General features: G+C 61.0%; 100 protein-coding genes, 4 tRNA genes, 3 rRNA genes and 1 riboswitch (2 of these 108 only partly in view). Of the genes, 60 read left to right on the forward strand and 47 right to left on the reverse strand.

Annotated elements, in window-relative coordinates; translation table 11 throughout:
* The 5 genes from ACVI9W_RS18400 to rrf form a co-directional block, all read left to right on the forward strand.
* Positions 1–36: ribosomal RNA gene (locus ACVI9W_RS18400) — 16S ribosomal RNA — on the forward strand; it begins 1,501 nt to the left of the window's first position.
* An 84-nt stretch (positions 37–120) separates the two neighbouring features.
* Positions 121–197, forward strand: a tRNA-Ile gene (locus ACVI9W_RS18405).
* A gap of 10 nt (positions 198–207) precedes the next feature.
* Positions 208–283: transfer RNA gene (locus ACVI9W_RS18410), tRNA-Ala, on the forward strand.
* 230 nt (positions 284–513) lie between these two features.
* Positions 514–3,404, forward strand: a 23S ribosomal RNA gene (locus ACVI9W_RS18415).
* Between the two features lie 139 nt (positions 3,405–3,543).
* Positions 3,544–3,659, forward strand: a 5S ribosomal RNA gene (gene rrf / locus ACVI9W_RS18420).
* The 16S, 23S and 5S rRNA genes sit together here with 2 tRNA genes alongside, the layout of an rRNA operon.
* A gap of 214 nt (positions 3,660–3,873) precedes the next feature.
* On the opposite strand, the gene ACVI9W_RS18425 is transcribed toward rrf, so the two are convergent.
* The 12 genes from ACVI9W_RS18425 to ACVI9W_RS18480 all read right to left on the reverse strand — a co-directional run bounded on the left by ACVI9W_RS18425 (position 3,874) and on the right by ACVI9W_RS18480 (position 19,161).
* The gene (locus ACVI9W_RS18425; RefSeq protein WP_461530752.1) at positions 3,874–4,173 is read right to left on the reverse strand and encodes a hypothetical protein; all 300 of its coding nucleotides are present in this window, start codon (positions 4,171–4,173) and stop codon (positions 3,874–3,876) included.
* Between the two features lie 98 nt (positions 4,174–4,271).
* Entirely contained in the window at positions 4,272–6,026 is a 1,755-nt protein-coding gene (locus tag ACVI9W_RS18430) for a SulP family inorganic anion transporter (RefSeq protein WP_461530753.1), read from the reverse strand.
* 125 nt (positions 6,027–6,151) lie between these two features.
* Positions 6,152–6,649: an RES family NAD+ phosphorylase gene (locus ACVI9W_RS18435; protein WP_461530754.1), complete on the reverse strand. Its 498-nt coding sequence runs from the start codon at positions 6,647–6,649 to the stop codon at positions 6,152–6,154.
* A complete protein-coding gene (gene parS / locus ACVI9W_RS18440; protein WP_342624484.1) occupies positions 6,649–7,125 on the reverse strand; it encodes a type II RES/Xre toxin-antitoxin system antitoxin in 477 nt (158 codons plus the stop codon). Before parS ends, ACVI9W_RS18435 begins: the two co-directional genes overlap by 1 nt.
* Before the next feature lie 105 nt (positions 7,126–7,230).
* Positions 7,231–9,441: an EAL domain-containing protein gene (locus ACVI9W_RS18445; protein WP_461531845.1), complete on the reverse strand. Its 2,211-nt coding sequence runs from the start codon at positions 9,439–9,441 to the stop codon at positions 7,231–7,233.
* Between the two features lie 164 nt (positions 9,442–9,605).
* Positions 9,606–9,917, reverse strand: coding sequence for a hypothetical protein (locus tag ACVI9W_RS18450; protein ID WP_157191466.1), 312 nt, complete (start codon positions 9,915–9,917; stop codon positions 9,606–9,608).
* A 176-nt stretch (positions 9,918–10,093) separates the two neighbouring features.
* The gene (locus ACVI9W_RS18455) at positions 10,094–10,618 is read right to left on the reverse strand and encodes a BRO-N domain-containing protein (RefSeq protein ID WP_461530755.1); all 525 of its coding nucleotides are present in this window, start codon (positions 10,616–10,618) and stop codon (positions 10,094–10,096) included.
* 286 nt (positions 10,619–10,904) lie between these two features.
* Positions 10,905–12,122: an MFS transporter gene (locus ACVI9W_RS18460; RefSeq protein ID WP_461530756.1), complete on the reverse strand. Its 1,218-nt coding sequence runs from the start codon at positions 12,120–12,122 to the stop codon at positions 10,905–10,907.
* 116 nt (positions 12,123–12,238) lie between these two features.
* Positions 12,239–13,105 carry a glutamate racemase gene (gene murI, locus ACVI9W_RS18465; RefSeq protein WP_461530757.1) on the reverse strand — a complete coding sequence of 289 codons (867 nt, stop codon included), beginning with the start codon at positions 13,103–13,105 and terminating at the stop codon, positions 12,239–12,241.
* Between the two features lie 11 nt (positions 13,106–13,116).
* On the reverse strand, positions 13,117–14,091 hold the full coding sequence (locus ACVI9W_RS18470; RefSeq protein ID WP_461530758.1) for a TauD/TfdA family dioxygenase: 975 nt from the start codon (positions 14,089–14,091) through the stop codon (positions 13,117–13,119).
* 699 nt (positions 14,092–14,790) lie between these two features.
* Complete coding sequence (locus tag ACVI9W_RS18475; RefSeq protein ID WP_045187463.1) at positions 14,791–16,038, reverse strand: ribonucleotide-diphosphate reductase subunit beta; 1,248 nt, start codon at positions 16,036–16,038, stop codon at positions 14,791–14,793.
* A gap of 240 nt (positions 16,039–16,278) precedes the next feature.
* Entirely contained in the window at positions 16,279–19,161 is a 2,883-nt protein-coding gene (locus ACVI9W_RS18480) for a ribonucleoside-diphosphate reductase subunit alpha (RefSeq protein ID WP_038608036.1), read from the reverse strand.
* Between the two features lie 781 nt (positions 19,162–19,942).
* Here ACVI9W_RS18480 and ACVI9W_RS18485 point away from each other — a divergent pair.
* From ACVI9W_RS18485 to fhuF, 3 genes are read left to right on the forward strand one after another with little or no spacing between them, the layout of a single operon-like run.
* Positions 19,943–20,668 carry a response regulator gene (locus tag ACVI9W_RS18485; protein ID WP_461530759.1) on the forward strand — a complete coding sequence of 242 codons (726 nt, stop codon included), beginning with the start codon at positions 19,943–19,945 and terminating at the stop codon, positions 20,666–20,668.
* Complete coding sequence (locus tag ACVI9W_RS18490) at positions 20,665–22,278, forward strand: ATP-binding protein (RefSeq protein ID WP_461530760.1); 1,614 nt, start codon at positions 20,665–20,667, stop codon at positions 22,276–22,278. The genes ACVI9W_RS18485 and ACVI9W_RS18490 overlap by 4 nt, the downstream gene beginning before the upstream one ends.
* A complete protein-coding gene (gene fhuF / locus ACVI9W_RS18495; protein WP_461530761.1) occupies positions 22,275–22,823 on the forward strand; it encodes a siderophore-iron reductase FhuF in 549 nt (182 codons plus the stop codon). Before ACVI9W_RS18490 ends, fhuF begins: the two co-directional genes overlap by 4 nt.
* Positions 22,824–22,829: 6 nt before the next feature.
* On the opposite strand, the gene ACVI9W_RS18500 is transcribed toward fhuF, so the two are convergent.
* The gene (locus ACVI9W_RS18500; RefSeq protein ID WP_461530762.1) at positions 22,830–23,531 is read right to left on the reverse strand and encodes a 4'-phosphopantetheinyl transferase family protein; all 702 of its coding nucleotides are present in this window, start codon (positions 23,529–23,531) and stop codon (positions 22,830–22,832) included.
* Between the two features lie 142 nt (positions 23,532–23,673).
* On the opposite strand from ACVI9W_RS18500, the gene ACVI9W_RS18505 reads away from it, so the two are divergent.
* The 4 genes from ACVI9W_RS18505 (at position 23,674) to ACVI9W_RS18520 (ending at position 28,025) form a co-directional block, all read left to right on the forward strand.
* Complete coding sequence (locus tag ACVI9W_RS18505) at positions 23,674–24,276, forward strand: hypothetical protein (RefSeq protein WP_461530763.1); 603 nt, start codon at positions 23,674–23,676, stop codon at positions 24,274–24,276.
* Positions 24,277–24,392: 116 nt separating this feature from the next.
* Complete coding sequence (locus tag ACVI9W_RS18510; protein ID WP_157191475.1) at positions 24,393–25,070, forward strand: response regulator; 678 nt, start codon at positions 24,393–24,395, stop codon at positions 25,068–25,070.
* Complete coding sequence (locus tag ACVI9W_RS18515) at positions 25,067–26,413, forward strand: ATP-binding protein (protein ID WP_422421921.1); 1,347 nt, start codon at positions 25,067–25,069, stop codon at positions 26,411–26,413. The genes ACVI9W_RS18510 and ACVI9W_RS18515 overlap by 4 nt, the downstream gene beginning before the upstream one ends.
* Positions 26,414–26,702: 289 nt before the next feature.
* A complete protein-coding gene (locus tag ACVI9W_RS18520) occupies positions 26,703–28,025 on the forward strand; it encodes a dicarboxylate/amino acid:cation symporter (RefSeq protein WP_461530764.1) in 1,323 nt (440 codons plus the stop codon).
* Positions 28,026–28,137: 112 nt separating this feature from the next.
* Here the strand turns inward: ACVI9W_RS18520 and ACVI9W_RS18525 are convergent, their stop codons facing one another.
* Together ACVI9W_RS18525 and ACVI9W_RS18530 are read right to left on the reverse strand one after the other, a co-directional pair.
* Positions 28,138–28,632: a SprT family zinc-dependent metalloprotease gene (locus ACVI9W_RS18525; protein ID WP_422422079.1), complete on the reverse strand. Its 495-nt coding sequence runs from the start codon at positions 28,630–28,632 to the stop codon at positions 28,138–28,140.
* Between the two features lie 141 nt (positions 28,633–28,773).
* Positions 28,774–29,373 (reverse strand): Yip1 family protein, encoded by a 600-nt coding sequence (locus tag ACVI9W_RS18530; RefSeq protein ID WP_038608063.1) that lies wholly within the window; start codon positions 29,371–29,373, stop codon positions 28,774–28,776.
* A gap of 272 nt (positions 29,374–29,645) precedes the next feature.
* On the opposite strand from ACVI9W_RS18530, the gene ttcA reads away from it, so the two are divergent.
* A complete protein-coding gene (gene ttcA / locus ACVI9W_RS18535; protein WP_038608065.1) occupies positions 29,646–30,470 on the forward strand; it encodes a tRNA 2-thiocytidine(32) synthetase TtcA in 825 nt (274 codons plus the stop codon).
* A 5-nt stretch (positions 30,471–30,475) separates the two neighbouring features.
* Positions 30,476–31,147 (forward strand): DNA-3-methyladenine glycosylase I, encoded by a 672-nt coding sequence (locus ACVI9W_RS18540; protein ID WP_461530765.1) that lies wholly within the window; start codon positions 30,476–30,478, stop codon positions 31,145–31,147.
* 77 nt (positions 31,148–31,224) lie between these two features.
* Here the strand turns inward: ACVI9W_RS18540 and ACVI9W_RS18545 are convergent, their stop codons facing one another.
* The 3 genes from ACVI9W_RS18545 to arsC are packed head-to-tail and all read right to left on the reverse strand — an operon-like array spanning position 31,225 to position 32,583.
* On the reverse strand, positions 31,225–31,635 hold the full coding sequence (locus ACVI9W_RS18545; RefSeq protein WP_038608069.1) for a DUF2069 domain-containing protein: 411 nt from the start codon (positions 31,633–31,635) through the stop codon (positions 31,225–31,227).
* Positions 31,628–32,233: an NAD(P)H:quinone oxidoreductase gene (gene wrbA / locus ACVI9W_RS18550; protein ID WP_197878907.1), complete on the reverse strand. Its 606-nt coding sequence runs from the start codon at positions 32,231–32,233 to the stop codon at positions 31,628–31,630. Before wrbA ends, ACVI9W_RS18545 begins: the two co-directional genes overlap by 8 nt.
* A complete protein-coding gene (gene arsC, locus ACVI9W_RS18555) occupies positions 32,230–32,583 on the reverse strand; it encodes an arsenate reductase (glutaredoxin) (protein ID WP_274293496.1) in 354 nt (117 codons plus the stop codon). Before arsC ends, wrbA begins: the two co-directional genes overlap by 4 nt.
* Before the next feature lie 86 nt (positions 32,584–32,669).
* Here arsC and ACVI9W_RS18560 point away from each other — a divergent pair, with 86 nt between their 5' ends.
* Positions 32,670–33,134: a peroxiredoxin family protein gene (locus tag ACVI9W_RS18560; RefSeq protein ID WP_461530766.1), complete on the forward strand. Its 465-nt coding sequence runs from the start codon at positions 32,670–32,672 to the stop codon at positions 33,132–33,134.
* Positions 33,135–33,218: 84 nt separating this feature from the next.
* Here the strand turns inward: ACVI9W_RS18560 and ACVI9W_RS18565 are convergent, their stop codons facing one another.
* The 4 genes from ACVI9W_RS18565 to ACVI9W_RS18580 form a co-directional block, all read right to left on the reverse strand.
* The gene (locus ACVI9W_RS18565; protein WP_461530767.1) at positions 33,219–33,623 is read right to left on the reverse strand and encodes an META domain-containing protein; all 405 of its coding nucleotides are present in this window, start codon (positions 33,621–33,623) and stop codon (positions 33,219–33,221) included.
* Entirely contained in the window at positions 33,620–34,057 is a 438-nt protein-coding gene (locus tag ACVI9W_RS18570) for a hypothetical protein (RefSeq protein ID WP_038608081.1), read from the reverse strand. The genes ACVI9W_RS18565 and ACVI9W_RS18570 overlap by 4 nt, the downstream gene beginning before the upstream one ends.
* 31 nt (positions 34,058–34,088) lie before the next feature.
* A complete protein-coding gene (locus ACVI9W_RS18575) occupies positions 34,089–35,078 on the reverse strand; it encodes a 2-hydroxyacid dehydrogenase (RefSeq protein WP_157191493.1) in 990 nt (329 codons plus the stop codon).
* Positions 35,079–35,143: 65 nt separating this feature from the next.
* Positions 35,144–37,897 (reverse strand): response regulator, encoded by a 2,754-nt coding sequence (locus tag ACVI9W_RS18580; protein ID WP_461530768.1) that lies wholly within the window; start codon positions 37,895–37,897, stop codon positions 35,144–35,146.
* 217 nt (positions 37,898–38,114) lie between these two features.
* On the opposite strand from ACVI9W_RS18580, the gene ACVI9W_RS18585 reads away from it, so the two are divergent.
* From ACVI9W_RS18585 to ACVI9W_RS18615, 7 genes are all read left to right on the forward strand, one after another.
* Positions 38,115–38,831 carry a response regulator transcription factor gene (locus ACVI9W_RS18585; RefSeq protein ID WP_461530769.1) on the forward strand — a complete coding sequence of 239 codons (717 nt, stop codon included), beginning with the start codon at positions 38,115–38,117 and terminating at the stop codon, positions 38,829–38,831.
* Positions 38,803–40,179, forward strand: a complete 1,377-nt coding sequence (locus ACVI9W_RS18590; protein ID WP_461530770.1) for a histidine kinase sensor domain-containing protein — start codon at positions 38,803–38,805, stop codon at positions 40,177–40,179. The genes ACVI9W_RS18585 and ACVI9W_RS18590 overlap by 29 nt, the downstream gene beginning before the upstream one ends.
* A 109-nt stretch (positions 40,180–40,288) precedes the next feature.
* Positions 40,289–41,191: a cysteine synthase CysM gene (cysM, locus tag ACVI9W_RS18595; RefSeq protein WP_038608094.1), complete on the forward strand. Its 903-nt coding sequence runs from the start codon at positions 40,289–40,291 to the stop codon at positions 41,189–41,191.
* The gene (rlmD, locus tag ACVI9W_RS18600) at positions 41,191–42,549 is read left to right on the forward strand and encodes a 23S rRNA (uracil(1939)-C(5))-methyltransferase RlmD (protein ID WP_461530771.1); all 1,359 of its coding nucleotides are present in this window, start codon (positions 41,191–41,193) and stop codon (positions 42,547–42,549) included. Before cysM ends, rlmD begins: the two co-directional genes overlap by 1 nt.
* A 99-nt stretch (positions 42,550–42,648) precedes the next feature.
* Positions 42,649–44,889, forward strand: a complete 2,241-nt coding sequence (relA, locus tag ACVI9W_RS18605; RefSeq protein WP_038608100.1) for a GTP diphosphokinase — start codon at positions 42,649–42,651, stop codon at positions 44,887–44,889.
* Between the two features lie 80 nt (positions 44,890–44,969).
* Complete coding sequence (mazG, locus tag ACVI9W_RS18610; RefSeq protein WP_342624567.1) at positions 44,970–45,800, forward strand: nucleoside triphosphate pyrophosphohydrolase; 831 nt, start codon at positions 44,970–44,972, stop codon at positions 45,798–45,800.
* Positions 45,801–45,825: 25 nt separating this feature from the next.
* Positions 45,826–46,365 (forward strand): DUF2058 domain-containing protein, encoded by a 540-nt coding sequence (locus ACVI9W_RS18615; protein WP_461530772.1) that lies wholly within the window; start codon positions 45,826–45,828, stop codon positions 46,363–46,365.
* A 46-nt stretch (positions 46,366–46,411) separates the two neighbouring features.
* Here ACVI9W_RS18615 and ACVI9W_RS18620 read toward each other — a convergent pair whose 3' ends face one another.
* The 4 genes from ACVI9W_RS18620 to purM all read right to left on the reverse strand — a co-directional run bounded on the left by ACVI9W_RS18620 (position 46,412) and on the right by purM (position 49,197).
* The gene (locus ACVI9W_RS18620) at positions 46,412–46,594 is read right to left on the reverse strand and encodes a hypothetical protein (protein WP_038608108.1); all 183 of its coding nucleotides are present in this window, start codon (positions 46,592–46,594) and stop codon (positions 46,412–46,414) included.
* A 172-nt stretch (positions 46,595–46,766) separates the two neighbouring features.
* Positions 46,767–47,477, reverse strand: coding sequence for a DUF3108 domain-containing protein (locus ACVI9W_RS18625; RefSeq protein WP_191832854.1), 711 nt, complete (start codon positions 47,475–47,477; stop codon positions 46,767–46,769).
* A gap of 8 nt (positions 47,478–47,485) precedes the next feature.
* Positions 47,486–48,139 (reverse strand): phosphoribosylglycinamide formyltransferase, encoded by a 654-nt coding sequence (gene purN / locus ACVI9W_RS18630; protein ID WP_157191507.1) that lies wholly within the window; start codon positions 48,137–48,139, stop codon positions 47,486–47,488.
* Positions 48,139–49,197, reverse strand: coding sequence for a phosphoribosylformylglycinamidine cyclo-ligase (gene purM, locus ACVI9W_RS18635; protein WP_461530773.1), 1,059 nt, complete (start codon positions 49,195–49,197; stop codon positions 48,139–48,141). Before purM ends, purN begins: the two co-directional genes overlap by 1 nt.
* 346 nt (positions 49,198–49,543) lie before the next feature.
* On the opposite strand from purM, the gene ACVI9W_RS18640 reads away from it, so the two are divergent.
* From ACVI9W_RS18640 to ACVI9W_RS18665, 6 genes are all read left to right on the forward strand, one after another.
* Positions 49,544–50,593, forward strand: a complete 1,050-nt coding sequence (locus ACVI9W_RS18640; protein ID WP_461530774.1) for a DUF2066 domain-containing protein — start codon at positions 49,544–49,546, stop codon at positions 50,591–50,593.
* Between the two features lie 25 nt (positions 50,594–50,618).
* Complete coding sequence (locus tag ACVI9W_RS18645; protein WP_461530775.1) at positions 50,619–51,692, forward strand: AI-2E family transporter; 1,074 nt, start codon at positions 50,619–50,621, stop codon at positions 51,690–51,692.
* 157 nt (positions 51,693–51,849) lie between these two features.
* Complete coding sequence (gene hda, locus ACVI9W_RS18650; RefSeq protein WP_461530776.1) at positions 51,850–52,554, forward strand: DnaA regulatory inactivator Hda; 705 nt, start codon at positions 51,850–51,852, stop codon at positions 52,552–52,554.
* 115 nt (positions 52,555–52,669) lie between these two features.
* On the forward strand, positions 52,670–53,302 hold the full coding sequence (locus tag ACVI9W_RS18655) for a C40 family peptidase (RefSeq protein WP_461530777.1): 633 nt from the start codon (positions 52,670–52,672) through the stop codon (positions 53,300–53,302).
* A 134-nt stretch (positions 53,303–53,436) separates the two neighbouring features.
* Entirely contained in the window at positions 53,437–53,970 is a 534-nt protein-coding gene (locus ACVI9W_RS18660) for a C40 family peptidase (RefSeq protein ID WP_461530778.1), read from the forward strand.
* A 16-nt stretch (positions 53,971–53,986) separates the two neighbouring features.
* Positions 53,987–54,634 (forward strand): O-methyltransferase, encoded by a 648-nt coding sequence (locus ACVI9W_RS18665; RefSeq protein WP_461530779.1) that lies wholly within the window; start codon positions 53,987–53,989, stop codon positions 54,632–54,634.
* 80 nt (positions 54,635–54,714) lie between these two features.
* On the opposite strand, the gene ACVI9W_RS18670 is transcribed toward ACVI9W_RS18665, so the two are convergent.
* Positions 54,715–55,293, reverse strand: a complete 579-nt coding sequence (locus tag ACVI9W_RS18670; protein ID WP_461530780.1) for a hypothetical protein — start codon at positions 55,291–55,293, stop codon at positions 54,715–54,717.
* Between the two features lie 148 nt (positions 55,294–55,441).
* A riboswitch (cobalamin riboswitch) is annotated at positions 55,442–55,666 on the forward strand.
* A gap of 165 nt (positions 55,667–55,831) precedes the next feature.
* Here ACVI9W_RS18670 and cobO point away from each other — a divergent pair.
* The 14 genes from cobO (at position 55,832) to ACVI9W_RS18740 (ending at position 67,117) form a co-directional block, all read left to right on the forward strand.
* Positions 55,832–56,443, forward strand: coding sequence for a cob(I)yrinic acid a,c-diamide adenosyltransferase (gene cobO, locus ACVI9W_RS18675; RefSeq protein WP_191832860.1), 612 nt, complete (start codon positions 55,832–55,834; stop codon positions 56,441–56,443).
* Positions 56,440–57,735 carry a cobyrinate a,c-diamide synthase gene (locus tag ACVI9W_RS18680; RefSeq protein ID WP_461530781.1) on the forward strand — a complete coding sequence of 432 codons (1,296 nt, stop codon included), beginning with the start codon at positions 56,440–56,442 and terminating at the stop codon, positions 57,733–57,735. Before cobO ends, ACVI9W_RS18680 begins: the two co-directional genes overlap by 4 nt.
* Positions 57,732–58,379 carry a 5,6-dimethylbenzimidazole synthase gene (gene bluB / locus ACVI9W_RS18685; RefSeq protein WP_461530782.1) on the forward strand — a complete coding sequence of 216 codons (648 nt, stop codon included), beginning with the start codon at positions 57,732–57,734 and terminating at the stop codon, positions 58,377–58,379. Before ACVI9W_RS18680 ends, bluB begins: the two co-directional genes overlap by 4 nt.
* Positions 58,379–59,287, forward strand: a complete 909-nt coding sequence (gene cbiB / locus ACVI9W_RS18690) for an adenosylcobinamide-phosphate synthase CbiB (RefSeq protein ID WP_461530783.1) — start codon at positions 58,379–58,381, stop codon at positions 59,285–59,287. The genes bluB and cbiB overlap by 1 nt, the downstream gene beginning before the upstream one ends.
* Positions 59,280–60,272 carry a threonine-phosphate decarboxylase CobD gene (gene cobD / locus ACVI9W_RS18695; RefSeq protein WP_461530784.1) on the forward strand — a complete coding sequence of 331 codons (993 nt, stop codon included), beginning with the start codon at positions 59,280–59,282 and terminating at the stop codon, positions 60,270–60,272. The genes cbiB and cobD overlap by 8 nt, the downstream gene beginning before the upstream one ends.
* Positions 60,269–61,723: a cobyric acid synthase gene (locus ACVI9W_RS18700; RefSeq protein WP_461530785.1), complete on the forward strand. Its 1,455-nt coding sequence runs from the start codon at positions 60,269–60,271 to the stop codon at positions 61,721–61,723. Before cobD ends, ACVI9W_RS18700 begins: the two co-directional genes overlap by 4 nt.
* A gap of 1 nt (position 61,724) precedes the next feature.
* Positions 61,725–62,246: a bifunctional adenosylcobinamide kinase/adenosylcobinamide-phosphate guanylyltransferase gene (gene cobU, locus ACVI9W_RS18705; RefSeq protein WP_461530786.1), complete on the forward strand. Its 522-nt coding sequence runs from the start codon at positions 61,725–61,727 to the stop codon at positions 62,244–62,246.
* Entirely contained in the window at positions 62,243–63,298 is a 1,056-nt protein-coding gene (gene cobT, locus ACVI9W_RS18710; protein ID WP_461530787.1) for a nicotinate-nucleotide--dimethylbenzimidazole phosphoribosyltransferase, read from the forward strand. The genes cobU and cobT overlap by 4 nt, the downstream gene beginning before the upstream one ends.
* Positions 63,295–63,864 (forward strand): alpha-ribazole phosphatase family protein, encoded by a 570-nt coding sequence (gene cobC / locus ACVI9W_RS18715; RefSeq protein ID WP_461530788.1) that lies wholly within the window; start codon positions 63,295–63,297, stop codon positions 63,862–63,864. The genes cobT and cobC overlap by 4 nt, the downstream gene beginning before the upstream one ends.
* A 1-nt stretch (position 63,865) precedes the next feature.
* Positions 63,866–64,594, forward strand: coding sequence for an adenosylcobinamide-GDP ribazoletransferase (locus ACVI9W_RS18720; RefSeq protein ID WP_461530789.1), 729 nt, complete (start codon positions 63,866–63,868; stop codon positions 64,592–64,594).
* A 131-nt stretch (positions 64,595–64,725) separates the two neighbouring features.
* Positions 64,726–65,130: a MarR family winged helix-turn-helix transcriptional regulator gene (locus ACVI9W_RS18725; protein WP_038608162.1), complete on the forward strand. Its 405-nt coding sequence runs from the start codon at positions 64,726–64,728 to the stop codon at positions 65,128–65,130.
* A gap of 64 nt (positions 65,131–65,194) precedes the next feature.
* Positions 65,195–66,397: an MFS transporter gene (locus tag ACVI9W_RS18730; RefSeq protein WP_191832869.1), complete on the forward strand. Its 1,203-nt coding sequence runs from the start codon at positions 65,195–65,197 to the stop codon at positions 66,395–66,397.
* Positions 66,394–66,516, forward strand: coding sequence for a hypothetical protein (locus tag ACVI9W_RS18735; protein ID WP_257011861.1), 123 nt, complete (start codon positions 66,394–66,396; stop codon positions 66,514–66,516). The genes ACVI9W_RS18730 and ACVI9W_RS18735 overlap by 4 nt, the downstream gene beginning before the upstream one ends.
* Before the next feature lie 43 nt (positions 66,517–66,559).
* A complete protein-coding gene (locus tag ACVI9W_RS18740) occupies positions 66,560–67,117 on the forward strand; it encodes a glutathione peroxidase (protein ID WP_461530790.1) in 558 nt (185 codons plus the stop codon).
* Between the two features lie 9 nt (positions 67,118–67,126).
* Here ACVI9W_RS18740 and ACVI9W_RS18745 read toward each other — a convergent pair whose 3' ends face one another.
* Positions 67,127–67,390, reverse strand: a complete 264-nt coding sequence (locus ACVI9W_RS18745; protein WP_157191543.1) for a DUF2798 domain-containing protein — start codon at positions 67,388–67,390, stop codon at positions 67,127–67,129.
* A 116-nt stretch (positions 67,391–67,506) separates the two neighbouring features.
* Here ACVI9W_RS18745 and ACVI9W_RS18750 point away from each other — a divergent pair, with 116 nt between their 5' ends.
* Positions 67,507–68,442: a LysR family transcriptional regulator gene (locus ACVI9W_RS18750; protein ID WP_461530791.1), complete on the forward strand. Its 936-nt coding sequence runs from the start codon at positions 67,507–67,509 to the stop codon at positions 68,440–68,442.
* A 40-nt stretch (positions 68,443–68,482) separates the two neighbouring features.
* Here the strand turns inward: ACVI9W_RS18750 and ACVI9W_RS18755 are convergent, their stop codons facing one another.
* The 3 genes from ACVI9W_RS18755 to ACVI9W_RS18765 all read right to left on the reverse strand — a co-directional run bounded on the left by ACVI9W_RS18755 (position 68,483) and on the right by ACVI9W_RS18765 (position 70,971).
* A complete protein-coding gene (locus ACVI9W_RS18755) occupies positions 68,483–69,772 on the reverse strand; it encodes an OmpP1/FadL family transporter (protein ID WP_461530792.1) in 1,290 nt (429 codons plus the stop codon).
* Positions 69,773–69,918: 146 nt separating this feature from the next.
* On the reverse strand, positions 69,919–70,401 hold the full coding sequence (locus ACVI9W_RS18760) for a hypothetical protein (RefSeq protein WP_038608171.1): 483 nt from the start codon (positions 70,399–70,401) through the stop codon (positions 69,919–69,921).
* Between the two features lie 345 nt (positions 70,402–70,746).
* Positions 70,747–70,971, reverse strand: coding sequence for a hypothetical protein (locus ACVI9W_RS18765; protein ID WP_038608173.1), 225 nt, complete (start codon positions 70,969–70,971; stop codon positions 70,747–70,749).
* A 956-nt stretch (positions 70,972–71,927) separates the two neighbouring features.
* Here ACVI9W_RS18765 and ACVI9W_RS18770 point away from each other — a divergent pair.
* Both ACVI9W_RS18770 and ACVI9W_RS18775 read left to right on the forward strand, forming a co-directional pair.
* Complete coding sequence (locus ACVI9W_RS18770; protein ID WP_157191551.1) at positions 71,928–72,356, forward strand: tetratricopeptide repeat protein; 429 nt, start codon at positions 71,928–71,930, stop codon at positions 72,354–72,356.
* Between the two features lie 179 nt (positions 72,357–72,535).
* Positions 72,536–73,924, forward strand: coding sequence for a DNA recombination protein RmuC (locus ACVI9W_RS18775; protein WP_461531846.1), 1,389 nt, complete (start codon positions 72,536–72,538; stop codon positions 73,922–73,924).
* Here ACVI9W_RS18775 and ACVI9W_RS18780 read toward each other — a convergent pair.
* Positions 73,896–77,369, reverse strand: coding sequence for a hybrid sensor histidine kinase/response regulator (locus ACVI9W_RS18780; RefSeq protein ID WP_461530793.1), 3,474 nt, complete (start codon positions 77,367–77,369; stop codon positions 73,896–73,898). The genes ACVI9W_RS18775 and ACVI9W_RS18780 overlap by 29 nt on opposite strands.
* A gap of 117 nt (positions 77,370–77,486) precedes the next feature.
* Positions 77,487–78,662: an MFS transporter gene (locus tag ACVI9W_RS18785; RefSeq protein WP_461530794.1), complete on the reverse strand. Its 1,176-nt coding sequence runs from the start codon at positions 78,660–78,662 to the stop codon at positions 77,487–77,489.
* 187 nt (positions 78,663–78,849) lie between these two features.
* On the opposite strand from ACVI9W_RS18785, the gene ACVI9W_RS18790 reads away from it, so the two are divergent.
* Together ACVI9W_RS18790 and ACVI9W_RS18795 are read left to right on the forward strand one after the other, a co-directional pair.
* Entirely contained in the window at positions 78,850–79,995 is a 1,146-nt protein-coding gene (locus ACVI9W_RS18790; protein WP_422421874.1) for a TDT family transporter, read from the forward strand.
* Positions 79,996–80,074: 79 nt separating this feature from the next.
* Positions 80,075–81,949, forward strand: a complete 1,875-nt coding sequence (locus ACVI9W_RS18795) for an MFS transporter (protein ID WP_461530795.1) — start codon at positions 80,075–80,077, stop codon at positions 81,947–81,949.
* Between the two features lie 15 nt (positions 81,950–81,964).
* Here ACVI9W_RS18795 and sugE read toward each other — a convergent pair whose 3' ends face one another.
* From sugE to rdgC, 3 genes are all read right to left on the reverse strand, one after another.
* Complete coding sequence (gene sugE, locus ACVI9W_RS18800; protein ID WP_038608185.1) at positions 81,965–82,282, reverse strand: quaternary ammonium compound efflux SMR transporter SugE; 318 nt, start codon at positions 82,280–82,282, stop codon at positions 81,965–81,967.
* A 163-nt stretch (positions 82,283–82,445) separates the two neighbouring features.
* Complete coding sequence (locus tag ACVI9W_RS18805) at positions 82,446–82,925, reverse strand: hypothetical protein (RefSeq protein ID WP_461530796.1); 480 nt, start codon at positions 82,923–82,925, stop codon at positions 82,446–82,448.
* A gap of 273 nt (positions 82,926–83,198) precedes the next feature.
* Positions 83,199–84,119, reverse strand: a complete 921-nt coding sequence (gene rdgC / locus ACVI9W_RS18810) for a recombination-associated protein RdgC (protein WP_461530797.1) — start codon at positions 84,117–84,119, stop codon at positions 83,199–83,201.
* 160 nt (positions 84,120–84,279) lie between these two features.
* Between rdgC and ACVI9W_RS18815 the strand changes: the two genes are divergently transcribed.
* The 3 genes from ACVI9W_RS18815 (at position 84,280) to ACVI9W_RS18825 (ending at position 86,295) form a co-directional block, all read left to right on the forward strand.
* Positions 84,280–84,355 (forward strand) — tRNA-Val (locus tag ACVI9W_RS18815).
* A gap of 16 nt (positions 84,356–84,371) precedes the next feature.
* Positions 84,372–84,448 (forward strand) — tRNA-Asp (locus tag ACVI9W_RS18820).
* A gap of 155 nt (positions 84,449–84,603) precedes the next feature.
* Positions 84,604–86,295 (forward strand): Hsp70 family protein, encoded by a 1,692-nt coding sequence (locus ACVI9W_RS18825; RefSeq protein WP_461530798.1) that lies wholly within the window; start codon positions 84,604–84,606, stop codon positions 86,293–86,295.
* Here ACVI9W_RS18825 and ACVI9W_RS18830 read toward each other — a convergent pair.
* A complete protein-coding gene (locus ACVI9W_RS18830; protein ID WP_461530799.1) occupies positions 86,292–88,976 on the reverse strand; it encodes a DUF805 domain-containing protein in 2,685 nt (894 codons plus the stop codon). The genes ACVI9W_RS18825 and ACVI9W_RS18830 overlap by 4 nt on opposite strands.
* On the reverse strand, positions 88,973–89,671 hold the full coding sequence (locus ACVI9W_RS18835; RefSeq protein WP_461530800.1) for a DUF1266 domain-containing protein: 699 nt from the start codon (positions 89,669–89,671) through the stop codon (positions 88,973–88,975). Before ACVI9W_RS18835 ends, ACVI9W_RS18830 begins: the two co-directional genes overlap by 4 nt.
* Positions 89,672–90,000: 329 nt before the next feature.
* Here ACVI9W_RS18835 and ACVI9W_RS18840 point away from each other — a divergent pair, with 329 nt between their 5' ends.
* The 8 genes from ACVI9W_RS18840 (at position 90,001) to ACVI9W_RS18875 (ending at position 100,528) form a co-directional block, all read left to right on the forward strand.
* On the forward strand, positions 90,001–93,792 hold the full coding sequence (locus ACVI9W_RS18840; RefSeq protein ID WP_461530801.1) for a molybdopterin-dependent oxidoreductase: 3,792 nt from the start codon (positions 90,001–90,003) through the stop codon (positions 93,790–93,792).
* A gap of 274 nt (positions 93,793–94,066) precedes the next feature.
* A complete protein-coding gene (gene nirB / locus ACVI9W_RS18845) occupies positions 94,067–96,625 on the forward strand; it encodes a nitrite reductase large subunit NirB (protein ID WP_461530802.1) in 2,559 nt (852 codons plus the stop codon).
* Positions 96,625–96,987, forward strand: coding sequence for a nitrite reductase small subunit NirD (gene nirD / locus ACVI9W_RS18850; protein ID WP_461530803.1), 363 nt, complete (start codon positions 96,625–96,627; stop codon positions 96,985–96,987). Before nirB ends, nirD begins: the two co-directional genes overlap by 1 nt.
* 129 nt (positions 96,988–97,116) lie before the next feature.
* On the forward strand, positions 97,117–98,049 hold the full coding sequence (pcaQ, locus tag ACVI9W_RS18855) for a pca operon transcription factor PcaQ (RefSeq protein ID WP_038608199.1): 933 nt from the start codon (positions 97,117–97,119) through the stop codon (positions 98,047–98,049).
* 227 nt (positions 98,050–98,276) lie between these two features.
* On the forward strand, positions 98,277–98,996 hold the full coding sequence (locus tag ACVI9W_RS18860) for an FKBP-type peptidyl-prolyl cis-trans isomerase (RefSeq protein WP_038608201.1): 720 nt from the start codon (positions 98,277–98,279) through the stop codon (positions 98,994–98,996).
* A gap of 283 nt (positions 98,997–99,279) precedes the next feature.
* Positions 99,280–99,720 carry a YkvA family protein gene (locus tag ACVI9W_RS18865; RefSeq protein WP_157191576.1) on the forward strand — a complete coding sequence of 147 codons (441 nt, stop codon included), beginning with the start codon at positions 99,280–99,282 and terminating at the stop codon, positions 99,718–99,720.
* A gap of 98 nt (positions 99,721–99,818) precedes the next feature.
* Positions 99,819–100,157 (forward strand): helix-turn-helix domain-containing protein, encoded by a 339-nt coding sequence (locus ACVI9W_RS18870; RefSeq protein WP_461530804.1) that lies wholly within the window; start codon positions 99,819–99,821, stop codon positions 100,155–100,157.
* A complete protein-coding gene (locus ACVI9W_RS18875) occupies positions 100,154–100,528 on the forward strand; it encodes a hypothetical protein (protein WP_412041227.1) in 375 nt (124 codons plus the stop codon). Before ACVI9W_RS18870 ends, ACVI9W_RS18875 begins: the two co-directional genes overlap by 4 nt.
* Here ACVI9W_RS18875 and ACVI9W_RS18880 read toward each other — a convergent pair.
* Both ACVI9W_RS18880 and ACVI9W_RS18885 read right to left on the reverse strand, forming a co-directional pair.
* Positions 100,504–102,282 carry a bifunctional diguanylate cyclase/phosphodiesterase gene (locus tag ACVI9W_RS18880; RefSeq protein WP_461530805.1) on the reverse strand — a complete coding sequence of 593 codons (1,779 nt, stop codon included), beginning with the start codon at positions 102,280–102,282 and terminating at the stop codon, positions 100,504–100,506. The genes ACVI9W_RS18875 and ACVI9W_RS18880 overlap by 25 nt on opposite strands.
* Positions 102,283–102,405: 123 nt before the next feature.
* Positions 102,406–104,493, reverse strand: a complete 2,088-nt coding sequence (locus tag ACVI9W_RS18885; RefSeq protein ID WP_461530806.1) for a carboxy terminal-processing peptidase — start codon at positions 104,491–104,493, stop codon at positions 102,406–102,408.
* A gap of 140 nt (positions 104,494–104,633) precedes the next feature.
* Between ACVI9W_RS18885 and ACVI9W_RS18890 the strand changes: the two genes are divergently transcribed.
* Positions 104,634–105,596: an NAD(P)H-quinone oxidoreductase gene (locus ACVI9W_RS18890; protein WP_461530807.1), complete on the forward strand. Its 963-nt coding sequence runs from the start codon at positions 104,634–104,636 to the stop codon at positions 105,594–105,596.
* A gap of 80 nt (positions 105,597–105,676) precedes the next feature.
* Here the strand turns inward: ACVI9W_RS18890 and ACVI9W_RS18895 are convergent, their stop codons facing one another.
* The 6 genes from ACVI9W_RS18895 to ACVI9W_RS18920 form a co-directional block, all read right to left on the reverse strand.
* On the reverse strand, positions 105,677–106,330 hold the full coding sequence (locus ACVI9W_RS18895) for an HAD family hydrolase (protein ID WP_461530808.1): 654 nt from the start codon (positions 106,328–106,330) through the stop codon (positions 105,677–105,679).
* 25 nt (positions 106,331–106,355) lie between these two features.
* Positions 106,356–107,345 carry an ABC transporter ATP-binding protein gene (locus ACVI9W_RS18900; protein WP_038608217.1) on the reverse strand — a complete coding sequence of 330 codons (990 nt, stop codon included), beginning with the start codon at positions 107,343–107,345 and terminating at the stop codon, positions 106,356–106,358.
* Between the two features lies 1 nt (position 107,346).
* Positions 107,347–108,144 carry an ABC transporter permease gene (locus ACVI9W_RS18905; protein WP_038608219.1) on the reverse strand — a complete coding sequence of 266 codons (798 nt, stop codon included), beginning with the start codon at positions 108,142–108,144 and terminating at the stop codon, positions 107,347–107,349.
* The gene (locus ACVI9W_RS18910) at positions 108,131–108,964 is read right to left on the reverse strand and encodes an ABC transporter permease (RefSeq protein ID WP_461531847.1); all 834 of its coding nucleotides are present in this window, start codon (positions 108,962–108,964) and stop codon (positions 108,131–108,133) included. Before ACVI9W_RS18910 ends, ACVI9W_RS18905 begins: the two co-directional genes overlap by 14 nt.
* A 5-nt stretch (positions 108,965–108,969) precedes the next feature.
* A complete protein-coding gene (locus ACVI9W_RS18915) occupies positions 108,970–109,776 on the reverse strand; it encodes an alkaline phosphatase family protein (RefSeq protein ID WP_038608221.1) in 807 nt (268 codons plus the stop codon).
* 82 nt (positions 109,777–109,858) lie between these two features.
* The gene (locus tag ACVI9W_RS18920; protein ID WP_157191595.1) at positions 109,859–110,923 is read right to left on the reverse strand and encodes an ABC transporter substrate-binding protein; all 1,065 of its coding nucleotides are present in this window, start codon (positions 110,921–110,923) and stop codon (positions 109,859–109,861) included.
* A gap of 292 nt (positions 110,924–111,215) precedes the next feature.
* Here ACVI9W_RS18920 and phnR point away from each other — a divergent pair, with 292 nt between their 5' ends.
* Entirely contained in the window at positions 111,216–111,929 is a 714-nt protein-coding gene (gene phnR / locus ACVI9W_RS18925) for a phosphonate utilization transcriptional regulator PhnR (RefSeq protein ID WP_461530809.1), read from the forward strand.
* Here the strand turns inward: phnR and ACVI9W_RS18930 are convergent.
* Positions 111,926–113,588, reverse strand: the 3' portion of a protein-coding gene (locus ACVI9W_RS18930) for a mechanosensitive ion channel domain-containing protein (RefSeq protein WP_461530810.1). The gene runs 494 nt beyond the window's last position; only the last 1,663 of its 2,157 coding nucleotides appear in the window; its start codon lies off the right edge, out of view; it ends in the stop codon at positions 111,926–111,928. The genes phnR and ACVI9W_RS18930 overlap by 4 nt on opposite strands.

Here is a 113,588-nt window from a genome sequence, read left to right on the forward strand (position 1 = left end):
AGCCGTAGGGGAACCTGCGGCTGGATCACCTCCTTAATCGACGACATCAGCTGTTTCATAAGCTCCCACACGAATTGCTTGATTCATTGAAGAAGACGATATCGGTAACAGCTCTTAACTGGGTCTGTAGCTCAGTTGGTTAGAGCGCACCCCTGATAAGGGTGAGGTCGGCAGTTCGAATCTGCCCAGACCCACCAGTTTCTTGTTGGGGCCATAGCTCAGCTGGGAGAGCGCCTGCCTTGCACGCAGGAGGTCAGCGGTTCGATCCCGCTTGGCTCCACCATCCTTACCGCGTCAAAGCTTAGAAATGAATATTCGGATCGAATATTGATTTCTGAACTTTTTCAGAATCGTTCTTTAAAAATTTGGGTATGTGATAGAAAGATAAACTGGGCCACACTTTCACTGGTGTGTGTTCAGGCTAAGGTAAAATTTGTGAGTGACTCTTAAGAGTTTTGCGAATTTTCGGCGAATGTCGTCTTCACAGTATAACCAGATTGCTTGGGGTTATATGGTCAAGTGAAGAAGCGCATACGGTGGATGCCTTGGCAGTCAGAGGCGATGAAAGACGTGGTAGCCTGCGATAAGCTTCGGGGAGTCGGCAAACAGACTTTGATCCGGAGATCTCTGAATGGGGGAACCCACTCAGCATAAGCTGAGTATCTTGTACTGAATACATAGGTGCAAGAGGCGAACCAGGGGAACTGAAACATCTAAGTACCCTGAGGAAAAGAAATCAACCGAGATTCCCTTAGTAGTGGCGAGCGAACGGGGACTAGCCCTTAAGTGGCTTTGAGATTAGCGGAACGCTCTGGAAAGTGCGGCCATAGTGGGTGATAGCCCTGTACGCGAAAATCTCTTAGTCATGAAATCGAGTAGGACGGAGCACGAGAAACTTTGTCTGAATATGGGGGGACCATCCTCCAAGGCTAAATACTACTGACTGACCGATAGTGAACCAGTACCGTGAGGGAAAGGCGAAAAGAACCCCGGAGAGGGGAGTGAAATAGATCCTGAAACCGTATGCGTACAAGCAGTGGGAGCCTACTTTGTTAGGTGACTGCGTACCTTTTGTATAATGGGTCAGCGACTTATATTCAGTGGCGAGCTTAACCGAATAGGGGAGGCGTAGCGAAAGCGAGTGTTAATAGCGCGTTTAGTCGCTGGGTATAGACCCGAAACCGGGCGATCTATCCATGGGCAGGTTGAAGGTTAGGTAACACTGACTGGAGGACCGAACCGACTACCGTTGAAAAGTTAGCGGATGACCTGTGGATCGGAGTGAAAGGCTAATCAAGCTCGGAGATAGCTGGTTCTCCTCGAAAGCTATTTAGGTAGCGCCTCATGTATCACTGTAGGGGGTAGAGCACTGTTTCGGCTAGGGGGTCATCCCGACTTACCAAACCGATGCAAACTCCGAATACCTACAAGTGCCGAGCATGGGAGACACACGGCGGGTGCTAACGTCCGTCGTGAAAAGGGAAACAACCCAGACCGTCAGCTAAGGTCCCAAAGTCATGGTTAAGTGGGAAACGATGTGGGAAGGCTTAGACAGCTAGGAGGTTGGCTTAGAAGCAGCCACCCTTTAAAGAAAGCGTAATAGCTCACTAGTCGAGTCGGCCTGCGCGGAAGATGTAACGGGGCTCAAACCATGCACCGAAGCTACGGGTGTCACTTAGGTGACGCGGTAGAGGAGCGTTCTGTAAGCCTGTGAAGGTGAGTTGAGAAGCTTGCTGGAGGTATCAGAAGTGCGAATGCTGACATGAGTAACGACAATGGGAGTGAAAAACTCCCACGCCGAAAGACCAAGGTTTCCTGCGCAACGTTAATCGACGCAGGGTTAGTCGGTCCCTAAGGCGAGGCTGAAAAGCGTAGTCGATGGAAAACAGGTTAATATTCCTGTACTTCTAGTTATTGCGATGGAGGGACGGAGAAGGCTAGGCCAGCTTGGCGTTGGTTGTCCAAGTTTAAGGTGGTAGGCTGAGATCTTAGGTAAATCCGGGATCTTAAGGCCGAGAGCTGATGACGAGTTGCCTTTAGGCGACGAAGTGGTTGATGCCATGCTTCCAAGAAAAGCTTCTAAGCTTCAGATAACTAGGAACCGTACCCCAAACCGACACAGGTGGTTGGGTAGAGAATACCAAGGCGCTTGAGAGAACTCGGGTGAAGGAACTAGGCAAAATGGCACCGTAACTTCGGGAGAAGGTGCGCCGGTGAGGGTGAAGGACTTGCTCCGTAAGCTCATGCCGGTCGAAGATACCAGGCCGCTGCGACTGTTTATTAAAAACACAGCACTCTGCAAACACGAAAGTGGACGTATAGGGTGTGACGCCTGCCCGGTGCCGGAAGGTTAATTGATGGGGTTAGCTAACGCGAAGCTCTTGATCGAAGCCCCGGTAAACGGCGGCCGTAACTATAACGGTCCTAAGGTAGCGAAATTCCTTGTCGGGTAAGTTCCGACCTGCACGAATGGCGTAACGATGGCGGCGCTGTCTCCACCCGAGACTCAGTGAAATTGAAATCGCTGTGAAGATGCAGTGTATCCGCGGCTAGACGGAAAGACCCCGTGAACCTTTACTATAGCTTTGCACTGGACTTTGAATTTGCTTGTGTAGGATAGGTGGGAGGCTTTGAAGCGTGGACGCCAGTTCGCGTGGAGCCATCCTTGAAATACCACCCTGGCAACTTTGAGGTTCTAACTCAGGTCCGTTATCCGGATCGAGGACAGTGTATGGTGGGTAGTTTGACTGGGGCGGTCTCCTCCTAAAGAGTAACGGAGGAGTACGAAGGTGCGCTCAGACCGGTCGGAAATCGGTCGTAGAGTATAAAGGCAAAAGCGCGCTTGACTGCGAGACAGACACGTCGAGCAGGTACGAAAGTAGGTCTTAGTGATCCGGTGGTTCTGTATGGAAGGGCCATCGCTCAACGGATAAAAGGTACTCCGGGGATAACAGGCTGATACCGCCCAAGAGTTCATATCGACGGCGGTGTTTGGCACCTCGATGTCGGCTCATCACATCCTGGGGCTGAAGCCGGTCCCAAGGGTATGGCTGTTCGCCATTTAAAGTGGTACGCGAGCTGGGTTTAGAACGTCGTGAGACAGTTCGGTCCCTATCTGCCGTGGACGTTTGAGATTTGAGAGGGGCTGCTCCTAGTACGAGAGGACCGGAGTGGACGAACCTCTGGTGTTCCGGTTGTCACGCCAGTGGCATTGCCGGGTAGCTATGTTCGGGAGAGATAACCGCTGAAAGCATCTAAGCGGGAAACTTGCCTCAAGATGAGATCTCACTGGAGCCTTGAGCTCCCTGAAGGGCCGTCGAAGACTACGACGTTGATAGGTTGGGTGTGTAAGCGCTGTGAGGCGTTGAGCTAACCAATACTAATTGCCCGTGAGGCTTGACCATATAACACCCAAGCAATTTGCGTCGAAATGACCAGATTGCGGTGTTGTGAAGACGAAACGAACCGAAAGTTTGCGACTCACAATCATCACATACCCAATTCGCTGGAGTGTCTGAACAAGACCTTCTGGCAACAGAATTTCTTGACGACCATAGAGCATTGGAACCACCTGATCCCATCCCGAACTCAGCAGTGAAACGATGCATCGCCGATGGTAGTGTGGGGTTTCCCCATGTGAGAGTAGGTCATCGTCAAGATTAAATTCCGAAACCCCTATCTGCGTATGCAGGTAGGGGTTTTGTCTTTTCCGGTCTTTGTGGGAGCTGGTTTTGCCGGCGATGCCGATACCGCGCAATAGCTGACACCCCAGTGCTGCCATCGCCGGCAAGGCCGGCTCCCACGGTCCTGGCACAACAAACCATCGCGCAAAAAAAACCACCCCGCAGGGTGGTCTCTTAGGCTTGCCTACGTTTACACGAAAGCCTGTGGCGCTACACCGCGAGGCAAACGGCAGCGATCGGGCAGGGCGGCCAGGCGTACACGCCAGTTGGCCTTGAAGCAGAACGGTGCTGCCTTCACCTGCTGGCTAGCCTGGCGCTGCTTGCGCAGTTCTGCCAACGATGGAGTGGCCTTCTTGACCGGAACGGCATCAGCCTTGTCCAGCGAGCGCTGGCACGACTTGCAATCGACCTTGTCGGCTTCAGAAGTGCTGCTGAGGTTATTGCCATTGCGACCGCAAGCGACTGCGTCGCTGCTGATTGAGTAGTGCATTACCAAAACTGTACATCTCCACACATATGAACAAAAGCGCGGGTATTTTCGCATAGGTTGGCACCGGATGCGGCGCTAACCTGCATTCTCGCTCGCCGCTAAGGTGTCCAGTCGACGCCGTGTTCCTCCAGATAGGCATCCACGGCAGCGCCAACCGTTGGCTGGAAAATATCACGGCCTATGTGGTCCAGCACTTCCAGACGCTTAAGCTTGTCCTTCACCGGGTCTTTCATTTCGGCAAAGCGCAGTTCGATGTTTGCCGCACGCAGTGTCTGTTCCAGCTCCACCAGCATGTCCGCCGAGGTCACGTCCACACTGGTAACCGGCTCTGCAGCCACCACAACCCGGCGCACCTCGGTCGTCGACCTGGCGATGGCCTCCAGCACACACTTCTGGAAAAGCTCGGCATTGGCGAAGAACAGCGGTGCATCCCAGCGGAACAGCACCAGGCCGGGTACCAGGCGAGCGCCGGGATAGCGGGAGATATCGTGATAACCGCGCACCCCGTCTACGCGACCGAGCACCGTGTAATGTGGACGCCAGCCATCCCAGAGAAACTCGATCACGGCGATAACAACCGCCAGACCGATACCGGGGACCGCACCGAGCACCACCACCCCGACAAAGCAGGTAATCGAAAGCCAGCACTCCCAACGCTGGATACGGTAGATCCGCTTCAGGTCCTTGATCTCGAACAGGCCAATAGCGGCCGCGATCACCACGGCGGCAAGGGCGCTGTTGGGCAGGTGCTGTAACAACTTGGGCGCGAACAGCAGCAACGATGCTACCCCTAACGCAGCGAACACGCCGGTGAGTTGCGTGCGCGAGCCGGCCGCCTCGGCGACCGGTGTACGAGAAGAGCTGCTACTGACCGGAAAGCCCTGGAATAGTCCCGTCGCCAGATTGGCGACCCCCAGACCGACCATTTCCTGGTTCGGGTCGACAGGGCTACGGGTCTTGGCCGCATAGGTGCGCGACAGCACGCTGGTATCGGCGAAGGACACCAGCGCGGCAGCGAAGCCACCAATCAGCACCGTGATCAGGTCTTCGGCCCGCAGCCAGGGCACCACGAAGCCGGGAAGCCCTTGCGGCATAGGGCCCAGCACCTTGACCCCATGACTAGCGTCGAGGCCAAGACTGCCCACCACCAGGGTCGCTGCGACCACACCAATGAGGATGCCTGGCACGCGCTTGAAGCGCTCGAGCACCAGGATCAGGGCCAGGGTTCCGGCGCCGATGATGAATCCAGCCCAATTAGCTTGTCCTGCCAGCAGGGCCTGACCGACGTTCAGCACTTCACGCAGGGGGCCGCTGCTCTCTACCGAGATATCGAACAGCTTCGGCGTCTGGCTGATCAGTACCGTGAAGGCGATACCGTTCATGTAACCGTAGCGAATGGGTTTGGACAAAAGCTCGGTGATAAAGCCCAGACGCAGCAAGCCGGCACCAATACACACCAGCCCGCACACCAGGGCCATGGCGCTGGCCAGGGCAATGGCACGCATGGGGTCGCCGCCAGACAAAGGCAGCACCACGGCAAGAATGATTGCCGCCAGCGCCGAGTCAGGCCCGAGTACCAGAATCCGGCTGGGCCCGAACAAGGCGTAGACCAGCAGCGGCACGATGCTCGCGTACAGCCCGTATATACCTGGCACGCCCGAGGCTTCGGCATAGGCGATACCCACCGGTACCAGCATGGTGGTCAGCACCAGGCCTGCGAGCAGGTCTTTCGGCAGATCGCCCATTTGGTACGAGCGCAGCACCTGCAGCCCGGGCAACCAGCGTCGCCAGCTGCTTTGAGTAGTGGTGGGGCGCGCAAGAGTAGTGGGCGGGGTGGCTGGGCTTTCGTTCATGCAGGGCTTTCCGATAGCGTCGATAGGGCTCCTTGGCCGGAGCTTTTTAAGGATGGCTCACTATCGTGGTTACGCCGAAAAACTTGGCTGCTGCAGATCAACTGCAACCGAATCACCTGCCTCGCTTACTGCAGAGGGGGATTCAGCCGTCCATCCAGTGCGAACGGCTCCTGCAGAACAACTTCGTAGAGGCCTGCAGCCAGTTGTGGGTTCATCAACAGATTCCAGCTATAGGGCGACACACAGGAAGGAATCAGCACGAAGGGATGCTGTTCCAGCAGTTTCGCACCAAAGGCTTGCTGGCTGCGGCTGGGCGTTCCCGGTCTCAGCCAGTTCAGGTTGGGCACATCCTTTCGCTCCACTTTGTACACCCTGGAAGGGTCCATCACCCGTGCCGCCGTCAGCGTGTGCGCAACACAGTCGAGAGTCTGAAAGCCTTTATGCACCGCCACTTCAAGAATCGCCGTAGCAGCATCAAGGCTGGCATAGACCACCTGAAACCCCTTGGGATTCCAGCGCCCGCCACACGCTTCTGCGCCAATGCCGCTGTTCCACGAAAGCGCGTGCCTGGCATGGTCGAGACGCCAGAAATGCAGGTCATGGGCCAGAGGGTCCGTCACCATCAGTAGACCCCGTAATCCAGCCGATTCAAAAAGTCGGTGACCAGCTCATAGCCGACCGGATTGGACAGTAGGTCGATGGGCGACTCGCCGTCCAGCCCGAGCGCCGGCCGGGTCATCCATTCTTCGGCAAGCGCGCGGGTGCCAAACACCTCCTGCGCTTTCTCCAGCACCTCTGCGTAGTACAGCGCCCTGGCACTTTGTTCAGGGCTCAGGGCTTCATCCTTGTTCTTCATCCGGCGGGCGAGGGTGCGCTCCGACAGGCCGACGATCTTCGCCAGTACGTTGTGCCGCTTGAAGGTTTCGACCGACTCGACCAACTGAATGACAGAGCTGAGCGGAAAACCGCTCTGGGTGGCCTTGAACACCTCCATGCGGTTGTCGGTGTTTGTGTCGGGCAGCAGCAGGTCGACAATTGGCGCTTTGCCAGGCTTTTTCGGTGATTTCCTGGCGTCTGTGTTTTCCGCGGTAGCAGACATGGTCGGCGCTCCAATCTGGACAGATGGCATTAAGTGTAATGCCAATTGGCAGAGGCGTGAGAAAAGAAGAGTGGCACAAAAAAGGCCGCCTCGCGGCAGCCTCTTTCAATGCCCCTCGAAACAGTCCTCTCCACTGAGTAGCCGTGGCATTTGCTCGGCAGGTCGTGGCCGGCTAAACCAGTATCCCTGGGCGTAGTGGCAGCCTTCACTGAGCACAAAGTCGAGTTGTGCCGGGTTCTCGATGCCCTCGGCCACTACCTCCAGGCCAAGGTTACGGCCGAGGCCGATGATCGCTTGGCTGATCGCACTCTGTTTGTTGTCGTAAGGGATGCCGCCAATAAAACTTTTATCCAGCTTGAGGATGTGCAGCGGAAAGCGTGTGAGATATCCAAGGGAGGAGTAACCGGTGCCAAAATCGTCCAGCGCCAACAACACGCCAAGGCTGGCCAATTCGTTCAGACAAGCCAGTGTGTCCATATCATCATTCATTAGCTGGCTTTCAGTAATCTCCAGGATCAGGCTGGCTGGTGACAGGCCGCTTTCTTGCAGGATGTCGATTAACCGGAGGGAGAAGTCGACTTGCTGCAACTGGATGCTGGAGATGTTCACCGAACAGCGCAGACGGTCATGACCGGCCAGTTGCCAGGCGCGAGTCTGCTGGCAGGCCTGGCGCAACACCCATTCGCCGACGCGAATGATTTCCCCGGACTCCTCCAGCGCCGGGATGAACTCCAGCGGAGAGATCAAGCGGCCACCATGGCGCCACCGTAATAATGCTTCGACCCCCGACGCGAGAGGCGCCCCTTGGTCAAGACGATAGATCGGTTGATAGTGCAACTCGAATTCACCGTGTTGCAGCGCCTGGCCAAGGGCGGACTCCAGTTCCAAATGATGCTGAGCGGTGTGTTGCAACGCTTCATGGTAGTGGGCGAATCGCGCCTTGCCGGCAGACTTGGCGCTGTAGAGTGCAAGGTCGGCGGCCTGCAAGACATCCAGCGCTTTGCCGTTATCGTGCAATGGAGCGATACCAATGCTCGCACTAACCACCAGGGTACGACCGTCCATGTGCAGCGGTTGATGCAGAGTGTCGAGAATGCGTTGGGATACTCGCTCGGCGTCACGGCCGCAGGTGAGATCATGAAGCAGTACGATGAATTCGTCCCCGCCGAAGCGGAATAGTTGATCACCAGGGCGCAGAGAACTTCTCAAGCGCTGCGCCACTTCCACCAGTACACGATCGCCAACGTTGTGGCCGAGGCTGTCGTTGATCAACTTGAAGCGATCGAGGTCGACGAACAGCAGCGCCTCCTGAGTACCTCCCTTGCGCTTTTCCACCAATGCTTTCTGCATTTGCTCGTCAAGGCGCATGCGGTTGGCCAGGCCGGTCAGCGGGTCATGGTGGGCGGCATGTTTGAGGCGCTGCTCGGCGTCTTTGCGCGCACTGATATCGGACTGTGAGCCCGTCATGCGTAGATGGCCCGGTGTCGTCGTTTCGGCGACACCGCGCACAAGCACCCAAATATAGCCACCGTTGTTTTGTCGGATGCGGTACTCATGGTGTACCGACGATGTCAGGCCTCGTAAGTGGGCATTAATGGCCTCGCGAAAGTCCGGCAGATCGTCCGGATGCACGCGCCCGAACCAACTGGAACTGCTTTCGCCGATGCTATCGCGGCTGAGGCCGAGCATGCTCGCCCAGCGTTCCGAAACATACAGGCGGTCCTGATCGATGTGCCAATCCCAGATGCCGTCATTGGCCCCACGCAGAGCACGGGCGAAGCGCGCCTCGCTCTCTTCCAGCGCCTTGTACTGGGCCGCGCTGTAGGTGTCGATGGCCAAAGTCATGTCGAAGAACACTGCTTTCAACAGACTTGAGTAGAGTGAGGTGTTGGGGTTGTTGCCGAACACGCTGGCAAGCATGTCGTCGAGGTACAGCCGATAGGCGCCCAGATACCACTTCAACTCCAGGCCGACCTGTTGGTGGATCACTCCGATGCGCAGACGGCCGTTGACGTAGGCATCATCGTAGGGGCCACCCCACAAACACTGGTAATACTCGGCCTGGCTGTGCTTCAGTCTGGCGGTGACCTCTGGTGTGCGGAGTAGCGCAGACGGCGTGGGAAATTTGGCCAGGTGACAATACAAACGATCGACGAAAACCTGCTGAGCGGGGGCCATGTGCTGAGCCGCTGCGCTGAGCCGCTCGGCATCTTCGGCATTCCAGTCGAGAAAGCGGAAGCGCTCGGCAATCTCCTCATGGTCGAGACGGATACGCCTGAGCAATTCCGTCAGGTCTTTTGTCACCTTCACTCTCATCCCCCCATGCTTGTACAGATGCCTTTTCGCTGACAAAAAAAAACGCCATGACAACCGGTTCTGGTCAAGAACTGGTGTCACGGCGCTTCGTCTTTCAGGCCCGTTGTCCTGCTCGGCAAAGCCGGTTCCCGCATTGAGCGGAACCTACTGATGGCATAATTACATCATTTCGGATTGTCTGGCAATGTGTCCAGCAATGCTGTTAGGTGCTGGCGTAGTTGTCCCAGTTCGCGGGATTTGAAGGCGTGGCGAGTCCGTTCCAGAACCTTGGTGGCCTCGACCAAAGCGGCCTGTACCCGCCAGGCCGGCCCCAACCGTGCCTCACCGTGCCAACGGCAAAAAGGCGCCGCACTGCAATCGTGCGGCATGCTCAGCACCTCGCAATCGGGTGCTGTGTGAGCCAACAGGGGGCGCAGTTGGTCGGCCAGTTCACGATCGTTGCAGATAATCCGGGGTGTCGAGTTGGATTCGAGCATCAAACTGTATCCTCACAAGGTTGGCACGCTGTTTACAACACAGTCCGCGGCACCTCGTTGACTCAAATCAACGTCGAAGCTGAGCCCAAAAATTATCCACCTGGCGGAAGATCTGTCAGGCGCGATGTAACTGGCACACCGCGATCGCGGGGCAAGCCCGCTCCTACCGCCCAGCATCACAGCCTGAGCCAGCGTGCAGTCATTGTTTTCCAGGAGCAATGGGCTTTCGAAACGTATCTGCCCACCGACAATTCAGGCTCAAAAACCACCTGCGGCACATCCCTCAACCGAATCCACGGCTCTTGTTGCCACTGAAGCAGACTCAACGAATGCCCACCCCAATCCAGCTGACCAATCTGCGGTACATCCCGCTCTACCAGATCCTGGCTGTCCCGCAGCACCGCAATCACCTCATAGGTAAGCCATCGTCGCAGGTTGCGATTTTCGGGAATGTAATGATGAGCCAGCAGGGTGTAAGCGCCGGACTCACTGATCATCACCGTGTCGCGATACTCGCCGTAGCGCAGCAATGACAAGGTCCGTCGCTGGTCTGCATCGAGCTTGCGCACGATATTTTCGTCGAGATAGCGGCCAATCAGGCGTCCCAGCTCTCGGGCGCAGAACCAGGCTTGGGATTCGAGCCAGAGGGTGTGGAGGGGGCGATTGTGGCGGGTGAAGAGGGTGGAGCAGTAGTGGGTCATGATGGGCTATCCAGATTAGGGAGAGCCGTTTCTAACGGGAACGGGGTTCCGCCGTATGAGCGTTCTTAAGCGCTATGGAAGCTTACCTGGTTACCACGCACTGAGCCTATTATCTGGTGTAGGAACGGTCCTGATCTGCGTTGCTGCTTGGTTGCTCTGGTGTTTTTGAGATCGCGCGGGCGGCGCTCGATCTCATAAGCGCGGAAAGTCACAAGGCAAGCGCCTGTTAGCACCGATACATTCAAATGCCCACAAAAAAGGCCGCCCTACGGCAACCGAAATAGGATTACCGCATTTGCAGCCTCATCGCTTGGTTCCTCTTGCCGGTAGTAAACAGCACAATGGCAGAAACTATTGCTAGCGCTCCCCAGCCATAGGCATAGGTACCGAGGCTGTCTCGCGATAGACCAATAATCGGAGGTATCAATACTACGGAAACCTGATTGGCTGTCATGGCCATTCCCAGCGCGAAGCCCTTGCGATCAGCGGGAGCGGTTTCTGCAATATAGGCTACCCAAGGGCCGTACCACCCATATGCAAAGAACCCAGTCAGCGCCATGAATGCACTCAGGATAGCCAGGTTTTGGGTTTTCAAAAATGGTAGCAGTACCAAGATGGCAGTTACTGCGCCCAGACAAGTCATTACGGGGTAGTATCTTCCTGCCTTACAACGGTCGCTCCAGGTTGCGAGTATAATTCTTCCAGCTATGCCTGCTCCCAGCACCACGAAGAACATCATTGTCGCAATGAAGCTTTCAAGCCCAAGTGAAGTGTGAAGGTACAAAACTAAAAATACCGAGATGGCGTACTGAGAGGCGGTAAGGCTAGCGCCAGACATCATGATATTTCTCATGGACGGGTCGGCTGCCATCGATAGCCGTGATACAATCGCTGACTTTAGGTTGATTTGTTTTTTTGTGTTGTCTTGTCGTACTTTAGGCGTTTTATATAGCGTTATAAAAATAACGGCACCAAATAATCCAACTAATCCGCCCGCCAGGAAGGCTGCTTGAATCGAGTATAGGCTGGCAATAAATGGAAGTAGTAGTGTTGCCATGGCGCCGCCAAGTGGTAATCCAGCTTGTCGAATGCCCATTGCAAAACCTAGCTGGCTACCTTTGAACCAATTAGATACTGACTTGCTTCCCCCAGGCTGGGCCGTGCTGTATCCAAAGCCTAATATTATAAGAGCTATCAGCAATTCAGTGTAGGAAGTGGCTAGCGCAGCTCCGCACAATGAGGCCCCAACGATTAATGTTCCAATACCTACAACAAACCGCTCACTGTATCTGTCCAGCAACTCGCCAGCAATCAAAAGCCCAGCAAGTGGGATCAATTGTGCAGCTGAAATCAATGTGCCTATCTGCCAGTTAGTGAGGCTCATTTCGGATTTAACATTCAACGCTATAGACCCAAAGCCCTGAACAAAGAAGCAGGCGCACGCTTGTGCAAAAGTGGCTGCAGCTAAAATCACCCATCGATACCGGTTAATAAAAATACTCACGGCCTGATCTCCTTTTCCGAAAGCCCAACACTGTTCCGTTACACCGGTAATTGAGTTTTTATTGTCCTGTTCGAGTATGTGGCTGCTTGGAGCAAATTTTTTTGATAAATGATTGGCTATGTTGCGCTGAAGCCATTTTTCCAGAACACTTGCTGATATTCGGTTGCATCTTGCTTGCTCGTGAACGTGACGGATTTTAACGGCAGGTTGATGGGCCTGACTTTTGTTTTCGCTATAGATGCTATCTGTAGAGCGACTTTTTTTGCAGGGTCAATCCAGTTTTCAACAGATGGAAATATTTTTCTCAAATCATCGATCAGATGAGGGAAATGAGTGCAGCCAAGAATTACTGTATCGATCGATAATCGTTGTTTTTTTGTTAGATGGTTATCTATTAGTCTAGCGAAGTTAGCGAAACTCGCTGCCTGTCCTGCCAGTCTACTCTCAGATAGTGTTACCAACGACTGGGTCGCGATTGGCCATATTCGTGCTCGCATTCTAGCAATGGCTATCTCTTGGCTAATATATTTACTTTCAACTGTGGCAGGAGTCGCAAGTAAAACGATATTCTTGTTGTCAGAGGTTTCAAGAGCATCCTCTATGGGGGGAGTGACCAAGAAACAGTGTTGAATAAGCTGGTCGAGGCCGTGCTCTATTATCGCTATCGAGGCAGTATTGCACGCTACAACTAATGCTAGCGGGCTCACCTGCGCACAAAGCTGATCTAACAACTGCTGGACCCGCTGAGCGACCGCAGCCCCAGGCTTACTACCGTAAGGGAACCAATCGTTATCCGCCACATATAGGATGCTCGCGTCTGGAATCAGCTGTTCCAGTTGCCGTGCTACCGTTAAACCACCTACGCCCGAATCTAACACCACAATTGGACGTTTGGAGTTGAACAGTTGATTGCCATCAAATACAGTTTCATCACCTAGCCAAAAATTTTGGGCGGTTGCAAATGGAGTTTTGTGGGTGTCCATCGACATTCGCCTTATGCATTGATGGCGCGAGTGGCTACCGAGCTCCGCATTTCGCGGGACTTTCTCAGGCTTGATGCGAATACCACCCGAGATAGCCAGCGAGCACTGTCGCCGTAGTTAGCCTTGAAAGAGTCTCGCGCATGCACGCACCGGTAGTTATCGATGAAGACGCAGTCCGTTGGTTCAAGCATGAGCGCTACGCAATTTTCTGAGAAGTGGTGCAGCAGTTTTTCCAGCGCTTGACGTTCGATGCCTTCATATTCTTCAATATTCAACGTTGCAGCATTAATCTTGACATATGGCGCGTCGCTATGACCGAATAGAATTGTCTGGGAGTTTTCTTCTATAACGTCAGATGTGCTGTGGATCGGGTTGTGAGAAACCTTGAATCTTGGTTCAAATAGCACTTTCTTTTCTTCAGCACTAAGCTGAATGCCATCGATGCTCGAAATCGTTGTTGCTGCGCGTTCATCGTTGCGCATGCACACGAGACCCAGGTACTCGGGGCGAGCAGGGTGAAAAGCATCTTCTACGTGAAATCCAAAGTCGAGAACAGACCCAGCGCTAGAGTTGGCAATTTCTCTATATCTTTGAAGCGGCACAATGTTGTTGTAAATACTACCGCCGCGCTGTGACGTGAACCCAATTCCCTCGCCAAGCAGCGATCCATAGAGGCCGTGCAAGATTTTTGCGTCGTTCAAGCGGTAGTCTTCGTCTAACTCAATATGCCTGGATGGAGTTGGTCCTGCGCCATCGGCAAGGACTGGGTTGCTGGACACCAGAAGCGCCGAAAATACTTCCCTGCGTTTGAAGTCATAGAATTTTTCGCGAATGCTTCGTGGTAACTCTTGGGCGTACAGAACTGCTTTTTCCATAAAGCTGTACTGATTTGTCATTTCGGGCTCTTTTATAATTTCATCCAGTAGGCCGCGAATTTGTTGTTTTTCATGGTTGGTAGGGATAACTCGCTTTACTACGGTTGCCATAATGTATTGCTCCATTATATTGGTGCTTGTAGTAGTCGATATAAGCCTTAAAGAATTAATTTAAGAATATGGCTCTCCGGCCTCCAAGGTGGCAAGGTGTGGTCTGGCATCAACAAAGTTTTGTGGCAAGTTTGTTTTGTATTGAAAAATAAATTTAGCTAATCGCTAGGTACATTTGCTTGGGTGTGAGAGAGGGTAGAGAGTTTGGTAGGGCGTAGTCAATCTTCATGCTGTAGGAAGTTTCTTGTTTTTCGCATGAGACAAATGAAATGTCTTCGTTCTCTGGCTATGTGGAAGCCTTTCAATCTGCGCGGCGATCAAAAAAAATGCACCGTATCGAAAGATACGGTGCATTTCTCGTTATGGCTTACATCCAGGGAGAGCCACATAGCTAGGGCAGCCTGTTTCCGTTCTCGCTGGGAGAGTTGATTCCCGGTCAAGGAACAGCTGCAGCAACATGAACTAATGGTCACTGCGGATACCGGCTACCTCAATGGCAAGCAGTGCCAAGCGGCGCTGAGTGGCTACGTCGACTATTCGTTGTGGGTCGGGCTCAACGCCGACATTTCGCACGCTGTGCTCCCGAAGATTTCGTCTCAAAGCAAAACGCCCCGAACATGTCGGGGCGTTTTGCTTGGACTGTCGGCTGGGTGTTTTCACACCGTCTGTAGCAGTCCTTCCTGGAACCCGAGCAGGGACTCAATCCCAGCTCAACGCCCCACCAGTCTGATACTCAATCACTCGCGTCTCAAAGAAGTTCTTCTCCTTCTTCAAGTCCATGATCTCGCTCATCCATGGGAACGGGTTAGTAGTCCCTGGGTACTCTTCCTTCAAACCGATCTGCGACAGGCGACGGTTGGCGATGAACTTGAGGTAGTCCTCCATCATCGCGGCGTTCATGCCCAGTACGCCGCGCGGCATGGTGTCGCGTGCGTATTCGATTTCCAGCTGGGTGCCCTGCAGGATCATCTGCGAGGCTTCTTCCTTCATTTCGGCATCCCACAGGTGCGGGTTTTCGATCTTGATCTGGTTGATCACGTCGATACCGAAGTTCAGGTGCATGGACTCGTCACGCAGGATGTACTGGAACTGCTCGGCAACGCCGGTCATCTTGTTGCGGCGACCCATCGACAGGATCTGGGTGAAGCCGCAGTAGAAGAAGATGCCTTCCAGAACGCAGTAGTAGGCGATCAGGTTGCGCAGCAGTTCTTTGTCGGTCTCGACGGTGCCGGTGTTGAACTCGGGGTCGGAGATCGCGCGGGTGTAGCTCAGGCCCCAGGCGGCTTTTTTAGCGACCGACGGGATCTCGTGGTACATGTTGAAGATCTCGCCTTCATCCATGCCCAGCGATTCGATGCAGTACTGGTAGGCGTGGGTGTGGATCGCCTCTTCGAATGCCTGGCGCAGGATGTACTGGCGGCATTCCGGGTTGGTGATCAGACGGTACACGGCCAGGGCCAGGTTGTTGGCAACCAGGGAGTCGGCAGTGGAGAAGAAGCCCAGGTTGCGCATGACGATGCGACGCTCGTCGTCGGTCAGGCCTTCCGGGTTTTTCCACAGGGCGATGTCCGCGGTCATGTTGACCTCTTGCGGCATCCAGTGGTTGGCGCAACCGTCCAGGTACTTCTGCCAGGCCCAGTCGTACTTGAACGGCACCAGCTGGTTGAGGTCGGCGCGGCAGTTGATCATGCGCTTTTCGTCAACCGCGACACGGGCAGCGGAACCTTCCAGCTCAGCCAGGCCTTCGGCGATGTCGAGTTGGTCCAGGGCAGCCTTGGCACGCTTGACTGCTTCGGAGTCATCGGCAGTTACGGCGCGAGCTTCCAGAGCAGCAACACCGCCGGCGTTGTCCAGCTTGTCGATGCCTGCGGCAGCAGCTTGAGTGGCGGTTGCGCCTTTGGCGGCTTCTTCGCCTTCGTCTTTATCGAATTCGTCCCAGCTCAGCATGGTGGGTCTCCTGCTTGAGGGCCATGTTCAGTATGGCCGGTGGATCTTGGTTGCGATGCTTGCGGTTAGGTACTGCTGTGCACGCAAAAACTTGGAATGCTTCCGGGAGCGGGGCTCCTCGGCAGGTCTTGGGCACAAGGACCCAGGGCCTATTTGTCTTGTTGCGAAGGGCAGGGCGGCGGGGCCGCCCATCGCTGGCAAGGCCAGCTCCCACAGGAGAGCTGGCCAGCCTTCAGCCTCTTATTGGCAAGCTTCGCAATCCGGCTCGTCGATGGCGCAAGCCTTCGGCACTGGCGCTGGGCCGGCTGCCTGGATCGGCGCGCTGTCGCCACCGCTGGAGACGGCGTTGAGCTTGCCGGTGTTGATGGTCGACTTCTCGGTGCTGGTCGCGGCCAGGGCACGGAGGTAGTAGGTGGTTTTCAGACCACGGTACCAGGCCATGCGGTAGGTCACGTCGAGCTTCTTGCCCGAAGCGCCGGCGATGTACAGGTTCAGCGACTGGGCCTGGTCGATCCACTTCTGACGGCGGCTGGCGGCGTCGACGATCCACTTGGTTTCCACTTCGAACGCGGTAGCGTACAGGTCTTTGAGTTCCTGCGGGATGCGCTCGATCTGCTGTACCGAACCGTCGTAGTACTTCAGGTCGTTGATCATGACCGGGTCCCACAGGCCACGGGCCTTGAGGTCGCGAACCAGGTACGGGTTGATCACGGTGAATTCGCCCGAGAGGTTCGATTTCACGTACAGGTTCTGGTAGGTCGGCTCGATCGACTGCGATACGCCAGTGATGTTGGCGATGGTCGCGGTCGGCGCGATGGCCATGATGTTCGAGTTACGAATACCTTTCTGTACGCGAGCACGTACCGGTGCCCAGTCCAGGGTTTCGTTCAGGTCGACGTCGATGTACTTCTGGCCACGGGCTTCGATCAGGATCTGTTGCGAATCCAGCGGCAGGATGCCTTTGGACCACAGCGAACCCTGGAAGGTCTCGTAGGCGCCGCGCTCGTCAGCCAGGTCACAGGAGGCCTGGATGGCGAAGTAGCTGACCGCTTCCATCGACTTGTCGGCGAACTCGACGGCAGCGTCGGAGCCGTAAGGGATGTGCTGCAGGTACAGTGCGTCCTGGAAGCCCATGATGCCCAGGCCGACCGGACGGTGCTTGAGGTTCGAGTTACGCGCTTGCGGCACCGAGTAGTAGTTGATGTCGATCACGTTGTCGAGCATGCGCACGGCGGTGTTCACGGTGCGTTGCAGCTTGGCGGTGTCCAGCTTGCCGTCGACGATGTGGTTCGGCAGGTTGATCGAGCCCAGGTTGCAGACCGCGATCTCGTCCTTGTTGGTGTTCAGGGTGATCTCGGTGCACAGGTTCGAGCTGTGGACCACGCCAACGTGCTGCTGCGGCGAACGCAGGTTGCACGGATCCTTGAAGGTCAGCCACGGGTGGCCGGTCTCGAACAGCATCGAGAGCATTTTGCGCCACAGGTCTTTGGCCTGGATGGTCTTGAACACCTTGATCTTGTTGTACTCGGTCAGGGCTTCGTAGTACTCGTAGCGCTCTTCGAAGGCCTTGCCGGTCAGGTCGTGCAGATCAGGTACTTCGTTCGGCGAGAACAGGGTCCACTTGCCGTCATCGAAGACGCGCTTCATGAACAGGTCAGGGATCCAGTTGGCGGTGTTCATGTCGTGGGTACGACGACGGTCATCACCGGTGTTCTTGCGCAGTTCGATGAATTCTTCGATGTCCAGGTGCCAGGTTTCCAGGTAGGCACACACAGCGCCCTTGCGCTTGCCGCCCTGGTTGACCGCTACGGCGGTGTCGTTGACTACTTTCAGGAAGGGTACGACGCCCTGGGATTTACCGTTGGTGCCCTTGATGTAGGAGCCCAGTGCACGCACAGGGGTCCAGTCGTTGCCCAGGCCACCGGCGAATTTCGACAGCATGGCGTTGTCGTGGATCGCGTGGTAGATGCCCGACAGGTCGTCCGGCACGGTGGTCAGGTAGCAGCTCGACAGCTGTGGACGCAGGGTACCGGCGTTGAACAGGGTCGGGGTCGAAGCCATGTAGTCGAAGGACGACAGCAGGTTGTAGAACTCGATCGCACGGGCTTCTTTGTTTTTCTCTTCCAGCGCCAGGCCCATGGCCACACGCATGAAGAACACCTGAGGCAGCTCGAAGCGCACGCCATCCTTGTGGATGAAGTAACGGTCGTACAGGGTCTGCAAGCCCAGGTAGGTGAACTGCTGGTCACGCTCGTGGTTGATCGCCTTGCCCAGTTTTTCCAGGTCGAAGTCGGCCAGGGCCGGGTTCAGCAGTTCGAACTCGACGCCTTTGGCAACGTAGGCCGGCAGGGCCTTGGCGTACAGCTCGGCCATCTCGTGGTGAGTGGCGCTTTCGGCCACGCCGAGGAAGCCCAGGCCTTCGGCACGCAGGGTGTCCATCAGCAGGCGGGCGGTGACGAACGAGTAGTTCGGCTCGCGCTCGACCAGGGTACGGGCGGTCATCACCAGGGCGGTGTTGACGTCTTTGATGGCGACGCCGTCATAGAGGTTCTTCAGGGTTTCGCGCTGGATCAGGTCGCCATCGACTTCGGCCAGGCCTTCGCAGGCCTCGGTGATGATGGTGTTCAGGCGGTTCATGTCCAGTGGCGCGAGGCTGCCGTCGGCCAGGGTGATGCGGATGCTCGGGTGCGGCTGTACGTTGGCGTCTTCGGCGTGAACGCGGGTAGCACGCTCTTTGGCGCGCTGGTCACGGTAGATCACGTAATCGCGGGCAACTTTCTGCTCGCCGGCACGCATCAGGGCCAGTTCGACCTGGTCCTGGATTTCTTCGATGTGGATGGTGCCGCCCGATGGCATGCGACGCTTGAAGGTCGCGGTAACCTGTTCGGTCAGACGGGCAACGGTGTCATGGATACGCGACGAGGCAGCGGCGGTGCCGCCTTCAACTGCGAGGAACGCCTTGGTGATGGCCACGGTGATCTTGTCGTCGGTGTAGGCGACGACAGTGCCATTGCGCTTGATCACACGCAGTTGGCCTGGGGCGGTAGCAGCCAGATCCTGGTTCGAATCAGCGGCCTGCGGCGCCTTGGCCTGCGGGTTCTCGCGAGTTGTGTCGGTTTGCATGGGTGTCTCCACGTTCTCTATGTTTGTTTAGGCGCCTTGTGGGCACCCGCCGTTCCGTCCGAAAGCCCAACAACCGACGCTGATGGCACGCGGGAACGCGACGCTCCGGCATGCCGAACAGGTCGGGCATACTCACTTCGGGACAGATCAGGAAAATAAGGGGCAATTTCTTGCCGCTCCCTGGCCGAAGTCAAAGGTTCTGAATCCACGACTCAAAACTGTTGCTGTACGGTGTGCCTATGGCTTGCAACACCCGTACCCGAAACAACACCCTCCGAGGGTTTGCAACGGACGCCTCCGCAGGAGCGGTTTGGCTGCTGAATGTTTCTAAAGTTCAAGCAAAAAAGCACTGAATCAGGGCTTGAGTTTCTTGCTCGACTTGTGCTTGGGAATCTGTTCAAAACCCAAGATGTAGTGTTTTGTTTCGATAGGGATACAAGATAATGCGGTCTTGGGGGTATTGCAAGGTGGTGGTCTGTGGATAACTTGTGAGTAGTTTGTGAGTGATTTTGGCTAACGCCTTGTAGGCCGTGTCTTAGCGCCAGATGACCGTCCGTCACCCTTTTTTTCACTGACTGCGGTTATCCCGGCGGATATTTTCGGGCGCGCACCCTACCACAAATCCGATAGCCTTCCGAGCAATCCGCCCCGTGGTTTTTTGCCGCTCGTGGTGACGGTTGGCAGGCGTCGGTGCCCGACGTAGTATCCGGGGCCGATGTTGCCTTTTGGTGAAGCCGTTGCCAGGGCACTCTTTAATAACAACAAGCCGTCGAGGTGAGCCGTGGAGCAGCAGCGCAGTCAGGTGTTGATCGTCGAGGATGACCAGCGTTTGGCCGATCTGACCCGAGAGTACCTGCAGGCCAACGGTTTTGACGTCGAGGTCGAAGGTGACGGAGCCAAGGCGGCGGCGCGGATCATTGCCGAGCAACCGGACCTGGTAGTTCTCGATTTGATGTTGCCCGGCGAAGACGGCTTTAGTATCTGCCGCAAGGTTCGCCAGCAATTTACCGGCCCGATCCTCATGCTCACCGCCCGCAGCGATGACCTGGACCAGGTTCAGGGCCTGGACATGGGCGCGGATGACTATGTGTGCAAACCGGTGCGCCCACGCCTGCTGCTGGCGCGCATCAATGCCTTGCTGCGGCGCAGTGAGCCGGCTGCTGAAAGCGAGCCTGCGCAATGCCTGCAGTTCGGCCCACTACGGGTGGACAACAGCCTGCGTGAAGCCTGGCTGCGCGATGAAGGCATCGAGCTGACCAGCGCTGAGTTCGACTTGCTCTGGCTGTTGGTCAGTAACGCCGGACGCATCCTGTCCCGTGAGGAGATCTTCACCTCGTTGCGCGGCGTGGGCTATGACGGCCAGGATCGCTCCATTGATGTGCGTATTTCCAGGATTCGCCCGCGAATCGGCGACGACCCCGAGCACCCGCGGATGATCAAGACCATCCGCAGCAAAGGCTACCTGTTCGTGCGCGAGGCGGCCGAGGCCATGGGCCAGGTGCGATGAACTCGATTTTCCTGCGGATCTATGGCGGCATGCTCGCCGCGCTGGTGCTGGTGGCTGTGCTCGGGGTGCTCAGTGTGCACCTGCTCAACGAGGTGCGTGCCGGCCAGTACCGCGAGCGCCTGGCCCACGGCACGTTCACCCTGATGGCCGACAACCTGGTGCCGTTGGGCGAGGTCGAGCGCAAGCGCACCCTGCTGATCTGGGAGCGCTTGCTGGGCATACCGCTGAAGCTGCAGACCCTGACGCAGGCCGGCATCGACGGTGGTCAGCGCAGTCAGTTGCAGCGTGGCCAGGTGCTGGTAGAGAAGACCGGCCCGCATGCGGCCAAGGTCATGCGCCAGGTCGGCACAGAGAGTCTGCTGCTTACAGGTGAGGTCGAGCAGATCAGCGAGCAACTGGCGCGGGCAACCATTTACCTGCTGGCCGATGAGTTGGTGCGCTACCCAATTGGCGAGCAGCCGCGGCGCCTGGCCGAGATCAAGCAAAGCAAGGGATTTGGTTTCGACCTGAGCCTGCGGCGTCTGGAACAGACCGACATGGACGTGGACCAGCGCCGCCGTGTCGATGAAGGCGACACGGTGATGACCCTGGGCAAGGATGGTGACTCGATCCGCGTCGTGGCCGGGATGGTCGGCACCCCTTGGGCGCTGGAGATCGGCCCGCTGTACCAGATGAATCCCTACCCGCCACAGCTGCTGGCACTGATTGCCGTGCTCGGTCTGTGCCTGATTGGCCTGATCGTCTATTTATTGGTACGTCAGTTGGAGCGGCGTCTGTCCGATCTCGAAACCGCCGCTACGCGCATTGCCCAAGGCAGCCTGGAAACCCGCGTGGCCGCCGACGATGCCGACTCGGTCGGACGTCTGGCCGCGGCCTTCAATGGCATGGCTGAACACCTGCAGCGCTCGCTGACCATCCAGCGTGAACTGGTGCGCGCGGTTTCCCACGAATTGCGTACACCGGTGGCGCGGCTGCGCTTCGGTCTGGAAATGATCGCCAGTGCGCGCGACGACCAGGCCCGGGACAAGTATTTGAGTGGAATGGACGGCGATATCCAGGAGCTGGACAAGCTGGTTGACGAGATGCTCACTTACGCCCGCCTTGAGCAGGGCGCACCGGCCTTGCATTTTCAGCGCGTCGACCTGGATGCCCTGCTGGATCAGGTAATCGCCGAGCTGGCGCCGCTGCGCAGTGACGTCAAGGTCGTGCGCGGACCGTGCCAGGGGCCAGAGGAAGCGGAAGGGCAGGGGGCCTGGGTGGAAGCCGAGCCGCGTTACCTGCACCGGGCGTTACAGAACCTGGTGAGCAATGCCATGCGTCATGCCGAGTCGCAGGTCAGCCTCAGTTACCAGCTTGGGTCGCAGCGTTGCCGGATCGATGTCGAAGACGACGGCCCGGGCGTGCCGGAAAGTGTCTGGGACCGGATTTTCACCCCCTTCACCCGCCTCGATGACAGCCGTACCCGCGCTTCCGGCGGGCATGGCCTGGGCTTGTCGATTGTGCGTCGGATCATCTATTGGCACAAAGGCCGGGCGTCGGTCGGGCACAGCGAGCGCCTGGGTGGCGCGCGCTTCAGCCTGAGCTGGCCGCGTCAGCAGGACGCTGCATGAGTGCCTGGTTACCTCTGGACCAGCTGCTGCAACCGGCTCGCTTCGAATCCTTGCTGCTAGACCTGTATGGCCCCGAGCTGATGCCGGCGCAGCGTGCGGTGCTGGTGTCGCAGTGGTCCAAGTACTACTTCGCGGTGCTCTGGCAGTCGTTGCTTGGCGGTAGCGTGCTGCCCGTTTTCGACGCCACTGAGGTAAGCCTGGACAGCCGTGGCCTACCGCTCGCCCTGAGAGCACAGGGGGCGTGTTGTGAAGGGCTTGAAGCGGCGCTGGAGCATCACCTGCAACCGATGGTGTTGCGTCTGGCGGCGTTGGGCGCAGTAGCGCCTGCGGTGCTCTTGGGCAATGCCGGGGACTGCCTGGATCAGGCACTGCAACGCAGCGAGGGTGATGGCCGCGGTTTAGGCCGTTTGCTCACCTCGGCTGACAGCCCGCTGTTTGCCGCCGTCGGTGTGGATGCTGCGGGCAGCCGCCGCCGACGTACCTGCTGCCTGAGTTACAAGGTCGACTGGGTCGGGCACTGCGAGCACTGTCCGTTGCTGGCTTGAAGCGCTTCAGACGCTGACCAGGCTCAGCAACTGGTCATCCTGCAGGCTGAACTGCCCCTCGATTTCCTTTCCTTTGTGCCACTGCGCTGACAGATCAGTCAGCAGGCGCAGGCGTGCATGGCCATCGGCCGACCACGCCAGCACTTCGGCGTGCTCAAAGTAGAAACGCTGCTGGACGATCGGGTAGAGCGCTTTGAACAGGCTCTCCTTGAGAGAAAAGGTCAGGGTGACGGTCAAGCCCGTCTGACTGGCGTCCATCCGCTGCAGTTCGTCTGCGGTGAGGATCTCCCGGGCCAGGCGTTCGGCGCGTTCGTCACTGAGCAGGCTTTCCTGATCCAGCCCCAATCCCTGGCAATCGCTGCTGCGTGCCACCACCGCGGCCGCCCAGCCTTTGCCGTGGGTGATCGAACCACTGATACCGGCCGGCCAGACCGGCGAGCGGTCCTCATGGGTACCTGGCACGTAGTCGCAACCCTCCAGGCGCTGCAAGGCCGCCCGCGCGCACACCCGGCCCGCCAGGTACTCGGCCTGGCGCTTGGCCACCGAGCGTTGCAGGCTCGGCGTCTGCTCGATGCCGGCGCGGGCGAAGTCGTCGCTGGCCAGCAGCGCCGGGTCGAAGGGGCAACTGACCAGTACCGCACCGGCGACCGGGCGGGGCAGGGGCCAATGGTGCAGCAACGGGGCGCAGCAGGAGGGGAGTCGGTTCATGGCCGCTATTGTGCCGTGGCTGTCGAGGGCTTGCCAGCACAGCTGTTCAGCCGAGGTTCAGGCAGGGTTCAGCGGTCGTTCAGGAGGGTTTGCTTACTCTGGCTCCAACACCAGAACGGCATATCAGCCAGGAGTAAACCTTATGAAAGCGCTCAACACCCTGTTCCTCGCCGTCGCCTTTTTCGGCGCCAGTGCTGCCGTCCAGGCCGCCGACACAACCTTCGCCGGTGTCACCTATGGCCAGACCAGCGACAAGATCAAAAAATCCGGCTTGCTGAGCAGCAACACCGATCACCTGAACACCGACGGCATTATCAGCAAGGACGGAACCTGGGGTGTACGCGTCGGCCAGATGAACGATCAGGGCCGCTACTACCTCACCTATGACAACGTCTCCAACGACCATAGCGGCCTGAAGATGCGTCAGGAAAACCTGCTGGGCAGTTACGACCTGTTCTACCCGCTGGGCAACAGCACCAAGCTGTTCGGCGGTGCCAGCGCCGGTCTGACCAAGCTCAGCCAGGAGTCGTCCGGTTACAGCCGCGACACCGACACCGGTTATGCCATCGGCCTGCAAGCCGGCCTGCTGCAACAGGTCACCGACAACGCCTCGGTCGAACTGGGCTACCGTTACCTGCGCAGCAATGCCAGCACTGAGCTTGCCGAACATGGCGGTCCGAAAGTCGGCACCCTGCGCCTGGACAGCAGCGCGCAAACCTACCTGTCGGCCAACTACGCCTTCTGACCCTGCGATGAAGATGTTCGGACCGGCCTGCAGGTGCATGGCCGGTTCGCTGTTATTCTGCATGGGCTGAGTATTTCGCCGGAGCCACGCGCTTCGGCACGGGTAGGGAGGAACCTATGAAACTGCTGGTGGTTGAGGATGAAGCCCTGTTGCGTCATCACTTGCACAGTCGCCTGACCGAGAGCGGGCATGTGGTTGAAGCGGTACCCAATGCCGAGGAGGCCTTGTACCAGGCCGAGCAGTTCAACCATGACCTGGCGGTGATCGACCTGGGCCTGCCCGGCATAAGCGGCCTGGACCTGATCCGGCAATTGCGCTCCCAGGGCAAGAGTTTTCCGATCCTGATCCTCACCGCGCGCGGCAACTGGCAGGACAAGGTCGAAGGCCTGGCCGCCGGGGCTGACGACTACGTGGTCAAACCGTTCCAGTTCGAAGAGCTGGAGGCCCGCCTCAATGCCCTGTTGCGTCGTTCCAGTGGCTTCGTCCAGTCGACCATCGCGGCAGGCCCGTTGCTGCTGGACCTCAACCGTAAGCAGGCAACCCTCGATGATCAGCCGCTGGCGCTGACCGCCTATGAATACCGCATCCTCGAGTACCTGATGCGCCATCACCAGCAGGTAGTGGCCAAGGACCGTCTGATGGAGCAGCTCTACCCCGATGACGACGAGCGTGATCCGAATGTGATCGAGGTGCTGGTCGGTCGTCTGCGGCGCAAGCTGGAAGGCAACAACGGCTTCAAACCGATCGATACCGTGCGTGGCTTGGGCTATCTGTTCACCGAGCGCTGCCGATGATTCGTTCGCTACGCGTGCGGCTGATGCTGGCAGCGGCGCTGCTGGCCGTGTTGTTCATGCTCGGCCTGCTGCCGGCCTTGCAGAAGGCCTTCAGCCTGGCCTTGCAGGAGTCGATCGAAAAGCGCCTGGCCTCGGACGTTACCACGCTGATTTCTGCCGCGCGCATCGAGCACAACCAGTTGCAGATGCCGGCGCTGCTGCCTGATGAAAAATACAACCTGCCCGACAGCCGTCTGCTCGGCTATATCTACGATCGCCAGGGCAATCTGGTCTGGCGGTCGCGGGCGACGGCCGATGAAAACATCAACTACACCCCGCGCTATGACGGGCGTGGCAACGAGTTCGCGCGGATTCGCCAGGCCGATGGCGAGGAATTCTTCGTCTATGACGTTGAGGTCAAGCTGCTCGGCGGCAAGACGGCGGCCTTCAGTATTGTTGCCCTGCAGCCGGTACGCGAATACCAGCACACCCTCGACGGCCTGCGCGAACGCCTGTACCTGGGCTTTGGCGCGGCGTTGCTGGCCTTGCTGGTGCTGCTCTGGGCCGGTCTGACCTGGGGGCTGCGCTCGCTGCGTCAGTTAAGCCACGAACTGGATGATGTCGAGTCCGGCGCGCGTGACGGGCTCAGCGGCGAACATCCCCGTGAACTGCTGCGCCTGACCGGTTCGCTGAACCGCCTGTTGCGCAGCGAGCGCGAGCAGCGTCAACGCTACCGCGACTCACTGGGCGACCTGGCCCATAGCCTGAAAACCCCGTTGGCGGTGCTGCAAGGGGTCAGTGAAAGCATGGGCCAGCGTCGTGAGGATCGTGAGCAGGCGCGGATATTACAAAGCCAGATCGAGCGCATGAGCCAGCAGATCGACTATCAGCTGCAACGCGCCAGCCTGCGCAAGAGTGGTCTGGTGCGTCACCAGGTAGCCTTGCAGCCGTTGCTTGAAAGCCTGTGCAGCACCCTGGCCAAGGTCTACCGCGACAAACAGGTGAAGATCAGCCTGGATATCCCTGAACACGCGGTAGTGCCCATGGAGCAGGGCGCCTTGCTCGAACTGCTCGGCAACCTCCTGGAGAACGCCTACCGGCTGTGCCTGAGCCAGGTGCATATCAGCCTGCGCAGCGGGCCATCAGCGGTCGAGCTGTGTGTCGAGGACGACGGTCCTGGCGTACCCCCGGATCAACGCGAGCGCATCCTGCAGCGCGGCGAACGCCTGGACCGGCAGAACCCGGGGCAGGGCATCGGCCTGGCGGTGGTCAAGGACATCATCGAAAGCTACGACGCCAGCCTGACCCTGGACGATTCACCATTGGGTGGCGCGGCATTTCGTATCCGCTTCAGCCTGGACTGAGTTCCTATCCCTTCGGGCGGATTACCGCCATCGTTATCCTTTTGCAAAAGGTGTCGGGCGGAAATCCGCCAATCCGCTCGGCACTTTTGCTGCCTCGCTGTGCAACAAACCCCAGTAAACACGGGGCTTGCACCGATAAAGCGCATTTTGGCATCGGGCTTGCTATTGACCTGACAGAGTTCTGCCAGGCAGCTCGACACAACAAATCCCTCCAGTGCAGGAGGGTTCGCGCTTTAGGTACCGCTCGCATCCTGGGAAGGATGAGCCCGATACCCTTGAGGAATTAGCCATGACGACGCGTCAGCCACTGTACAAATCGCTGTATATCCAGGTGTTAGTAGCGATCACCATCGGTATCCTGCTGGGCCACTTCTACCCTGAGACCGGCGTTGCCCTGAAGCCTTTGGGTGACGGGTTCGTCAAACTGATCAAGATGGTTATTGCCCCGATCATCTTCTGCACCGTGGTCAGCGGCATCGCTGGCATGCAAAGCATGAAGTCGGTGGGCAAGACCGGTGGCTACGCGCTGCTCTATTTTGAAATCGTCTCGACCATTGCCCTGATCATCGGCCTGGTCGTGGTCAACGTGGTCAAGCCTGGCGCCGGCATGCATATCGACGTCAGCACCCTGAACGCCAGCAGCGTGGCCGCTTATGCCGCCGCCGGCGCGCAGCAGACCACCGTTGGCTTCCTGCTCAACATCATCCCTAACACCGTGGTCGGCGCGTTCGCCAACGGCGACATCCTGCAAGTGCTGATGTTCTCGGTGATCTTCGGCTTCGCTCTGCATCGCCTGGGTGCCTACGGCAAGCCGCTGCTGGACCTGATCGACCGTTTCGCCCATGTCATGTTCAACATCATCAACATGATCATGAAGCTGGCGCCGGTCGGTGCCTTCGGTGCCATGGCCTTCACCATCGGCCAGTACGGCGTGGGTTCGCTGGTACAGCTGGGCTATCTGATGGCCTGCTTCTATGTCACCTGCGTGCTGTTCATCCTCGTGGTGCTCGGTGGTATCGCCCGCGCTCACGGTTTCAGCGTGCTCAAGCTGATCCGCTACATCCGTGAAGAACTGATGATCGTGCTGGGTACTTCGTCTTCGGAGTCGGCCCTGCCACGCATGCTGGCCAAGATGGAGCGCCTGGGCGCGAAGAAATCCGTGGTTGGCCTGGTGATTCCTACCGGCTACTCGTTCAACCTTGACGGTACCTCGATCTACCTGACCATGGCCGCGGTGTTCATCGCCCAGGCTACCGACACCACCATGGACATCACCCATCAGATCACCTTGCTGCTGGTGCTGCTGGTGGCTTCCAAAGGCGCTGCGGGCGTTACCGGTTCGGGCTTCATCGTCCTCGCCGCAACTCTGTCCGCTGTGGGTCACCTGCCGGTTGCCGGCCTGGCGCTGATCCTCGGTATCGACCGCTTCATGTCCGAAGCCCGTGCCCTGACCAACCTGATCGGTAATGCCGTGGCCACCGTGGTGGTTGCCAAGTGGGTCAACGAGCTGGACGAAGACAAGCTGCAGTCCGAGCTGGCTTCCGGTGGTTCGCCGCTGGTTGATACCCGCCCGATGGATGACCTGGGTGTGGCTGAAGGTCCTGCCCGTTAATGAAAAAGCCCATCTTCGGATGGGCTTTTTTTTGTGCATTTCGCGGGGCAAGCCCGCTCCCACAGGATGTTAGCCATCACTGTGGGAGCGGGCTTGCCCCGCGATGCGTTTGTCACTCCACCCGCGTCTCCCCGCTATACACCAGGGTGCTTCGGCAGCGCCGACACAGATACCGCCGCCCCTGGCGCACCAGGCTGTGGCGCTGGGCCGAGAAGGGGAAGTCGCTGCCGGCACAAGGGCAACGATAGATGTACCGCGTCACCGTACGGCGTTTGACTTCATAGTTATGGCAACGGTTAGGCGGCAGTTCATAAACCCCGCGCATGATCAGCTGCCACTCCTCGCCATGCGGCTGGATACGGTCGCCAAACAATTGGTGGGCTACCAGGTGGGCAACTTCGTGGGCTACGGTTTGTCGCAGGAAGTCTTCGCTGTTTTCGCGATACAGCTGCAGGTTGAAACGCAGCAGGTTTTCATGCAGATGGGCGACACCGGCCTTTTGCCCGCGCAGTTTGAAGCTGACCTCAGGGCGGGAGAAGGGGCGTTTGAAAAAGGTTTCAGCTTGCTGATAACAGGTTTCGACGCGGGATTTGAGCAGTTCGGGCATATCGGGGAACACTCCTGGCCGACAATTATGCCGCAACCACCGCAGCGCTGCCGAGCCACCTGTCAGCGCACAGCATCAGGCCGCCTTTGCGGCGGCCTGATGGTTACTGCGCCTATGTTGCTGCTTTTCTAATAGATGATTCTAGTTGGTATAGACAGGCCCCACGCCTAGTCCCCAAACGATCACGGTGAAGGCCATGATGGCTACCAGCACCACCAGGCCGACCGCCAGTACCGAACTCGAGAACAGGAAGCCTTCATCGGAAGGTATGTTCATGAAAGTCGGCAGGCCGACATAGAGCAGATAGACCGTGTAGCACACGGCTGCCGTGCCGACGATCATCCCCAGCCACAGGTGGGGGTAGAGCGCCGCCAGGCCGCCAACGAACAGCGGCGTTGCGGTGTAGGTGGCAAATGCGATGCAGCGGGCCATGCTCGGGTTGGCGTCGTAGGTGCGCGCCATCCAGTGAATGAACGCGCCCATTACTGCGACCCCGGCGAGCATGGCTAGGTACGACATGATGGTCATCCACAGCGCGCTTTCATGGGTCAGCATGACCGGGGCGCGATCGCCGATGACCCAGCCGACCTGGGTAGTGCCGATAAACGCTGAGACGGCAGGGATCGCCGCCAGTATCAGGGTGTGGGTCAGGTACATGTGGCTGATGCTTTCTTCCTCGCCACGGATCTCTTTCCATTCTTGGTCAGGATGGGTAAACAGCCCCAGAACGTGATGGATCATGCCAGTCACTCCTTCCGTTGTTGCCATCGCCCCCCCAGAGGAGCGCTTGCGACCCCAAGTGATAGGGGCCAGAGGATCGAGGTCACGGTTGCTGTGGCCTTATGTCGCAGTATAGGAAGGAGTCAGCCGCTTAAAGCCGGCTTTTTAGAGCAAATCGCGCTGTCAGCGCGCCGGCTAATCACCTTGCAGTCTTTATCGGATTGGCCTACGCCTGGCGGCGGTTTGTGCGTAAAATATGCCGCTTTTGTCACACCTCGCGGATTCCAAGCGCTATGGGCACCCTTTCGGTCAACCAGAACAAACTGCAAAAACGCCTGCGTCGTCTCGCCGGCGAAGCCATCACCGACTTCAACATGATCGAAGACGGTGACAAGGTCATGGTCTGCCTGTCCGGCGGCAAAGACAGCTACACCATGCTCGATGTTCTGCTGTACCTGCAGAAAGTGGCGCCGATCAAATTCGAGATCGTCGCGGTGAACATGGACCAGAAGCAACCGGGCTTCCCCGAGCACGTACTGCCGGCCTACCTCAAGAGCCTGGGCGTCGAGTATCACATCGTCGAGAAAGACACCTACTCGGTGGTCAAGGAGCTGGTCCCGGAAGGCAAGACCACCTGCTCGCTGTGCTCGCGCCTGCGTCGCGGCACCCTGTACACCTTCGCCGACGAGATCGGCGCGACCAAGATGGCCCTGGGGCATCACCGCGACGACATCGTCGAGACCTTCTTCCTCAACATGTTCTTCAACGGCACCCTCAAGGCCATGCCGCCGAAGTTGCGTGCCGATGATGGCCGTAACGTGGTGATCCGCCCGCTGGCCTACTGCAGCGAGAAGGACATCCAGGCCTATTCGGACCTGAAAGAGTTCCCGATCATTCCGTGCAACCTCTGTGGCTCGCAGGAAAACCTGCAGCGTCAGGTGGTCAAGGACATGCTGGTGGAGTGGGAGCGCAAAACCCCGGGCCGTACCGAGAGCATCTTCCGCGGCCTGCAGAACGTGGTGCCGTCGCAGCTGGCTGACCGCAACCTGTTCGACTTCGTCAACCTCAAGATCGACGACACCGCACCGCCACGTTTTCTCGACGTGCTGAACATCTGACCGGCATGCGCGACTATCAATGGCTGCATGAGTACTGCCTGAACCGCTTCGGCTCTGCTGCGGCGCTGGAAGCGCACCTGCCCCAGGCGAAAACCGCCGAGCAGTTGCGCGCGATCAGCGCCGACCGCTACCTGTCGACCCTGGCCTTGCGGGTGTTTCGCGCCGGGCTCAAGCACAGTCTGGTGGATGCCAAGTGGCCAGCCTTCGAAGAAGTGTTCTTCGGCTTCGACCCGCACAAGGTCGTGCTGATGGGCGCCGAGCACCTCGAGCGGCTGATGCAGGACACGCGGATCATCCGGCACCTGGGCAAGCTCAAGAGCGTGCCGCGCAATGCGCAGATGATCCTCGATGTTGAAAAAGAGCAGGGCAGCTTCGGCGCCCTGATCGCTGATTGGCCGGTGACCGACATCGTTGGCTTGTGGAAGTACCTGGCCAAGCATGGCAACCAGTTGGGCGGGTTGTCGGCGCCGCGCTTCTTGCGCATGGTCGGCAAGGACACCTTCATCCCTACCGATGACATGAGTGCGGCGCTGATTGCCCAGGACATCATCGACAAGCCGCCGACCAGTCAGCGCGACCTGGCGCTGGTGCAGGCGGCGTTCAACCAGTGGCATGCCGAAAGTGGTCGGCCGTTGTGCCAGCTGTCGGTGATGTTGGCGCACACGGTCAATCATTGAGATACATCGCGGGGCAAGCCCGCTCCCACAGAAGCCATCACCAGCCCTGTGGGAGCGGGCTTGCCCCGCGATAGGTTTCAGCCTTCCCCGGCCAACCGCCGGTCATACTGAAAACGCCAGCGCACATACAGCAAGGCACTGACGAACAGCGCCAGGCTGATCGCCACTTCCAGCCAGCCGAAAAGCGCCCGTGCCGGGTCGAACGCGGCCAGTACCCCTTTGATGAAGTACAGGTTGACCACGAAGCAGGTCCAGGCATGGGCGCGTGCGTTGCCCAGCAACATGCCCGGCAGCAACAGCGCCAGTGGCACCAGTTCGACCGCAAGGATTACGCCGGTGCGTGCGCCATGCAGGTCGGCGAACAGCAGGTTGTTGATCGTCAGCAGCGCGATCAGGCCGAAAAAGCTCGCCAGGCTCAGCGCCCGGGCCAGGCGCAGGCGCGGCGTCAGCCAGTCGATCGAAGGCAGCACCTTGGGCTTTTTAGCCACGGCCGTTCTCCAGCAGTTTGGCGGTAGTCGCCAGGCGTTGCCCCAAGGCGCGGCACAGGGCGATTTCGTCGGCATCCAGGTCGCGCTTGCCGTCAGCCCCGGCGTGATGGCTGGCGCCATAGGGCGTGCCGCCACCGCGGGTTTCCAGCAACGCCGACTCGCTGTAGGGCAGGCCCATGATCAGCATGCCGTGGTGCATCAACGGCAACAGCATCGACAGCAGGGTCGACTCCTGGCCGCCGTGCAGGCTGGCGGTGGAGGTGAAGGCGGCAGCCGGCTTGCCGACCAGGCCACCGCTGAGCCACAGGCTGCTGGTGCCGTCGATGAAGTACTTGAGCGGCGCGGCCATGTTGCCGAAGCGGGTCGGGCTGCCCAGGGCCAGGCCCGAGCAATGGCGCAGGTCGTCCAGGGTGGCGTACAGCGCACCGGTATCCGGGATATCCGGGGCCACCGCTTCGCACTCGGTGGAAATCGCCGGGACTGTGCGGATCCGCGCTTCCAGGCCGGCCATCTCGACACCGCGGGCAATCTGCCGGGCCATCTCGCTGGTCGAGCCGTGGCGGCTGTAGAACAGAATCAGGATGTAAGGCGCGCTCACGGCAGAATCTCCAGCACCTTCTCTGGTGGGCGGCCAATCACGGCTTTGTCACCGGCCACCAGAATCGGGCGCTCGATCAGCTTCGGGTGCTTGACCATGGCCTCGATCAGTTGTGCATCGCTCAGGGCCGGGTCGGCCAGGTTGAGGTCCTTGTATTCGTCTTCACCGCTGCGCAGCAGTTGGCGCGCACCGATGCCCAGCTTGCCGAGCAGGGCGCTGAGGGTAGCGGCATCTGGCGGGGTTTCCAGGTAGCGCACCACGGTCGGGGCCAGGCCACGGGCTTCGAGCAGTTCCAGCGCGCCGCGGGATTTGGAGCAGCGCGGATTGTGATAGAGGGTCAGGTCAGTCATGTTCGGGTCGCATCCAGCAGGGTGTGGCGGCTATTCTAACCGCAGCGACTTTGCATTTTGCTTGAATCTTCGAGAAGGATTGACCCATGACAAAACGTTTGGCGGCAGCACTGGCCATCACCGCGAGCCTGTTGCTCGGTGGTTGCGGTGCAGATTATGGCCTGGACCAGAACGGCCAGACCGTGAAAGCCGAGCAGATCGACGGGCACTGGCTGGTGCTCAACTACTGGGCCGAATGGTGCGGCCCGTGCCGGACCGAAATCCCGGAACTCAATGCCGCGGCCAAGCAATGGCAGGCGCAAGGGGTGAAGGTGCTGGGCGTGAACTTCGACGGCCTGCAGGGCGAGGAGCTGAAAAAGGCCACTGAGGCGCTGGGTATCGGTTTCACCGTGCTGGCCGAGGACCCGGCCGAGCGTTATGAACTGCCGCGCAGCGAAGCCTTGCCGGTGACTTACATCATCGATGACAAGGGCAAGGTACGTGAGCAGTTGATGGGGGAGCAGACGCTTGAGGGCTTGAACGCGAAGATCAAGGCGCTTAAAGGCGCTTGATTGGGGCTGGATTTATCGCGGGGCAAGCCCGCTCCCACCGGGTTCTCATAATCCGGTGGGAGCGGGCTTGCCCCGCGATGCCGTTCAGCCTTCTTCAGGCCAGAAGCGCAGCGGCTTGCCCTCGGCAGGCCAGAAGCGCACCTGCTCGATCGGCGAGATATCCCAGCGCTGGACAGTCTCAAGGGCCTGGAGAAAACGCTTTTCCTGCTCCATCAAGGCCGGTGCACACAACTTGCGGGTGCTGCCGACTTTGCCGAAGGTGAGTTTGTCACCGTCGAGCTGGTAAGGCGCGAACCAGTGGTTGCAACCCGCATTGCCATAGGCCCGGCCGTCCTCCGCCAGGGTCAGGGTCAGGTGGCTGTAATCCATCAATGGACGCTCACCGATCCATTCCAGCAGGTAGCTGCGTTCTTGTTCCAGCTTCATCGGCTCGGCCGCACAACCCAGCAGGGCGGTGCCGGTCAGGGCGCAGAGGAGCAGGTTTTTCACTGAGCCGTCTCCTTGCATTTCGGGCACAGGTGCTTGTCGCCACGGCTGCTCCAGCCAAGCTCGGCAATGCGCGCAGTAGCGGCTGGCTGCAGGGCTTTCTTGCCCAGCTTGGCATCCACCGCGAACTCGAAGCTCAGGTTGGCCTGGCAGCTGTCGCAATTGACTTCCCAGGTGTGGATCGCCAGCTCACCGAACACCGGGCCGCTGGCCACCGCGACCCATTGACCGGTCGGGTTGATCAGGTGGCGTACGGTTTCCACGGTCAGGCGCATGGACAAATCCTTGCTGCCCTTGAGGGTCACCAGCAGGACATCATGCTTCTGGATCGAGCCGCCGTTGCCGGTCACTTGATAGCGGCCTGGCACCAGGGCGCGGCATTCGATCAGGGTGTGTTGCGGGTTAAACAGGTTGTAGCGGAAATCGTGTTCGACCATGGGTCCTCCAAATCTGCCGCGTATCCTAGCATCAACCCTCGACCAAGTTTTGCGGATTGCCTGCCGCCCAGCGGGTAATGTTGTCCAGCGTCGTCGCGGCAATGGCCGCCAGCGCCTCACGGGTGAGGAAGGCCTGGTGGGCGGTGACGATCACGTTGGGGAAGGTCAGCAGGCGGGCCAGTACGTCATCCTGCAGCGGCAGGTCGGAGCGGTCCTCGAAGAACAGCTGGGCTTCTTCTTCATAGACATCCAGGCCCAGGTAGCCCAATTGGCCGTCTTTGAGGGCCTCGATCAGCGCCGGAGTGTCGATCAGGGCACCGCGGCCGGTGTTGATCAGCATGGCGCCCGGCTGCAACTGCGCCAGGCTCTGCGGGTTGATCAGGTGGCGGGTCTGTTCGGTCAGCGGGCAGTGCAGGCTGATGATCTGGGCCTGGCGCAGCAGCTCTGGCAGTTCCAGGTAGCGGGCACCGAGGGCCAGCAGCTCGGGATTGGGATACGGGTCGTAAGCCAGCAACTGGCAGCCGAAGCCGGCCATGATGCGGGCGAAGGCGGCGCCGATCTGGCCGGTGCCGACCACCCCGACGGTTTTGCCGTGAAGGTCGAAGCCGGTCAGCCCGTGCAGGCTGAAATTGCCCTCGCGGGTGCGGTTGTAGGCCCGGTGCAGGCGGCGGTTCAGGGCCAGGATCAGTGCGACCGCGTGTTCGGCCACGGCATGTGGCGAATAGGCCGGTACCCGCACCACGGCCAGGCCCAGGTCTTTGGCTGCCGCAAGGTCGACATGGTTGTAGCCGGCCGAACGCAGGGCGATCAGGCGCGTTCCGCCTGCGGCAAGGCGCTTGAGCACCGGGGCGCTGAGGTCATCGTTGATGAAGGCGCAGACCACTTCATGGCCGCTGGCCAGAGGGGCGGTGTCTTCGCTCAGGCGGGCGGGCTGAAAGTGCAGTTCCAGCCCGTGGTCCGCCGGGGTGTTGCTGAAGCTGTCCTGATCGTAGGTCTGGCTGCTGAAAAACAGTACGCGCATGGGATCTTCCTGAGTCGATTGCGGGAAAGTCTAACCGCGGCGGCTGCCCATCACCTTGCCTCAGGTCAGGCGCTCAGGCGCGCCTGGGCGGTGAGGCGGGTGATGGCCCGGTCCAGTTCGTCCAGGGCTCGCGGTGCTTCAGGGTCATTCTGTTTGAGCAGGGTTTCGCTGCGCTGGCAGGCGGCGCGCAACTGCGGTACGCCACAATAGCGTGAAGCGCCATTGAGGCGATGCACACGCTCGATCATGCCGTTGCGGTCGGCAGCCTCGCGGGCGGCGCGAATCGCCTCGCGGTCGGCCTCCAGCGACGCCAGGAGCATGGCCAGCATGTCGGCGGCCAGGTCGGGTTTGCCCGCCGCCAGGCGCAAGCCTTCTTCCGGGTCGAGGACCTTGAGTTCGCTGCTGTCGGCAATGCGTTCCTGCACACGTTCGTTGTGCGGCGCACTCAGGTTCAGGCCGGTCCACTTGAGCACCACCTGGGCCAGCTGGCGCTCGCTGATCGGTTTGGTCAGGTAATCGTCCATGCCGCTGTGCAACAGGGCGCGCTTTTCATTGGCCATGGCATGGGCGGTGAGGGCGACGATCGGCAGCGGTGCGCCGCCCTGGCTGGTTTCCCATTGGCGGATCTGCTCGGTGCACTCGCGACCGTCCATGCCCGGCATCTGCACGTCCATCAGCACCAGGTCGAAATGCTCGTTCTGCACGGCCTGGACGGCGGCATAGCCACTGTCGACGGCCAATACGTCGGCACCCATGTCTTCGAGCAGCGTCTGCACCAGCAACAGGTTGGCCGGGTTGTCGTCGACACACAGTACTTTGGGTAACGGCTGGTCGCTGCTGACCTTGGCCTCGCTGCCGCTGCGCCGGGGTTGAACCAGCTCCAGCAAGGCCCGGCGCAATTTACGTGTGCAGGCTGGTTTGGCTTGCAGCTGGCTATGGGCGTTGGGCAGGTAAGGGTGGTACAGCGCCTGCTCGGTGGTCGGGCATAACACCAGTGCCTGGCAGTCCAGGCGTTGCAATTGCTGGATGTACTGGCCCAGGCGCTCTGGCGAGACACTATCGAGGTTGACCCCCATGACGGCCAGGGTGAAGGGTTCCCCGGCCATGCGTGCCGCCGCCACCGCATGCAGCAGCGGGTCGATCGAATGGAAGGTGGAAACCTGCAGGCCGCAATCTTCCAGTTGATGCTCCAGGGCCTGACGCGCCAGCTCATGGGCGTCGACGATCGCCACCCGGCGCTCCACCAGAGATTGCAGCGGCAGGTCCTCGGCGTCGTCACGGGCCTTGGGCAGGCGCAGGCTGACCCAGAACTGCGAGCCTTCGCCCGGCGTGCTGTCGACCCCGATTTCACCGCCCATCTGCTCGATCAGGCGCTTGGAGATCACCAGGCCCAGCCCGGTACCCCCCGGCTGGCGCGACAACGAGTTGTCAGCCTGGCTGAAGGCCTGAAACAGCGCCCGGACATCCTGGTTCGACAGGCCGATTCCAGTGTCCTGCACGCAAATACGCAGTTGTACGCTGTCACCGTGTTCTTCTTCGAGCATGGCCCGGGTGACGATGGTGCCTTCGCGGGTGAACTTGATGGCATTGCTGACCAGGTTGGTAAGGATCTGCTTCAGGCGCAGCGGGTCGCCGACCAGCGACAGCGGTGTGTCGCGATAGACCAGGCTGACCAGCTCCAGCTGCTTGGCATGGGCGGCGGGGGCGAGGATGGTCAGGGTGTCCTGGATCAGGTCGCGCAGGTTGAACGGAATGCTGTCGAGCACCAGCTTGCCAGCCTCGATCTTGGAAAAGTCGAGGATCTCGTTGATGATCCCGAGCAGGCTGCTGGCGGACTTTTCAATGGTGCCGAGGTAGTCGAGCTGGCGCGGCGTCAGCTCGCTTTTTTGCAGCAGATGAGTAAAGCCGAGGATGCCATTGAGCGGCGTACGGATTTCATGGCTCATGTTGGCGAGGAACTCGGACTTGATCCGGCTGGCCTCCAGGGCTTCCTTGCGCGCCATGTCCAGCTCGATGTTCTGGATCTCGATGGTCTCCAGGTTCTGGCGCACGTCTTCGGTGGCTTGGTCGATGCTGTGTTGCAATTCTTCATGGGCGTTGTGCAGAGTTTCGGCCATGCGGTTGATACCGGCAGCCAGCTCATCCATCTCATAACTGCCCATGACCGGCAGGCGTTCTTCCAGGTTGCCGTCCTTGAGTTGGGTCACGGCGTGCTTTATCTGGCCGATGGGGTCGTTGATCGTGCGACTCATGCGCAAGGCCAGCAGCGCGGTGGCAGCCAGGCCGCAGAAGATCAGCAGCAGGCTGGTGAACAGGCTGCGATAGCCGCGCAACAGGGTGCCGTCGTGGGACAGTTCGATTTCCACCCAGCCCAGCAGTCGATCGGTTTCGTTGGCGATGCGTTCCCCTGCCAGGTCGCGGTGGTGGCCGAACACTGGCAGCAGGTAACGGGTGGCGTCGCTACCGGTTCGCTGCAGCATCTCGGTACCGCCACCTGTAGGTGCCTGGTTGAGCATGCTGGGACCGGCATGCGCCAGATTGTTGCGATCCGGGCCGAGAAACGCCACCGCGCGTACATCCGCCTGCTCCAGGGCCTGGGCGGCGATACGCTCCAGCTGGGCCGGGTCTTGGCTAACCAGGGCCGGTGCCACCAGGGGCGCGAGGTTCTCGGCAATCATTTTGCCGCGTTGCAGCAATTGGGTTTGCAGTTCGCTCTGCTGCAGCCAGGTGAAATAGCTGCCGAGCACCAACGCCATCAAGCCGGCAGGTAACAAAGCCAGCAGCAACACGCGGCTGCGGATTCCCAAACGATTCAGCACGAAACTCTCCTGTGCCTGGCATGTGCTGTAAGCCGCCGTCGGTGCTAGCTGACGGACCAAGTCGGAAAAGTACCGCGCCTTCCCGCGCAATGCACTCATTTGTATCTACTTTTGACGTAGGCACAATCCTCGGGGCCGCACCGACGAGCAGTTGCCGGTTGCCTGCGCCAGGCAATTACTCAATAATCGCGTAACTGAGAATTGCTAGCACCCGCCAATGAATCCCGTAGCTATTAGCGAATCCACCATACTTGCCATCGAGGACGACCCGGTCCTGGGCGCCCACCTGCACGAAGAACTGCAACGCGGCGGCTTCAAGGTCACCTGGTGCAAGAATGGCCGCGATGGCTTGGCGGTTGCGCGCGAGTCGCGTTTCGATGTGGTCCTGATGGACATCCTGCTGCCGGGACTGAACGGCCTGGATGTGCTGGCGAAACTGCGTGAAAGCAGCTCGACACCGGTGATCATGATGTCTGCTCTGGGCGCCGAGGCGGATCGCATCAGTGGTTTTCAGCGTGGTGCCGATGACTACCTGCCCAAACCGTTCAGCATGGCCGAGCTTAAAGTGCGTATCGAGGCGATCCTGCGCCGTGTGGCGCTCGAGCGCCGTCGTCAGGAAGCGCCTGTGCAGCAGGCCGGCGCCCTGCAGTTCGACGAGCAGGCCTGTGATGTCTGCTGTGGCGAGCGCTGGGCAGGGCTGACCCTGAGCGAGTACCGGCTGCTCGATATCTTGCACCGCAGCCATGAAGAAGTGCTGAGCAAGGCGTTCCTTTACCAGCAGGTCCTGCAGCGTGGCTATGCCCGCCATGACCGCAGCCTGGACATGCATGTCAGCCAGATCCGGCGCAAGCTCAAGACCATCGGTTACCAGGAGCGTGAACTGCGCACGGTGTGGGGCAAGGGTTATGTACTCAGTGCCGCCGAGGTCAGCTGAGGTGCCCAATCGTCACTCATTGTTCTGGAAACTGGCGATCCTGCTGGTCGGTTTCTGTCTATTGATGATCGGCCTGAGCTGGAGCTGGGGCCGGCACATGGAAACCCAGAACGCCTACCTCTCCGATCAGGCCCGAATCACCTTGACCGGTTATGCCGCTGAGGCTGAACGCGCCTGGAAGCAGGGCGGGCAGGCCGGAGTCGATGCCTGGATCGCCGATATGGCCAGCAAGGAAGGCACCTGGGTGAATGTGCTGGGGGCCGACTTGCAGTCGCTGAGCAGCACGCCGCTGACCCCTGAGCAAAGTCGCAAGATCACCTTCCTGCGCGGCATCGACTGGCCGGTCAGCCGCCGGGTGATCGGCTTGCCGTGGATGCGCGTACCGTTTGTCGAGCACCCGGAGCAGGGGCTGCTGGTGATTGAGCTGCCAGAGCGCCTGATGCCCGGTCGCTACCGTCTGTTCTGGCGGTTCATGACCAACGGCGTGATTCCCGGGCTGTTCACCTTGCTGCTGTGCATCGGGCTGTACCGCATGCTGATCATGCCGCTGATCCAGTTGCGCGAGCAGGCCAATGCCTGGCGCGCCGATCAGCTGTCGGCGCGGGTCGCCAGCAGCACCACCAGCCGCCAGGACGAACTGGGCGAGCTGGGGCGTGCTTTCGATGACATGGCCGAACGACTGCAAGGTACGGTGGTCTTGCAGCAACAGTTGTTGCGTGACCTGTCGCACGAGCTGCGCACGCCTTTGAGCCGTCTGCGCGTAGCCTGCGAAGGGGACGCTGACGCCGGCCAGCTGCGTGAACGCCTGGGGCGCGAAATCGACTGCATGCAACGTCTGGTCGAGGATGCCTTGCAACTGGCCTGGCTCGACACCGAGCGGGCGCCGCCAAGCAAGGAACCGATCCAGGTCCAGGCGCTTTGGGACATGCTCGCCGAAGATGCCTGTTTTGAAAGCACCTGGCCGTCGACGCAACTGCATTGCGCGCTGGACGCCTCCTGCTGGATCCAGGGCAACCTGAACAGCGTGGCTCAGGCGCTGGAGAACATTCTGCGCAACGCCATCCGCCACTCGCCGGCCAGCGGCGTGATTCGCCTGGACGGCCGTCGTCAGGGCGATCACTGGCTGTTGTGGCTGGAGGATCAGGGCGGCGGCGTGGCGGAAGCCGAGCTTGAGCGGATCTTCGCGCCGTTTACCCGGCTGGACGGCTCACGTCCGGGCGATGGTGGTTTCGGCCTCGGCCTGAGCATCGCCCGCAATGCCATCGTGCGCCAGGGCGGACGCCTGTGGGCGCAGAACACCGGGCAGGGCTTGCGGCTGAACATCCAGCTGCCCGCTGCTCAGCCATAGGGCAACTGTTTATAACTGGCCGGTATAACACCCGCACATTGCGTGATATGGGCAAGGCCCGTTTGCCGGTATGATAGTCGCCCCCGCAGTCTGGATTGCGAACTACGCCATGACCTTGCAGTACCCAACCATCGCCGATTGCGTCGGCAACACGCCTCTGGTCCGCCTGCAGCGCATTGCCGGTGAAACCAGCAACACCCTCCTGCTCAAGCTTGAAGGCAACAACCCGGCAGGTTCGGTCAAGGACCGGCCGGCGCTGTCGATGATCACCCGTGCCGAATTGCGCGGACAGATCAAGCCGGGCGACACCCTGATCGAAGCGACCTCGGGCAACACCGGGATTGCCTTGGCCATGGCGGCGGCGATCAAGGGTTACAAGATGATCCTGATCATGCCCGACAACTCCAGCGCCGAACGCAAAGCGGCAATGACCGCCTATGGCGCCGAGCTGATTCTGGTCAGCAAGGAAGAGGGCATGGAGGGCGCTCGCGACCTCGCTGACCGTCTGCAAGCCGATGGCCGTGGCCTGGTGCTCGATCAGTTCGGCAACGGTGACAATCCCGAAGCCCACTATGTCAGCACCGGCCCGGAGATCTGGCGCCAGACCCAGGGCACCATCACCCATTTCGTCAGCTCCATGGGCACCACCGGCACCATCATGGGGTGCTCGCGTTACCTCAAGGAGCAAAACCCGGCGGTGCAGATCGTCGGTTTGCAGCCGATGGAAGGCTCGGCGATTCCGGGTATCCGGCGCTGGCCCGAAGAGTACCTGCCGAAGATCTATCAGGCTGACCGCGTCGATCGCGTGGTCGACATGGCCCAGAGCGAAGCCGAAGAGACCACCCGCCGACTGGCCCGCGAAGAGGGCATTTTCTGTGGTGTGTCCTCTGGTGGTGCAGTGGCGGCCATGTTGCGCCTGTCTCGTGAACTGGAAAACGCCGTGATCGTGGCAATCATTTGTGACCGTGGCGACCGTTACCTGTCGACCGGCATTTTCGACGCGGCGAACTGATGTCCAAAAGTAAACGCAACAGCGGCCTGCGCTTCCAGCCGGCCGGCGGCAGCCGCGCGCCGCAGATCCCCACCGGCAAAAAACAGCGCCTGCGTATCGAGCGCCTGGCGGGGGATGGCCGTGGCATCGCTTTTCTTGAAGGGCGCACCTGGTTTGTCAGTGGCGCGCTGGCCGAGGAAGAGGTCGAGGCGCGCGTGCTCAATACCCACGGCAAGGTGGTTGAAGCGCGTCTGGAGCGGGTGTTCAGTGCCAGCCCGGAGCGTCGCCAGGCGCCTTGCAAGCATTTCGATCGCTGCGGTGGCTGCAACCTGCAGCACCTGGCCCATGCCGATCAACTGGCCCTCAAGCAGCGCTTGCTGGCCGAGCAGCTGCAGCGGGTCGCCGGTGTGGCGCCCGAGCGTTGGGCCGCGCCTTTGAGCGGGCCGGAGTTTGCTTACCGGCGCCGGGCGCGGGTGGCAGTGCGCTGGGACAACAAAGCGAAAAAACTCGAAGTCGGCTTCCGCGCCGAAGCCAGCCAGGACATCGTCGCCATTGAGGATTGTCCGGTACTGGTACAACCCTTGCAGTCGATCATGCGTCATCTGCCGATGCTGCTGCAGAGCTTGAGCAAACCGCAGGTGGTCGGTCACGTCGAGCTGTTCAGCGGTACGGCACTGGCCTTGCTGCTACGGCATACCGCGCCATTGGCGGAAGGCGACCTGGCTCGCTTGCAGGCGTTCTGCAAAGAAGCAGGTGTGCAGCTATGGTTGCAAGGCGAGGGTGAACCTTATCCGCTTGATGCCGGTCAGACCCTCGGTTTCACCCTGACACCGTGGAACCTGGAGCTGGCATACCGGCCCGGGGATTTCGTCCAGGTCAACGCTGCGGTCAACACGGCGATGATCGAGCAGGCGCTGGCCTGGCTGGCGCCGCAAGCCGACGAGCGCGTACTTGATCTGTTCTGCGGTCTGGGCAATTTCGCCCTGCCGCTGGCCCGGCAGGCGCGTGAAGTGGTGGCAGTGGAAGGTGTACAGGCAATGGTCGAGCGGGCAGCGGCCAATGCACGAAGCAACGATTTGCATAACACGCAGTTTTTTCAGGCCGATTTATCGCAGCCTTTGACCGCCTCCGGCTGGGCCGCTGGAGGCTTTTCTGCGGTACTCTTGGACCCACCGCGGGACGGTGCTTACGAGGTTGTGCGAAAAATCGCAGACCTCGGAGCGAAACGTCTGGTGTATGTATCGTGCAACCCGGCAACCCTGGCCCGTGACACGCTAGAGCTGGTCAGGCAGGGTTACCGGTTAAAATGTGCCGGGATTCTCGACATGTTTCCTCAGACGGCGCATGTCGAAGCCATGGCGTTATTCGAAGCGGGCTAGCGGGACTGGCGCGTTGGGCGCTGCACCTTGGGTCCGGCAGGGGCAGCACCAGAGATATCAAGCGCATCGCGAATGCGCTGTAGGGAAAGGTAATCAAAGATGGTACAGGTGAGAGTGCACCAGCCGGTCAACACCGACGGCAGTATCAATCTCGAAGCATGGCTGGATCATGTGGTGAGCGTCGACCTGGCGCTGGACCGTGAAGCCCTTAAAGAGGCTTGCGAGTTCGCTCAGGAGATCGAGAAAAAGGGCAACCCGGCCAAGCATTCCTGGGCCGACGGGACCTCGAGTTTCCAGGCCGGCCTGGAAATCGCCGAAATCCTCGCCGACCTCAAGCTCGATCAGGACTCACTGGTCGCTGCGGTGATCTACCGTGCCGTACGCGAAGGCAAGGTGACCCTGGCCGAAGTCGGCCAGCGCTTTGGCCCGGTGGTGTCCAAGCTGATCGACGGTGTGCTGCGCATGGCCGCCATCAGCGCCAGTCTCAGCCCTCGCCAGTCGCTGGTGCTGGGCTCCCAGGCGCAGGTCGAGAACCTGCGCAAAATGCTCGTGGCCATGGTTGATGACGTGCGTGTGGCGCTGATCAAGCTGGCCGAGCGCACCTGCGCAATCCGCGCGGTCAAAGGCGCCGACGACGAGAAGCGCAACCGCGTTGCCCGCGAGGTCTTCGATATCTACGCCCCGCTGGCGCATCGCCTGGGTATCGGTCATATCAAATGGGAGCTGGAAGACCTGTCCTTCCGCTACCTGGAGCCGGACCAATACAAGCAGATCGCCAAGTTGCTGCATGAGCGGCGCCTGGACCGTGAGCGGTTTATCAGCGATGTGATGAACCAGCTGCAGAACGAACTGCTGGCCACCGGGGTCAAGGCCGACATCAGCGGCCGGGCCAAACACATCTATTCGATCTGGCGCAAAATGCAGCGCAAGGGTCTGGAGTTCAGCCAGATCTATGACGTGCGCGCAGTACGCGTGCTGGTGCCGGAGATGCGCGATTGCTATACCGCGCTGGGGATCGTCCACACCTTGTGGCGGCACATCCCGAAAGAATTCGACGACTACATCGCCAACCCCAAGGAAAACGGCTACCGCTCCTTGCACACGGCGGTGATCGGCCCTGAGGGCAAGGTTCTCGAGGTGCAGATCCGCACCCACGCCATGCACGAAGAGGCCGAACTCGGCGTCTGCGCGCACTGGCGCTACAAGGGCACCGACGTCAAATCCAGCTCCAACCATTACGAGGAGAAAATCTCCTGGTTGCGCCAGGTGCTGGAATGGCACGAAGAGCTGGGTGATATCGGTGGCCTGGCCGAACAGCTGCGCGTCGATATCGAACCCGACCGGGTCTATGTCTTCACCCCTGACGGCCACGCCATCGATCTGCCCAAGGGCGCCACACCGCTGGACTTCGCCTACCGCGTGCACACCGAAATCGGCCACAACTGCCGCGGTGCGAAGATCAACGGGCGGATCGTGCCGCTCAACTACAGCCTGCAGACCGGTGAGCAGGTCGAGATCATTACCAGCAAACACGGCAACCCCAGCCGCGACTGGCTGAACTCGAACCTGGGTTATGTCACCACGTCGCGGGCGCGGGCCAAGATTGTTCACTGGTTCAAGCTGCAGGCACGCGATCAGAACGTTGCGGCTGGCAAGACCCTGCTGGAACGCGAACTCAACCGGCTGGGGCTGCCCCAGGTGGACTTCGAGCGGCTGGCTGAAAAAGCCAATCTCAGGGCCGCTGAAGACATGTTCGCCTCCCTCGGGGCAGGTGACTTGCGCCTGGCGCATCTGGTCAATGCCGCACAACAACTGGTTGAGCCTGAGCGCAGCGAACATGTCGAGCTGGTGCCGCGTAAAGCCACCGGTTACAAACCGGGCAAGCGCGGTGATATCCAGATCCAGGGCGTCGGCAACCTGCTTACGCAAATGGCCGGCTGCTGCCAGCCGTTGCCGGGCGATGCGATTGTCGGCTACATCACCGTGGGCCGTGGGGTGACCATTCACCGCCAGGATTGTGCCTCGGTGCTGCAACTGGCCGGGCGCGAGCCGGAGCGGATCATCCAGGTCAGCTGGGGGCCGGTGCCGGTACAGACCTACCCGGTGGATATCATCATCCGTGCCTACGACCGTCCGGGGTTGCTGCGTGACGTCTCCCAGGTGCTGCTCAACGAGCGGATCAACGTGCTGGCGGTCAACACCCGCTCGAACAAAGAAGACAACACCGCGCTGATGTCGCTGACCATCGAGATTCCTGGCCTGGATGCCCTTGGGCGCCTGCTCGGGCGGATTTCGCAGCTGCCGAACATTATCGAGACGCGGCGTAACCGTACCCCTTGAGATCGCCATCGCGGGGCAAGCCCGCTCCCACAGGGTGGGAGCGGGCTTGCCCCGCGATAAGGCCTTAGCAGAGACCTCAGATGTATACCCTAGATGACCTGCTCCACCTCATGGCCCGCCTGCGCGACCCGCAATACGGCTGCCCGTGGGACCTCAAGCAGACCTACGCAACGATCATTCCCTACACCCTCGAAGAAGCCTACGAAGTGGCCGACGCCATCGAGCGCAGCGACTTTGAGCACTTGCAGGGTGAATTGGGCGACCTGTTGTTCCAGGTGGTCTATTACAGCCAGCTGGCCCGTGAAGAAGGCCGTTTCGAGTTTGCCGGGGTGATCGACAGCATTACCCGCAAGCTGATCCGCCGCCATCCGCACGTGTTCCCCACCGGTGAGTTGTACGCGCCGCTGGATACACCAAAACTCGACGAGGCTCAGGTCAAGCAGCGCTGGGAAGAAATCAAGGCCCAGGAACGGGCCGAGAAGGGCGTTCCCGAGCAGCTGTCGCTGCTCGATGACGTACCGGCCGCCTTGCCGGCCCTGTCCCGGGCCGCCAAGCTGCAAAAACGCACGGCCAAGGTCGGTTTCGACTGGCCGGATGCCTTGCCGGTGCTGGACAAGGTGCGCGAAGAACTCGACGAAGTACTCGAAGCCATGGCCGCCAATGACAGCGCCGCGCTGGCCGAGGAAGTGGGTGATCTGCTGTTTGCCACGGTCAACCTGGCCCGGCATCTGAAGGTCGACCCGGAAAACGCCCTGCGCGGCGCCAACCAAAAGTTTGAACGACGTTTCCGTTTTATCGAGCAGGCATTGCGCGAGAGTGGGCGTCCGATTGAAGATTGCACCCTGGAAGACATGGATGCGCTGTGGGGCGAAGCCAAACGTCAGGAAAAGAACCTGCCCAGCTGCGGCTGAGCTGAAGCACATAAGTGAGTGAACAATGAGCCTTTCCCTTCGCGACCAATTGCTCAAAGCCGGTCTGGTCAACCAGAAACAGGTCAAGCAGGTCAGTAAAGAACAGAAGAAACAAAAACGCCTGGAACACAAAGGCCAGGTCGAAGTCGACGATACCCAGCAGCGGCTGGCCAAGGAAGCCATGGCGGAAAAAGCCAAGCGCGACCAGGAGCTCAACCGCCAGCAGCAGGAGAAAGTCGAGCAGAAAGCCCGTGCTGCCCAGGTCAAGCAACTGATCGAGGTCTCGCGCCTGCCCAAGCTGACCACTGAGGACTACTACAACTTCGTCGACGACAAGAAGGTCAAGCGCCTGTCGGTCAACGCCCTGATGCGCAGCAAGCTGAGCAGCGGCTCGCTGGCGATCGTTGCCCATGGTGGCGGCTATGAAGTGATCCCGCGTGAAGCGGCACTGAAGATCCAGGAGCGCGATCCCAAGCGCATCGTCTTGCTCAACACCCAGGTTGAAGCGCCGGATGCCGATGATCCGTACGCCGCCTACGTGATCCCTGACGATCTGATGTGGTAAAAACGACAAACCCCGCTTCGGCGGGGTTTGTATTTTCTGCAGAGGGCTATTGCTGTTGCTCTCTGTTTTCGAGGAATTCCAGTTCGATGCGGTAGCTGTGGGCTTCATGTTCGTTGTGGAACATGCCAACCAGTTCATCCTGCTGGTGCACATCCCAGATGCGCAGGCCTGCTGCCAGGCTTTCATAAGACATTTTGTTTTCGTCGCGCTCAGTTACTTTGACAGTCATCTGCAAACTCCACTTTCAGTTAACTGCGGCACCGTGTCGCAGGTCTCTTTTATAGAGTTTGTTAGCTGGCTAAGTAAATGCTTGGCCCATGAAACATCTTTCATGTCCCTGTGCGGGCAAAAATGAAACCCCGCACTTGGCGGGGTTTCGGGTGTAACCAGCAGTCAGGCAATCAGTTGCCTTTGACCGCCTTGCCATCGACCGTACCATCCTGCAGCACGATCACGTACTCCTTGCCGTCAGTCTCGACCTGACGCAGTTGTACCAGCAGATAATCCCAATCCTTGGCGAACCACAGCTCGGTGATGCGCTTGCTCTGGCTCGGATCGCGCACACGCTCGACCTTGATGGCATCGACCTGACCGGTCTTGGTGGTGACTTTTTCGGTACCCAGGACGCGGAAGTCATAGGTATCGATCTCGTCGCCATCAACCACCTGGTAGCTCACGCTCTTCTTGCCGGCAGCGACGTCATGTTGCAGGGCCAGCTGATAGGTGGACTTGTCCAGCACGCCACGGTTCAGCGGCAGCTTGATCGCGTCACCGCGGTCGGTGCCGGTAATCAGCTTGCTGCTCCAGTCAAAGTCCAGGTCGACTTTCTTGGCCTTGCCCAGGCCACCACGTTCGAAGTGGTAGGTCTGTGGCAGCAGGGTGTCCTTGTCCAGACGCAGGGTGCTTTGCTCGGTCAGGCTGGCGATCATCATCGATGCCTTGAAGTTCAGGCTCCAGGTACCGTTGGCATTCTTTTCCAGGCTGCGCTCGGCGGTGCCGCTCATGGGCAGCTGCTTCCAGTCGGCGGTGTAGCTGGCCGAGAAAGGTTTCAGATCCGCTGCCTGAAGCGGCAGTGCGAGCACGGCAAGAGCGAAGAGCAGGGCGCGACGCATAGTATCTCCTAGGGTCGAATCAAGTGGCCGCTGGCCGCCAGAGGCTGGCCATCCAGTAGAGCACCGTGCTCACCCAGGCGCAAACGGCCTTCGGCGAACCAGCGCACTGCCAGCGGGTAAATCTGGTGTTCCTGGCTGTGAACCCGTTGCGCCAGACGTTCTGGCGTGTCATCCAACTCTACCGGTATTACTGCCTGTACGACCAGCGGTCCGCCGTCGAGTTCCTCGGTCACGAAGTGCACGCTGCAGCCATGCTCCTTGTCACCCGCCTCGAGAGCGCGTTGATGGGTGTGCAGGCCCTTGTATTTGGGCAGCAGCGACGGATGAATGTTCAGCAGGCGACCTTGATAGTGACGGACGAAGCCGGCACTGAGGATGCGCATGAAACCGGCCAGCACCACCAGCTGCGGCTGGTAACCATCGATCAGCTCGACCAAGGCCGCGTCGAACGCCTCGCGGCCCTCGAAGGCTTTATGGTCGAGCACAGCGGTGTCGATGCCGGCATCACGGGCGCGCTGCAGGCCATAGGCATCGGCGCGGTTGGAGATGACCGCGCGGATCCGCACCGGGCTATCGCCGGTGCGGACGCTGTCGATCAAGGCTTGCAGATTACTGCCGGTGCCGGACAGCAGCACCACGACATCACAAGACTTGCTTGGCATCAGTGCGCCTTGACGTTCTTCAGCTCGACCTGGGCAGCGCCTTCGGCAGCAACGCCGATCTGGCCGATGACCCATGGCTGCTCGCCGGAGTCACGCAGGTTCTTCAGAGCGATCTCGACCTGGTCCTGAGCCACGCAGATGACCATGCCGACGCCGCAGTTCAGCACGCGGTGCATTTCGTGCTCGTCAACGTTACCTTGCTGTTGCAGCCAGTCGAAGACTACCGGGCGATTCCAGCTGGCGACGTCGACCACCGCCTGGGCGCCTTTTGGCAGGACGCGCGGGATGTTGTCGAGTAGACCGCCACCGGTGATGTGGGCCATGGCCTTGACTGCGCCGGTGTCTTTGATCAGCTTGAGCAGCGGCTTGACGTAGATACGGGTCGGCGCCATCAGCAGTTCGGTCAGCGGCTTGCCGTCGAGCTGGGTGTTTTCGATGTCGGCACCGGACACTTCGATGATCTTGCGGATCAGCGAGTAGCCGTTGGAGTGCGGGCCGGAAGACGGCAGGGCGATCAGCGCGTCGCCAGTGGCAACCTTGGAGCCGTCGATGATCTCGGCTTTTTCCACCACGCCAACGCAGAAGCCGGCCAGGTCGTAGTCTTCGCCTTCGTACATGCCAGGCATTTCAGCGGTTTCACCGCCGACCAGGGAGCAGCCAGCCAGTTCGCAGCCAGCGCCGATGCCGGTAACCACGGTAGCGGCAACATCAACGTTGAGCTTGCCGGTGGCGTAGTAGTCGAGGAAGAACAGCGGCTCGGCGCCGCACACCACCAGGTCGTTGACGCACATGGCGACCAGGTCCTGGCCGATGCTGTCGTGCTTGTTCAGGTTCAGTGCCAGGCGCAGCTTGGTGCCGACGCCGTCGGTGCCGGAGACCAGTACCGGTTGTTTGTAGCCGGCCGGGATTTCACAGAGGGCGCCAAAACCGCCCAGGCCGCCCATGACTTCCGGGCGCGCCGTGCGCTTGGCAACGCCTTTGATGCGTTCGACCAATGCTTCACCGGCGTCGATGTCTACACCGGCGTCCTTGTAGCTCAGGGAGGGTTGCTTGCTCATGATCCAGGCCTTTAGGGGGGAGGGATTCAGGGGAATCGACCGTGACCTGCCAGGCAAGGCGGAGGGTAATCCGGTTGCCTGACCGTCGCCGGTCTGCGAAGGCGCGCGATTTTATCAGGGTTGCCCGGTAGCGGCCATCCTCAGGCCGACGGGCAGAGCCCAGATCGGCTAAAAAAATAGCCTTTAACAGTGTCTCGCTGGTTGCCGGGGCCCAGGCTGTATAAGGTATAGCAAAGGCGATGAGATGAAATTGACCGCGCTGGCTGAATGTTTTGCCGGGTGCTGCGGTCATACCGGCATCTTATTTATAAGCATCGCTTCTTTATTACCAGGACAGGAATCCTCCATGCGTTTGCGTAATTACCTGGCCGTTGGCTGTCTTGCCTTGCTGGGGCTGTCGGCTCAGGCCGAAACCCTTTCCGGCCTCTATCAGGTTCGCGAGCCGGTCGACGGCCAGGGCGCCGAAGCCCGTACTCAGGCCACCGGCAAAGCCCTTGAAACCCTCGTGCTGCGCCTGACCGGCGACCCCAAGGCGGCGCAGAGCCCGGCCCTGGCGGGGCTGCGCAAAGACCCGCAACAGATCATCAGTCAGTTCGGCTTCGAGGCCGGGCCGCCCGAAACCGTGCTGGTGGACTTCGATCCGGGCAGCACCGAGCGCACCTTGCGTCAGGCGGGCCTGGCGCTGTGGGGCAACAATCGGCCTTCGATCCTTGGCTGGTGGTTGAACGACAGTACCGAAGGCTCAAGTCTGGTCGGCGACGGCCAGAGCAGCGCCGCGCCCCTGCGCCGTGCCGCCCAGCACCGAGGCTTGCCATTGCGTCTGCCGCTGGCCGACCTCAATGAGCAATTGGTGGCCACTGCGAAAAATCTAGAGGGTGCGGACCCTGCGCCGCTGCGTGAGGCTTCCGAGCGTTATGGCGCCGACGCCTTGCTGGCGGTGCATGCCAGTGAAGCCGACGGCAAGTGGCAGGGCACCTGGCGGCTGTGGCTGGGCGAGCAGCGCGAGCAGGGCAAGGTTGAAGCTGCCGACCAGGCCGCGCTGGCCGACGCCGTGATGCTGGCGGTCAGCAACCGCCTGGCGCCGCGCTTTGTGACTCGCCCCGGTGCCAGCAGCGAAATGCAGGTGCAGGTCCAGGGCATGAACCTGGCACGTTATGCCGATCTCGGCCGGGTGCTGGAACCCTATGGTGCGCGCCTGAAGCAGGTTGAGGGCGATACCCTGACCTATCAGGTCACTGGCAACAGCGATCAGCTGCGCGCCCAGCTGGGCCTGGCCAAACTGCAGGAGCTGCCAGCTGAAGCGCCGGTACCACAACCGCCTGTTGATCCGGCCAATCCGGCTGCGACCCAGGCCGCTGCGCCAAAACCGTTCAATGGCCTGCGTTTTCGTTGGTAATCCCTGACCAGGCCTGGAGCCGTTCATGATTGATATGCGTCGCTGGGTATGGCCCGGCGTAACCTTACTGTGCGCCGCTTTGCTGTACTGGCTGCACCCGATTCTGTCGCCGTTTCTGGTCGGCATCCTGCTGGCCTATCTGGCCGACCCGCTGGTCGATCGCCTGGAACGTGCCGGCTTGTCCCGCACCTGGGGCGTGGTGCTGGTATTCACCTTGTTTACCCTGTTGCTGACCCTGCTGCTCCTGGTGCTGGTGCCGATGCTGGCCAAGCAGTTGGTGCGCCTCTACGAGCTGGCGCCGCAGATGCTTGACTGGTTGCAGCATGATGCCTTGCCCTGGCTACAGACACGCCTTGGCCTGGCCGAGGGCTTCTGGAAGTTCGACAAGATCAAGGCGGCCATCAGCGGTCATATGGGTCAGACCACCGACATCGTCGGGGTCATCCTGTCCCAGGCCACCGCTTCGGGGCTGGCCCTGCTGGGCTGGCTGGCCAACCTGGTGCTGATCCCGGTGGTGAGCTTCTACCTGCTGCGTGACTGGGACCTGATGATGGCCAAGATCCGTGGCCTGCTGCCGCGTCAGCGCGAGGAGCGTGTGGTGGCGCTGGCCGGTGAGTGCCACGAAGTGCTGGGGGCGTTCGTCCGTGGCCAGTTGATGGTGATGGTGGCGCTGGGGGTTATCTATGCCTCTGGCCTGATGCTTGTGGGCCTTGAGCTCGGATTGTTGATTGGCCTGCTGGCAGGTCTGGCGGCCATCGTGCCGTACATGGGCTTCATTATTGGTATCGGCGCGGCGATGATTGCCGGGTTGTTCCAGTTTGGCGGTGATCCTTATCCGTTACTGGCGATCGCAGCGGTATTCATGATCGGCCAGGCACTGGAAGGCATGGTCCTGACGCCATTGCTGGTCGGCGACCGCATCGGCCTGCATCCGGTGGCGGTGATTTTCGCCATTCTCGCCGGCGGTGAATTGTTCGGTTTCACCGGCGTTCTGCTGGCCCTGCCGGTGGCGGCGGTGATCATGGTGCTACTGCGTCACGTCCATGATCTCTATAAAGAGTCGGATATGTATGGCGGTGAGATCGACCCGGATCTCTAGCTTGATGGCAATGGGCTTGCAGTGATTCCCGGGTGTCAATGCAAGCCTTTGATTTTACTTGTGGTCCTCACTGATTGTGCGACCGGCGCCACGGGTATAGACTTTGCAGACTTTTCACAAAAGGCCCCTTGTGGTTCTTCGGAACTGCCCAGCCAGCATGAAACCGATCCAGTTGCCCTTGGGTGTGCGTCTGCGTGATGACGCCACCTTCATCAACTACTACCCGGGTGCCAACGCCGCCGCATTGGGCTACGTCGAGCGACTCTGCGAAGCCGACGCCGGCTGGACCGAAAGCCTGATCTATCTCTGGGGCAAGCAGGGCGTCGGGCGTACCCACCTGCTGCAAGCCGCCTGCCTGCGTTTCGAGCAATTGGGTGAACCTGCTGTTTACCTGCCGCTGGCGCAGCTGCTCGACCGTGGAGTCGAGTTGCTGGATAACCTCGAACAGTACGAACTGGTCTGCCTCGACGACCTGCATGTGATTGCCAGCAAGCCGGAGTGGGAAGAGGCCATGTTCCACCTGTTCAACCGCCTGCGTGACAGCGGCCGGCGCTTGTTGCTGGCAGCATCCAGTTCACCGCGGGAGCTGCCGATCAAGCTGGCAGACCTCAAGTCGCGCCTGACCCTGGCGCTGATCTTCCAGATGCGTGCGCTGTCTGACGAAGACAAGCTGCGCGCCTTGCAACTGCGCGCCTCGCGCCGCGGCCTGCAACTCTCCGACGAGGTCGGACACTTCATCCTCACCCGCGGCACGCGCAGCATGAGCGCCTTGTTCGACTTGCTCGAACGCCTCGATCAGGCTTCTTTGCAGGCTCAACGCAAGCTCACCATCCCGTTTTTGAAAGAAACTTTAGGCTGGTGAGGCAGGGGCTAGAGCCTCGGCACGTAAAAGTCACATTTTTTTCGATTGAATTTGCAAATCGATGCGATAGAAGGCATAGTTTCGACTTCTTTAAATCCAAGACACGGTCGTGCCCATGCTAAATCGCTTCGCACCCCTCGTGCCCCTCGCACTTGTGACCCTGCTTTTTGGCTGCGCAGCGCATAGCCCTGTTTCGCAGCAGCAGGTTCAACAACCGATTTCCGCTCAGGTTTTGAGCAAGTCCTCCACCTCGTCGGTGTTCGAGGAAGAGCTGGCCACCGAAGAAGAACTTCAGGATTTCGCCAGCAGCAAGCCTTACCAATTGCCAGCCCTGGCTGACAACATTCTCGAGCGCGGTATGTCGCTGATCGGTACCCGTTACCGTTTCGGTGGTACCTCCGAGAACACCGGCTTTGATTGCAGCGGTTTCATCGGTTACCTGTTCCGCGAAGAAGCCGGCCTCAACCTGCCGCGCTCCACCCGCGAAATGATCAACGTAAAAGCCCCGCTGGTTGCCCGTAACAACCTCAAGCCGGGTGATCTGCTGTTCTTCAGCACCAATGGTCGCGGTCGTGTCAGTCACGCAGGGATCTACCTGGGCGACGATCAGTTCATCCACTCCAGCAGCCGCCGCAGCGGTGGCGTGCGCATCGACAAACTCGGTGATCGCTATTGGAGCAAGACCTTTATCGAAGCCAAACGCGCATTGGCCATGGCACCGACCGCGACCACCATCTCGCGCAACTGATCATCGGCCTTGCGGTATCACGGCGACGTAGCTGAAAAGCTCGTCGCCGTGCGTGTTTACAGAAAGCGTCTAATCTAAATTCTCAACTATTTTCCGGCTCACCGCCGGACGGCTTCAGACAGGATGTTCTGACCATGGCGATGAAGGCGCGCTTCGCTCTACTTTCCCTGCTGGCACTGCTCGGTGCCTGCTCCAGCCATGCCCCGACCCCGCCCAAGGTGGTCGAGCCAGCCGTCATGGCGCCTCAGGTATATTTCTCTCCGGTTGCCGAAGATGTGCTGTTCCGTGCCTTGGGCCTGGTCGGTACGCCTTATCGCTGGGGCGGCAATACACCGGACTCGGGTTTTGATTGCAGTGGCTTGATCGGTTACGTCTATCGCGATGCCGCCGGTATCGCCCTGCCGCGCACCACCCGTGAAATGATTGGCGTGCGCGCGCCGACCATCGACCGTGGCGCCCTGCAGTCCGGGGACCTGGTGTTCTTTGCCACCAATGGCGGTTCGCAGGTCAGCCACGCCGGCATCTACGTCGGCGAAGGCCGTTTCGTGCATGCCCCGTCTGCGGGCGGAACCGTGCGTCTGGACTACCTGTCCAACAGCTACTGGAACAAAACCTATCTCAATGCCAAGCGGGTGCTGGCGCCGACCCACCTGGCGCGCAACCCCTGACCTTGCGAGGTAGGCGATGACGGCACAAACGCTCTACCTCGACGATGCTCTCTACCAATACCTGCAAGCGGTTTCTCTTCGCGAGACACCGTTGCTTGCGCGCTTGCGCACGGAAACCCAGGCGTTGCCCGAGGCGCGCTGGCAGGTGGCGCCGGAACAAGGGCAGTTGCTGGCGCTGCTGGTGCGCCTGATCGGCGCGCAGCGGGTGATCGAGGTCGGTACCTTCACCGGATACAGCGCACTGTGCATGGCCCAGGCCATGGAGCAGGGGCAGTTGTTGTGCTGCGATCTTGAAGGTAGTTACAACGCGATTGCCTGGCGCTATTGGCGGGAGGCCGGCGTGGCGGAACGTATCGAGATGCGCCTGGCGCCCGCCTTGCAAACGCTGGCGACATTGCCGTCAGGACGTTACGACCTGATGTTCATCGATGCCGACAAGGCCAACTACCCGCAGTATCTGGAAGAGGCCCTGCGCTTGCTGCGTACAGGTGGGCTGGTGTTGTTCGACAACACCCTGTGGAGCGGGCGGGTGCTGCAGACGCAGCCCGACAGTGAAGATACCCGGGCAATACAGGCGTTGAACCTGAGGCTCAAGGACGATCCGCGGGTGGATCTGTCGATGTTGCCCATAGGGGATGGCTTGACGCTTTGTCGTAAGCGTTGAGTTTACCAAGCTGATCGCGGGGCAAGCCCGCTCCCACAGGTTTGCTCGGTATTGTGGGAGCGGGCTTGCCCCGCGATTGATCATGCCTGCTTGAGCAGCAGCGCAACCCCCGGATGGTACTGACCGGCCTCGTTGTGCAGCTTGCGGTAGGCATAGGGGAAGTACCAGGCAATGGCACAGGCGGTGTGCTTTTGCAGGTCGTCGACCAGGTCCTGGAGTTCTTCGGGGCTGGCATGCTGTCCGGCTTTCCAGGGGCTGGCGAACAGCGCGGCGACTTTTAGCTGGCTGGGTGCAGCCACCTGGCGGGCGGCAAGCACAGTCTCTTGCAGCGCGTTGTTCAGGTCCAGGCGGGCGATGCGTGGCCAGCGCTGGCTGGCTTGCAGGTAGGCGGCTTCTTCGCGATTGGCGATGTACAGGTCGCAGTAACCTTCACGCTCACCTTCGTCACGCTGCTTCTTGCTCTGGTGATGTTGCAAGGTGATCAGCTCTGCTTGCCAGGCTGCGGCCGAGAGCACGCCGAGGTTCGCTTGGGCGCCGTGCCAGTAAGGGGCCTCGCCGTCGCCCAGGGTCTGGTTGCAGCGGTCGATGCATTCGACCCAGCGTTCCAGGGCCGGACGCAGGAATTCCAGGCGCGGGTTATTGATGATCAGGCCTTGCATGCCGCTCTCTCCTTTATCGTTGTAATCGAGACAGCCAAATTGTGGCTATTTGATATCACTGATATCAGGGTGGCACAAGATGACAAAGGCGCCATTGATCCAGGCCAGTGCTGCGCCTTTCATTGACGCTCCGGGTGCAACCCTCTAACCTTCGCGACTTGTTTCAGGTGCTCTGTGGGCTGTGGTCTGGCAGGGTGAAACAGGGAAGCCGGTGGGTGCGCAATTGCGTGCGAGTCCGGCGCTGCCCCCGCAACGGTAGGTGAGTCAAGGCCGCGCATGGCCACTGGGTGATCGCACCCGGGAAGGCGCGCGACCCCGGGTGTTGATGACCCCGCTCACAAGCCCGGAGACCGGCCTGTAACAGCCAACGGCATCACGGAGGGTGATGCGCGGTTTCTTCGGCCTGTGCCGCAGCCCTGCGCGTTTTTCCGTCTGCCTTATCCATTGATCTGTTGCCATCTCTTTGCCGCGAACGCTGTGCAGCCCTGTGCTGGCAGGCGCGTTGCAGGTTGGCTGACAGTGGTTTGCGGAGACTTCGATGACTGAATCCACCGAGCGTGACGAACGCCACCTGGCCCGTATGCAGCGCAAGAAGGCGGTAATCGACGAGCGTATTGCCAACGCCCCTAACGAATGCGGCCTGCTGCTGGTGCTCAGCGGTAACGGCAAGGGCAAGAGCAGCTCGGCCTTCGGCATGCTCGCCCGGGCCATGGGCCATGGTATGCAATGCGGCGTGGTGCAGTTCATCAAGGGCCGCAACAGCACTGGCGAAGAGCTGTTCTTCCGACGTTTCCCCGAACAGGTGCGCTATCACGTGATGGGCGAAGGCTTCACCTGGGAAACTCAGGACCGCCAGCGTGACATCGCCGCAGCCGAAGCGGCCTGGGCCGTTTCGCGCCAGTTGCTGCAGGATCCGACGATCACCTTCGTGGTGCTCGACGAGCTGAATATTGCCCTCAAGCATGGCTACCTTGACCTCGAACAGGTCCTCAGCGACCTGCAGGCGCGTCCGCCGATGCAGCACGTGATCGTCACCGGTCGTGGTGCCAAGGATGAAATGATCGAACTGGCCGACACCGTCACCGAGATGGGCATGGTCAAGCACGCTTTCCAGGCCGGTATCCGTGCCCAGAAGGGCGTTGAACTATGAGTGACACGCGCCACTGCCCGGCGGTGCTGATTGCCGCCCCGGCTTCAGGCCAGGGCAAGACTACGGTTACCGCTGCCCTGGCGCGGCTGCACCGCAACCTCGGGCGTAAGGTGCGGGTGTTCAAGTGCGGCCCGGACTTCCTTGACCCGATGATTCTCGAGCGGGCCAGCGGTGCGCCGGTGTACCAGTTGGACCTGTGGATGGTCGGTGAGCAGGAAAGCCGCCGGCTGCTGTGGGAAGCGGCGGGCGATGCCGATCTGATCCTGATCGAAGGGGTCATGGGCCTGTTCGACGGTACGCCGTCGAGCGCCGACCTTGCCCGCCATTTCAATGTGCCGGTGCTGGCGGTGATCGACGGTACGGCGATGGCTCAGACTTTCGGCGCCCTGGCCCTGGGGTTGGCGCGCTATCAGCCCGACCTGCCGTTTGCCGGGGTGCTGGCCAACCGTGTCGGCACTTTGCGTCACGCCCAGTTGCTTGAAGGCAGCCTTACCGAAGGACTGCGCTGGTACGGCGGCCTGTCGCGGGAAACCGGGATTGAATTGCCGAGCCGCCATCTGGGCCTGGTCCAGGCCAGTGAGCTCAATGATCTGGATGTTCGCCTGGACGCCGCAGCCGCAGCCCTCGGCGCCAGTTGTGAGTCGTCCCTGCCGCCGGCGGTGGCGTTCGCGGCGCCGACTGTCGAGGTCATCGAGCCCTTGTTCGATGGCGTGACCATCGCCGTGGCGCGGGATGAGGCCTTTGCCTTCACTTATGGCGCCAACCTTGACCTGCTGCGGGCCATGGGCGCTGAGCTGAAGTTCTTTTCGCCACTGCATGACCGCACGCTACCGCAGGCAGACAGCCTCTACCTGCCGGGTGGCTATCCGGAACTGCATCACCAGGCATTGGCTGCCAACACCGCGATGCTCACCGCGATCCGCAGCCATCATCAGGCAGGCAAGCCTGTGCTGGCCGAATGTGGCGGCATGCTCTACCTGCTTGAGGCCTTGACCGATGTTGCGGGTGAGCGGGCCGAGTTGCTGGGTTTGCTGGAAGGCGAAGCGGTGATGCAGAAGCGCCTCGCAGCGCTGGCCCTGCAGGCGGTGGAGCTGCCGGAAGGCACCTTGCGCGGCCATACCTATCACCACTCGCTGACCACTACCTCGCTCGAGCCGATTGCCCGTGGCCACAGCCCCAATGGCGGCCGTGGCGCCGAAGCGGTCTATCGCTGTGGCCGGCTGACGGCGTCCTACGTGCATTTCTACTTTGCCTCCAACCCGCACGCGGCGGCGGCGCTGTTGGCACCATGAACGACCAGGCTTTCACAGACGCCGAGCGCGCTGCGGTTTACCGGGCCATCGGCGAGCGCCGTGACATGCGGCACTTCATCAAGGGCGAAGTAGCGCCAGAGCTGCTTGCGCGTCTGCTCGAAGCGGCGCATCAGGCGCCCAGCGTCGGCCTGATGCAGCCATGGCGCTTTATCCGCATCACCGACCGCGACCTGCGCCAGCGTATCCAGGGCCTGGTGGAAGCCGAGCGAGTGCGCACCGCTGAGGCACTGGGTGAGCGCTCCGATGAATTCATGAAGCTCAAGGTCGAAGGCATCAGCGATTGCGCCGAAGTGCTGGTGGCGGCGTTGATGGATGACCGCGACAAGCACATTTTCGGCCGTCGCACCTTGCCGGAGATGGACCTCGCCTCGTTGTCATGCGCGATCCAGAACCTCTGGCTGGCAGCGCGTGCCGAAGGCCTGGGCATGGGCTGGGTATCGCTGTTCGAGCCCCTGGCGCTGGCGCAGTTGCTGGGGATGCCGGCCGGTGCCAAGCCGCTGGCGATTCTTTGCCTGGGCCCGGTCCAGGCGTTCTATCCCGCGCCGATGCTGGTCCTCGAAGGCTGGGCCACGGCGCGGCCCTTGAGCGACATGCTGTATGAAAACCAGTGGGGAGAGTCTTGATGAGTGTGGCGTTGCTGACCGTTGCCGGGGTGGCGCTGGATGCGTTGTTGGGTGAGCCCCAGCGTCGTCATCCGCTGGTTGCCTTTGGTCGCCTGGCCGGGCGCCTGGAGCAGCGTTTCAACGCCGCTGGCCGTGGTTGGCGCAGCCATGGCGTGACCGCCTGGTTCCTGGCGGTGATTCCCCTGACCCTGTTGGCCACCTTGCTGTCCTGGCTGCCCTATATCGGCTGGTTGGTGGAAGTGCTGGCCTTGTATTGCGCCCTGGGCCTGCGCAGCCTGGGCGAGCACGTGACCCCGGTGGCCGACGCTTTGCGCCGCGGTGACCTGGATGAAGCACGCCGCCGTGTGGGTTTTCTGGTCAGCCGCGAAACCCGTGAACTGGACGAAACCGCCGTGGCGCGCGCAGCCACCGAGTCGGTGCTGGAAAACGGTAGCGATGCAGTGTTCGCTGCGCTGTTCTGGTTTGTCGTGGCGGGCGCACCGGGTGTGGTGCTCTATCGCCTGAGCAACACCCTGGATGCCATGTGGGGCTATCGCAACGAGCGTTTCGAGCGTTTCGGCTGGGCCGCTGCACGCATCGATGATGTGCTCAACTACATTCCTGCACGGCTGGTGGCGCTGACCTACGCGTTGCTCGGCAAAACCCGTCTGGCACTGAAGTGCTGGCGGCGTCAGGCGCCGCTGTGGGACAGCCCCAATGCCGGTCCGGTGATGGCCGCAGGCGCCGGTGCCCTGGCTGTGGAGCTGGGTGGCCCGGCGGTCTATCACGGTGAGCTGCACGAACGCGCACAACTGGGCGAAGGCCCGGTGGCTGATGCCGAGTCGATTGAGCGTGGCTGGCGCCTGGTTTGCCTGGGCGTGTGGTTGTGGTTGCTGCTGTTGTGTCTGGGAGCTGAATTCTATGCTTGAGCACGGTGGGCGCCTGCAGCGCGCAGTGCAGCACTACGGTATCGCCCGGGAGCACTGGCTGGACCTGTCCAGCGGTATTGCGCCCTGGCCTTACGCGATTCCGCAAATCCCGCTGCAGGCCTGGGCGCGCCTGCCGGAAACCGACGATGGCCTGGAACAGGCTGCGGCCGAGTACTACCGGGTCCAGCAGGTGCTGCCGGTGGCCGGCTCTCAGGCCGCGATCCAGGCCTTGCCGCACCTGCGCGCTCGCGGCACGGTTGGCGTGTTGTCGCCCTGTTATGCCGAACACGCCGAGGGCTGGCGTCGTGCCGGGCATCAGGTGCTTGAGTTGCAGAGTGAGCAGGTGGATGAACTGCTCGACAGCCTGGATGTGCTGGTGGTGGTCAACCCGAACAATCCCACCGGTTGCCTGCTGTCGGCTGAGCAGTTGCTCGCCTGGCATGCCCGCCTGGCCTTGCGTGGTGGCTGGTTGCTGGTCGATGAAGCTTTTATGGACAACACCCCGCAGCACAGCATTGGCGCCGAGGCACAACGTCCGGGGCTGATTGTGTTGCGCTCGTTCGGCAAGTTCTTCGGTCTGGCCGGTGTACGTCTGGGCTTTGTGCTGGCTGAACCGGTGTTGTTGCAACGCCTGGCCGAACTGCTGGGGCCCTGGACCGTCAGCGGGCCAACGCGGATTCTCGGCCAGGCCTGCCTGCTCGACAGCGTTGCGCATCAACGCCAGATCGCTCGCTGCGCGGCAGCCAGCCAGCGCCTGGCAAACTTGCTAAGCCGCGCAGGCTTTGCCCCGACAGGTGGCTGCGATCTCTTCCAGTACCTGGTTACCGATCAAGCCGTGCTGCTGCATGAGTTCATGGCCCGACGGGGCATTTTGCTGCGTCTGTTCAGCCAGCCTGCCAGCCTGCGCTTTGGTTTGCCGGCCACCGAGCAGGACTTTCAGCGCCTGCAACAGGCATTCAACGATTACTGCAAGGAACAGCCATGAGTACCCTGATGGTGCAGGGCACCACCTCCGATGCCGGCAAGAGCACACTGGTGACCGCGCTGTGCCGCTGGTTGTTGCGCCAGGGCGTGGCGGTGGTGCCGTTCAAGCCGCAGAACATGGCGCTCAACAGTGCCGTGACCGCCGACGGCGGCGAGATCGGCCGGGCTCAGGCAGTCCAGGCTCAGGCCGCTGGGCTGGCGCCGCACACCGACATGAACCCGGTGCTGCTCAAGCCCAATAGCGACACCGGCGCTCAAGTCATCGTCCATGGCCGTGCGGTCACCAGCATGAACGCGGTGGCGTACCACGACTACAAGGTCATCGCCATGCAGGCGGTGCTGGAGTCTCATCAGCGCTTGAGTGCCCAGTACCCGGTGGTAATGGTCGAAGGCGCCGGTTCGCCAGCGGAGATCAATCTGCGTGCCGGCGATATCGCCAACATGGGCTTTGCCGAAGCGGTGGACTGCCCGGTGATCCTGATTGCCGACATTAATCGCGGCGGGGTGTTCGCCCATCTGGTCGGCACCCTGGAGCTGCTGTCGCCCAGTGAGCAGGCGCGGGTCAAAGGTTTTGTCATCAACCGTTTCCGGGGGGACATCGCCTTATTGCAGCCGGGTCTGGACTGGCTTGAGGCGCGTACCGGCAAACCGGTACTGGGCGTGCTGCCGTATGTGATGGACCTGCACCTGGAAGCCGAGGACGGTATCGACCAGCGCCAGGGTGACAAGGCGGCGCGCGCACTCAAAGTGATCGTGCCGGTGCTGCCGCGGATCAGCAACCACACCGATTTCGACCCGCTGCGCCTGCACCCGCAAGTCGACCTGCAGTTCATCGGCCCAGGCGATCCGATTCCGCCTGCGGACCTGATCATCCTGCCGGGTTCCAAGAGCGTGCGCGGCGATCTGGCGCAATTGCGCGCCCGTGGCTGGGATCAGGCCATCACCCGGCATCTGCGTTATGGCGGCAAGGTGCTGGGCATCTGTGGCGGCCTGCAGATGCTCGGTCAGCGGGTGGAAGACCCGCTGGGTCTGGAAGGCGCGGCTGGCAGCAGCGATGGCCTGGGCTTGCTCGATTTCGTCACCGTGCTGGAAGCGCACAAGCAACTGCGTAACGTCGCGGGTACCTTGCAACTGGAGCAAGCGCCGATCAGCGGTTATGAGATCCATGCCGGGGTGACCCAGGGCGCGGCTCTGGAGCGGCCTGCGGTGCAACTGGCGGACGGTCGCAGCGATGGCGCCATCAGTGCTGACGGGCAGATTCTCGCGACCTACCTGCACGGTCTGTTCGAAAGCCCGCAGTCGTGCGCGGCATTGTTGCGCTGGGCTGGTCTGCATGAGGTCGAACAGATCGATTACCAGGCGCTGCGCGAACGCGACATCGAGCGCCTCGCCGACCTGGTCGAACAGCACCTGGATACCCCCTGCCTACGTCAACTGTGCGGGCTGAACTGACATGCTCAATCTGATCCTCGGGGGTGCCCGTTCCGGCAAGAGCCGCCTGGCTGAACAACTGGCCGAGCGCAGCGGCTTGCCGGTCACCTACATCGCCACCAGCGAACCGCTGGATGGTGAAATGAATGCCCGGGTGCAACTGCACCGTGAGCGCCGGCCCTCCAGCTGGGGGCTGATCGAAGAGCCGCTGGCTCTGGCCGATGTCCTGCGTGCCAACGCCAGCGTCGAGCGCTGCCTGTTGGTCGACTGCCTGACCCTGTGGCTGACCAACCTGTTGATGCTGGACGACCCCGAGCGTCTGCAGGCCGAGCGCACGGCGCTGCTTGATTGCCTGGCCGGGTTGCCGGGTGAAATCATTCTGGTCAGCAACGAGAGCGGCCTTGGCGTTGTGCCGCTGGGCGAGCTGACCCGCCGCTATGTCGATGAAGCTGGCTGGCTGCACCAGGCGATTGCCGAGCGTTGCCAACGTGTGGTGCTCACTGTCGCCGGTCTACCCCTTACCCTGAAAGGAACTGCACCATGAGTCACAACTGGTGGCTTGATGCCTGCCGCGCCGTTGACCAGGCTGCCTGCGACCAGGCCCTGGCGCGTCAACAGCAATTGACCAAGCCGGCCGGCTCGCTGGGGCGGCTGGAATTGATTGCAGTACAACTTGCCGGTTTGCAGGGGCAGCTCAAGCCACGCCTGGACCAGGTGAGTATCGCGATCTTCGCCGGCGATCACGGGGTGGTCGCCGAAGGTATTTCCGCCTATCCCCAGGCGGTGACCGGGCAGATGCTGCAGAATTTTGTTGGCGGTGGCGCGGCGATCAGCGTGCTGGCGCGTCAGCTCAATGCACAGCTGGAGGTGGTGGACCTGGGCACCATCGACCCGCACTTGAACCTGCCGGGTGTACGTCACCTACGGGTGGGGCCGGGAACGGAGAACTTCGCCAAGGCCCCGGCAATGACCCGGGAGCAGGGCATGCAAGCGCTGCAAGGTGGTCGTGAAAGTGCCTTGCGTGCGGCGGCCGGCGGCGCCCAGCTGTTCATTGGCGGCGAGATGGGCATCGGCAATACCACCGCAGCCAGTGCCCTGGCTTGTGCCTTGCTCGGTTGCCCGGCGATCGATCTCAGCGGTCCGGGTACCGGCCTGGATGCCGCTGGCGTTCGCCACAAGGCCGAGGTAATCGAGCGCGCCTTGGTGCTCCACAAGGACCTGGCGGATGATCCGTTGCAGCAGTTGTTCTGCTTTGGCGGCTTTGAAATCGCCGCCCTGGTCGGGGCCTATCTGGGCTGCGCCCAGGCCGGTATTACCGTACTGATCGATGGCTTTATCTGCACCGTTGCCGCGTTGGTCGCGGTGCGGATCAATCCGGATTGTCGTGACTGGCTGCTGTTTGGTCACTGCGGCGCCGAGCCCGGGCACCGTCGGGTGCTGGCCGAACTGGATGCAGAGCCGGTGCTGGAGCTCGGTTTGCGTTTGGGTGAGGGCAGTGGTGCGGCGCTGGCCGTCCCCGTATTGCGCCTGGCCTGCGATCTGCACGGGCAGATGGCGACGTTCGCCGAAGCTGCGGTGGCGGACCGTCCGGCATGATTATCGACTTGCTGCGCCATGGTGAAACCGAGCTGGGCGGTGGCCTGCGCGGTAGCCTCGATGATGCCCTGACCGCCAAGGGCTGGGCACAGATGCAGGCTGCGGTGGACACCGCCGGGCCCTGGCAGGTTCTGGTCAGCTCACCCTTGCAGCGCTGCGCCCGTTTTGCCCAGGCGCTGGGTGAACAAATGAGCCTGCCAGTACAGTTGGCGCCCGGGTTGCAAGAGCTGCATTTTGGTGAGTGGGAAGGGCGCAGTGCCGCAGACCTGATGCTCACCCATGAGCAGCAACTGGGGCAGTTCTGGGCCGATCCCTATGCTTTCACCCCGCCTGGCGGTGAACCGGTGCTCGACTTCTCGCAACGGGTACTGGCCGCCATTGTCCAATTGCACCGGGAGCATGCTGGCAAGCACCTGTTGCTGGTCACCCATGGTGGTGTGATGCGTCTGTTGCTGGCGCGGGCCAGGGGCTTGCCCCGTGAACAGTTACTGCAGGTCGAAGTCGGTCATGGCGCCTTGTGTCGCCTTGAGGTGCTGGCTGACGGCAGTCTGCGGGAAGTGCACTGAGATGCTCGCGTTCTGGATTGCCTTGCAGTTTCTCAGCAGCCTGCCGGTGCGTTTGCCGGGGATGCCGACACCTGAGCAACTAGGCCGCTCTCTGCTGTTCTATCCGCTGGTGGGGCTGTTGTTTGGCGTACTGCTGTGGGGCTTGAACACCTTGCTCGACGGCAGTCCGTTGCTGCTGCACACCGCCTTGTTGCTCTGTGCCTGGGTACTGCTCAGTGGCGGCCTGCACCTGGATGGCCTGGCCGACAGTGCCGATGCCTGGCTGGGCGGCCTCGGTGACCGCGAACGCACCCTGGAAATCATGAAAGACCCGCGCAGCGGACCGATTGCCGTGGTGACGCTGGTGCTGGTGCTGCTGCTCAAGTTCTGCGCGTTGCTGGTGCTGGTGGAGCGGGGGCAGGGCCTGTTGTTGATAGTGGCGCCGTTGCTGGGCCGGGCGGCTTTGCTCGGGCTGTTTCTGGCCACGCCCTATGTGCGGGCCGGGGGGTTGGGGCAGGCCTTGGCCGACCATGTGCCACGGCGTAGCGGGGCATGGGTGCTGTTTGTCAGTTGCGTCCTGTGTTTGTGTCTGGCGGGGCTGCAAGGGTTGTACGTTCTGGCTGTCGCGGGTGTAGCTTTTTTCTGGCTCCGTCGACTGATGATTCAGCGGTTGGGCGGGACCACCGGTGACACTGCCGGTGCGCTACTGGAATTGCTGGAGTTGGCGGTTCTGCTCAGTTTGGCGCTGTAGTTCCTGGCCATTCGGGGCGCCCATTCCCTGGGCAGCTACAGCCGAATTCGAGCCGATCCGAAAACGCCTGCAGCCGTAGCTTGATCAGGAAATGCTTGCGCCGATAAATGTGCGGGTATATACACGTATCCATGTTGACCAGTGAATGCATCTGCACCCACCTGCGTCGTGCTGCCCGTGGGGTCAGCCGGCACTATGACGAAGCCCTTGAAGGCTTCGGGATCAATGTCGCACAGTTTTCCTTGTTGCGGCATTTGCGTCGTCTCGACCAGCCGAGTATTTCGACCCTGGCCGAAGCCATGGGCCTGGATCGCAGTACCCTCGGGCGAAACCTGCGGGTGCTGGAAGCCGAAGGGCTGGTGGCGCTGGCTGAAGGCCGCGACCTGCGCAATCGCCTGGTGCTGCTGACCGAGCAGGGCCACGAGCGTTTGCAGGCCGCCGAGCCAGCCTGGGAAAAAGCCCAGGCAAGCCTGATCGATACCCTGGGTGAGGGGCAGCGTGATGAACTGGTACGTCTGTTAGAGATACTGGCTTGAGCCTTTTTTGATTTAAAGCGGGTATATACCCGTATAACCTTGCGGCGCTGTGGAGAAAACAATAATGACATCGGTATGGCGGACCAGTGGTTGGATTCTCCTGGGAGCGGCGTTGATCCTGGCGCTCTCGCTGGGCGTGCGGCATGGCTTCGGCCTGTTCCTGGCGCCGATGAGCGCGGAATTTGGCTGGGGGCGTGAAGTGTTCGCCTTCGCTATTGCCTTGCAGAACCTGATCTGGGGCCTGGCGCAGCCCTTCGCCGGGGCCCTGGCCGATCGCCTGGGGGCGGCAAAAGTGGTGATGGTCGGCGGTATCCTCTATGCAGTAGGCCTGGTACTGATGGGGATGTCGGATTCGGCGCTGACCCTGTCCTTGAGCGCCGGCCTGCTGATTGGTATTGGCCTTTCCGGTACCTCGTTCTCGGTGATCCTTGGCGTGGTCGGACGTGCCGTGCCGGCTGAAAAGCGCAGCATGGCCATGGGTATTGCCAGTGCCGCAGGCTCGTTCGGCCAGTTCGCCATGCTCCCGGGTACGCTCGGCCTGATTGGCTGGCTGGGCTGGTCGGCAGCGTTGCTGGTGCTGGGCCTGCTGGTGGCGTTCATCGTGCCGCTGGTGGGCTTGCTGAAGGATCGTCCACTGCCCAGCCAGGGTGTCGAACAGAGCCTGGGCCAGGCGCTGCGCGAGGCCTGCTCGCACTCCGGTTTCTGGTTGCTGGCGCTAGGCTTTTTTGTCTGTGGCTTCCAGGTGGTGTTCATCGGCGTGCACCTGCCGGCCTATCTGGTCGACCAGCACCTGCCGGCAACCATCGGCACCACGGTGCTGGCGCTGGTGGGCTTGTTCAATATCGTTGGCACCTACACCGCCGGCTGGCTGGGTGGGCGGATGTCCAAGCCGCGCCTGCTGACCGCGCTGTATCTGTTGCGCGCGGTGGTCATCGTGCTGTTCCTGTGGGCGCCGGTCACCCAGTTCAGTGCCTACCTGTTCGGTATCGCCATGGGCTTGCTGTGGCTGTCGACGGTGCCGCTGACCAATGGCACGGTGGCGACCCTGTTCGGTGTGCGCAACCTGTCGATGCTCGGCGGTATTGTCTTCCTGTTCCACCAACTGGGAGCGTTCCTCGGTGGCTGGCTGGGTGGCGTGGTGTACGACCAGACCGGCAATTACGATCTGGTCTGGCAGATCTCGATCCTGCTCAGCCTGTTGGCGGCGGCACTTAACTGGCCGGTGCGCGAACGCCCTGTAGCGCGACTGCAGGCGCAAGCGGCATGAACCGCTTTGCCCTGCGCGGGCTGCTGGCCCTGGTCGCGTTACTGCTGCTGGCCCTGATCTGGTGGGGCTGGCATGAGGGTGGTCTGGCGTTGATGCAGTTGGGCATGGGCGTGTGCTAAGCGTATTCTGCATGCTATAGGCGGGCTCAAAGGAGAGACGACGATGCGTACACGCTGGATTTTGGTTCCACTGTTCACCCTGATGGCTGCGACGTCAGCGCAGGCCGCAGACTGTCCGGCGCTGCTTGAAAAGCAGGGTAGCCTGCCGGAATTGCGCGGCAAGGAGCAGGTCGACCTGTGTGAGCGTTTTGCCGGCAAGCCGCTGGTAGTGGTCAACACCGCCAGCTACTGTGGCTTCGCCCCGCAGTTCGAGGGGCTTGAAAGCGTCTACAAAACCTATCACGGGCAAGGCCTGGAAATGCTCGGGGTGCCGTCCAACGACTTCAAGCAGGAAGACGCCGACATCGAGAAGACCGCCAAGGTCTGCTACGCCAATTATGGCGTGACCTTCACCATGACCAAGCCGCAGCCGGTGCGTGGCAGCGATGCGACACCGTTGTTCAAGGAGCTGGCCGAGCAGAGCAGCGCACCGAAGTGGAATTTCTACAAGTACGTGGTCGATCGCAAGGGCAAGGTAGTCGCCAGCTTCTCCAGCCTGACCAAGCCGGATGATCCCGAGTTCACCGCTGCTATCGAGAAGGCCATCGCTTCGCAGCCGTAACCTGCGGTTTCAGTGGCCAGGGTGAACGGTCCAGGCCACCAGCTTGAGCACGATCGGGCGTACCACCAGGACGCAGGCAAACGCGACCGGCATGGCCAGTTGATAGGCCTTGAGCACCTTGCTCAGGTAGTGCGCGTCGACGCCGGCGGTGGCGGCGGTGATCACGAAGCACATCAGCAAGGCCATGATCGCCGACATATAGAAGGCGAACACGTAAGGGGTGGCGCGGGCACCAAGTTTGCGGCGGCTACGGGTGGCGTTGCGGGTTGTCATGCGGACTCCTTGCGTGATGTGGAGGGCGCAGCCTAGCAAGCGCAACAGCGGGCCAGGTAGACGGGTTCGGCTTAGGTCTTTATAAAGAGAATCTTACGAATCTCGGACTGATCCGCATGAATCTGCTCGGCTCGATCAAGAGCTTCATCAAGGTTGTCGAAGCCGGGAGCATTGCCGGTGGCGCCAGAACCCTGGGTTTGAGTGCAGCGGCGGTCAGCCAGAACATTGCACGCCTGGAGGCGTACCTCGAGGTCCGGCTGTTATCGCGGACCACTCGGAGCATGGCCTTGACGCCCAGTGGCACGCTTTACTACGAGAAGGTCAAACACATAGAGCGTGACCTTGAGCAGGCGCACCTGGCAGTTACCACACCTGACTGCGAGCCCAAGGGGCGTTTGTGTATCGCCTCGTCTTCGGCATTCGGCCGTCATGTGCTGGCGCCATTGATTCCGGGGTTCAGTGCCCGCTATCCGCAGCTTTCGATTGAACTGGTTACGAATGATCGACGTGTCAATCATGCCCAGGAAGGTGTTGAAGTCAGTATCCGAATCAAGCCGCAGCTGGATGATGGCCTGCTGGCGCGGCGCATTGCCCGGGTGCCGTTCATTTGCTGTGCCTCACCGGACTATCTGGCTCAGGCCGGCTGGCCAGGTGCGCCGGAGCAGCTCAAAGAGCATCGTTGCCTGGTGTTTCGCTACCCGGTGGACGGGCGCTTTCTGCGTTGGGGGTTTGTTCGCGATGGTCTGCGCTTTGATGCCGAGTTTGATGATGTGTTGATCAGCGACGACATCGATGTGCTGACCCAGATGGCCGTCAATCATGGCGGTATTGCACGTCTTGCCGAATTCGTCGCCCGTCCCTATATCGAGCGCGGGCAGCTGGTGGCGCTGTTCGAATACTCACAGCCCAGCCAGGCGTATGCCCAGACCGAGCCAATGGATATCTATCTGTGTGTGGCCGACCGTTTTGCCATGACGCCCAAGGTGCGGGTGTTCATGGAGTATCTGCAGGCGTGTCTGGGCAGTGCCTGGCCGGCGGGCGAACGAGAATGAAAAACCGCCCGAAGGCGGTTTTTTTTACAGCAGGATGAAATCAGAAACGGTAGGTGAGGGAAGCACCGAGACCGTGAGCGCTGTTTTCATACTTGGCGCTGTAGGAGCCTTTGAAGTGGGCAGGGTCGCTCAGCGAGGTGCGCTGATTGATCTTGACGTCTTCTTCCATCAGGTAGGAGTAGGCCACATCGATGGTCATGTCATCGTTCGGGCTCCAGCCAGCACCCAGGCTGAACACCTTGCGGTCGCCAGTCGGAATACGTGGCGAGCGGTTTGCGTTGTTGGTTGGCGCCTGGTCGACACTGAAGCCAGCGCGCAGGGTCCATTCCTTGTTCAGCTTGTAGGCCGCACCGATGGCGTGAGCCCAGGTGTCATGCCAGTTCTGCTCTTCGCTAATCTGGCCAAGGGCTGGTGCCAATGCGCCCGGGACGCCCTCGTTGTTGACGGTGATGGCTTCCAGGCGGCTCCAACGGGTCCAGGTGCTACCGGCGTACAGCGTCCAGTCGGCATTCAGCTCGTGGGTAACCGAGAAGTCGACCGATTCCGGGGTCTTGATTTTCAACGTGGCGTCGAACTTGCTGCCGCTGAACGGGCCGAAGCCGGAGCCGGAAATCTTGGTGTCGCCTTCGAGTTTGTAATCGACCATCGAGTGGTAGGTCAGGCCGACGCGCGTGCTGTCGGTTGCCTGCACCAGGATACCGATGTTGTAACCGATAGCGGTGTCGTCACCGGAGATCTTCACTTTGCCGTCATTGGTGCCTGGAACTGGACTGCGGCGGTTCAGCGCTGCAGATTCCAGGGTACCGTCGATACGGTTGATGGTTGGACCAAAACCGATCGAAACCTTGTCGTTGAAGGCATAGCTGATGGTTGGCTGCAGGGTGACGATCTGGACTTCGCTCTTGCTGCCGAAGTAACGGCCGGCAAAGCCGTTTTCATAGTCGGTGACCAGGCCGAACGGTACATACATACCGATACCGAAAGCCCAGTGTTCATCGATTGGCTTGACGTAGAAGCCCATTGGAACACCGACGGTCGGAACCATGTCGCCGTCGTTGCTGCCGCCAAAGGTGCCACGACCGTCCTTGATGTCGGTTTTGGCAAAAATGGCTGCGCCACCCACGGTGACTTGCTCGCGTTTCAGGCGCGACATACCGGCAGGGTTGCCGAATACGGTGCTGGCATCATCGGCAGAAGAAGAACGACCCGCGAAACCTGTGCCCATGCCGCTGATGCTCTGTTCGTTGAGGGCAAAGCCGCTGGCGAACAGTTGAGTCGAGGCGAGAGTGACGGCGAGGCCGAGAGAGGTTTTGAGCATTACTTTTTTCATTATTAGAACTCCTTGAGATCTCCGGGGCGAAAACTACCAACATTTCGCCCACAGCGCTATAGGCTGTATCGCAGGAGATAGAGCGGTTTTGTAGGACAATCCGACCAGATTGGTGGGAGTTTTCCGAATGTGGAGTTCAGTGACTATCAGCAGGCTTCAAGAGTCACAGGCGCGATGCAGGTTTGCCAGGCGCAGGTGAAATCGCGCAGGCGTCCCTGGGGCTGGAAGGTCTGGCGCCAGATGCGTGCCAGGCCGAGTAGATCGTCGGCAGCGGGGAGTTTAGGGGCTTGTTCTTCAATGAGCATCCAGGCGATGGCGGTGGCGTAACGCAGGTTGACCGTCAGTTCCAGGTGCGGGCCGCTGAGGAACGCATGCTGGCTGGCCAGGCCGCGGACCAGGCTGGCCAGTTCCGGGTCGCGGGCCAGAAACTGGTCCCAGATGCTTTGGTGGCGGAGTTCGCCGATACGGTAGAGGCCGTGGCCGCGGCGATCATGCAGGGCTGAGCCGAGTGCTGACTGGCTGGCGGCAATGCCTAGTAATAGAGCTTCAGCGCTTGGGCTGTGACGGCCCAGGTAGATCAGAGTCGGGCGGATGACAAACTGGCTCAACTCGCTCGCGGCGATACCCATAATGCCCTCGAACTTGAATTTGGCCGGCGGACGCTGGAGCTTGGCAGCTGGAGAGTCGGTCAGGCCCGCCGGAAGCGGCCTATGCCGCTTGAGTTGAAGTGTAGTGTCATATTCGCGGTGTAAAGGTCTGTTTTTAAAACATTTGCAGCTTTTGGTTATAAATCATATGCCGTGGGGTGATTAGGGCTGGATGCCGGAGAGGGGCTTGCTGTGGGAGCGGGCTTGCCCCGCGATGCGATGTGTCTGACAGTCCGCAATCGCTGGGCTAGCCCGTTCCTACTGAGGTGGCGCGCATAAAAAAGCCCCGCGAGAGGGCGGGGCTTGAGCTGTTGCAGCGTAGCGGGGTCAGGCAACCAGGGCCTGACGGGTGCGCTCGATGACCGCTTGCAGCGGCTCGGACTGGCTGTACTGCTCGGGGTACAGGCGCTCGCTGTGGCGGGCAATGCCGTGCTCGTTGACCAGGGTGAAGCTGAAGCCGCCTTTGCGCGACGCCAGGATCAAGCAGTTCAATGGGGCAAATGCCTGGGAAAGGGTGCGAATCGCAGCCTGAGTATGGATAGAGTGAGTCATAGTTATTAGATGTTCCTGCAATAGACACGGTTTCGATCCGTGCACACTTAAAACGTTCCAGTAACGCCGGGATTTAGTCCGGGCGAAGAACCTGACTGGAACAGGGCAGCCAGTTTTGGGCGCATTTATCATGTGGCGCTGGGGCTGACTGGTAGGTACGTCAGAGGGCAGGCAGCACACCGGGTCGAGGTTCTATGCCACGGGGTGAAGATCCTGATCAATCTGCAGGTTGGTTCGGTCAGAGTAAGAAGTGATTTACCTGGGAACCATCAAGTGGGCCGGTCCTTGTTTCAACAGGCGCTGGTCCAAGGTGGGCAGGGCGCTGTAAGGACTGCTTTGGCCAGAATTGACTTTCAGCTTGGTACTAACGGTCGCAAGACTACAGCAATGGCCGGGTCTTGACAAGGGTTGATGGCTTTTCATCAGAGGAGCCGACCAGTATCTCGCGTTTTTTGCCATCTGTGAAGACCTGGCAGAAGGGCGCAGAGGCAGGGAACTTGCCAAATTCGTGCAGCGAACTGCCTTCCTTTGGGGCGGTTGTGCACACTTGGCGCAATCGATGTTACAGCGCTGCAACAGCACCTGATGGGCCCGCCAATGACTTGACCGTAAGCTTAAGTCAATGAAAAAAAACACTTATTTTAGCTGGTGAAAAAATCGACAGTTTGAGCCAAAGCCCCATTTCATGGGGGTTTGCGGGGTCCTGGAGGGGGTTGTCCACCGAGTTATCCACAGCTTCTGTGGATTGTCCCGAGCGCTTGCTCTAGGACGGGCGTGCCAGCTTTTTCCGATGTGTCCGACAATCAGAGCGTGGACTTCTGTCAGAAGAAAATTCCGCAACCGGCGTCAATAAATAAACACAGAAATATTTTGAAAAAAGTATCGAAAGGGCTCGGGCCATTGTCGGAAAAATGGAGTAGAGTGGCGCGCCTCTCGAGTTGCCTTCGCTGTTGGTTATGAAGTTTCGCGCCAGAATCCCCGCCATTTCTTCCGCTCCACCGCCCTTGCCAGAGCCCCAGCGCTTCACCTTGAAGGTCGCTTTGTGGCTGCTCGACAATCCGCGCCTGGGTGACAACCCCAACGTCAAGCATTTTGCCGGGCGCTTGCTCAAGCAACCTGCACGTCAGGGCGTGGTGGTCGCGCAAAGCCGTCTGGGGCAGATGCTCTGTCGTGATTGCGGCAATGCCCGCGATCGGCGTATCGGCCACGACCTGCTGCGTCAGGCCGCGCGTGCCGGGGACCGGCGTGCCCAGCTCGAATACGGCCGCTTGTGTGCTCAGGCGCAGATCAACGAACCCGAGCAAGCGCGTTACTGGCTGGAGCTGGCGGCGTCCCAAGGCTCCCAGGAAGCCCGGCGTTTGCTCAAACAGCTGCCAGACGCTTGACTGCAGTACAGCGGCAAGGCTGATAAGCTCAGCCGTTGATTTCAGCTGGGGGTATTCGGGTGGTAATGGCGTTGGATCTGACCAGCATTGTGCTGGGTATCATGGTGGCCGCAGTGCCGAGCCTGGGATGGGTATTTGCCCAGCAACGGCGGCAGGCCGCCCGTGAAGCGCAGGCGGCCTTGTTCGAGGAGCGTCTGGGTAGCGCGCAGATGGCCCAGGAAGGCTTGCTCGCCCAGCTCGACGCCAGTCGCGACGAAATCAGTGACCTGAGCCAGGCCAATGCGGCCAAGCAGGCGACGCTGGCCGCGCAGGCCCGTGAGCTGGAGTTGCTGCAGATCGACCGTGACAACGCCCGTGACGCTGCCCATGCCTGGCAGATCGAACGCAGCGCCCGCGAGGCCGAATTACGCCGTCTGGATGCCCACAGCGCGGCCCTGAGCGCCGAGCTGCGTGAACAGCAGGAAAGCCATCAGCAGCGCCTTGACGATCTTCAGGGCTCTCGGGATGAGCTGCGCGCCCAGTTCGCGGAAATGGCGACCAAGATTTTTGACGAGCGTGAGCAACGCTTTGCCCAGACCAGCCAGCAACACCTGGGGCAATTGCTCGACCCGCTCAAGGAGCGCATCCAAGCGTTCGAAAAGCGGGTTGAAGACAGCTACCAGCAGGAAGCCCGCGAGCGCTTCTCCCTGGCCAAGGAGCTGGAGCGCCTGCAGCAACTCAACCTGCGCCTGAGCGATGAGGCCACCAACCTGACCCAGGCGCTCAAGGGCCAGAAGACCCAGGGTAACTGGGGCGAGCTGATCCTCGAGCGGGTGCTGGAGCACGCGGGGCTGGAAAAGGGCCGCGAATACCAGACCCAGGTCAGCCTCAAAAGTGCTGACGGCGAGCGCTTTCAGCCGGATGTGCTGATCATGTTGCCGGGTGACAAGCAGGTGGTGGTCGACTCCAAGGTCAGCCTGACCGCTTATCAGCAGTATGTTGCCGCTGACGACAGCGAGATCGCCCAGGCGGCGCTCAAGCAGCACGTGCTGTCGTTGCGCAACCATGTCAAAGGATTGTCGGGCAAGGATTACAACCGCCTGGAAGGCTTGCACAGCCTGGATTTCGTCCTGCTCTTCGTGCCGATCGAGGCGGCGTTTTCCGCAGCGCTGCAGGCTGAGCCGAACCTGTTCCAGGAAGCCTTCGACCGGCTGATCGTCATCGTCAGCCCAACCACCTTGCTGGCGACCCTGAGGGTGATCGACAGCCTGTGGAAGCAAGAACGCCAGAGCCAGAATGCCCGGGAAATCGCCGAGCGTGCGGGCTGGCTGTACGACAAGTTCGTGTTGTTCATCCAGGACCTGGACGAGCTGGGCAATCGCCTGCAGCAGGTGGATAAAGCTTACAGCGCCGCGCGCAACAAACTCTGTGAGGGCCGCGGCAACCTGATCAGCCGTAGCGAACAGCTCAAGTTGCTCGGGGCCCGCGCCAGCAAGAGCCTGCCGGCCGACTTGCTGGAACGGGCCATGAGCGAAGGCGACCCGCTGGCCGCCAGCGCCCTTACTGGACCAGGCTCAGATGCCGATTGAGCAGGGCGCGCAAGGCCGCCGGCTTGACCGGCTTGGCCAGGTAGTCGAGGCCGGCGGCATGCACCTGGCCGACCGTCTCGCTGCGCCCATCGGCGCTGATCACCACGCCAGGCACCGGTTCGCCCAGGCGCGTGCGTAGCCAGGCCATCAGTTCGGTACCGGTTTCGCCATCGTCCAGGTGGTAGTCGACCAATGCCAGGTGCGGACGCATACCCTTGTTCAACAGGGCATCGCACTCCTCACGGTTGCGCGCGGTCCAGACCTGGCAACCCCAGCGGCTGAGCAGGCTGTTCATGCCGACCAGAATGCTGTCTTCGTTGTCGACGCACAGTACCTGCATCCCTGCCAGTGGCTGCCCGGCTTGCTCGGCCGGGGTGACGACGGCCACAGCCGGCGTCGTGGCCAGTGGCACGCTGACGCGGAACACGCTGCCTTTGCCGGGCCAGGAGCGCACTTCCAGGGAATGGCCGAGCACCCGGCACAGGCCGTCGGCGATCGCCAGGCCCAGGCCCAGGCCTTTTTCGGCGCGGGTCTGGTGGCTGTCCAGGCGTTTGAACTCTTCGAAGATCACTTGCAGCTTGTCGTCGGCAATGCCCGGGCCGCGGTCCCAGACTTCCAGCCACAGCTTGCCGTTGTTGCGGCGTACGCCCAGAAGGATCGGGCTCTTGCCGTAACGGAAGGCGTTGGTCAGGAAGTTCTGCAGGATCCGCCGCAGCAGTTTCATGTCGCTGTGCACCCGCAGGCGGCTGCCGCGCAGGCGGAAATCCAGGCCCTGTTGCTGGGCCAGCACCTTGAATTCGGCGCCGAGGGTGTCGAACAGCTCGTTGAGGGCGAAGGGTTTCGGGTCGGGAGTAATCTTGCCGTTTTCCAGGCGCGAGATATCGAGCAGGTCGCTGATCAGCTCCTCGGCCGAACGCAGTGAGCTGTCCATGTGCTGGACCAGTTGCTGGGCGTCTGCCGACAGTCCGTCGCCCTGGTGGGAGAGGGCGGCAGAGAACAGTCGGGCAGCGTTCAGCGGTTGCATCAGGTCGTGGCTGACAGCGGCCAGGAAGCGGGTCTTGGACTGGTTGGCGGCCTCGGCATGGCTTTTCGCTTCGGTCAGCGCCTGGTTCAGTTGCGACAGCTCCTGGGTACGTTCGGCGACCCGTTGTTCAAGGCCTTCGTTGGAGTCCTTGAGGGCTTGTTCGGCTTCGCGGAACGGGGTGATGTCGGTAAAACTCATGACGAAACCGCCGCCAGGCATCGGGTTACCGATCAGTTCGATGACCCGGCCGTTGGGGAACAGTCGCTCGGAGGTATGCGCACGGCCTTGGCGCATCCAGTGCAGGCGGCGGGCCACATGCACCTGGGCTTCGCCGGGGCCGCACAGACCGCGTTCGGCGTTGTAGCGGATGATGTCGGCAATCGGCCGGCCGACGCTGATCAGGCCGTCGGGGTAGTTGAACAGTTCCAGGTAGCGGCGGTTCCAGGCCACCAGCAGCAGGTTCTGGTCGACCACGCTGATGCCCTGGCTGATGTTCTCGATCGCGCCTTGCAGCAGGGCACGGTTGAACTGCAGCACTTCCGAGGCTTCGTCGGCGATGCGCACCACGTCCTCAAGCTGCATGTCGCGGCCTTCGATGGCCGCCTTGACCACGGCACGGGTCGAGGAGGTGCCGAGCACACCGGCCAGCAGGCGCTCTGTGTGCTCGATCCAGTCACCGTCGGCGTTCTGGTTGGGGTTGAAGCCCTTGCCCTGGCGGTAGGCGAAGCGGATGAAACTTTGCCGCGCGCGTTCTTCACCGACAAAGCGTGCCGCCAGTTCAAGCAAGTCGGCGATTTGCACGGCCAGCAAGGAGCGGCTGTTGGGGCGGGCGCTGGTTTGCTGGCCGATGAAGCGGCCGGCCTGCCAGTGCTCGGACACGCGGGTGCGCGAAAGGATCGAGACCCAGGCGAAGAGGGTGAAGTTGCCCGCCAGCGACAGCACAACGCCCTGGGTCAGCGGGGTGATCGGCAGGTTCAGCGGGTTGCCGTGCAGCCAGGCCAATCCTGGGAACAGCTCCAGCGACCAGCCCACACTGTGGGCGGCAATAGGCAGGACCAGGGTGTAGAACCAGAGGAAGATCCCCGCCGCAAGACCTGCGAATACCCCGCGACGGTTGGCCTGTTTCCAGTACAGGGCGCCGAGCATGGCCGGTGCCAGTTGTGTCACCGCGGCAAAGGCAACCTGGCCGATGGTCGCCAGGCTTGCGGTAGAGCCCAGCAGCCGATAGCTGACATAGGCCAGCAGGAGGATGACGACGATTGTCACCCGGCGTACCGAGAGCATCCAGTGGCGGAACACTTCGAAGGGGCGCTCGGCGTTGTTGCGGCGCAGCAACCAGGGCAGCAGCATGTCGTTGGAGACCATGGTCGACAGCGCCACTGCTTCGACGATCACCATACCGGTGGCGGCCGAGGCGCCGCCGATGAACGCCAGCAATGCCAGTGCCGGATGCGCTTCGGCCAGCGGCAGGCTGATGACGTAAGAGTCGGGAATCACACCCGGCAGCAACATTTGTCCGGCCAGGGCAATCGGCACCACGAACAGCGCGGCGAGGATCAGGTAAGTCGGGAATACCCAGCGGGCCAGGCGCAGATCCTGCGGCTCGATGTTCTCGACCACGGTGACATGGAACTGCCGTGGCAGGCAGATGATCGCCATCATCGCCACGCCGGTCTGGACGATCATTGACGGCCAATTGATGGTCTCGTTCCAGAAACCTTCCAGGCGCGGGGCCAGTTGTGCCTTGCTGAACAGGTCTTCGAAGCCGTTGAACAGGCCGAAGGTGACGAAGGCACCGACGGCAAGGAATGCCAGGAGTTTGACCAGCGATTCAAAGGCAATCGCCAGGACCATGCCGCGGTGGTGTTCGGTGACATCCAGGCTGCGGGTACCGAAGACGATGGAGAACAACGCCAGCACCAGTGACACCACCAGCGCGGTGTCCTGCACGCGGCTGCCGGTGGCGTCGGCACTGGCGCCGATCAACAGGTTGACGCCGAGTACGATGCCTTTGAGCTGCAAGGCGATATAAGGCAGGACGCCGACCAGGCAGATCAGCGCCACCACCACCGCCAGGGACTGGGATTTACCGTAGCGGGCGGCGATGAAGTCGGCGATCGAGGTGATGTTTTCCTGCTTGCTGATCAGCACCATCTTCTGCAGCACCCAGGGTGCGAACAGCAGTAACAGCACCGGGCCGAGGTAGATCGGCAGGAACGCCCAGAGCTGTTCGGCCGCCTGGCCGACGGCGCCAAAGAAGGTCCAGCTGGTGCAGTACACCGCCAGCGACAGGCTGTACACCCAGGCACGCAGGCGCGGTGGCAGCGGCGTTTTGCGGCGGTCGCCATAGAATGCGATAGCGAACATGATGGCCATATAGGCCAGGGCGACCACGGCGATCAGCCCACTGGACAGCGACATGACTACTCCGAAACAAAAACAGCCGTCAGTGTAACGGCGAACCTCGATCAATCAGTCTGGCACGCCGCTGGCGCTTCGTCAGCGCCGACCATGGTAGCAGTGGCAGAGCGTCGCAGGTCAGCGCCGAGCCCCCAGGTAATAGAACAGCGCCGCCAGCAGCACCGAGCCAATCAATAGATAGAAGGTGGCCACCGGCACCAGGTGGGCGAGGGCAAAGCCGCAGATCACCGGCCCCAGCGCTGCCCCGAGGTTGGACAGGTTCTGCGCGCCGTAATACACCCCGCGCAGATGCTCGGGGGCGATGCTGTCGATGAACATGTACTCGGCCGGAATGACGATGATCTCGCCGAGGGTGAACACCAGCATCGCCAGGCACCAGACCAGCAGCGACTGGGCCAGGGAGAACCCCAGCAGGCCAGCCAGGAACAGCGCCATGCCGGCCAGCAGCCAGGGCATCAGCTGGCGGCTGTTGATGCGCCGCCCGATCACATACTGCAAGGCGATGACGGTGATGGCGTTGGTGGCTACCAGGTAACTGATATACCGCGCAGCCTCGCTGGCATTGGTGGTCACTACCAGGTACTGCGACAGGTAAGCGGTGAACTGACCGAAGACCACGGCACTGAGTGCGCCGCCGAGGGTGAAGCAGACCAACCGGCGATCCTTGAGCAGTTGTCCGCCCACGCTGAGAAACCCGGCCTGCGGGCTGCCGTCCAGTTGCGCCCGCGCCGAGCGCTCGCCCCAACGCCGGTAGCACAGACACATGGCCAGCCCCAACGCCGCTGAAACCAGAAAGGGCAGGTGATTGTCGAGCATGATCAGCGCCACACCGACAAAGGGTCCGACGGCGTAGGCGACGTTGCTCAAGGTGTACTTGATCGAGAACACCTCGGAGCGTTCTTCCAGCGGCAGCAGGGCGCAAAACCCGGCCTTGGCGGCAATGTCGACCACCGCCAGCGCCAGGTTGATCACCACCAGGCTGGTGAAGAACAGGCTCAGTTCACGGCTGACGATGGCGGTAACGAAGGCTATGGCGAACACCAGGGTAGAGACGATGATCACCGTGTAACTGCGCAGAGTATCGATCAGGTAGCCGCCGTACAGGCTCAGCAGCGAGGCGACGATCAGCGCGCCGCCAATCATCAGGCCGATGCCACTGACATCCAGGGCGAAGTTTTCCGCGAGGTAGACCACCAGGTAGGGCAGGGTGATCGCCCGCGCCAGGGTCAAGACAAAAGTGGTGGTCAGCAGCAGGCGCACTTGCGGGTTGTAGCGTCTTACGGCTTCGAGCATGGCACGTCCTTGTTGTTATTGCGTTGGGGGCCGTCAGCAGCCAAGCATACGCCTGGGCGGGAAGGGGTGGATAGGGCTGGATCCATATCTACAAAATAGATAACAGATAGAGAAAATACCCGTTATATGGATATTTGTTACGGGCATAAGATGGTCTCACGTCACCGGACTACAGGAGACTCCGACCATGCCATGCCTGCAACAGACTGCTTCACCCTTGCGCCCGTTGCGCCATCTGGCTCACCCGCGTGAAGTCATCCGCCAGTTCACCCCCAACTGGTTCGCCGCGACCATGGGCACCGGGGTCTTGGCCCTGGCCCTGATGCAGATCGGCATCGACAGCCTGCATGGAACGGCAGAAGCCTTGTGGTGGCTGACCATTGCCCTGTTCATCCTGTTCAGCGTGTTGTATGCCGCGCGCTGGCTGATGTTCTTCGATGAAGCGCGGCAGATTTTTGCCCACTCCACGGTATCGATGTTCTTCGGCACCATCCCCATGGGGCTGGCCACCATCCTCAACGGTTGCTTGCTGTTTGGCGTCAATCGCTGGGGTGAAGGCATCGTGCCCTGGGTCGAGGCTATGTGGTGGTTCGATGTGGGGCTGGCGCTGCTCTGCGGCGTGGCCATTCCTTACCTGATGTTCACCCGCCAGGAGCACAGTATCGACCAGATGACGGCGGTGTGGCTGTTGCCGGTGGTTGCCGCTGAGGTCGCCGCCGCCAGTGGTGGCCAGCTGGCGCCGCACCTGGTGGATGCCCACAGTCAATTTCTGGTGCTGATTACCAGCTATGTATTGTGGGCGGTGTCGCTGCCGGTGGCGTTCAGCATCCTGACCATCCTTATGCTGCGCATGGCCTTGCATAAACTGCCCCACGCCAACATGGCCGCTTCCAGCTGGCTGGCGCTGGGCCCGATCGGCACCGGTGCGTTGGGCATGTTGCTGCTGGGCGCCGACGCCCCGGCGATTTTCGCTGCCAACGGCTTTGGTGACCTGGGTGAAATCGCTCGCGGTCTGGGGCTGGTTGCCGGGATTGTGCTGTGGGGGGCGGGGCTGTGGTGGTTGCTCACCGCAGTGCTGATCACCCTGCGTTACATGCGCCATGGCATGCCGTTCAACCTGGGCTGGTGGGGCTTCACCTTTCCGCTGGGGGTCTACACCCTGGCCACCCTCAAGCTCGGTGCCTGGCTGGGCTTGGCCTTCTTCCAGCACATGGGCCTGGTGCTGGTGGTGGCGCTGGCCGGTCTGTGGATGATGGTCGCCAGCCTCACCCTGCGCGGGGCCTGGCGCGGTGAACTGTTCGTCTCGCCATGCATTGCCGGGTTACACAAGTAGATTGCATTTACCTGGGTGATTGTGGCTTTGTCCGCTCTGCGTGCCTCCAATGACAAAGCCCCACTCAGGTACACGGACGATGAGTCAAGCCTCGCAGTTCAGCCTTCTAGGCAAACGACGGTTCCTGCCGTTCTTCATTACCCAGTCGCTGGGAGCGTTCAACGACAACCTGTTCAAGCAGTCGTTGATCCTGGCGATTCTCTACAAACTGGCCATCGACGGTGACCGCTCGATCTGGATCAACCTCTGTGCCTTGCTGTTCATTCTGCCGTTCTTCCTGTTTTCCGCACTGGCCGGACAGTTCGGTGAGAAGTACCCCAAGGATGCGCTGATCCGCCTGATCAAACTGGCCGAAATTGGCATCATGGCCATCGGCGCCATCGGCTTTCTGACCAACCATCTGGCGCTGATGCTGCTGGCACTGTTTGCCATGGGCACCCATTCGGCGCTGTTCGGCCCGGTCAAGTACTCGATCCTGCCCCAGGCCCTGCATGAGCAGGAGCTGGTCGGCGGTAACGGCCTGGTCGAGATGGGCACCTTCCTGGCCATTCTGGCCGGTACCATTGGCGCCGGGGTGATGATGTCCAGCACGCACTATGCGCCGGTGGTGGCCTGTGCGGTGGTTCTGGTCGCTGCGCTGGGTTATCTGTCTAGCCAATGGATTCCGCGGGCGAGTGCGGCGTCGCCGCAGATGAAGCTGGAGTGGAACATCTTCACCCAGTCCTGGGCGACCTTGCGCCTGGGGCTGGGGCAGACTCCGGCCGTGTCGCGTTCGATTGTCGGCAACTCCTGGTTCTGGTTCGTCGGCGCCATTTACCTCACGCAGATTCCGGCCTATGCCAAGGATTGGCTGCACGGCGACGAGACCGTAGTCACACTGGTGCTGACCTTGTTTTCGGTGGGCATCGCCCTGGGCTCCCTGCTGTGTGAGCGCCTCAGCGGCCACAAGGTGGAAATCGGCCTGGTGCCGTTCGGCTCGTTTGGTCTGACCCTGTTCGGTTTGCTCTGGTGGTGGCACTCGGGGGATGTGCCGGCAGCGGCGACGCCACACGACTGGCTGGCGTTGCTGGGCATGTCCGAAGCCTGGTGGGTGTTGCTGGCGATTGTCGGCCTCGGCGTTTTTGGCGGCTTTTATATCGTGCCGCTGTATGCGCTGATCCAGTCGCGTACGCCTGAACAAGAGCGTTCGCGGGTGATTGCCGCCAACAACATTCTCAACGCGCTGTTCATGGTGGTGTCGGCGATTGTCACCATCGTGCTGTTGACCCTGGTTGAGCTGACCATCCCGCAGTTGTTCCTGGTGGTGTCGCTGCTGAACATCGGCGTCAACGCCTACATCTTCAGGATCGTGCCCGAGTTCACCATGCGCTTCATGATCTGGTTGCTCAGCCACTCCATGTACCGGGTCGAGCACCGCGACCTGCAGCAGATTCCGGAGGAGGGTGCGGCGTTGCTGGTGTGCAACCATGTGTCGTTCGTCGATGCCCTGCTGATTGGCGGAGCGGTGCGTCGGCCGATTCGCTTTGTCATGTACTACAAGATCTACCAGTTGCCGGTGCTCAACTTTGTCTTCCGCACCGCCGGTGCCATTCCCATTGCCGGACGCAATGAAGACCCCGAGACCTATGAGCGGGCATTCAAGCAGATTGCTGCCTACCTGGCCGATGGCGAGCTGGTGTGCATCTTCCCCGAGGGCAAGCTGACCACCGACGGTGAGATCGATGAGTTCAAGGGTGGCCTGAGCCGGATCATCGAGCAGACCCCGGTGCCGGTGATTCCCCTGGCGTTGCAGGGTTTGTGGGGGAGTTTCTTCAGCCGCGACCCGGCCAAGGGCTTCTTTCGCCGTTTGTGGTCGCGGGTAACCTTGGTGGCCGGATCCGCCATCCCGGTAGAGGCGGCGCAACCGGCGTTGTTGCGTGAGCGGGTCAGCCAGTTGCGTGGCAACCTGCGCTGACCGCACAGGGCAAGGTCAGCTGGCGCTGACCTTGAGGCCGATCAGGCCGGTGATGATCAAAGCGACGCTGGCCAGGCGCACCAGCGCCATGGATTCGCCGAACAGGATGATACCGGCGATCACCGTGCCAACGGCGCCGACACCGGTCCAGATCGCATAGGCGGTGCCCAGCGGCAGCTCTTTCATGGCCAGGCCCAGCAGGCCGAGGCTGATAGCCATGGCGGCGATGGTCAGGACAGTGGGCAGCGGGCGGGTGAAGCCGTCGGTGTATTTGAGGCCGACGGCCCAGCCTACTTCGAACAGGCCGGCAAAAAACAGGATGATCCAGGACATGCAGCATCTCTAGCAGTGGATGGGGCCGTCCCCGAAACGTTCACGCAGTGCGTCGTGAGGCCGTCCTCACCGTGGGCAATATGGTGCCCATGTTGAACTATCGGGGCAAGCTGGGAGGTCACAAGTCCTGGATCAGCCTTCGTCACGCAGGGAGGTGATGCGATCAAAAATGATAGACACCCACTTTATGGATGCGCACTAAAAACTTGCTGTCAGCACCACCCTTCAAAACCACACAGTGTTCGCCCTGAGCAGTCCACTTTCTGCCACCTCTTGTAGAGACCGATATATGTGCTTCGGGTGTAGATCTAGGAATCAGCTCCTCGCCATCCTGTCGGGTAACCCGCCAATGTCTTGCTGATTTAGAATAGAAGCCTAAATAATCATTGTTGCTGATATCTAATGTGCTGCCGTTCTTGCTGCCGCCTTTGGTGTATTCCTTGATGATGTATATAGCTTCGCCGTTTTCCTCATAGCAGCCAAACCACAGGGTGGTTGGTAGCACGGGATGGCCTTTGATCTGGGCATCCAGAATTTGCAGCCAGCCACCGTCGTTGATCCGCACAGGGCGGCGTATACCACCGTCCTCCAGGTACACGTCGGCGGTAAATGATTTTGACGTGTCAAGTTTTGAATCATCCATCGTCTTTCTCCTGATTGTTGCTGAGTGCTTAAGCCGGGTCGGGTCTTGTTACGCTGTCAAAGTAATCAGCTGCTGTATTGCAATACAGGCTGAAACTTTTCCAGCGAGCACGCGGCATCGCTCCCGGCTTGTAATGAATCAAGCGAGATGGCAATGAGGAGGAAAAAGGTTTGATGCTGCCGATTTTGCGGTTTGCGAGTTTGCCGGTTTTATCGCGGGGCAAGCCCGCTCCCACAGGTTATTTGCAGGAGCGGGCTTGCCTTGCGATCAGGCTCAGACCCCTTGCGGAATCTCTTCGCCACCCAGTGCTTCGAATAGCGCCGGCAGGAACTCGCCGAAGGTCAGCATCATCAGGGTAAAGCTGGCATCGAGTTGGCCCAGGGCTTCGTCGCCACCGTCTTCTTCGGCCTGGTCCTGCAGCAGTTCTTCAAAACGCAGGCGCTTGATGACCATCTTGTCGTCGAGCACGAACGACAGTTTGTCCTGCCAGGCCAGCGACAGCTGGGTCACGATCTTGCCGGTACCCAGGTGCAGCTGGATCTCGTCGCTGGTCAGGTCCTGGCGTTTGCAGCGCACGATGCCGCCGTCTTCATGGGTGTCACGCAGTTCGCATTCGTCCAGTACATAGAAGTCAGGCGCAGCTTGCTGGGTCTTGACCCAGTCGGTCATGGTCGCGCTCGGGGCGATCTTCACGGTCACCGGACGTACCGGCAACGAACCCATCACTTCCCGCAGGGTCGAGAGCAAGTCTTCGGCGCGTTTGGCGCTGGCCGAGTTGACCAGGATCAGGCCCTGCTTGGGAGCGATGGCAGCGAAGATCATCGAGCGACGGATAAAGGCGCGCGGCAGGAACGCCTGGATGATCTCGTCCTTGATCTGATCGCGCTCCTTCTTATAGACCTTGCGCATCTGTTCGGCTTCGATCTCGTCGATCTTCTCTTTAACGGCATCACGCACCACGCTGCCGGGCAGGATGCGTTCTTCTTTACGGGCGGCGATCAGCAGGAAGTCACCGCTGACGTGAACCAAAGGTGCATCTTCACCTTTGCCGAACGGCGCGACGAAACCGTAAGTGGTCAACTCCTGGCTGGCGCAGGGGCGCGCCGGCTTGCTGGCCAGAGCGGTTTCCAGTGCTTCGGGATCGAACGGGACATCCTGGGTCAGGCGATAGGTCAGCAGGTTTTTGAACCACATGGGGTGAATCTCTCCTCAACACATAAGGAGGGCATTATTCTCCGAGCGGACGCTTCAGGCCAAGTCCGCTAAGTCTTTGGAACGCCTGAAAAATTTTTTTAAAAAAGTGCTTGCCAGAGTGTTCGGTGCTCCGTAGAATGCGCGCCACACCGAGACGAAAGGGTGATTAGCTCAGCCGGGAGAGCATCTGCCTTACAAGCAGAGGGTCGGCGGTTCGATCCCGTCATCACCCACCACTTCTCAGTGTATCGCGCAGCGGTAGTTCAGTCGGTTAGAATACCGGCCTGTCACGCCGGGGGTCGCGGGTTCGAGTCCCGTCCGCTGCGCCATATTTAGCTTCCAGGGCCCACTGAACACCCGGAAGCAACAAAGAAAGCGACCTTAGGGTCGCTTTTTTTGTTTCTGGATTTCGCCCAGAATTCACCAGCACGCTGGTACGTCGCTGCTTTCTCCGTGCCAGCCCCTACTGAGCAAGAGATCAATCATGCAGGATGCACGCACTTCCCCGGCGCCTTTGCTGGGTATCGACCTGGGTACCACCAACAGCCTGGTGGCTGTCTGGCGCGAGGGCCAGGCGCAACTAATCCCCAACGCCCTCGGCGATGTCCTCACCCCTTCGGTTGTCAGCCTCGATGACGACGGCAGCATTCTGGTCGGCGCGCCAGCACGTGCCCGGCTGACGACTCATCCTGAGCGTACCGTCGGCGCCTTCAAGCGCTTCATGGGCAGTGACAAAAAACTTGAGCTTGGTGATCAGTCGTTCAGCCCGGAGGAACTCTCGGCGTTGGTGCTCGGTGCCTTGAAAGCCGATGCCGAAGCCTTCCTGGGCTGCCCGGTGAGCGAGGCGGTTATTTCGGTGCCAGCGTATTTCAGCGACGAACAACGCAAGCGCACCAGCTTCGCCGCCGAACTCGCCGGTTTGAGCGTGCAACGCCTGATCAACGAGCCGACAGCCGCAGCCATGGCTTACGGCCTGCATGAAAAGAAGTTTGAGCGCACGCTGATCTTCGATCTCGGCGGCGGTACCTTTGACGTCACGGTGCTGGAGTACGCCCTGCCGCTGATCGAGGTGCATGCATCGACCGGTGACAACTTCCTCGGCGGTGAAGACTTCACCGCGGCGTTGCTGCAAGCCTGTTTGCAGGACTGGCAACTCAAAGCGTCGGCAGTGGCGCCGCAAACCCTGGCCAGCCTTGCCGATGCCATCGAGCAACTCAAGTGCAAACTGAGTGAGGGTGAGCAACACCTGAGCTGTGAGGTTGCCGGTGAAACCCGCCAATGGTCACTGGACGAAGCCCGCGCGCTGAAGATCTGGACCGGGCTGCTGGCGCGTATCCGGGCACCGATCGAGCAGGCGTTGCGCGACGCCCGGGTGAGCCCCAAGGACCTCGACAGCCTGGTGCTGGTGGGCGGCGCCACGCGTATGCCGGCCGTGCAACAGATGGTCGCCACCCTGTTCGGTCGCCTGCCATACCGGCACCTGGACCCGGACACCATCGTCGCGCTCGGGGCCGCCACCCAGGCGGCATGCAAGGCCCGCGACGAGGCCATTGAAGAGCTGATCCTCACGGATGTCTGTCCGTATACGCTGGGGATCAGTGCCGCGCGCAGCGAAGAAGTCAGCGGTGTGTTTGCGCCGATCATCGAACGCAACACGGTGATCCCGACGTCCAGGGTCAAGCGCTTCAGCAGTACCCATGCCGAGCAGAAAATGATCCGGATCGAGGTGTACCAGGGGGAGCGGCCCTGGGTGCGTGACAATATCTTTATCGACGCCTTCGATATTCCGCTCACGCCCAATGGCAGCATCCAGAGCCTGGATGTGCGCTTCAGCTATGACATCAACGGCCTGCTGGAAGTTGACGTGACCCTGCTCGACACTGGCAAGCAGCATAGTCACAGCATCGACCGCAGCCCCACCGGGCTTGATCAACAGGCGCGCCAGGCCAGCCATGCGCGGCTCGCGGGGCTGAAAATCCACCCACGCGATGCGTTGCCCAACCGCACCCTGCTGGCCCGTCTGGAGCGGGCCTGGATGCAGAGCCTGGGGGATGACCGCGAACGGATCGGCAGCTGGCTGGACGATTTTTCCAGCGCCTTGGCCAGCCAGCAACCTGAACAGATCAGCCGTCAGCGCCAGCGCCTCAGCGAGGCGCTGGAGCAGCTGCGGTTCTAACCGTTCAAGCGCCGCAAAGCCGCTTGCAGGCCCGCCTGCAGGTTGTTTTGCGCGGCGTTCACCGGTGGCAGACCGTAGCGGTTGGGCAGCGGTTCACCCGGCAGGATCAGCAGCACCAGCGGCAGAAACGGCAGGAACGGCAGCAGCGCCGCGAACAGGATCAGCGTCGGGATGCCTCGGCCGATATCGTGCAAACGGCGCAGGCTGGCGCTGCCCAACAGGCCGACGAACAACAGGGCGAAGAGGATCTGTAACGGCATGCTCCCGGCCATCAGGATCAACAGCGGCCCGAGGATGATGCTGCCGACCACCTGCACGCCATAGGCCTTGCGACTCAGGCGGCTACCCAGTTTCCAGATATGCGAGGCTGGCACTGCCTGGTTGCTGGAATTGGCCGGCAACAAGCGTTCGGACCAGGACAGCAACGCCGTCATTGCAGCGCGAATCCCGGTGTCCATGCCCGGGAAGTCTTTGGCGCGCTGCAGCTCCTTGAGCACTTTGACCCTCGGCACACCGGCGCGACCGTAGCGCGCCAGGTTCTTCAGGGCGTCGAGCGCGGTATAGAACAACGTACTGTTGAGCAAATAATCTTCTTCGAGCACTTTGCTTGGCGGGCGTACCGGCTCGCCCTTGATCAGCCCGTCGCGAAACGGTTCGAACCAGTCCTGCGCGCAGGTCAGGTTGGCGATCTGTTGCAACACTTCGCGGTGCTGCTCGGCGTTCAGGCTTGGGTCGTGATACAGCACGGCGCAGAGCAGCATCAAACCGAGCATGTCGTCTTCGAAGGCGCCCGGATCACGCTCAAGGCAGGCAAAGAGCTGCAGGTTGCTGGGCAACCTGGTGCTGTCCAGCACCTGTTGCACGCTGAGCAGGCGCTGGCCCATCAACTGCTGAACCGGATCATTGTCGTCCAGCCAGCCCAGCATCCCGTCCAGGTTGCCTTGCTCCGCTTGCAGGCGCAGCAGCACCTGTTGCAGCGCGGCAAACGGGTGATCGGCAGGGTAGGGCATGGCCAGCAAGGCCGGTGAGGTCAGCGCCAGCCAACGTTCCGGCTGGTCGATCAGGGCCAGCATGAACAGGTTCTGCCGGTGCCAGGTCCACAGGCCTTCATCGGCGGGTGGGCGAGGCAGTTCGGTACCGGCAGCGGCAAGTTGCGCCTGGAGCTCAAGCGCATAAGGTGCCGGGAACATTCCGCCCGGCTTGAACGCCTCGGCCAGGCGTATCAGGCCAGTGGCCGGGTAACTGCGCACCCGGCGCATCCAGTCGCGGCACACTGGCCGCAGGTGGCTTTCGCGCAAGGCTTCGGGCAATTGCGCCTGGGCCGACGGGTTGTTGATGCAGGCGGTCAGGGCCAGGGCAACCGGTGATTCGTTCAGCCAGCGCAGCTGTTGCGTAGCCTGGTACTGGAAACCTTCTAGAATCAGCGCGTCCAGCGGATCATCGCCGGGCGCTTCGGCCATGAGCTGGTGCAGCAAGCCGCTGTCGCCTCGATGCAGCGCCCAGGCGTGGCGGTACAGACGCTGCAGTTGAGTGTCTTGCTGCTCTTCGAGCAGCCAGGCCAGCAAAGGCTGTTCGTCATCACCGTCCATCCGCCAGGCGACAAAGGTGCCGGCAATGCCAGGCAGCCCGCTGCGCGCGGCTTCGAACCAGCGCGTCAGGGTTTCCGGGCGCTGTGACGGGCTGCCCCAGGTCTGCGCTGGCGCTTCAAGATCGTCTGGCCAGGTGGCGACTGGCTCCAGTCGATCGAAGGCCTGGATCAGCAAGGGCAGGCGTTGTGGTTGGTGCTTGCGGCACAGCTCCAGCAGCCAGCGTGCGGCCCGCGGATGCTGGTGTTCACGCCAAAGGCGGGTCCAGCACTGGCGAGCGAGTTCTTCCTGACCGCTGTCGCTGCTCTGGCAGGCCAGCATATACAGCAGGTCGAGATCGTCCGGCGCCTGGCGCTGTTGCTCGGCAACCATCGCGCAGAAGGTTTTGCTGGCGATGCCGGCCTGGCTGAACTGCACCAGCAAACGCTGGATAAAGGCCTCGTCCGCGGGCAAGGCCATGCAGGTGTGCGTGGTGGCGAAGCGTTTGTACTCGAACAGTGGCCGGTTATGGAACAGATACTCAAGGCTACGGGTGAACCACAAGGTCTCCATCTGCGCAGCCGGCGACCAGTCCTTCATCAGCGCGGTGTCAAACGGGTCCGGCTCGGCCGTGCGTTCGAGGAAGGCTTCAACCTGTTCCGGTTGTTCCAGCTTCAGTAGCTGGCTGGCCCAGCCCAGGCGCGCAGCCAGCATCTGCACGCAGTTGTGGGATAACGGGCTGGTCTGCATCAGGTTGTAGAGCAGGTTCCAGCTGATCGGCTCCAGGTCATCCAGGGACAACTGGTCAAGCTGCTCGATAAACGCTTGCCAGGCGGCGGGATCGAAGCGCCGGGTCGAGTCTTCGAGCAGCGCTGCAAACGCTGCCTGAGTCTGCTCGACAGGACCGTCCTCGACAGGCATCGGGCTTTCATCTGCGGATGTCGGGCTCTGCTCGTCACGGGCCAGTTGCAAGGCGGCCTCATAGGCCTGGCGCAGGGCCTGGAAACCCTCCGGGTCGGTTTCCGGGTGGTGGTGCGGCAGGCGTGCACGGTAGGCGCCGCGAATCAGGTCAGGGTCGTTGGTCGGCTCAATGCCCAGGCGTATCCAGCAGCTCATGACCAGGCATCCTCTTCCAGCGTGTCAGGGCGTTCAGGCAGGTTCAACGGCAGGTCCCACGGCAGGCTGGCGAGCAGTTCGCTGGCACCCTTGCGCAGGTTGTTGAGAATGCAGCGGTTCCAGTGTTCATCACCTTGGCGGGCGAGCTCCTGGGCCAGTTCATCGTCGCTGCAGTCGGAGCAATTCCATAGCGCCTTGCCATAGATGTAGCCCGCCAGGTAGGTGTTCCAGTCGTTGTAGTAATGACGCGCGCGCAGCGCCAGGCGACCTTGCAGCCAGAGGCTTTCATCGGCGCTGACATAGCCTTTGCGCAGACCGCTGCGCAGCAGGAAGCCCATGCGTCCCAGGTCCCAGGCCCGGACGCCACCCGGGCCACAGTCGGCCAGGGTGCGGTAGGCGAACTGGTACTGGATGCGTTGACGCGGGTTCAATTGCTCCAGCGCGTCGTGCCATTCGCTGGGCAGGCAGCGCGCTGCTTGCCAATAGGCATTGCTGACCTCAGTGGCATGACCGTCATCGGCCATGTGCAGCATGTCCAGCAACTGCCGGCGATTGCTGATGCCCCACCATTTCTGCAGGTCCGTTGCGTCATCGTCTGCCGGTTCGTAATAGGTGGCGGCGGTGTAGCTGGCGCCGTTGAGGGCGGCCATGGGCGCGGACAGGGCATACAGCCAGTGCTGCTCTATTTCTTCCATGAAAAAGCTCCGGGGGTCGGCGGAAGGATGTGCGGGTACCGACCAAAGTGGCGCGAATTGTAAAGAGCCATGGAAGTAGCGGCAAATCTGAAATGGGCCGCCTTGGTGCATACCCGCCCAAGACGGTGCAGAGATATCGCCACAGTTTGCAGCGCAAGCCTGTCGTTACGGGCTTGTACGGTTCTGGCGCGACCCTTGCTAACGCTTGAATATCCGGCAATCAACGCAGATTGCCCCGTTCACGACAAAGGCGCCGTGTTGCTCCCGCTTGTTTTCACAAGCCGGGGCGACAGGGCGCCTTTTTGTTTGCGCAAGCAGGAGGTTGGCAGATGAGCAGCAGCACTGTGCGCAGCGTTTGCCCGTATTGTGGTGTGGGGTGCGGCATCGTCATGACGGTTGAGGGCAACCGGGTGACCAAGGTCAGCGGGGACAAACAGCACCCGAGCAATTTTGGCCGCTTATGCACCAAGGGCCTGACCGCACATCAGCCGCTACGCGAATCCGGGCGCATGCAGCAGGCTTACCTGCGTGATCAGCGTCAACGCGATCCGGTGCAGACGCCTGTTGAGGTAGCCATTGAACAAACGGCCCGGCGTTTGCGCGCAGTCATTGACGAGCATGGGCCCGATGCCCTGGCGTTCTATGTTTCCGGGCAAATGTCGCTGGAGGCTCAGTACCTGATCAACAAACTGGCCAAAGGCTTCGTCCGCAGCCGCCACATCGAATCCAATTCGCGCCTGTGCATGGCCAGCGCCAGCAGCGGCTACAAGCAGTCGCTGGGGGCCGACGGACCGCCGGGCAGCTATCAGGACTTTGATCGTGCCGAGGTGTTCTTCGTTATCGGCGCGAATATGGCCGACTGTCACCCGATCCTCTTTCTACGCCTGCTCGACCGGCTCAAGGCCGGTGCCCGGCTGATCGTCGTCGATCCGCGGCGCAGCGCCACCGCCGACAAAGCCGACCTGTTCCTGCAGATAAAACCGGGCACCGACCTGGCGCTGCTCAATGGTCTGCTCTATCTGCTCAAGCACAATGGTCACTGTGACGATGACTTCATCGAGCGTTACACCGAAGGCTGGGAAGTCCTGCCGGACTTTCTCGAGGACTACACACCCGAGCGGGTCGCCGCCATCACCGGGCTCGCCGAAGCCGATATCCGCCAGGCCGCCGCATGGATCGGCCAGGCGCCGGAATGGATGAGTTGCTGGACCATGGGCCTGAACCAGAGCATCCATGGCACCTGGCAGACCAACGCCCTGTGCAACCTGCACCTGGCCACCGGAGCGATTTGCCGGCCCGGCAGCGGGCCGTTTTCCCTGACCGGCCAGCCCAATGCCATGGGCGGGCGTGAGATGGGCTATATGGGCCCGGGCCTGCCCGGCCAGCGCTCGGCCAAGGTCGAGAGTGACCGTGCTTTTGTCGAGCAGCTCTGGCAGGTCCCCGCCGGCACGCTGCGCAGCGAAAGCAGTGACGGCAGCATAGCCCTGTTCGAGCAACTGGCAGCCGGGCAGATCAAGGCCTGCTGGATCATCTGCAGCAACCCGGTGGCCAGCGTCGCCAATCGCCAACAGGTAATCGACGGCTTGCAGCGGGCGGAGCTGGTGATCACCCAGGATGCCTTTCTCGACACCGAGACCAATCGCTATGCCGATATCCTCCTGCCCGCCGCGCTGTGGGCCGAGGGCGAAGGGGTGATGGTCAACTCCGAACGCAACCTGACATTGATGAACAAGGCTGTCGAACCGCCGGGCGACAGCTTGCCCGACTGGCAGATCATTGCCCGTGTCGCCTGTGCCATGGGCTATGCCGAGGCCTTCAGCTACGCCAGTGCCGAAGCGGTGTTCGACGAGATCCGCCAGGCCTGGAATCCGGCCACCGGCTACGATGTGCGCGGCGTCAGCTACGCCGGTTTGCGCCAGGCGCCACAACAATGGCCGTATCAGCCGGGGCGCGAGGACAGCCGCAGCCCGCTGCGTTATCGCAATGACGGGGTCAGCCAGAGTCTCTACCGTGATGCCGCTGGCCAGGCACCGGCCATCGCCTTCGCCACCCCGAGTGGCAAAGCCCGCTTCTTTGCCCGGCCCTGCCTGCCGAGCGCCGAGCTGCCGGATGACGAGTTCGCCCTGGTGCTCAACACCGGGCGGGTTCAGCATCAATGGCACACCTTGACCAAGACCGGCAAAGTCGCGGCATTGAACAAGCTCGATCCCGGCCCTTTTGTCGAGATTCATCCCGAAGATGCCGAACGCCTGGGCATAGCCGAAAAGGACCAGGTGCAAGTGCGCTCGCGGCGCGGCCTGGCGGTGTTGCCCGCGCGCATCAGCACACGGGTATTGCCTGGCAACTGTTTTGCGCCGTTTCACTGGAATGATGTCTACGGCGACAACCTGGCCATCAACGCAGTCACCAGCGACGCCGTCGATCCGCTGTCGCTGCAACCGGCCTTCAAGTATTGCGCGGTGGCCCTGAGCCGGGTCGCTGGCGAACGCATCAGCGCAGTGCAAGTCGAGCAACCGCTCGCCTCGATGCAGGACCAGCACCTGTTGCTCTGGGCCTCGCAAACCGGCAACGGCCAGGCCCTGGCCGAACAGTGTGCCGAACAGCTGCGTGAGGTTGGCCTGCCGGTGCAGTTGAGCTGCATGGAGGATGTCGCGCTGGCGCAGCTGGACAGTCCCGCCAGCCTGCTGCTGATCGCCAGCACCTTTGGCGACGGCGACGCACCGGACAGCGGCGCGGCGTTCTGGCAGGACTTGCAGGGCGAGCATGCGCAACGCTGCGCCGGGCTGCCTTATGCCGTGCTGGCCCTGGGCGATTCCAGCTATGAGCAGTTCTGTGGTTTCGGCCGCAAGCTCGACCAGCGCCTGGCCGAGCTCGGTGGTCAGCGCTTGCTGGAACGGGTCGATTGCGAGGGTGACGTTGCCGCACCGGCAGGGCAGTGGTTGCAGGCGCTGCTGGCCAAGTTCGGGCGGGATCAGCAGACGCTGGCGTTGCCTGTGTCCAGGCCAGCGGCCACGGGCTTCAGCAAACAACAGCCGCTGCCCGCCAGGGTGCTGGAAAACCGCTTGCTCAACAGCCCGGGCGCCAACAAGGAAACCCGGAAAATCATTTTCGACCTGGCCGACAGCGGCTTCAGCTATCAGGCTGGCGATGCCCTCGGCGTGTGGCCGCGCAACTGTCCGGCGCTGGTGGACGAGCTTCTCGCGGCGACCGGTCTGGATGGCCGGCGGTTGGTCAGCCTCAAGGGCCAGGCCGACATGCCGCTGGCCGCTGCCTTGGGCGAGCACCTGGAAATCGCCCGGATCACCCCGGCCATGCTGGAAGCCATTGCCCTGCACAGTGGCAACGCGCACCTGCAGGACCTGCTCAAAGCGCAGAACAAAGCGGCGCTCAGGGAATGGTTGTGGGGCAAGCAACTGATTGACCTGGTGCATGCCTTCAAACCGGCGCTCGACCTGGAAACCTGGCTGAGCCTGCTCAAACCGTTGCAGCCACGCTTGTACTCGATCAGCTCCAGCGCCAAGTACCACCCCGATCAGGTTCATCTGACCGTTTCCACGGTCCGTTATGGCCAGCGCAAAGGCGTCTGCTCAACCTACCTGGCCGACCGGGCCGCAGAAGGCAAAGTGGCCATTTTCACCCAGCCAAGCGCACATTTTCGCCTGCCCAAGGACGGTACTGCGCCGGTGATCATGGTCGGTCCCGGCACCGGCGTCGCGCCGTTCCGGGCATTCCTGCAGGAGCGTCAGGCCGAAGGCGCCACGGGGCGTAACTGGTTGCTGTTCGGCGAGCAAAAGGCAGCCAGCGATTTCTATTACCGCGACGAACTCCTGGCCTGGCAGCGCGAGGGGCATCTGACCCGCCTGGACACGGCATTTTCACGTGACCAGGTGGAAAAAATCTATGTGCAACAGCGCATGCTCGAACACGGCGCCGAACTCTGGCGATGGCTGGAGGAGGGCGGCTACTTCTATATCTGCGGTGACGCCGGGCGCATGGCCCGTGACGTCGATGCCGCGCTCAAGCAAGTGGTGGCTGAGCACGGCGCATTGAGCACCGAACAGGCCGACGCCTACGTTGCTGAATTGAGCCGCAGCAAGCGCTATCTGCGCGATGTGTATTGAGTGCCCCATAAGGGGGAGGGTTGCACCAGCCTGGGTCGATAACGGCCGCTTGTGCTAGCGAGCAGGCCCGGTTTCAAAGGCTTTGGCAGTTGGCACGGTCCCTGCTTTTGCACTGTTACAACGTTCCTGCGGGTCAATGGCGATCTGCACCCGGAACTACATAAAACCACCAGGCAAAGGCGCCTGGAGCTTCGGCTCCAGGCGCCTTTTTTTGTTTTTCGGGGCTCGCCCCGGCAGTACAGCCACCGTGAATGGCCTTGAGTGAGGATCGGGTATGAATGCAGCAACGACCATCGCCCAGCGGGAAAAACTGATCATCGTCGGCAACGGCATGGTCGGGCATCACTGCGTCGAGCAACTGATCGAACGCGGCGCCCTGAGCCGTTATGAGCTGCGGGTGTTCGGTGAGGAACGCCAGCGTGCCTACGACCGCGTGCACCTGTCCGAATATTTCAGCGGCAGCTGCGCTGAAACCCTGGCCCTCGGCACTGCGGGACTGTATGCCGGGCACGGGGTCAATGTGCATCTGGGCGAAGCGGTGCTGGAAATTGATCGCGAGCGTCGGCAAGTGCTGACTTCGGCGGGGCGTTATGCCTATGACCAACTGATCCTGGCCACCGGCTCTTATCCCTTTGTGCCGCCAATCGAGGGCTGCGAGGGCGCTTCGCGTCTGGTTTACCGCACGCTCGATGATCTCGATGCCATCCGTGCCGCGGCAATCGATGCCCGGCGTGGCGTGGTAGTCGGTGGTGGCTTGCTGGGGCTGGAGGCTGCCAACGCCCTCAAGTCACTGGGCCTGGAAGCGCACGTAGTGGAATTTGCCCCGCGCCTGATGCCGGTGCAGCTGGACGCTGAAGGCGGCGCGGCCTTGCGTGCGCAGATCGAAGCGCTCGGGGTCGGCGTGCACCTGTCGCGGGCGACCCAGTCGGTGGTGGCCGGTGAAGGCTATCGCTACCGGATGAACTTCGAGGGTGGCGAGTTTCTCGAAACGGACCTGATCGTGTTCTCCGCCGGGATTCGTCCGCAGGATGCTCTGGGCCGCAGCAGCGGTCTGGAGGTTGCCGCGCGCGGCGGGGTGGTGATCGACAGCAGCTGTCGCAGCAGCGATCCACACATCTATGCCATCGGCGAGTGCGCCTCGTGGAACGGCAGCGTGTTCGGTTTGGTCGCACCGGGTTACAGCATGGCGCGCAATGTCGCTGCGGCGCTGGCGGGTGAGAGCGCCGCCAGTTTTACCGGCGCCGACATGTCGACCAAACTCAAGCTGCTTGGGGTGGATGTCGGCTCGATCGGCGATGCGCACGGCGCAACCCCCGGAGCGCGCAGCTACCGCTTTATTGACGAAGCCAGCTCGGCGTATCGCCGCCTGGTGGTCGATGCCAGTGGCAAACGCGTACTCGGTGCGGTGCTGGTGGGCGACAACAGTTACTACGACACCTTGCTGCAATACGTGCAGAACGGCATCGCCCTGCCGGCCGATCCGGCGGCATTGATCCTGCCGCAAACTGCCGGTGCACCGACGCTGGGTGCCGACGCTTTGCCGGACAGCGCCACCATCTGCTCCTGCCACAACGTCAGTAAAGGCGCGATTTGCACTGCCATCGACAACGGCTGTGGCGAACTCGGTGAACTCAAGCAGCAGACCAAGGCGTGCACCGGTTGCGGCGGTTGTGCGGCGCTGCTCAAGCAGGTTTTCGAGCACGAACTGATCGCCCGTGGTGTCAGCGTCGACAAGAGCCTGTGCGAGCACTTTGCCTATACCCGCCAGGAGCTCTACGCCCTGGTGCGGGTCGAAGGCATCCTCAGCTTCGAGGAAATTCTCGCCAGGCATGGCCGTGGCCACGTCGGCTGCGATATCTGCAAACCCACGGTCGGCTCGATCCTCGCCTCGTGCTGGAACCAGCCGATCATGGACCCTTCGCTGGTGCCGTTGCAGGACACCAACGACACCTTCATGGCCAACATGCAGAAGAACGGTACCTACTCGGTGGTGCCGAGGATTCCCGCTGGCGAGATCACCCCGGAAAAGCTCATCGTCATCGGCCAGGTGGCAAAAAAATACGACCTCTATACCAAAATCACCGGTGGCCAGCGCATCGACCTGTTCGGCGCGCAGCTGCACGAGCTTCCGGCGATCTGGAGCGAGCTGATCGAAGCCGGTTTCGAAACCGGACACGCCTACGGCAAATCCACGCGTACGGTGAAATCCTGCGTCGGCAGCACCTGGTGTCGCTATGGCGTGCAGGACAGCGTGCAGATGGCCCTGACCATAGAAGATCGCTACAAGGGCCTGCGTTCGCCGCACAAGCTCAAGTTCGCCGTATCCGGCTGTACCCGCGAATGCGCCGAGGCGCAAAGCAAGGACATCGGCGTGATCGCCACCGAGAAGGGCTGGAACCTTTACATCTGCGGCAACGGCGGCATGCGTCCACGCCATGCCGAGCTGTTCGCCACCGACCTTGATGACGCCGGGCTGATCCGTCTTATCGATCGGGTGCTGATGTTCTACATCCGTACCGCCGACAAATTGCAGCGCACCTCGGTCTGGCGCGAGAGCCTGGAGGGCGGGCTGGATTACCTCAAGCAGGTGATTATCGACGACAGCCTGGGCCTGGGCGCCGAGCTTGAGGCACAGATGCAATTGGTGGTCGATCGCTACGAGTGCGAATGGGCCAATGCCCTCAAAGACCCGCAAAAGCTCAAGCGCTTCCGTACCTTCGTCAACGACCAGCGTCCTGACCCGGGCGTGCACTTTGTTCGCGAGCGTGGCCAGCGCCGGCCGATCGCCGCGGCTGAGCTTCATTTGATTCCGACCACTGAAGAGGTGCTGTGATGAGCCTGTCCAATGTCGCTGTAAACCTGCAAACGCAAGGCTGGCAAGCGGTCTGCAGCCGCCAGGACCTGGTTGCGCAATCGGGCGTGGTGGTGTGGTTCGAAGGCCGGCAGGTGGCGTTGTTCTACTTGCCGGAGCAGGACACGCCGGTGTTTGCTGTCGACAACCAGGACCCCAGGTCCGGCGCCAATGTGATCGGTCGCGGGTTGGTGGGGCATCTCAAGGGTGAATTGGTGGTGGCAGCGCCGTTGTACAAGCAGCATTTCAGCTTGAGCGATGGGCGTTGCCTGGAGGATTCCCAGCAAGCCTTGCAAGTATGGCCAGTGCGGATCAGGGGGGAGCAGGTGGAGATAGGCCTGTAGGAGCGGGCTTGCCCCACGATGCGATGTAGCTGATTTACCGCCATCGCGGGGCAAGCCCGCTCCCACCGGGGAGGGGCATTGCATTAGACAGCCTCCCGCCCAGGTTGATGCTCCTATAAACTCCGGGGCATGAACCTCGACACCCGCATCAAATTCCGTCACCTGCTGTGCTTTCTCGAAATTGCCCGTCAGGGCAGTTTCGCCAAGGCCGCCGATGCCATGGCGATCAGTCAGCCGGCCATCTCCAAGACCCTCAAGGAGCTTGAAGAGCTGCTGCAGACGCGCCTGTTCGAACGCAGCAAGCAGGGTGTCGAACTGACCCCGGCCGGGGTGCGTTTCATGCGCTATGCCGGGCCCAGCGTACAGGCCTTGCGTGAAGGCGTAAGTACCCTGCGCGGTGAAGAACATGCGCCGCCGCAGGTGCGTATCGGTGTGCTGTCCACGGTCGAAAGCCTGCTGATGCCGGAGGTGCTGTGCCGCCTGCATCAACGTCATGAGGCCCTGGTGGTCAGCGTGGCTACCGGGCCGAGTGCGCATCTGCTGGCGCAACTGCATGTCGGCGAGCTGGATCTGGTGATCGGGCGCATGACCGAAAGCCCGCAGATCCAGGGCCTGTTGTTCGAGCATCTGTACAGCGAATCGATGTCGCTGGTGGTGCGTCCCGGGCATCCACTGCTCGCCCGCCAGCCTATCGAGCGCAGCCAACTCGGTCGCTATCCGCTGGTGCTGCCGTTGGCCGGTACGACCATCCGCAAGCATGCCGACAGCCTGTTCGTGCAGTGCGCCATCGAGCAACCGCTGCAGCGCCTGGAGACCCTTTCGCCAGCCTTGAGCCGCCGCTACGTGCAAAGCAGCGACGCGGTCTGGGTGGCACCGCGCGATGCGGTGCGGATCGACCTGGGGCGCGGCGAATTGTGCGAGCTGGACCTGGGTGTGCAGGAGCCGGGCGGCTCGGTCGGCATCTGTAGCAATGCCGCCTTGCCGATGAGCCTGCCAGCGCGCTGGCTGTGCGAGGTGCTGCGAGAAGTGGCGGGGCAGTACCGCGACGGCAGCTATCCCTGAAATCCCGGCAATCTTACAAACAGCTACAAAAGCACTGTGGCGAAGTTGCTCAAGTACGTTGTCCCGTCAATACTGGCCACTGGCTGCAGCTTTGTATGAAGAAGCTTTTACTTGGCTGAACTTATCCGGCTTTTCTTGCTCTCATGCCGGTAGCCATTGGTCGTGGCCGCCTGATAAGCTCGCGGCTTTACTCGATTGCCCTATTGGCGCATGAACAAGGAAATAGCATGAAACAGCATCGGTTGGCGGCTGCGGTTGCCCTGGTTGGTCTGGTCCTGGCGGGTTGCGATTCGCAGACCAGCGTCGAGCTCAAGACTCCGGCACAGAAAGCCTCCTACGGTATTGGCCTGAACATGGGCAAGAGCCTGGCTCAGGAAGGCATGGACGACCTTGATTCAAAAGCAGTTGCTCAAGGCATCGAAGATGCTGTCGGCAAGAAAGAACAGAAAATCAAGGACGAAGAACTGGTCGAAGCCTTTGCTGCCCTGCAAAAGCGCGCTGAAGAGCGTCTGGCCAAGATGAGCGAAGAGTCGGCTGCCGCCGGCAAGAAGTTCCTTGAAGAAAACGGCAAGAAAGCCGGTATCGTCACCACTGCTTCCGGTCTGCAGTACGAAGTGGTCAAGAAGGCCGACGGCGCTCAGCCAAAGCCGACTGACGTGGTTACCGTTCACTACGAAGGCAAGCTGATCGATGGCAAGGTCTTCGACAGCTCGGTTGAGCGTGGCAGCCCGATCGACCTGCCGGTCAGCGGCGTGATCCCGGGTTGGGTCGAAGGCCTGCAACTGATGCACGTTGGCGAGAAGTACAAGCTGTACATCCCGTCCGACCTGGCTTACGGTGCCCAGAGCCCGAGCCCGATGATCCCGGCCAACTCGGTCCTGGTTTTCGAACTGGAACTGCTGGGTATCAAGGATCAGGCCAAGCCTGAAGCCGACGCCGCCGAGTAATCCACTCGCGGTACAGCCAACGCCCCGTCTCGACGGGGCGTTGTCGTTTCTGCAATCACCCCGAACCTCATCGGCCAGGGGTGGTCTGAAAAGCTGGACCTGACGCAGAAAAGGTGCAGGATGGGCAAAACGTTTGCGCGATTGAAACAGGTGTGTAAAAAACGCCCGATTTAAGCCCGGCCCTTGCCGGGCGGGCACCCTGAGCGCTAAAAGTGGCTCTGTTCACAAGGTTATCCACAATAAATGTGGATAACCTTTCCCTCGGTCATGCCCTGGAGGCTGTATGAAAGCACCGTGGACCTTCGCCCGTTTTCTGCCGTTGGCCGAGCGCTTGCTCAGCCGCGGTCGTTTACCGGCGCTGATTTTTGCCGTGGCGCGTAAAGGGCCACGGCTGAGCAAGCTGCGTGAAGATGTAGGGCTGATGCAGGCCCTTTGCCTGGCCTGGTGGCGTGGTGAATACCGGACCATCAGCCCCAAGGCGCTGGTGACCGTGGTGGCCGGCCTGCTGTATTTCGTCAGCCCTGTGGATGCCATCCCGGACTGGTTGCTGGGTGTCGGCATGCTCGATGACATCGCCGTGCTGGCCTGGGTGCTCAAAGCGGTGTCTGATGAACTCGCCGCTTTCAGCGCCTGGCGCCATCGCCAGGCACCGGAAAAACTGCGGGTGGTCGAACGCCTGCCGGATACGCCCGAAGCCTTGCGTCTGGAGCAGCCAAAAGGCTAATTACATCAGGACCCTGCACACCCTTGCTGGCTGGTAATATAATTGGCATAAGGATTATGCCTACCGATTACATATCGTAATCCTACAAGGGGGTTGTAATGGGTATTCAGGTCATCAGCCGGGACGGTCAACCCGAGTATGCGGTTGTACCCTGGGAGCAGTACCAGGCACTACTGAAGGCCGCCGGTCAGCTTGAATCGGCAGCCGTCGAGAACACACAGGTCACCCCTCAACAAAGCGCCAGCTTGCCGAGTTTCAGCGAGTTGGCGCGTTTGCGTGAGGGCAAGGGACTGGCAGCGGAACAACTGGCGCGCAGCGTCGGCATCAGTCCGGTGTACCTGGCCCTGATCGAGAGTGGCGAGCGCCAGCCGGATGCCGCGATTCGCCGCAGCCTGGCCTGGGAGCTGGGGGTGGCCGGATGGAGCGAGCCGTCGTGAGCAGCGTACGGATCAGCCGCCAGCACTGGGACGGTCTGCTTGGCGAGCTTGACCTGGCCCGTCGCCAACGCCACCTGTTGACCTACCGCGCCTTGCTCGAGCGCCTGCAGCTGCCAAGCCCGGCCATGCAGACCCTGACCGCTGCCCTGGAACATCTGGCGGCGCTGGATGCCCGTGCTGAACAGCCGCTGCGCAGTTCATTGGTCATCAGCCAGGGTGCCAGCCGATTGCCGCGTACCGGCTTCTTCGAGTGTGTGGAGCGCCTGGGACGTTTTTCCGGGCCATCGGACGGTATGGCCGCCGCGTCCTGGCATGCCTCGGAAGTGGTGCGGGTGTTCGAGTACAGCTACCCGGAAAAAGAAGAAGCCTGAACCGCCGGCGCCGTATCGATCAGGTACAGGCTGTACCCGCTCAGGTCTTTGGCCTGATGCTTGGCCTGTGACGCCAGCTCTGCCAGTTGCCCGGCATCGAGGTCGGCGCAGGCTTGCGGGCGCAGATGCACCACGCCGATCGAGAGCGACAGCAGGGCGTACTCCTGGCGTTGCCCCTGACGGTTGGCGGCAATGAAGCACCCGGCCTGCACATGCTCAGGCCGATAGAAGCGCCGGCACTGGCGCTGAAAGTCTTCCAGCAGCAACTGCAACCTGCGCTCCCAGTCAGCCGAACCCAGCACCAGCATGAAATCGTCGCCGCCGATGTGGCCGACGAAGTCATGATTGGGGTCGACCCGCTCGTTCAAACACTGAGCCAGGCACAGCAGCACCTCATCGCCGCGGGCATAGCCGTAGATGTCGTTGAACGGCTTGAAACTGTCGATATCCACATAACAGATCGCCGCCTCACGCTGCTGTTGCAGCAGGCGCGTGAGGCACTGCTGGATCGGCACGTTGCCGGGCAGCAAGGTCAGGGGATTGGCGTAACGGGCCTGCTGGATCTTCTGTTCGGTAATCAGCTTGAGCACATCGATCACCCGCCCCAGGCCCAGGTAGCGGCCGTTGTGGATAATGATGAAATCTTCTTCGATGCGCTGGCGGGCACGGCTGGTGAGCAGGCGGCTGACCTGTTGCAATGACTGCGTCAGCTCTACCGCGAGAAAGTCGTCACTCATCAGCCGGCTGATCGGCTTGCGGGCGAACAGGTCGGTGGCAAACGGCTTGAGCAGGGCATCGGAGAGTGAGTGACGGTGAACGATACCGCAGGGTTGGCGGCGTTCGTTGAGCACCGCCAGGGAGTTGAGGTTGGCCTGGCGGCGGAACAACTCCAGCACCTGCGCCGTCGGTGTGTCCTGGCTCACCGCAGGTTGTTCGTTGAGCAGGGCGGCGAGGTTGCCGCCGTCTTCGCTGAGCACCTGGATATCCCGGTTGGGGCTGCCCAGCATCTGCTGGACGTCCCGTGACGGTTGTTCCTGAGGACGGCCGAGCAGATAACCCTGGACCAGGTCGACGCCCATTTCGGTCAGCACCTTGAGTTCTTCGGCAAGCTCGATGCCCTCGGCGATCACTTGGGCCCGTGAGGCCCGGGCGATTTGCAAAATGGAGCCGACAAATTCACGTTTGACCGCGTCGAGGTGAATACCGTCGATGAAATGCCGGTCGATCTTGACGTAATCAGGGCGCAGTTCCGACCACAAGCGCAGGCTCGAATACCCGGCACCGAGGTCATCCAGGGCAATCGAAAAGCCCATGTCGCGGTAATGGTGCAGGGCATTGAACAACAGCTGGAAATCGTCGGTCGGGGTCTGCTCGGTCAGTTCGATAACCACCCGGCTGGGCGGTACGCCGAGGTCATGGAGCATCTTCAGGGTGCGCCCGGACTGATACTGCGGCTCGAGCAACGACTCGGGCGAGACGTTGAGAAACAACTTGCCTTCAAGGTTCTGCTGGCTGAAGCGTCGGCAGGCGCTTTCGCGGCAGGCCACTTCCAGTTCGGTCAGGCGCCCGGCCTGACGGGCCACGGCGAACAGGTTGATCGGCGAGTGCAGCGGGCTGTTGGAGGGCCCGCGGCTCAACGCTTCGTAACCGAGGATGCGCCGCTCAGACAGGCAGACTATGGGCTGGAACAGGCTGTGCAAGGCGTTTTGAGCAAGAATGGTGCTCAACGCGCTGAGCTGTTCGGTCACGGTCATGGCGGCACTACCTTGAAAAAAAGGGACTGAGGCCAGCGGCGCTCAGTCCCTTATTTCACGACAGAATCGTGACTGTTTAATGACGCAATGGAGGCACAGTCACATTATTTTGCCATCACCTTTTTACGGGTTGTTCTTTGCCACTGCCGAATTCAGGCCCAGGTAGTCGAGCAGGATCCGCCCGGACTCCGACAGGTAGGCGTCGTCTTCCGGTTTGGTATCGTCCGGCTCGGCCGGCAGGGCGTCTTCGTCTTCCTTCTTCAGTTCCTTGAGCGGTTCTTCGCCCTTGGCCTTGCGTCGGGTGTTTTCCAGGGCCAGCTGCTTGCTTTCGATATCGGCATGCTGGGCACGACGTTCGACTTCGTTGAGGCTGACGGTTTTCTCGTTCATCAGCTTCTGGGTCAGCGCCAGGCGGTCGCGAATGTAGACGAACTCCGGATCCTTGGCGGTGCGGGCGTCGTGGCGGGCCTTGAGCTGAGCCAGGTACGGTTTGAACGGATCAACCGCAGGCCTGATCGCCGGGCGGATGGTGTCCCACGGCATGGCTTCGGGCAGGGCGCTTTCGCCAATTTCCTTGGTGTCGATGATCGACGGGTAGTCGATATCCGGCAGCACGCCCTGATGCTGGGTGCTCTGCCCGGAAACCCGGTAGAACTTGGCCAGGGTCAGCTTCAGTTCGCCATGGTTGAGCGGCTGGATGGTCTGTACGGTGCCTTTGCCGAAGGTCTGGCCGCCAAGGATCAGCGCGCGGTGGTAGTCCTGCATGGCGCCGGCGAAAATCTCCGAAGCCGAGGCCGACAGGCGGTTGACCACCAGGGCCAGCGGGCCTTTGTAGAAGGCGCCGGGGTTTTCGTCTTCGAGCACGTCGACACGACCATCGGCGTTACGCACCAGTACGGTCGGGCCCTTGTCGATGAACAGGCTGGTCAGCTCGGTGGCTTCCTGCAGGGAACCGCCGCCGTTGTTGCGCAGGTCAATGACCACGCCGTCGACTTTTTCCTTCTGCAGTTCGGTGAGCAGCTTCTTCACGTCACGGGTGGTGCTCTTGTACTCCGGATCGCCGGCACGGAAGGCCTTGAAGTCCAGGTAGAAGGCCGGGATCTCGATGATGCCGAGCTTGTAGTCGCGACCATCCTGCTTGAGCTTGAGCACCGATTTTTTCGCCGCCTGCTCTTCAAGCTTCACCGCCTCGCGGGTGATCGGCACGATCTTGCTGGTCTGGTCGTTCGGTGCGTTGCTCGCCGGGATCACTTCCAGGCGCACCACCGAACCTTTCGGCCCGCGGATCAGCTTGACCACTTCGTCCAGGCGCCAGCCGATCACGTCGACCATTTCCTTGTCGCCCTGGGCGACGCCGATGATCTTGTCGGCCGGGGCCACTTGCTTGGTCTTGGCGGCAGGGCCGGCCGGGACCAGGCGGACGATCTTGACCTGATCGTTGTCGCTTTGCAGCACGGCACCGATACCTTCGAGCGACAGGCTCATGTTGATATCGAAGTTTTCCGCGTTGTCCGGCGACAGGTAGTTGGTATGCGGGTCGTAAGACTGGGCAAAGGTGTTGATATAGGTCTGGAAGATGTCTTCGGCGCGGGTCTGGTCCAGACGCGTGAGCTGGTTCTTGTAGCGTTTGGTCAGCAGCTCCTGGATCGCCTTGGGCTCTTTGCCGGCGATTTTCAGGCGCAGGACTTCATCTTTGACACGTTTGCGCCAGAGGTCGTCGAGTTCGGCCTGGGTCTTGATCCAGGGCGCGTCCTTACGGTCGACCAGCAGGGTCTCTTTGGTGGTGAAGTCGAAGTTGTCGACACCCTTGTTCAGCTCGGCCAGGGCGAAGTCCAGACGCGATTTGACCCGGTCCAGATAGCGCTTGTAGATGGTGAAGCCGGGATCGAGATTGCCGCTTTTGAGGAAATCGTCGAACTGGGTCTTCCACTTGTCGAACTCGGCGACGTCACTGGCCAGGAAATAGCTGCGGGCCGGATCGAGCAGCTTGATGTAGCTGTCGTAGATGATCACCGAGCGCGCATCGTTGAGCGGCGGCTTGCTGTAGTGGTGGCGCTTGAGCAGCTCGACCACGTTGAGGCTGGCGACCACTTCATCGCGATCGGGCTGGAGTTTATCCCAGCTGTTGGCGGCCCATGCATTGCCCGCCAACGGCAGACTGCCCAGACCGATCAACAGTGCAAGGGTGGTGCTTGGCAAAAAATGCTTCATGCTGATTCGACGTAGGGACAATTGATCACGCATATTAGGCCGTCTTTGAATTCGCCGGTTCCATAAAAACCGGACGCATAATGCAAAAAGCCCGGGGCTACAGCACCCGGGCTCAGTCATGACACAACTATGGAGGCACTGTGAAGGCATTGCAAGGCGTTGACGGACATGTGGAGTGGGTTGCGACGACAAGTCCAGCTTGCGATATCGGTCAAGTACGAATTCGCGTGGCTGCTGCCGGCCTCAATCGTGCCGATCTGCTGCAGCGAGCCGGGCTCTATCCGCCGCCGCCGGGAGCCAGCGAGTTTCTGGGGCTGGAGTGCTCCGGGGTGATCAGCGAAGTGGGCGCTGGCTCCTCCTGGCAGGTCGGAGACCGGGTGTGTGCGCTGCTTTCCGGTGGCGGTATGGCCGAAGAGGTCGTGGTCGATGCCCGTCATGTCCTGCCGGTGCCGGAAGGCCTGAGCCTGCAGGAGGCTGCGGCAATTCCCGAGGTGTACGCGACGGCCTGGCTTAACGTGTTCCAGCTGGCCGGGCTGAAGCCGGGCGAGAAGGTTTTGCTGCATGCCGGCGCCAGTGGCGTGGGCTCGGCGGCGATCCAGCTGTGCAAAGCCTTTGGCAGCCCGTGCTGGGTCAGTGTTGGCTCCAGTGAACGGCTGGCCTACTGCGAAAACCTCGGCGCCACCGGTGGCGTAGTGCGCGACGAAGACCTCAACGGCCTGAATGATTTCGGCCCGTTCGATGTGATCCTCGATCCGGTCGGCGCCAACTATGCCGAGCTCAACCTCAAGCTGCTGGCCCGTGACGGACGCTGGGTGATCATCGGCCTGATGGGCGGGCGCAAGGCCGAGCTGGACCTGGCTCAGCTGTTGCTCAAGCGTGTTCAGGTGCTGGGTTCGACCCTGCGTACCCGCGATGATCAGTTCAAGGCTGATCTGCTCAGCGATCTGGGGCAGCAGGTGTGGCCGTTGTTCACTGAGGGCAGGCTCAAGCCGCAGCTGGCCAAGGCCTTTGCGATCAAGGATGCCGAGGCAGCGTTTGCCGAGCTTGCCAGTAACCAGGTGTCGGGCAAGCTGGTGCTGGTGATCGACGACAGTCTGGTGTAAGCGGCTGATCGCGGGGCAAGCCCGCTCCCACAGGGTCATCATCACCTGTGGGAGCGGGCTTGCCCCGCGATGCTTTTTATTCAAGACCAGCTATGAATCGGCCAGCCATTTTTCTCAGCCTGCTCACGCAACACCGCGTCCGGATTGACCACATGCGGGTAATCCACCTTCAGCAACAGCGGCAGGTCATTACGTGAGTCGGAATAGAAACTCGCGCCTTCCAGATTCTCTTCTTCCTGATCCAGCCATTCCAGCAAGCGGGTGATCTTGCCCTCGCGGTAGGTCAGGGTGCCGACGGTCTTGCCGGTGTATACACCGTTCACCACCTCCAGCTCGATGCCGAGAATCTCATCAATGCCCAGGCGTTCGGCAATCGGCGCGACCAGATGGGTGCCGGAGGCGGAGATCACCAGGATCCGGTCACCCGCCTTGCGATGGGCGGCGATGGTACGGGTTGCCTCGCTGAAGATGATCGGCTCGATGAAATCTTCCACCCACGGCCCCACCAGATGATCGACTTCAGCCGGTGTACGCCCGATCAACGGCTCCAGACTGAAGGCCATGTAATCCTCCATGGCCAGGTGCCCGCGGCCGTAGGCGTCCATCAGTTCCTTGTCGCGACGCAGGAAGGATTCGCCATCGACCCAGCCAAGGCGGGCCATCTGCTCGCTCCACAACGAGGCGCAGTCGCCATGGATCAGGGTTTCATCCAGATCGAAAATCGCTAGTGCCATGTTCAGAAATACTCCTGTGCAACCCTCAGGCGACTTCGCAGAGGGCGGTGGGATCGATCGACAAGGATACCCGCTGGCCGTCCGGGTGCAGGTCGGCGGACGAGCGGTTGAGTACATCGACCAACAATTCTACTCCGCGGGCTTCGACGCGGTAGCGGATCACGTTGCCCAGCAGGCTGTGGCTGCGTACCTGGCCTTCCAGTTCACCGCTAAGGCTCAGGGCGATGGCTTCCGGGCGGATCGCCAGGCGGCTGTTCACCGGGCGCTGCAGCAGGCGGCTGGCACTGTCGGCGTCGAGCAGGTTGTAGTTGCCGATAAAACCTGCGGCAAATACGTCCACCGGCGCGGTATAGAGGGTTTCGGCATCGCCGCTCTGGACGATGCGGCCCTGGTTCATCAGGAAAATCCGGTCTGACATCGTCAGCGCCTCTTCCTGGTCATGGGTGACGAAGATGGTGGTCAGCCCCAGTTCCCGCTGGATCTGGCGGATCTGTTCGCGCAGGTGCTTGCGAATCCGCGCATCCAGCGCCGACAGCGGTTCATCGAGCAGCAGCAGGCGCGGGCGGGTGACCAGTGAACGGGCCAGGGCCACACGCTGGCACTGGCCGCCGGACAGCTGATGCGGATAACGGCTGGCGAAGTCCTGCAGCTCTACCAGTTGCAATACTTCGCGCACGCGGCTGCGGCTGTCGTCGGCATTGACCTTTTGCATGCGCAGGCCAAAGGCGACGTTCTGCTCCACGGTCATGTTGGGAAACAAGGCGTAGCTTTGGAACACCATGCCGATCCCGCGTTTTTGCGGGCTCAGGGGCACCAGGTCGTTGCCGTCGAGAAGGATCTTGCCGCTGTCGACCGCCGTCAGCCCGGCAATGCAGCGCAGCAGGGTGGATTTGCCGCAGCCGGAGGGGCCAAGCAGGGTGACGAACTCGCCGCGCTGGATCTGGCAGTTGATGTCGGTGAACACCGGGCTTGCGCCATAGCTTTTTTGCAGATTCTGTACGCTGACAAAACTCATATCAGGACTTGTCCTTGTTCAGGCGGTTGGCTGCCCAGGTCAGCACCAGCACGAAGAGGAAATAGGAAATCACCAGCGCACTGTTGAAGTGACCACTGCTGTTGCGCATGTTGTTCAGGTACACCTGCAGGGTCTCGTAGCGGGTGCCGACCAGCAGGTTGGCGAAGACGAACTCGCCAAACAGGAACGAGAACGACAGCAGCAAGGCCACCAGCAGGCCCTTGCGCAGGTTCGGCAGTACCACCAGGAATGCCGCCTGGAAGGTGCTGGCGCCGAGCAGTTGGGCGGCGTCCATCAGGTCGCGCAGGTTGATCGCTTGCAGGTTGTTGGTGATCGCCCGGTACATGAACGGCAAGGCCACGGTGAAATAGCAGCCGATCAGGATCCACGGCGTGCCGACCATGGCCATCGGCCCGGAACCGTACAGCTGCAGCAGGCCCACCGAAGACACCACCGGCGGCACGGCGAAGGGCAGCAGAATGAGGATGTTCATTAGCGCATCGAGCCGCGGGAAGTGGTAGTGGACCACGAACAGCAACGGCAGGATCAGCAGCACCGACAGCAGCAGCGCACCGACGCAGACCAGCAGCGACTGGCCGAAGGCAGCCAGAAAGCGCGGATCGCTCCACAGCGCCAGGTACCACTTGAAGGTCAGGCCGCTGGGTAACAGGCTCGCCGACCAGCTGGTGGCCAGGGAGTAGAGGAGGGTGCCCGCCAGCGGCAGCAACAGGATGATGAACAGCAAGTAGACCATCAGGCGATGGTAGAGGCGGCTCGTGCCCGGTTCAGCGCGCGACATGGTAGCTCCTCTTCAACAGCCATTGATGGACCACGGTCACCAGGGTCATCAGCCCGACCAGGATTATTGCCAGGGCGCTGGCCAGGTTCGGGTCCAGGGAAATATCGCCGGCCACCAGTGCGGCGATACGAATCGGCAGGACGTTGAAGTTGCCGGTGGTCAGGGCATAGACCGTGGCGTAGGCGCCGAGGGCATTGGCCAGCAGAATCACGAAGGTGCCCAACAGTGCCGGTGTCATCACCGGCAGGCCGATATGCAGCCAGTACTGCCAGGCGTTGGCGCCGAGCAGTTCAGCCGATTCGCGCCAGTCTTCACGCAGGGCATCGAAGGCCGGGTAGAGCAGCAGTACGCCCAGCGGAATCTGGAAGTAGGTGTAAAGGATGATCAGGCCGGTTTTCGAATAGAGGTTGAAGTCCTCGATGATCCCGGCCTGTTTCAGCAGCATGGTCAGCGCGCCGTTGAAACCGAGGAGGATGATGAAGGCAAAGGCTAGCGGTACGCCGGCGAAGTTGCTGGTCATGTTGGCGAAGGCGTTGACGAAATCGCGCAGGCGCGAGTCGACCTTGCGTAGCGAGTAGCTGCCAAGAATGGCGATGAGGATGCCGAACACACTTGACCAGAAGCTGATCTCCAGGCTGTGCTGGATCGCCTGGCGGTAGAACCGCGATTCGAACACTTTGCTGAAGTTGGCCAGGCCCCAGCCGCTTTCGGCCTGCAGGCTGTGGATCGCCACCCAGGCCAGCGGGGCGATCTGGAAAATGATGAAAAACAGCGCAAAAGGCAGCAGAAACAGTGACGCCAGCCACTTGCTGCGTTTGATCGAATTCACTTGAGCAGCTCCCGGCATACCGGCTTGTCGTGGGGCACACCCAGCAGTTCGCAGATTGTTCCGCACAGTTCGGTTTGCAGCGGTTTGGCGGCAGGGTCGAGGCTGAAGGCATCGCCAAACACGAACAGCGGCACCTCGCGTTCCTCGGCCAGCAGGCCGTTGTGCGAGCGGTCGTTGTTCATGCCGTGGTCGGCGGTGACCAGTACCTGGTAACCCTCTTGCAGCCAGGTTTGCAGGTAGTCGGCCAGGAGTATGTCGGCGCTGCGCGCGCTGTTGCGGTACTGGCTGCTGTCCAGGCCATGGCGGTGGCCGGCGTCGTCGATGTTCATCGGATGCACCAGAAGGAAGTTCGGCGCATGACGGCGGCGCAGGTATTCGGCATCGGCGAACAGGTGCGAGTCCGGGTAATGGTCGGCGTAGTAGAACAGGCCATGCTGGATCGGTAGCTTGGGTGCATGGGTGTGACGGTCGCGCAACGGGTCGAACGGTGAGCGGTTGTACAGCTCGCTGACCCAGTGATAGGCCGCCGCCGCAGTACCCAGACCGGCTTCGCGGGCGTAGTGGAAGATGCTGCGCTGGTTGGACAGGCGGGTGACGTTGTTGTGCACGATGCCGCTGTCGATGGGCGCTACGCCGGTGAGGATGCACTCGTACAGGGGACGTGACAGCGCTGGCAGCTCGCATTCCAGACGATACAGGGCGGCGCGGTCGGCCTCGACGTAGGCGTGCAGGTGACCCATGGCGTGGTGCGCGACCTGATGGTTGAGACCATCGAGCAGGACCAGGATGACGTTGTTGTTCATGGTTTCTCCGCAGTAGGTGGTGGCCGTATCGCGGGGCAAGCCCGCTCCCACCGGTGGGAGCGGGCTTGCCCCGCGATCAGGATCACTCCATCTCGATGATCACTTGCTCCTGCCACATCTGCGGCAGCTTCTTCGAGGTCGCTTCCCAGGCCGCCGCATCCTTGATTGGCTGCACGGCTTTGTACTGCTCATTGGGCAGCAGTTTGGCCTGAACCTCGGCCGGCAATGTCAGGTGCTCGGCGCGGATCGGCCGGGCGTGACCTTCAGCCAGGTTGATCTGCCCGGCATCACTGAAGATGTACTCGCGGGTCAGCTTGGCGGCGTTGGGGTTCTTGGCGTACTTGTTGATGATGGTGGTATAGCCGGAGATCACCGAACCGTCAGACGGGATCAACACTTCGAAACGATTCGGGTCGATCTGCTGGCGATAGCTCAGGCCGTTGAAGTCCCAGACCACGCCGACTTCGATTTCACCCTTTTCCAGGGTCTGGATCGTCGGGTTGGCCAGCGACAGGCGTTTTTGCTTGGCGAGGTCAGCGAACAGCTCCAGACCCGGCTCGATGTTCTTCTCGCTGCCGCCATTGGCGATGGCGGCAGCCAGCACGCCGTTGGCCGCCTGGGCTGCGGTGCTGACGTCACCGATGGCCACCTTGTACTTGCCATTTTTCAGGTCTGCCCATTTTTTGGGCATGTCAGCTTCCTTCACCACTTGCTTGTTGATGATGAAGGCGATACTGCCGGTATAGGCCAGGGCCCAGTGCCCGTCTTTATCCTTGGCCCATGCTGGCACCTGCTCCCAGGTGCTGGGTTTGTACGGCTGGGTTACGCCCTTGGCCACGGCAATCGGGCCGAAGGCGGCACCGACGTCACCGATGTCGGCGCTGGCGTTGTCTTTTTCGGCATCGAACTTGGCGACTTCCTGGGCCGAGCTCATGTCGGTGTCCATGTGCTTGAGACCGTATTTTTTCGCCAGGTCTTCCCAGGTGCCTTTCCAGTTGGCCCAGGCATCGGGCATGCCCACACTGTTGACTGCGCCTTCCTTGCGGGCGGCGTCTTCGAGGGCCTTGAGGTCGGTGTCGGCGGCCATGGCCGACGTGCACAGGGCGATGGTCGAGCCTAGCAGTGATGCCAGAAAAAGCTGTTTCATCCGAAGCTCCTTGGTGGGTGCCGTGCAAAACGCGAATGGTGTTGTTGGACGTTGTTGCGATTCGGTTGGTCTAGGTCAGCAATACCCGAGCCAAGGTAGGCCTGTTGCATGACAATTTGATGTCCAGCGCCGCACCCGGTCAGGGCTTGCACCCCTGAAAACCAAGCGTAGACCACCTTGGCTGTCATCTGAGATTCATCTGGTTTGCCTAGGCTTGCACTATTCTCATAGCCCTGAAGGCGCCAATTGTGTGCGCCTCCGGTGCTGGACTAGTCCAGATAGGTAACCTTCGATGCAGCCACTGCCGCCGCGAGCAGTAACAGCTATCTGTCATGCCCTGCAGGAGCAGATTGAGCATGGCCTTCTCTCGCCCGGCTGCAAGCTGCCGGCCGAACGCAAGCTCAGCGAAGTGTTCGACACCACGCGTATCACCCTGCGCGAGGCGCTGGTGCAACTGGAGGCGCGCGGGCTGATTTACCGCGAGGAGCGGCGTGGCTGGTTTGTCGCGCCCGAACGGCTGACCTACGACCTGATCGAGCGCAGCCACTTTCATGCGATGGTCCGCGAACAGGGGCGCGAGGCGCGTACGCAGTTGTTGTCGGCGCGTTTGCTACCGGCGGCCGCGGCGGTATGCGCGCGCTTGCAGTTGTCGCCGCTATCGAGCGTGATCCAGATCTGCCGTCTGCGCCGGATTGATGGGCGTGCGGTGCTGTACGCCGAGCATTACCTGAACCCCGAGTATTTTCCGGGCATTCTTGAGCACGACCTCAGCCAGTCGCTGACCGAACTCTATGCCCGCCACTACGGCATCGAATACGGCAGGGTGCGTTTCGAGATCCTGCCGACCGCCTTGCCGGTGGCGGCGGCCACCGCGCTCAAGGTTTCAGCCGGCAGTCCGGGCCTACATATCACCCGGGTCAACAGTGACCAGCAGGGCCGGCTGATCGACTGTGATCTTGAGTACTGGCGGCACGATGCGATCCGCATCAAGGCCGAGGCCGGTTAGCCCTTGTTGGCGGTTTCACCGAACGGTGTGCTGGCATCGCTGGTGATCACCTGCACGCTCAGGCGCGGCGTCGCCAGGTCCAGCCCGGCCTCATCGAGCTGACGCTTGAGCGCCAGGTTGAAGGCCCGCGACACTTCCCATTGCTTGATCGGCGCGGTCTTGAAGCGTGCGCGCAGGATCGCCGAGCCCGATTCGAAACTCTCCACCCCTTGCAGCTCCAGCGGCGACCAGATGTTGCGGCGCATCAACGGGTCGTTGCGCATCTTCTGGCCGACATCGCGAATCAGGCTGATGGCCTGGTCGATGTTCATGCTGTGCGGAATCGCCACGCGGAAAATCGCGTAGCCGAACTCGCGGGAGTAGTTCTTGATGCTCTTGATTTCACTGAACGGGATGGTGTGGACGATGCCGTCGATATCGCGCAGGCGCACGGTGCGGATGGTCAGGCCTTCGACCGTGCCGAGGTGGCCGCCGACATCGACATAGTCGTCAATCGCCAGGGAGTCTTCGATGATGATGAACAGGCCGGTAATCAGGTCGGCGACCAGTGACTGGGCACCAAAGCCGATGGCCAGGCCGATCACCCCGGCACCGGCCAGCAACGGGGTGACGTTCATGCCCATGTTGGCCAGGGCGACGATCACCGCAATGATGAAAATCGCCACGAACAGCACGTTGCGGATCAGCGGCATCATGGTTTGCGCGCGAGTGTTGGCCAGCCCTTTGCGCGAGCGGGTCAAGGCATGGTGCACGGCAGTGTCGGCGAGAATCCACACCAGCCAGGCAGCGATCAGGGTGCCGGCCAGGCCGAGAAGGCGCATCGCAACCTCATGACCTTCGCCTTCGGTGAAACCGATCAGGGAAAAGCCCCAGACCCGCAAGCCCAGCTCGATAAACACCAGCCAGATCGCCATGTGCACCAAGGTGTAGCCAAAGTTGCGCAGGCGTTCGTTATACACCGCCTGACGGCGGTTGGCCCGTTGCGGTTTAAGCCCATGGCGACGCACCAGACCATTGATGACCATGCACAGAATCAGCAGCACCGTGCACATCAACGACTGACGCAGGGCGGTGCTGGTATCACCCGCCGAGATGAACGTGGCAAATAGTGAGATGCCAACCAGCACCAGCGCTGGCAAATACCAGAAGGTCCCGAGGATTTCGATGGTATCGCTAAGCGCCCGGCGGGTCAGGCGCCGAGACAGCGGCTGGTTGCGGATCAGATGAGCGATGGGGCGGCGAAAACGCAGGATGAACAGCGCGGTGGACAGTGCCGCCAGAATGTTGGCCAGGGTTGCCAGCGTGTGCGCCAGGTGATCGCCGAGGGCGCCGGCCATGCGCGGATCATTCATCGCCTCGCCAAAGGCGGCGAAGCTGCCGATCAGCCACAGCGGCCGAAAGGCCTGGTGACGAAGAATATGCAAAGCGCGATGGCGGTGCGGGCCGTCAAGCAGCGAAAAAGCGATGACGCAGATCGCCGAGAAGCAGGTACCCACCACCAGGGCATACGCCAGCACCATGGCCATCGACTTGCCCAGTGACGAGGGCAGGGCGAAGCTCAGGTACACGGTAATCAGCAGCGCCACCAGCCACGGGCCGAGCTTGCGCAAGGCGAAGCGCACCAGGTCCCAGGTGCGTGGGTGCTGTGGCAACTCTTCC

The organism is Pseudomonas sp. 210_17 TE3656, assembly GCF_054821965.1.

Bases quoted from the DNA above. Each gene is read 5' to 3' on its own strand.
- phnR (WP_461530809.1), top strand. From the start codon at position 111,216: ATGCAGCCACTGCCGCCGCGAGCAGTAACAGCTATCTGTCATGCCCTG.
- ACVI9W_RS18725 (WP_038608162.1), top strand. From the start codon at position 64,726: ATGTTGACCAGTGAATGCATCTGCACCCACCTGCGTCGTGCTGCCCGT.
- ACVI9W_RS18780 (WP_461530793.1), bottom strand. From the start codon at position 77,369: ATGTCGCTGTCCAGTGGGCTGATCGCCGTGGTCGCCCTGGCCTATATG.
- ACVI9W_RS18680 (WP_461530781.1), top strand. From the start codon at position 56,440: ATGAGTGACACGCGCCACTGCCCGGCGGTGCTGATTGCCGCCCCGGCT.
- ACVI9W_RS18840 (WP_461530801.1), top strand. From the start codon at position 90,001: ATGAGCAGCAGCACTGTGCGCAGCGTTTGCCCGTATTGTGGTGTGGGG.
- bluB (WP_461530782.1), top strand. From the start codon at position 57,732: ATGAACGACCAGGCTTTCACAGACGCCGAGCGCGCTGCGGTTTACCGG.
- parS (WP_342624484.1), bottom strand. From the start codon at position 7,125: ATGTCTGCTACCGCGGAAAACACAGACGCCAGGAAATCACCGAAAAAG.
- ACVI9W_RS18720 (WP_461530789.1), top strand. From the start codon at position 63,866: ATGCTCGCGTTCTGGATTGCCTTGCAGTTTCTCAGCAGCCTGCCGGTG.
- ttcA (WP_038608065.1), top strand. From the start codon at position 29,646: ATGGGCACCCTTTCGGTCAACCAGAACAAACTGCAAAAACGCCTGCGT.
- ACVI9W_RS18620 (WP_038608108.1), bottom strand. From the start codon at position 46,594: ATGACTGTCAAAGTAACTGAGCGCGACGAAAACAAAATGTCTTATGAA.
- ACVI9W_RS18475 (WP_045187463.1), bottom strand. From the start codon at position 16,038: ATGCTGAGCTGGGACGAATTCGATAAAGACGAAGGCGAAGAAGCCGCC.
- ACVI9W_RS18665 (WP_461530779.1), top strand. From the start codon at position 53,987: ATGACGGCACAAACGCTCTACCTCGACGATGCTCTCTACCAATACCTG.
- ACVI9W_RS18880 (WP_461530805.1), bottom strand. From the start codon at position 102,282: ATGACCGTGACCGAACAGCTCAGCGCGTTGAGCACCATTCTTGCTCAA.
- ACVI9W_RS18900 (WP_038608217.1), bottom strand. From the start codon at position 107,345: ATGAGTTTTGTCAGCGTACAGAATCTGCAAAAAAGCTATGGCGCAAGC.
- fhuF (WP_461530761.1), top strand. From the start codon at position 22,275: ATGAGTGCCTGGTTACCTCTGGACCAGCTGCTGCAACCGGCTCGCTTC.
- ACVI9W_RS18510 (WP_157191475.1), top strand. From the start codon at position 24,393: ATGAAACTGCTGGTGGTTGAGGATGAAGCCCTGTTGCGTCATCACTTG.
- cobD (WP_461530784.1), top strand. From the start codon at position 59,280: ATGCTTGAGCACGGTGGGCGCCTGCAGCGCGCAGTGCAGCACTACGGT.
- sugE (WP_038608185.1), bottom strand. From the start codon at position 82,282: ATGTCCTGGATCATCCTGTTTTTTGCCGGCCTGTTCGAAGTAGGCTGG.
- ACVI9W_RS18865 (WP_157191576.1), top strand. From the start codon at position 99,280: ATGAAAGCACCGTGGACCTTCGCCCGTTTTCTGCCGTTGGCCGAGCGC.
- ACVI9W_RS18745 (WP_157191543.1), bottom strand. From the start codon at position 67,390: ATGACAACCCGCAACGCCACCCGTAGCCGCCGCAAACTTGGTGCCCGC.
- ACVI9W_RS18455 (WP_461530755.1), bottom strand. From the start codon at position 10,618: ATGACCCACTACTGCTCCACCCTCTTCACCCGCCACAATCGCCCCCTC.
- ACVI9W_RS18640 (WP_461530774.1), top strand. From the start codon at position 49,544: ATGCGTTTGCGTAATTACCTGGCCGTTGGCTGTCTTGCCTTGCTGGGG.
- ACVI9W_RS18795 (WP_461530795.1), top strand. From the start codon at position 80,075: ATGAGTCAAGCCTCGCAGTTCAGCCTTCTAGGCAAACGACGGTTCCTG.
- pcaQ (WP_038608199.1), top strand. From the start codon at position 97,117: ATGAACCTCGACACCCGCATCAAATTCCGTCACCTGCTGTGCTTTCTC.
- ACVI9W_RS18450 (WP_157191466.1), bottom strand. From the start codon at position 9,917: ATGCTCGAATCCAACTCGACACCCCGGATTATCTGCAACGATCGTGAA.
- ACVI9W_RS18905 (WP_038608219.1), bottom strand. From the start codon at position 108,144: ATGTCGCGCGCTGAACCGGGCACGAGCCGCCTCTACCATCGCCTGATG.
- ACVI9W_RS18730 (WP_191832869.1), top strand. From the start codon at position 65,195: ATGACATCGGTATGGCGGACCAGTGGTTGGATTCTCCTGGGAGCGGCG.
- ACVI9W_RS18670 (WP_461530780.1), bottom strand. From the start codon at position 55,293: ATGCAAGGCCTGATCATCAATAACCCGCGCCTGGAATTCCTGCGTCCG.
- ACVI9W_RS18470 (WP_461530758.1), bottom strand. From the start codon at position 14,091: ATGGCAACCGTAGTAAAGCGAGTTATCCCTACCAACCATGAAAAACAA.
- cbiB (WP_461530783.1), top strand. From the start codon at position 58,379: ATGAGTGTGGCGTTGCTGACCGTTGCCGGGGTGGCGCTGGATGCGTTG.
- nirB (WP_461530802.1), top strand. From the start codon at position 94,067: ATGAATGCAGCAACGACCATCGCCCAGCGGGAAAAACTGATCATCGTC.
- ACVI9W_RS18625 (WP_191832854.1), bottom strand. From the start codon at position 47,477: ATGCGTCGCGCCCTGCTCTTCGCTCTTGCCGTGCTCGCACTGCCGCTT.
- ACVI9W_RS18645 (WP_461530775.1), top strand. From the start codon at position 50,619: ATGATTGATATGCGTCGCTGGGTATGGCCCGGCGTAACCTTACTGTGC.
- ACVI9W_RS18445 (WP_461531845.1), bottom strand. From the start codon at position 9,441: ATGAGAGTGAAGGTGACAAAAGACCTGACGGAATTGCTCAGGCGTATC.
- ACVI9W_RS18500 (WP_461530762.1), bottom strand. From the start codon at position 23,531: ATGAACCGACTCCCCTCCTGCTGCGCCCCGTTGCTGCACCATTGGCCC.
- ACVI9W_RS18860 (WP_038608201.1), top strand. From the start codon at position 98,277: ATGAAACAGCATCGGTTGGCGGCTGCGGTTGCCCTGGTTGGTCTGGTC.
- hda (WP_461530776.1), top strand. From the start codon at position 51,850: ATGAAACCGATCCAGTTGCCCTTGGGTGTGCGTCTGCGTGATGACGCC.
- arsC (WP_274293496.1), bottom strand. From the start codon at position 32,583: ATGACTGACCTGACCCTCTATCACAATCCGCGCTGCTCCAAATCCCGC.
- purN (WP_157191507.1), bottom strand. From the start codon at position 48,139: ATGCCAAGCAAGTCTTGTGATGTCGTGGTGCTGCTGTCCGGCACCGGC.
- ACVI9W_RS18540 (WP_461530765.1), top strand. From the start codon at position 30,476: ATGCGCGACTATCAATGGCTGCATGAGTACTGCCTGAACCGCTTCGGC.
- cobO (WP_191832860.1), top strand. From the start codon at position 55,832: ATGACTGAATCCACCGAGCGTGACGAACGCCACCTGGCCCGTATGCAG.
- ACVI9W_RS18700 (WP_461530785.1), top strand. From the start codon at position 60,269: ATGAGTACCCTGATGGTGCAGGGCACCACCTCCGATGCCGGCAAGAGC.
- rdgC (WP_461530797.1), bottom strand. From the start codon at position 84,119: ATGTGGTTCAAAAACCTGCTGACCTATCGCCTGACCCAGGATGTCCCG.
- relA (WP_038608100.1), top strand. From the start codon at position 42,649: ATGGTACAGGTGAGAGTGCACCAGCCGGTCAACACCGACGGCAGTATC.
- ACVI9W_RS18735 (WP_257011861.1), top strand. From the start codon at position 66,394: ATGAACCGCTTTGCCCTGCGCGGGCTGCTGGCCCTGGTCGCGTTACTG.
- cobT (WP_461530787.1), top strand. From the start codon at position 62,243: ATGAGTCACAACTGGTGGCTTGATGCCTGCCGCGCCGTTGACCAGGCT.
- ACVI9W_RS18790 (WP_422421874.1), top strand. From the start codon at position 78,850: ATGCCATGCCTGCAACAGACTGCTTCACCCTTGCGCCCGTTGCGCCAT.
- ACVI9W_RS18760 (WP_038608171.1), bottom strand. From the start codon at position 70,401: ATGGGTATCGCCGCGAGCGAGTTGAGCCAGTTTGTCATCCGCCCGACT.
- ACVI9W_RS18885 (WP_461530806.1), bottom strand. From the start codon at position 104,493: ATGAAGCATTTTTTGCCAAGCACCACCCTTGCACTGTTGATCGGTCTG.
- ACVI9W_RS18830 (WP_461530799.1), bottom strand. From the start codon at position 88,976: ATGAGCTGCTGGATACGCCTGGGCATTGAGCCGACCAACGACCCTGAC.
- ACVI9W_RS18915 (WP_038608221.1), bottom strand. From the start codon at position 109,776: ATGAACAACAACGTCATCCTGGTCCTGCTCGATGGTCTCAACCATCAG.
- ACVI9W_RS18525 (WP_422422079.1), bottom strand. From the start codon at position 28,632: ATGCCCGAACTGCTCAAATCCCGCGTCGAAACCTGTTATCAGCAAGCT.
- ACVI9W_RS18765 (WP_038608173.1), bottom strand. From the start codon at position 70,971: ATGACTCACTCTATCCATACTCAGGCTGCGATTCGCACCCTTTCCCAG.
- cysM (WP_038608094.1), top strand. From the start codon at position 40,289: ATGACCTTGCAGTACCCAACCATCGCCGATTGCGTCGGCAACACGCCT.
- ACVI9W_RS18530 (WP_038608063.1), bottom strand. From the start codon at position 29,373: ATGATCCATCACGTTCTGGGGCTGTTTACCCATCCTGACCAAGAATGG.
- ACVI9W_RS18590 (WP_461530770.1), top strand. From the start codon at position 38,803: ATGTACTCAGTGCCGCCGAGGTCAGCTGAGGTGCCCAATCGTCACTCA.
- nirD (WP_461530803.1), top strand. From the start codon at position 96,625: ATGAGCCTGTCCAATGTCGCTGTAAACCTGCAAACGCAAGGCTGGCAA.
- ACVI9W_RS18585 (WP_461530769.1), top strand. From the start codon at position 38,115: ATGAATCCCGTAGCTATTAGCGAATCCACCATACTTGCCATCGAGGAC.
- ACVI9W_RS18655 (WP_461530777.1), top strand. From the start codon at position 52,670: ATGCTAAATCGCTTCGCACCCCTCGTGCCCCTCGCACTTGTGACCCTG.
- ACVI9W_RS18755 (WP_461530792.1), bottom strand. From the start codon at position 69,772: ATGAAAAAAGTAATGCTCAAAACCTCTCTCGGCCTCGCCGTCACTCTC.
- ACVI9W_RS18805 (WP_461530796.1), bottom strand. From the start codon at position 82,925: ATGGATGATTCAAAACTTGACACGTCAAAATCATTTACCGCCGACGTG.
- rlmD (WP_461530771.1), top strand. From the start codon at position 41,191: ATGTCCAAAAGTAAACGCAACAGCGGCCTGCGCTTCCAGCCGGCCGGC.
- ACVI9W_RS18430 (WP_461530753.1), bottom strand. From the start codon at position 6,026: ATGAACGAAAGCCCAGCCACCCCGCCCACTACTCTTGCGCGCCCCACC.
- cobU (WP_461530786.1), top strand. From the start codon at position 61,725: ATGCTCAATCTGATCCTCGGGGGTGCCCGTTCCGGCAAGAGCCGCCTG.
- ACVI9W_RS18920 (WP_157191595.1), bottom strand. From the start codon at position 110,923: ATGAAACAGCTTTTTCTGGCATCACTGCTAGGCTCGACCATCGCCCTG.
- ACVI9W_RS18750 (WP_461530791.1), top strand. From the start codon at position 67,507: ATGAATCTGCTCGGCTCGATCAAGAGCTTCATCAAGGTTGTCGAAGCC.
- ACVI9W_RS18575 (WP_157191493.1), bottom strand. From the start codon at position 35,078: ATGCGCGTACTGTTTTTCAGCAGCCAGACCTACGATCAGGACAGCTTC.
- ACVI9W_RS18570 (WP_038608081.1), bottom strand. From the start codon at position 34,057: ATGGTCGAACACGATTTCCGCTACAACCTGTTTAACCCGCAACACACC.
- ACVI9W_RS18490 (WP_461530760.1), top strand. From the start codon at position 20,665: ATGAACTCGATTTTCCTGCGGATCTATGGCGGCATGCTCGCCGCGCTG.
- ACVI9W_RS18505 (WP_461530763.1), top strand. From the start codon at position 23,674: ATGAAAGCGCTCAACACCCTGTTCCTCGCCGTCGCCTTTTTCGGCGCC.
- ACVI9W_RS18825 (WP_461530798.1), top strand. From the start codon at position 84,604: ATGCAGGATGCACGCACTTCCCCGGCGCCTTTGCTGGGTATCGACCTG.
- ACVI9W_RS18615 (WP_461530772.1), top strand. From the start codon at position 45,826: ATGAGCCTTTCCCTTCGCGACCAATTGCTCAAAGCCGGTCTGGTCAAC.
- ACVI9W_RS18660 (WP_461530778.1), top strand. From the start codon at position 53,437: ATGGCGATGAAGGCGCGCTTCGCTCTACTTTCCCTGCTGGCACTGCTC.
- murI (WP_461530757.1), bottom strand. From the start codon at position 13,105: ATGGACACCCACAAAACTCCATTTGCAACCGCCCAAAATTTTTGGCTA.
- ACVI9W_RS18435 (WP_461530754.1), bottom strand. From the start codon at position 6,649: ATGGTGACGGACCCTCTGGCCCATGACCTGCATTTCTGGCGTCTCGAC.
- ACVI9W_RS18560 (WP_461530766.1), top strand. From the start codon at position 32,670: ATGACAAAACGTTTGGCGGCAGCACTGGCCATCACCGCGAGCCTGTTG.
- ACVI9W_RS18480 (WP_038608036.1), bottom strand. From the start codon at position 19,161: ATGCAAACCGACACAACTCGCGAGAACCCGCAGGCCAAGGCGCCGCAG.
- ACVI9W_RS18740 (WP_461530790.1), top strand. From the start codon at position 66,560: ATGCGTACACGCTGGATTTTGGTTCCACTGTTCACCCTGATGGCTGCG.
- ACVI9W_RS18520 (WP_461530764.1), top strand. From the start codon at position 26,703: ATGACGACGCGTCAGCCACTGTACAAATCGCTGTATATCCAGGTGTTA.
- ACVI9W_RS18770 (WP_157191551.1), top strand. From the start codon at position 71,928: ATGAAGTTTCGCGCCAGAATCCCCGCCATTTCTTCCGCTCCACCGCCC.
- mazG (WP_342624567.1), top strand. From the start codon at position 44,970: ATGTATACCCTAGATGACCTGCTCCACCTCATGGCCCGCCTGCGCGAC.
- ACVI9W_RS18895 (WP_461530808.1), bottom strand. From the start codon at position 106,330: ATGGCACTAGCGATTTTCGATCTGGATGAAACCCTGATCCATGGCGAC.
- ACVI9W_RS18835 (WP_461530800.1), bottom strand. From the start codon at position 89,671: ATGGAAGAAATAGAGCAGCACTGGCTGTATGCCCTGTCCGCGCCCATG.
- ACVI9W_RS18425 (WP_461530752.1), bottom strand. From the start codon at position 4,173: ATGCACTACTCAATCAGCAGCGACGCAGTCGCTTGCGGTCGCAATGGC.
- ACVI9W_RS18785 (WP_461530794.1), bottom strand. From the start codon at position 78,662: ATGCTCGAAGCCGTAAGACGCTACAACCCGCAAGTGCGCCTGCTGCTG.
- ACVI9W_RS18515 (WP_422421921.1), top strand. From the start codon at position 25,067: ATGATTCGTTCGCTACGCGTGCGGCTGATGCTGGCAGCGGCGCTGCTG.
- cobC (WP_461530788.1), top strand. From the start codon at position 63,295: ATGATTATCGACTTGCTGCGCCATGGTGAAACCGAGCTGGGCGGTGGC.
- purM (WP_461530773.1), bottom strand. From the start codon at position 49,197: ATGAGCAAGCAACCCTCCCTGAGCTACAAGGACGCCGGTGTAGACATC.
- ACVI9W_RS18870 (WP_461530804.1), top strand. From the start codon at position 99,819: ATGGGTATTCAGGTCATCAGCCGGGACGGTCAACCCGAGTATGCGGTT.